This window comes from Sporosarcina sp. Y352 (assembly GCF_056786535.1).
On sequence record NZ_JBXCJE010000012.1, the window covers coordinates 1 to 115,343 of the forward strand.

119 protein-coding genes, 1 tRNA gene and 3 pseudogenes (1 of these 123 running past the window's edge) are annotated in these 115,343 nt (G+C 37.5%); 59 read left to right on the top strand and 64 right to left on the bottom strand.

What is annotated here, in order from left to right:
- The first annotated feature begins 341 nt into the window (after positions 1 to 341).
- Together AC1TO6_RS16560 and AC1TO6_RS16565 are read left to right on the top strand one after the other, a co-directional pair.
- Positions 342 to 908 (top strand): hypothetical protein, encoded by a 567-nt coding sequence (locus AC1TO6_RS16560; RefSeq protein WP_482102733.1) that lies wholly within the window; start codon positions 342 to 344, stop codon positions 906 to 908.
- 870 nt (positions 909 to 1,778) lie between these two features.
- Positions 1,779 to 2,243, top strand: coding sequence for a hypothetical protein (locus tag AC1TO6_RS16565; RefSeq protein WP_482102734.1), 465 nt, complete (start codon positions 1,779 to 1,781; stop codon positions 2,241 to 2,243).
- 123 nt (positions 2,244 to 2,366) lie between these two features.
- On the opposite strand, the pseudogene AC1TO6_RS16570 reads toward AC1TO6_RS16565, so the two are convergent.
- The 3 genes and pseudogenes from AC1TO6_RS16570 to AC1TO6_RS16580 all read right to left on the bottom strand — a co-directional run.
- Positions 2,367 to 3,230: pseudogene (locus AC1TO6_RS16570) on the bottom strand (IS3 family transposase); the annotation flags it as partial.
- The gene (locus tag AC1TO6_RS16575) at positions 3,194 to 3,763 is read right to left on the bottom strand and encodes a transposase (RefSeq protein WP_482102735.1); all 570 of its coding nucleotides are present in this window, start codon (positions 3,761 to 3,763) and stop codon (positions 3,194 to 3,196) included. The gene AC1TO6_RS16575 and the pseudogene AC1TO6_RS16570, both read right to left, overlap by 37 nt.
- 108 nt (positions 3,764 to 3,871) lie before the next feature.
- Positions 3,872 to 4,249: a hypothetical protein gene (locus tag AC1TO6_RS16580; protein ID WP_482102736.1), complete on the bottom strand. Its 378-nt coding sequence runs from the start codon at positions 4,247 to 4,249 to the stop codon at positions 3,872 to 3,874.
- A 1,266-nt stretch (positions 4,250 to 5,515) separates the two neighbouring features.
- On the opposite strand from AC1TO6_RS16580, the gene AC1TO6_RS16585 reads away from it, so the two are divergent.
- A complete protein-coding gene (locus tag AC1TO6_RS16585) occupies positions 5,516 to 5,971 on the top strand; it encodes a YoqH family protein (RefSeq protein WP_482102737.1) in 456 nt (151 codons plus the stop codon).
- A gap of 118 nt (positions 5,972 to 6,089) precedes the next feature.
- Here the strand turns inward: AC1TO6_RS16585 and AC1TO6_RS16590 are convergent, their stop codons facing one another.
- Positions 6,090 to 6,722, bottom strand: coding sequence for a hypothetical protein (locus AC1TO6_RS16590; RefSeq protein ID WP_482102738.1), 633 nt, complete (start codon positions 6,720 to 6,722; stop codon positions 6,090 to 6,092).
- A 347-nt stretch (positions 6,723 to 7,069) separates the two neighbouring features.
- Between AC1TO6_RS16590 and AC1TO6_RS16595 the strand changes: the two genes are divergently transcribed.
- Positions 7,070 to 7,489 (top strand): GNAT family N-acetyltransferase, encoded by a 420-nt coding sequence (locus AC1TO6_RS16595; protein WP_482102739.1) that lies wholly within the window; start codon positions 7,070 to 7,072, stop codon positions 7,487 to 7,489.
- Between the two features lie 165 nt (positions 7,490 to 7,654).
- Entirely contained in the window at positions 7,655 to 7,942 is a 288-nt protein-coding gene (locus tag AC1TO6_RS16600) for a YolC/YozM family protein (protein ID WP_482102740.1), read from the top strand.
- Between the two features lie 426 nt (positions 7,943 to 8,368).
- Here AC1TO6_RS16600 and AC1TO6_RS16605 read toward each other — a convergent pair.
- The 3 genes and pseudogenes from AC1TO6_RS16605 to AC1TO6_RS16615 form a co-directional block, all read right to left on the bottom strand.
- Positions 8,369 to 8,452: pseudogene (locus AC1TO6_RS16605) on the bottom strand (AbrB/MazE/SpoVT family DNA-binding domain-containing protein); the annotation flags it as partial.
- Entirely contained in the window at positions 8,445 to 9,584 is a 1,140-nt protein-coding gene (gene xerS / locus AC1TO6_RS16610; protein ID WP_482102741.1) for a tyrosine recombinase XerS, read from the bottom strand. The pseudogene AC1TO6_RS16605 and the gene xerS, both read right to left, overlap by 8 nt.
- A 12-nt stretch (positions 9,585 to 9,596) precedes the next feature.
- Complete coding sequence (locus tag AC1TO6_RS16615) at positions 9,597 to 10,082, bottom strand: hypothetical protein (protein WP_482102742.1); 486 nt, start codon at positions 10,080 to 10,082, stop codon at positions 9,597 to 9,599.
- Positions 10,083 to 10,764: 682 nt separating this feature from the next.
- On the opposite strand from AC1TO6_RS16615, the gene AC1TO6_RS16620 reads away from it, so the two are divergent.
- On the top strand, positions 10,765 to 11,127 hold the full coding sequence (locus AC1TO6_RS16620; protein WP_482102743.1) for a hypothetical protein: 363 nt from the start codon (positions 10,765 to 10,767) through the stop codon (positions 11,125 to 11,127).
- A gap of 151 nt (positions 11,128 to 11,278) precedes the next feature.
- A pseudogene (locus AC1TO6_RS16625) lies at positions 11,279 to 12,637 on the top strand (transposase).
- A gap of 240 nt (positions 12,638 to 12,877) precedes the next feature.
- Here AC1TO6_RS16625 and xerA read toward each other — a convergent pair.
- Positions 12,878 to 13,717 (bottom strand): site-specific tyrosine recombinase/integron integrase, encoded by an 840-nt coding sequence (gene xerA, locus AC1TO6_RS16630; protein WP_482102744.1) that lies wholly within the window; start codon positions 13,715 to 13,717, stop codon positions 12,878 to 12,880.
- A gap of 224 nt (positions 13,718 to 13,941) precedes the next feature.
- Between xerA and AC1TO6_RS16635 the strand changes: the two genes are divergently transcribed.
- Positions 13,942 to 14,202, top strand: a complete 261-nt coding sequence (locus AC1TO6_RS16635; protein ID WP_482102745.1) for a hypothetical protein — start codon at positions 13,942 to 13,944, stop codon at positions 14,200 to 14,202.
- Between the two features lie 398 nt (positions 14,203 to 14,600).
- On the opposite strand, the gene AC1TO6_RS16640 is transcribed toward AC1TO6_RS16635, so the two are convergent.
- Positions 14,601 to 14,819: a hypothetical protein gene (locus AC1TO6_RS16640; protein ID WP_482102746.1), complete on the bottom strand. Its 219-nt coding sequence runs from the start codon at positions 14,817 to 14,819 to the stop codon at positions 14,601 to 14,603.
- An 80-nt stretch (positions 14,820 to 14,899) separates the two neighbouring features.
- Positions 14,900 to 15,175: a hypothetical protein gene (locus AC1TO6_RS16645; protein WP_482102747.1), complete on the bottom strand. Its 276-nt coding sequence runs from the start codon at positions 15,173 to 15,175 to the stop codon at positions 14,900 to 14,902.
- Between the two features lie 267 nt (positions 15,176 to 15,442).
- On the opposite strand from AC1TO6_RS16645, the gene AC1TO6_RS16650 reads away from it, so the two are divergent.
- A complete protein-coding gene (locus AC1TO6_RS16650) occupies positions 15,443 to 15,652 on the top strand; it encodes a hypothetical protein (protein WP_482102748.1) in 210 nt (69 codons plus the stop codon).
- Between the two features lie 630 nt (positions 15,653 to 16,282).
- Here the strand turns inward: AC1TO6_RS16650 and AC1TO6_RS16655 are convergent.
- Both AC1TO6_RS16655 and ku read right to left on the bottom strand, forming a co-directional pair.
- Positions 16,283 to 17,047, bottom strand: coding sequence for an ATP-dependent DNA ligase (locus AC1TO6_RS16655; protein WP_482102749.1), 765 nt, complete (start codon positions 17,045 to 17,047; stop codon positions 16,283 to 16,285).
- Complete coding sequence (gene ku / locus AC1TO6_RS16660; protein WP_482102750.1) at positions 17,044 to 17,811, bottom strand: non-homologous end joining protein Ku; 768 nt, start codon at positions 17,809 to 17,811, stop codon at positions 17,044 to 17,046. Before ku ends, AC1TO6_RS16655 begins: the two co-directional genes overlap by 4 nt.
- Before the next feature lie 167 nt (positions 17,812 to 17,978).
- Between ku and AC1TO6_RS16665 the strand changes: the two genes are divergently transcribed.
- The 7 genes from AC1TO6_RS16665 (at position 17,979) to AC1TO6_RS16695 (ending at position 20,951) form a co-directional block, all read left to right on the top strand.
- The gene (locus AC1TO6_RS16665; protein WP_482102751.1) at positions 17,979 to 18,179 is read left to right on the top strand and encodes a hypothetical protein; all 201 of its coding nucleotides are present in this window, start codon (positions 17,979 to 17,981) and stop codon (positions 18,177 to 18,179) included.
- Between the two features lie 141 nt (positions 18,180 to 18,320).
- A tRNA-Asn gene (locus tag AC1TO6_RS16670) sits at positions 18,321 to 18,392 on the top strand.
- A gap of 153 nt (positions 18,393 to 18,545) precedes the next feature.
- Positions 18,546 to 18,761, top strand: a complete 216-nt coding sequence (locus tag AC1TO6_RS16675) for a transcriptional regulator (RefSeq protein WP_482102752.1) — start codon at positions 18,546 to 18,548, stop codon at positions 18,759 to 18,761.
- A gap of 3 nt (positions 18,762 to 18,764) precedes the next feature.
- Entirely contained in the window at positions 18,765 to 19,118 is a 354-nt protein-coding gene (locus AC1TO6_RS16680) for a YhjD family protein (protein ID WP_482102753.1), read from the top strand.
- A 29-nt stretch (positions 19,119 to 19,147) separates the two neighbouring features.
- Positions 19,148 to 19,351 carry a LexA family protein gene (locus AC1TO6_RS16685; RefSeq protein WP_482102754.1) on the top strand — a complete coding sequence of 68 codons (204 nt, stop codon included), beginning with the start codon at positions 19,148 to 19,150 and terminating at the stop codon, positions 19,349 to 19,351.
- Positions 19,352 to 20,611 carry a Y-family DNA polymerase gene (locus AC1TO6_RS16690; RefSeq protein WP_482102755.1) on the top strand — a complete coding sequence of 420 codons (1,260 nt, stop codon included), beginning with the start codon at positions 19,352 to 19,354 and terminating at the stop codon, positions 20,609 to 20,611.
- A 10-nt stretch (positions 20,612 to 20,621) separates the two neighbouring features.
- Positions 20,622 to 20,951, top strand: coding sequence for a YolD-like family protein (locus AC1TO6_RS16695; RefSeq protein WP_482102756.1), 330 nt, complete (start codon positions 20,622 to 20,624; stop codon positions 20,949 to 20,951).
- Between the two features lie 146 nt (positions 20,952 to 21,097).
- Here the strand turns inward: AC1TO6_RS16695 and AC1TO6_RS16700 are convergent, their stop codons facing one another.
- The 3 genes from AC1TO6_RS16700 to AC1TO6_RS16710 all read right to left on the bottom strand — a co-directional run bounded on the left by AC1TO6_RS16700 (position 21,098) and on the right by AC1TO6_RS16710 (position 24,030).
- Positions 21,098 to 21,685, bottom strand: coding sequence for a Cap15 family cyclic dinucleotide receptor domain-containing protein (locus AC1TO6_RS16700; protein WP_482102757.1), 588 nt, complete (start codon positions 21,683 to 21,685; stop codon positions 21,098 to 21,100).
- Entirely contained in the window at positions 21,685 to 22,593 is a 909-nt protein-coding gene (locus tag AC1TO6_RS16705) for a nucleotidyltransferase domain-containing protein (RefSeq protein ID WP_482102758.1), read from the bottom strand. The genes AC1TO6_RS16700 and AC1TO6_RS16705 overlap by 1 nt, the downstream gene beginning before the upstream one ends.
- 156 nt (positions 22,594 to 22,749) lie before the next feature.
- Positions 22,750 to 24,030: a replication initiation protein gene (locus tag AC1TO6_RS16710; RefSeq protein WP_482102759.1), complete on the bottom strand. Its 1,281-nt coding sequence runs from the start codon at positions 24,028 to 24,030 to the stop codon at positions 22,750 to 22,752.
- A 1,362-nt stretch (positions 24,031 to 25,392) separates the two neighbouring features.
- Between AC1TO6_RS16710 and AC1TO6_RS16715 the strand changes: the two genes are divergently transcribed.
- The 23 genes from AC1TO6_RS16715 (at position 25,393) to AC1TO6_RS16825 (ending at position 45,630) form a co-directional block, all read left to right on the top strand.
- A complete protein-coding gene (locus AC1TO6_RS16715) occupies positions 25,393 to 26,001 on the top strand; it encodes a TraX family protein (RefSeq protein ID WP_482102760.1) in 609 nt (202 codons plus the stop codon).
- A 470-nt stretch (positions 26,002 to 26,471) separates the two neighbouring features.
- Positions 26,472 to 28,358, top strand: a complete 1,887-nt coding sequence (locus AC1TO6_RS16720) for an LPD1 domain-containing protein (protein ID WP_482102761.1) — start codon at positions 26,472 to 26,474, stop codon at positions 28,356 to 28,358.
- Positions 28,359 to 28,456: 98 nt separating this feature from the next.
- Complete coding sequence (locus tag AC1TO6_RS16725) at positions 28,457 to 28,654, top strand: hypothetical protein (RefSeq protein WP_482102762.1); 198 nt, start codon at positions 28,457 to 28,459, stop codon at positions 28,652 to 28,654.
- Position 28,655: 1 nt separating this feature from the next.
- Positions 28,656 to 28,922 (top strand): hypothetical protein, encoded by a 267-nt coding sequence (locus AC1TO6_RS16730; RefSeq protein ID WP_482102763.1) that lies wholly within the window; start codon positions 28,656 to 28,658, stop codon positions 28,920 to 28,922.
- A gap of 149 nt (positions 28,923 to 29,071) precedes the next feature.
- Positions 29,072 to 29,287 (top strand): hypothetical protein, encoded by a 216-nt coding sequence (locus AC1TO6_RS16735; protein ID WP_482102764.1) that lies wholly within the window; start codon positions 29,072 to 29,074, stop codon positions 29,285 to 29,287.
- A 305-nt stretch (positions 29,288 to 29,592) separates the two neighbouring features.
- Complete coding sequence (locus tag AC1TO6_RS16740; RefSeq protein ID WP_482102765.1) at positions 29,593 to 29,871, top strand: hypothetical protein; 279 nt, start codon at positions 29,593 to 29,595, stop codon at positions 29,869 to 29,871.
- 231 nt (positions 29,872 to 30,102) lie between these two features.
- Complete coding sequence (locus AC1TO6_RS16745; RefSeq protein WP_482102766.1) at positions 30,103 to 31,233, top strand: LPD28 domain-containing protein; 1,131 nt, start codon at positions 30,103 to 30,105, stop codon at positions 31,231 to 31,233.
- Between the two features lie 42 nt (positions 31,234 to 31,275).
- The gene (locus tag AC1TO6_RS16750) at positions 31,276 to 31,425 is read left to right on the top strand and encodes a hypothetical protein (protein ID WP_482102767.1); all 150 of its coding nucleotides are present in this window, start codon (positions 31,276 to 31,278) and stop codon (positions 31,423 to 31,425) included.
- 100 nt (positions 31,426 to 31,525) lie between these two features.
- Positions 31,526 to 34,876 (top strand): helicase-related protein, encoded by a 3,351-nt coding sequence (locus tag AC1TO6_RS16755; protein WP_482102768.1) that lies wholly within the window; start codon positions 31,526 to 31,528, stop codon positions 34,874 to 34,876.
- Between the two features lie 32 nt (positions 34,877 to 34,908).
- Positions 34,909 to 35,595, top strand: coding sequence for a hypothetical protein (locus tag AC1TO6_RS16760; protein ID WP_482102769.1), 687 nt, complete (start codon positions 34,909 to 34,911; stop codon positions 35,593 to 35,595).
- Positions 35,596 to 35,863: 268 nt separating this feature from the next.
- Positions 35,864 to 36,550, top strand: a complete 687-nt coding sequence (locus tag AC1TO6_RS16765; protein ID WP_482102770.1) for a hypothetical protein — start codon at positions 35,864 to 35,866, stop codon at positions 36,548 to 36,550.
- An 8-nt stretch (positions 36,551 to 36,558) separates the two neighbouring features.
- Entirely contained in the window at positions 36,559 to 37,134 is a 576-nt protein-coding gene (locus tag AC1TO6_RS16770; RefSeq protein WP_482102771.1) for a hypothetical protein, read from the top strand.
- A gap of 144 nt (positions 37,135 to 37,278) precedes the next feature.
- The gene (locus tag AC1TO6_RS16775) at positions 37,279 to 37,908 is read left to right on the top strand and encodes a helix-turn-helix transcriptional regulator (RefSeq protein WP_482102772.1); all 630 of its coding nucleotides are present in this window, start codon (positions 37,279 to 37,281) and stop codon (positions 37,906 to 37,908) included.
- An 87-nt stretch (positions 37,909 to 37,995) separates the two neighbouring features.
- The gene (locus AC1TO6_RS16780) at positions 37,996 to 38,307 is read left to right on the top strand and encodes a DUF2325 domain-containing protein (RefSeq protein WP_482102773.1); all 312 of its coding nucleotides are present in this window, start codon (positions 37,996 to 37,998) and stop codon (positions 38,305 to 38,307) included.
- Positions 38,308 to 39,009: 702 nt separating this feature from the next.
- Positions 39,010 to 39,858 (top strand): hypothetical protein, encoded by an 849-nt coding sequence (locus tag AC1TO6_RS16785; RefSeq protein ID WP_482102774.1) that lies wholly within the window; start codon positions 39,010 to 39,012, stop codon positions 39,856 to 39,858.
- A 504-nt stretch (positions 39,859 to 40,362) separates the two neighbouring features.
- Positions 40,363 to 41,691 carry a PcsB-like coiled-coil domain-containing protein gene (locus AC1TO6_RS16790; protein WP_482102775.1) on the top strand — a complete coding sequence of 443 codons (1,329 nt, stop codon included), beginning with the start codon at positions 40,363 to 40,365 and terminating at the stop codon, positions 41,689 to 41,691.
- A gap of 79 nt (positions 41,692 to 41,770) precedes the next feature.
- Positions 41,771 to 41,893, top strand: coding sequence for a hypothetical protein (locus tag AC1TO6_RS16795; RefSeq protein WP_482102776.1), 123 nt, complete (start codon positions 41,771 to 41,773; stop codon positions 41,891 to 41,893).
- A 32-nt stretch (positions 41,894 to 41,925) separates the two neighbouring features.
- Positions 41,926 to 42,141 (top strand): hypothetical protein, encoded by a 216-nt coding sequence (locus tag AC1TO6_RS16800; protein WP_482102777.1) that lies wholly within the window; start codon positions 41,926 to 41,928, stop codon positions 42,139 to 42,141.
- A gap of 417 nt (positions 42,142 to 42,558) precedes the next feature.
- Positions 42,559 to 42,927: a restriction endonuclease gene (locus AC1TO6_RS16805; RefSeq protein ID WP_482102778.1), complete on the top strand. Its 369-nt coding sequence runs from the start codon at positions 42,559 to 42,561 to the stop codon at positions 42,925 to 42,927.
- Between the two features lie 43 nt (positions 42,928 to 42,970).
- Complete coding sequence (locus tag AC1TO6_RS16810; protein ID WP_482102779.1) at positions 42,971 to 43,513, top strand: hypothetical protein; 543 nt, start codon at positions 42,971 to 42,973, stop codon at positions 43,511 to 43,513.
- Positions 43,514 to 43,759: 246 nt separating this feature from the next.
- Positions 43,760 to 44,065, top strand: coding sequence for a helix-turn-helix domain-containing protein (locus tag AC1TO6_RS16815; protein ID WP_482102780.1), 306 nt, complete (start codon positions 43,760 to 43,762; stop codon positions 44,063 to 44,065).
- A 51-nt stretch (positions 44,066 to 44,116) separates the two neighbouring features.
- Positions 44,117 to 44,896 carry an ImmA/IrrE family metallo-endopeptidase gene (locus AC1TO6_RS16820; protein ID WP_482102781.1) on the top strand — a complete coding sequence of 260 codons (780 nt, stop codon included), beginning with the start codon at positions 44,117 to 44,119 and terminating at the stop codon, positions 44,894 to 44,896.
- A gap of 38 nt (positions 44,897 to 44,934) precedes the next feature.
- Positions 44,935 to 45,630 carry a hypothetical protein gene (locus AC1TO6_RS16825; RefSeq protein ID WP_482102782.1) on the top strand — a complete coding sequence of 232 codons (696 nt, stop codon included), beginning with the start codon at positions 44,935 to 44,937 and terminating at the stop codon, positions 45,628 to 45,630.
- Positions 45,631 to 45,986: 356 nt separating this feature from the next.
- On the opposite strand, the gene AC1TO6_RS16830 is transcribed toward AC1TO6_RS16825, so the two are convergent.
- Positions 45,987 to 46,265, bottom strand: coding sequence for a hypothetical protein (locus AC1TO6_RS16830; RefSeq protein WP_482102783.1), 279 nt, complete (start codon positions 46,263 to 46,265; stop codon positions 45,987 to 45,989).
- 138 nt (positions 46,266 to 46,403) lie between these two features.
- Here AC1TO6_RS16830 and AC1TO6_RS16835 point away from each other — a divergent pair, with 138 nt between their 5' ends.
- Positions 46,404 to 47,294: a hypothetical protein gene (locus tag AC1TO6_RS16835; protein ID WP_482102784.1), complete on the top strand. Its 891-nt coding sequence runs from the start codon at positions 46,404 to 46,406 to the stop codon at positions 47,292 to 47,294.
- A 103-nt stretch (positions 47,295 to 47,397) separates the two neighbouring features.
- Here the strand turns inward: AC1TO6_RS16835 and AC1TO6_RS16840 are convergent, their stop codons facing one another.
- On the bottom strand, positions 47,398 to 48,090 hold the full coding sequence (locus AC1TO6_RS16840; protein ID WP_482102785.1) for a hypothetical protein: 693 nt from the start codon (positions 48,088 to 48,090) through the stop codon (positions 47,398 to 47,400).
- A 794-nt stretch (positions 48,091 to 48,884) separates the two neighbouring features.
- The gene (locus AC1TO6_RS16845) at positions 48,885 to 50,033 is read right to left on the bottom strand and encodes a tyrosine-type recombinase/integrase (protein ID WP_482102786.1); all 1,149 of its coding nucleotides are present in this window, start codon (positions 50,031 to 50,033) and stop codon (positions 48,885 to 48,887) included.
- 292 nt (positions 50,034 to 50,325) lie between these two features.
- On the opposite strand from AC1TO6_RS16845, the gene AC1TO6_RS16850 reads away from it, so the two are divergent.
- The 9 genes from AC1TO6_RS16850 (at position 50,326) to AC1TO6_RS16890 (ending at position 57,441) form a co-directional block, all read left to right on the top strand.
- A complete protein-coding gene (locus AC1TO6_RS16850; RefSeq protein ID WP_482102787.1) occupies positions 50,326 to 50,598 on the top strand; it encodes a hypothetical protein in 273 nt (90 codons plus the stop codon).
- 358 nt (positions 50,599 to 50,956) lie between these two features.
- Positions 50,957 to 51,079, top strand: a complete 123-nt coding sequence (locus tag AC1TO6_RS16855; RefSeq protein ID WP_482102788.1) for a hypothetical protein — start codon at positions 50,957 to 50,959, stop codon at positions 51,077 to 51,079.
- Between the two features lie 11 nt (positions 51,080 to 51,090).
- Entirely contained in the window at positions 51,091 to 51,399 is a 309-nt protein-coding gene (locus AC1TO6_RS16860) for a hypothetical protein (protein ID WP_482102789.1), read from the top strand.
- Between the two features lie 276 nt (positions 51,400 to 51,675).
- Entirely contained in the window at positions 51,676 to 52,647 is a 972-nt protein-coding gene (locus AC1TO6_RS16865; RefSeq protein ID WP_482102790.1) for a helix-turn-helix domain-containing protein, read from the top strand.
- Positions 52,648 to 53,175: 528 nt separating this feature from the next.
- On the top strand, positions 53,176 to 54,165 hold the full coding sequence (locus AC1TO6_RS16870; protein WP_482102791.1) for a hypothetical protein: 990 nt from the start codon (positions 53,176 to 53,178) through the stop codon (positions 54,163 to 54,165).
- Between the two features lie 869 nt (positions 54,166 to 55,034).
- Positions 55,035 to 55,376, top strand: a complete 342-nt coding sequence (locus AC1TO6_RS16875; protein WP_482102792.1) for a replication/maintenance protein RepL — start codon at positions 55,035 to 55,037, stop codon at positions 55,374 to 55,376.
- Positions 55,369 to 55,656 carry a hypothetical protein gene (locus AC1TO6_RS16880; protein ID WP_482102793.1) on the top strand — a complete coding sequence of 96 codons (288 nt, stop codon included), beginning with the start codon at positions 55,369 to 55,371 and terminating at the stop codon, positions 55,654 to 55,656. Before AC1TO6_RS16875 ends, AC1TO6_RS16880 begins: the two co-directional genes overlap by 8 nt.
- Positions 55,657 to 55,666: 10 nt before the next feature.
- Positions 55,667 to 55,933 (top strand): hypothetical protein, encoded by a 267-nt coding sequence (locus AC1TO6_RS16885; RefSeq protein WP_482102794.1) that lies wholly within the window; start codon positions 55,667 to 55,669, stop codon positions 55,931 to 55,933.
- A gap of 239 nt (positions 55,934 to 56,172) precedes the next feature.
- The gene (locus tag AC1TO6_RS16890; protein ID WP_482102795.1) at positions 56,173 to 57,441 is read left to right on the top strand and encodes a hypothetical protein; all 1,269 of its coding nucleotides are present in this window, start codon (positions 56,173 to 56,175) and stop codon (positions 57,439 to 57,441) included.
- A gap of 887 nt (positions 57,442 to 58,328) precedes the next feature.
- Here the strand turns inward: AC1TO6_RS16890 and AC1TO6_RS16895 are convergent.
- The 12 genes from AC1TO6_RS16895 to ltrA form a co-directional block, all read right to left on the bottom strand.
- Positions 58,329 to 59,030 carry a GNAT family N-acetyltransferase gene (locus tag AC1TO6_RS16895; RefSeq protein WP_482102796.1) on the bottom strand — a complete coding sequence of 234 codons (702 nt, stop codon included), beginning with the start codon at positions 59,028 to 59,030 and terminating at the stop codon, positions 58,329 to 58,331.
- 179 nt (positions 59,031 to 59,209) lie between these two features.
- Positions 59,210 to 59,599, bottom strand: a complete 390-nt coding sequence (locus tag AC1TO6_RS16900; protein ID WP_482102797.1) for a hypothetical protein — start codon at positions 59,597 to 59,599, stop codon at positions 59,210 to 59,212.
- A 197-nt stretch (positions 59,600 to 59,796) separates the two neighbouring features.
- Positions 59,797 to 59,943 (bottom strand): hypothetical protein, encoded by a 147-nt coding sequence (locus tag AC1TO6_RS16905; protein WP_172372269.1) that lies wholly within the window; start codon positions 59,941 to 59,943, stop codon positions 59,797 to 59,799.
- Between the two features lie 489 nt (positions 59,944 to 60,432).
- Positions 60,433 to 61,449 carry an anti sigma factor C-terminal domain-containing protein gene (locus AC1TO6_RS16910; RefSeq protein WP_482102798.1) on the bottom strand — a complete coding sequence of 339 codons (1,017 nt, stop codon included), beginning with the start codon at positions 61,447 to 61,449 and terminating at the stop codon, positions 60,433 to 60,435.
- Entirely contained in the window at positions 61,439 to 61,942 is a 504-nt protein-coding gene (locus AC1TO6_RS16915; protein ID WP_482102799.1) for an RNA polymerase sigma factor, read from the bottom strand. The genes AC1TO6_RS16910 and AC1TO6_RS16915 overlap by 11 nt, the downstream gene beginning before the upstream one ends.
- Before the next feature lie 338 nt (positions 61,943 to 62,280).
- On the bottom strand, positions 62,281 to 62,901 hold the full coding sequence (locus AC1TO6_RS16920; RefSeq protein ID WP_482102800.1) for a zf-HC2 domain-containing protein: 621 nt from the start codon (positions 62,899 to 62,901) through the stop codon (positions 62,281 to 62,283).
- A complete protein-coding gene (locus tag AC1TO6_RS16925) occupies positions 62,891 to 63,400 on the bottom strand; it encodes an RNA polymerase sigma factor (RefSeq protein ID WP_482101785.1) in 510 nt (169 codons plus the stop codon). Before AC1TO6_RS16925 ends, AC1TO6_RS16920 begins: the two co-directional genes overlap by 11 nt.
- Before the next feature lie 180 nt (positions 63,401 to 63,580).
- Positions 63,581 to 64,207, bottom strand: coding sequence for a hypothetical protein (locus tag AC1TO6_RS16930; protein ID WP_482102801.1), 627 nt, complete (start codon positions 64,205 to 64,207; stop codon positions 63,581 to 63,583).
- Between the two features lie 504 nt (positions 64,208 to 64,711).
- The gene (locus AC1TO6_RS16935) at positions 64,712 to 65,197 is read right to left on the bottom strand and encodes a hypothetical protein (RefSeq protein ID WP_482102802.1); all 486 of its coding nucleotides are present in this window, start codon (positions 65,195 to 65,197) and stop codon (positions 64,712 to 64,714) included.
- A gap of 190 nt (positions 65,198 to 65,387) precedes the next feature.
- Positions 65,388 to 65,774 carry a hypothetical protein gene (locus AC1TO6_RS16940; RefSeq protein ID WP_482102803.1) on the bottom strand — a complete coding sequence of 129 codons (387 nt, stop codon included), beginning with the start codon at positions 65,772 to 65,774 and terminating at the stop codon, positions 65,388 to 65,390.
- 196 nt (positions 65,775 to 65,970) lie between these two features.
- On the bottom strand, positions 65,971 to 66,372 hold the full coding sequence (locus tag AC1TO6_RS16945; RefSeq protein ID WP_482102804.1) for a hypothetical protein: 402 nt from the start codon (positions 66,370 to 66,372) through the stop codon (positions 65,971 to 65,973).
- A gap of 212 nt (positions 66,373 to 66,584) precedes the next feature.
- Positions 66,585 to 68,381 carry a group II intron reverse transcriptase/maturase gene (gene ltrA, locus AC1TO6_RS16950; protein ID WP_482102805.1) on the bottom strand — a complete coding sequence of 599 codons (1,797 nt, stop codon included), beginning with the start codon at positions 68,379 to 68,381 and terminating at the stop codon, positions 66,585 to 66,587.
- A 937-nt stretch (positions 68,382 to 69,318) separates the two neighbouring features.
- Between ltrA and AC1TO6_RS16955 the strand changes: the two genes are divergently transcribed.
- Positions 69,319 to 69,696, top strand: a complete 378-nt coding sequence (locus AC1TO6_RS16955) for a BlaI/MecI/CopY family transcriptional regulator (RefSeq protein WP_482102806.1) — start codon at positions 69,319 to 69,321, stop codon at positions 69,694 to 69,696.
- Position 69,697: 1 nt separating this feature from the next.
- Positions 69,698 to 71,101 (top strand): M56 family metallopeptidase, encoded by a 1,404-nt coding sequence (locus tag AC1TO6_RS16960; protein WP_482102807.1) that lies wholly within the window; start codon positions 69,698 to 69,700, stop codon positions 71,099 to 71,101.
- A gap of 1,032 nt (positions 71,102 to 72,133) precedes the next feature.
- On the opposite strand, the gene AC1TO6_RS16965 is transcribed toward AC1TO6_RS16960, so the two are convergent.
- The 31 genes from AC1TO6_RS16965 to AC1TO6_RS17115 all read right to left on the bottom strand — a co-directional run bounded on the left by AC1TO6_RS16965 (position 72,134) and on the right by AC1TO6_RS17115 (position 101,879).
- Complete coding sequence (locus AC1TO6_RS16965; protein WP_482102808.1) at positions 72,134 to 72,490, bottom strand: hypothetical protein; 357 nt, start codon at positions 72,488 to 72,490, stop codon at positions 72,134 to 72,136.
- A gap of 14 nt (positions 72,491 to 72,504) precedes the next feature.
- Positions 72,505 to 73,563 (bottom strand): DUF6094 domain-containing protein, encoded by a 1,059-nt coding sequence (locus tag AC1TO6_RS16970; RefSeq protein WP_482102809.1) that lies wholly within the window; start codon positions 73,561 to 73,563, stop codon positions 72,505 to 72,507.
- A 1-nt stretch (position 73,564) separates the two neighbouring features.
- Positions 73,565 to 73,948, bottom strand: coding sequence for a DUF3846 domain-containing protein (locus tag AC1TO6_RS16975; protein WP_482102810.1), 384 nt, complete (start codon positions 73,946 to 73,948; stop codon positions 73,565 to 73,567).
- Between the two features lie 48 nt (positions 73,949 to 73,996).
- Complete coding sequence (locus AC1TO6_RS16980; RefSeq protein WP_482102811.1) at positions 73,997 to 74,383, bottom strand: DUF3846 domain-containing protein; 387 nt, start codon at positions 74,381 to 74,383, stop codon at positions 73,997 to 73,999.
- 112 nt (positions 74,384 to 74,495) lie between these two features.
- On the bottom strand, positions 74,496 to 74,993 hold the full coding sequence (ssb, locus tag AC1TO6_RS16985; protein WP_482102812.1) for a single-stranded DNA-binding protein: 498 nt from the start codon (positions 74,991 to 74,993) through the stop codon (positions 74,496 to 74,498).
- A 58-nt stretch (positions 74,994 to 75,051) separates the two neighbouring features.
- A complete protein-coding gene (locus AC1TO6_RS16990; RefSeq protein WP_482102813.1) occupies positions 75,052 to 75,453 on the bottom strand; it encodes a hypothetical protein in 402 nt (133 codons plus the stop codon).
- Between the two features lie 298 nt (positions 75,454 to 75,751).
- Positions 75,752 to 76,420 carry a RadC family protein gene (gene radC, locus AC1TO6_RS16995; protein ID WP_482102814.1) on the bottom strand — a complete coding sequence of 223 codons (669 nt, stop codon included), beginning with the start codon at positions 76,418 to 76,420 and terminating at the stop codon, positions 75,752 to 75,754.
- Positions 76,421 to 76,556: 136 nt separating this feature from the next.
- A complete protein-coding gene (locus AC1TO6_RS17000) occupies positions 76,557 to 77,399 on the bottom strand; it encodes a JAB domain-containing protein (RefSeq protein WP_482102815.1) in 843 nt (280 codons plus the stop codon).
- A gap of 158 nt (positions 77,400 to 77,557) precedes the next feature.
- On the bottom strand, positions 77,558 to 77,824 hold the full coding sequence (locus tag AC1TO6_RS17005; RefSeq protein ID WP_482102816.1) for a hypothetical protein: 267 nt from the start codon (positions 77,822 to 77,824) through the stop codon (positions 77,558 to 77,560).
- A gap of 62 nt (positions 77,825 to 77,886) precedes the next feature.
- Positions 77,887 to 78,423, bottom strand: coding sequence for a hypothetical protein (locus tag AC1TO6_RS17010; RefSeq protein WP_482102817.1), 537 nt, complete (start codon positions 78,421 to 78,423; stop codon positions 77,887 to 77,889).
- A gap of 304 nt (positions 78,424 to 78,727) precedes the next feature.
- Positions 78,728 to 79,036 (bottom strand): hypothetical protein, encoded by a 309-nt coding sequence (locus tag AC1TO6_RS17015; RefSeq protein WP_482102818.1) that lies wholly within the window; start codon positions 79,034 to 79,036, stop codon positions 78,728 to 78,730.
- Positions 79,037 to 79,217: 181 nt separating this feature from the next.
- Entirely contained in the window at positions 79,218 to 84,425 is a 5,208-nt protein-coding gene (locus AC1TO6_RS17020; RefSeq protein WP_482102819.1) for a hypothetical protein, read from the bottom strand.
- A 12-nt stretch (positions 84,426 to 84,437) separates the two neighbouring features.
- Positions 84,438 to 85,898 (bottom strand): S-layer homology domain-containing protein, encoded by a 1,461-nt coding sequence (locus AC1TO6_RS17025; protein ID WP_482102820.1) that lies wholly within the window; start codon positions 85,896 to 85,898, stop codon positions 84,438 to 84,440.
- Positions 85,899 to 85,988: 90 nt separating this feature from the next.
- On the bottom strand, positions 85,989 to 86,516 hold the full coding sequence (locus AC1TO6_RS17030) for a peptidase M23 (RefSeq protein ID WP_482102821.1): 528 nt from the start codon (positions 86,514 to 86,516) through the stop codon (positions 85,989 to 85,991).
- Positions 86,517 to 86,528: 12 nt separating this feature from the next.
- Entirely contained in the window at positions 86,529 to 86,906 is a 378-nt protein-coding gene (locus AC1TO6_RS17035; RefSeq protein ID WP_482102822.1) for a hypothetical protein, read from the bottom strand.
- Positions 86,907 to 86,962: 56 nt separating this feature from the next.
- The gene (locus AC1TO6_RS17040; protein WP_482102823.1) at positions 86,963 to 87,145 is read right to left on the bottom strand and encodes a hypothetical protein; all 183 of its coding nucleotides are present in this window, start codon (positions 87,143 to 87,145) and stop codon (positions 86,963 to 86,965) included.
- Between the two features lie 13 nt (positions 87,146 to 87,158).
- The gene (locus AC1TO6_RS17045; RefSeq protein WP_482102824.1) at positions 87,159 to 87,308 is read right to left on the bottom strand and encodes a hypothetical protein; all 150 of its coding nucleotides are present in this window, start codon (positions 87,306 to 87,308) and stop codon (positions 87,159 to 87,161) included.
- Between the two features lie 11 nt (positions 87,309 to 87,319).
- Positions 87,320 to 87,484 (bottom strand): hypothetical protein, encoded by a 165-nt coding sequence (locus AC1TO6_RS17050; RefSeq protein ID WP_482102825.1) that lies wholly within the window; start codon positions 87,482 to 87,484, stop codon positions 87,320 to 87,322.
- A complete protein-coding gene (locus AC1TO6_RS17055; RefSeq protein WP_482102826.1) occupies positions 87,481 to 87,624 on the bottom strand; it encodes a hypothetical protein in 144 nt (47 codons plus the stop codon). Before AC1TO6_RS17055 ends, AC1TO6_RS17050 begins: the two co-directional genes overlap by 4 nt.
- A gap of 20 nt (positions 87,625 to 87,644) precedes the next feature.
- Positions 87,645 to 88,565 carry a hypothetical protein gene (locus AC1TO6_RS17060; RefSeq protein ID WP_482102827.1) on the bottom strand — a complete coding sequence of 307 codons (921 nt, stop codon included), beginning with the start codon at positions 88,563 to 88,565 and terminating at the stop codon, positions 87,645 to 87,647.
- Positions 88,566 to 88,581: 16 nt separating this feature from the next.
- Complete coding sequence (locus tag AC1TO6_RS17065; protein WP_482102828.1) at positions 88,582 to 89,562, bottom strand: hypothetical protein; 981 nt, start codon at positions 89,560 to 89,562, stop codon at positions 88,582 to 88,584.
- A gap of 1 nt (position 89,563) precedes the next feature.
- Positions 89,564 to 91,069: an ATPase, T2SS/T4P/T4SS family gene (locus tag AC1TO6_RS17070; RefSeq protein ID WP_482102829.1), complete on the bottom strand. Its 1,506-nt coding sequence runs from the start codon at positions 91,067 to 91,069 to the stop codon at positions 89,564 to 89,566.
- A 15-nt stretch (positions 91,070 to 91,084) separates the two neighbouring features.
- The gene (locus AC1TO6_RS17075) at positions 91,085 to 92,284 is read right to left on the bottom strand and encodes a CpaE/TadZ family protein (protein WP_482102830.1); all 1,200 of its coding nucleotides are present in this window, start codon (positions 92,282 to 92,284) and stop codon (positions 91,085 to 91,087) included.
- An 18-nt stretch (positions 92,285 to 92,302) separates the two neighbouring features.
- Complete coding sequence (locus tag AC1TO6_RS17080) at positions 92,303 to 93,235, bottom strand: hypothetical protein (RefSeq protein ID WP_482102831.1); 933 nt, start codon at positions 93,233 to 93,235, stop codon at positions 92,303 to 92,305.
- Positions 93,236 to 93,281: 46 nt separating this feature from the next.
- Positions 93,282 to 94,775, bottom strand: coding sequence for a hypothetical protein (locus AC1TO6_RS17085; RefSeq protein ID WP_482102832.1), 1,494 nt, complete (start codon positions 94,773 to 94,775; stop codon positions 93,282 to 93,284).
- Between the two features lie 247 nt (positions 94,776 to 95,022).
- Positions 95,023 to 95,994: a hypothetical protein gene (locus AC1TO6_RS17090; RefSeq protein WP_482102833.1), complete on the bottom strand. Its 972-nt coding sequence runs from the start codon at positions 95,992 to 95,994 to the stop codon at positions 95,023 to 95,025.
- Positions 95,994 to 96,878 (bottom strand): S1 RNA-binding domain-containing protein, encoded by an 885-nt coding sequence (locus AC1TO6_RS17095; protein ID WP_482102834.1) that lies wholly within the window; start codon positions 96,876 to 96,878, stop codon positions 95,994 to 95,996. Before AC1TO6_RS17095 ends, AC1TO6_RS17090 begins: the two co-directional genes overlap by 1 nt.
- A 70-nt stretch (positions 96,879 to 96,948) precedes the next feature.
- Entirely contained in the window at positions 96,949 to 97,521 is a 573-nt protein-coding gene (locus AC1TO6_RS17100; RefSeq protein ID WP_482102835.1) for a P-loop NTPase family protein, read from the bottom strand.
- A gap of 296 nt (positions 97,522 to 97,817) precedes the next feature.
- Complete coding sequence (locus AC1TO6_RS17105; protein WP_482102836.1) at positions 97,818 to 99,704, bottom strand: type IV secretory system conjugative DNA transfer family protein; 1,887 nt, start codon at positions 99,702 to 99,704, stop codon at positions 97,818 to 97,820.
- The gene (locus tag AC1TO6_RS17110) at positions 99,701 to 100,543 is read right to left on the bottom strand and encodes a hypothetical protein (RefSeq protein WP_482102837.1); all 843 of its coding nucleotides are present in this window, start codon (positions 100,541 to 100,543) and stop codon (positions 99,701 to 99,703) included. Before AC1TO6_RS17110 ends, AC1TO6_RS17105 begins: the two co-directional genes overlap by 4 nt.
- Positions 100,536 to 101,879 (bottom strand): hypothetical protein, encoded by a 1,344-nt coding sequence (locus tag AC1TO6_RS17115; RefSeq protein WP_482102838.1) that lies wholly within the window; start codon positions 101,877 to 101,879, stop codon positions 100,536 to 100,538. The genes AC1TO6_RS17110 and AC1TO6_RS17115 overlap by 8 nt, the downstream gene beginning before the upstream one ends.
- A 1,358-nt stretch (positions 101,880 to 103,237) precedes the next feature.
- Here AC1TO6_RS17115 and AC1TO6_RS17120 point away from each other — a divergent pair.
- From AC1TO6_RS17120 to AC1TO6_RS17155, 8 genes are all read left to right on the top strand, one after another.
- Positions 103,238 to 103,645, top strand: a complete 408-nt coding sequence (locus AC1TO6_RS17120; RefSeq protein WP_482102839.1) for a hypothetical protein — start codon at positions 103,238 to 103,240, stop codon at positions 103,643 to 103,645.
- A 3-nt stretch (positions 103,646 to 103,648) separates the two neighbouring features.
- The gene (locus AC1TO6_RS17125) at positions 103,649 to 105,109 is read left to right on the top strand and encodes an FtsZ/tubulin family protein (RefSeq protein ID WP_482102840.1); all 1,461 of its coding nucleotides are present in this window, start codon (positions 103,649 to 103,651) and stop codon (positions 105,107 to 105,109) included.
- A gap of 956 nt (positions 105,110 to 106,065) precedes the next feature.
- Positions 106,066 to 107,025: a hypothetical protein gene (locus tag AC1TO6_RS17130; protein ID WP_482102841.1), complete on the top strand. Its 960-nt coding sequence runs from the start codon at positions 106,066 to 106,068 to the stop codon at positions 107,023 to 107,025.
- A 947-nt stretch (positions 107,026 to 107,972) separates the two neighbouring features.
- Complete coding sequence (locus AC1TO6_RS17135; protein ID WP_482102842.1) at positions 107,973 to 109,508, top strand: hypothetical protein; 1,536 nt, start codon at positions 107,973 to 107,975, stop codon at positions 109,506 to 109,508.
- Between the two features lie 489 nt (positions 109,509 to 109,997).
- A complete protein-coding gene (locus AC1TO6_RS17140) occupies positions 109,998 to 110,897 on the top strand; it encodes a site-specific integrase (RefSeq protein ID WP_482102843.1) in 900 nt (299 codons plus the stop codon).
- Positions 110,898 to 111,096: 199 nt separating this feature from the next.
- Entirely contained in the window at positions 111,097 to 111,639 is a 543-nt protein-coding gene (locus AC1TO6_RS17145) for a hypothetical protein (RefSeq protein ID WP_482102844.1), read from the top strand.
- On the top strand, positions 111,623 to 112,381 hold the full coding sequence (locus AC1TO6_RS17150; RefSeq protein ID WP_482102845.1) for a hypothetical protein: 759 nt from the start codon (positions 111,623 to 111,625) through the stop codon (positions 112,379 to 112,381). Before AC1TO6_RS17145 ends, AC1TO6_RS17150 begins: the two co-directional genes overlap by 17 nt.
- Complete coding sequence (locus tag AC1TO6_RS17155) at positions 112,378 to 113,232, top strand: hypothetical protein (RefSeq protein ID WP_482102846.1); 855 nt, start codon at positions 112,378 to 112,380, stop codon at positions 113,230 to 113,232. Before AC1TO6_RS17150 ends, AC1TO6_RS17155 begins: the two co-directional genes overlap by 4 nt.
- A gap of 25 nt (positions 113,233 to 113,257) precedes the next feature.
- On the opposite strand, the gene AC1TO6_RS17160 is transcribed toward AC1TO6_RS17155, so the two are convergent.
- The 3 genes in view from AC1TO6_RS17160 to AC1TO6_RS17170 are tightly spaced (at most 54 nt apart) and all read right to left on the bottom strand, a layout consistent with a single transcriptional unit that may run on beyond the window.
- On the bottom strand, positions 113,258 to 114,139 hold the full coding sequence (locus AC1TO6_RS17160; protein ID WP_482102847.1) for a ThiF family adenylyltransferase: 882 nt from the start codon (positions 114,137 to 114,139) through the stop codon (positions 113,258 to 113,260).
- Positions 114,136 to 115,119 (bottom strand): hypothetical protein, encoded by a 984-nt coding sequence (locus tag AC1TO6_RS17165; protein ID WP_482102848.1) that lies wholly within the window; start codon positions 115,117 to 115,119, stop codon positions 114,136 to 114,138. Before AC1TO6_RS17165 ends, AC1TO6_RS17160 begins: the two co-directional genes overlap by 4 nt.
- 54 nt (positions 115,120 to 115,173) lie before the next feature.
- Positions 115,174 to 115,343: the 3' portion of a hypothetical protein gene (locus AC1TO6_RS17170; RefSeq protein WP_482102849.1), read on the bottom strand. It continues 544 nt past the right edge of the window; the window shows 170 of its 714 coding nt (coding positions 545-714); the start codon falls outside the window, past its right edge — the gene reads right to left on this strand; it ends in the stop codon at positions 115,174 to 115,176.

Here is a 115,343-nt window from a genome sequence, read left to right on the forward strand (position 1 = left end):
TTTTCCTTTGTTCACTACTCATGTCGCACGACCTCCATCTTATTATTAAAGTATAACAGGAGAGTACTGTACGACAACTAGCCTAACAGAGGGGGCTAGGATAACTGTAACTTTTAAAAAAAAGGATTATGATGCATTAAATATAAAATTGAAAGGTGGGAATATAGACAACTAAAGAGCCATTTGTGTAAATTTGTGAATAAATGTACTTAAACAAACGGGTGCTTTACTTCAATTAGAGGTTAAGCACCCTTTTTTATTCAGCTAAAGGGGCAGGTTAGTTGAAGAAGGAATGATTGTAACTGAAGAGGACAAACTAAACCTAAATATAATTTAGGGTGATGAAATTGGATAAAAGTAAACCTCTTTTATTGGTTTTATTTAGTATACTAATTTGTGGGTTGTATTATGGAACAGTAAATGCAAAGAACGATACTCCTCCTTCCTTTGAGGAAAAAATTACTGAAGGCAAACAACTCACTCCTTTAGAAAGCCAGTTAATGTCTTTTATAAATGGTTTGATGGTAGGCGAACCAAAACAAGCCGTTGAATTATGGATATTAGGCGTAAATAATCGAAGTGGTTCTGTTCAATATGCGATGTTGTCCCCTTCGCTTCGAAAACAATCAAGGAGTAAATTTGAGGAAACTCACTGGATAACAGGTCAGTCAAGCCCTTCGGTTAGTAACTTTCGTTTTACTAAAGTAGAAAAGCTTAGCGAATCCAAAATGCGGTATACCGTTAAATATGATTTATGGGCATCATATGGAGATTTTGGCGGTGGGGAGAAGATTATAATCGTGGAAAAGAATTTAGAACCATTTAAAGAGTATTGGTTTATTTCATCAATAACAACGAAATTTAATCCATGGGAAGCATTTACCCCAGCCGAGACAGTTTTAAAATGAAAAATTGCAGTTAACAATCAAATAAAGGGCAAATCTTGTGAAGAAATGTACTTAAACTAACGGGTGCTTGTGCGGCCGAGCCTAGGTCGTATCATATAGCGGGTGGGAATCCCGTCGAGAAAGAACTAGCCATTCACTCGTAGCGAGTCTTGGAGGGCTACTGGTAACAGTAGCCTTAAGCGTAGACAGTTAGGTGGCGGGCCGAAAGCCAATTGGTTGAAGGGATTGAGCTCCATAATGTTAGTAAATCGAGAGGGCTGATGCCTTAAGCACAGCAGAAAGCTACATTTTATCCATCGCTAAAGGCAAGAAGGATAAAACCTCTCTGGAGTCAGAGACCTTGGCACGTCACACATTGATATGATACGGCAACTCGGGAGGCCCTACCGGTCTTTTCTTCTTATAGAAGAGTATGGTGTACAAGCGATAATAAGCAAGGAAGCCAAATGCCGTTGTAGGGAGTCGGATAGCAGCGTAGTACCAATGAAGTTGGGTAATGCCGATGGAGGAAAGGCTGCTACCAAGTTATCACCCTTACTAGGGACACATTTACTACACACAGAGGTAGGGATACTAAATGGAAACAAAACTAGTAAGGATAGCAGAATTAGCAAAATCTGAGCGATAGAAGACTAGCTACATTTTGTGAATGGTGACTAGGAAGAGCCGTGTGCGTAAATAGCGCAAGCATGGTTCTGTGAGGGGGGAGGAACACAATCTACCGTAAGGTAGAGAGGTTCCCTTCTACTCGACTACTTCGAGAAGGAGTAAAGCCCTTTTCCTTATTGAACTGAAGAGGCAGGTTAGTTCAATAAGAAATCACAAAAGTAATGAGCGTTTACTTTAAATTAAGATTAAACGGAGGTTGAGATGCGAAAAGTTTATCTAGATAGAACAGAATTTTCTGGGGCTATAAATGTAAATTTAAAAGATACTGAGGTTATACCAGCAGGTACAACAATTTATTCTACGAGTGTTTACCATAAAAATGAGGAGTATCAAAAATATGCTAACGATTATGATATTCAATTTATCTTTGACGATGATATTCCACATTTAGAATTTTATACGGTTCCATATGTAGATATTATGGCAAAAGATAGTAAAGGTGGATTTATCGGAACTGTTGGTCAACAATGTGATTTGAAAAGTGACGCACCAATTTGTTATATCAATAGGCATTTAGAGTGCTTGATAATTTCTGAAAACGGAGAAGATTTTCTGAGTAATATAGGATCATGGCAAGACAACTTGAAACCCTATGATAAAATTACCGTTTATCGTTCGAAAGTAGAAGCAGAAATGGAACTAGAATTTATTGATTTGTCTGTCTGATAGTCCTCCATCATTATAAATTCATATTGAACTAACGGGTGCTTTAGTTTAATAATCGGCTGCTTTTACATGAGAAAAACTGCACCCCAATTTGAGGTGACCCCTAAAAGTTAGAGTTTATTATTAAGCAGCTAATTGGCTGGTTTGAAGACGGTATTGAACCGGACTCATGCCAGCCAATTTTTTCTTGATATGTTTATTATTGTAATAATTGATATAAGACTCGATATCTCGTTTTAATTCCTTATATGTGCGTAGAGCTACTCCGTAATACATCTCCTGTTTCAAAAGCCCAAAGAAGTTCTCCATTGGTGAATTATCAAGACAGTTTCCTTTACGGGACATGCTTTGGAATACATGGTGACCTTTAAGTGTCTTCAACCATTTTTTGTGCTGGTAATGCCAGCCTTGATCAGAGTGTATAGTGGTCCGGTATTTTGAATCTTTTACGATTTGAAGAGCGTCTTCTAACGGTTTCATCACTAAGTCCAGTGTTGGATGCATATGAATGCCGTATGAAAGAATCTCTCCGTTATACATGTCCATAATAGGACTGAGATAAAGTTTAAAGCCATCTGAACACTTGAATTCTGTAATGTCTGTTGTCAGCTTTTGATAAGCCGTATTTGTGTAGAAACGGCGATGAATAAGGTTTTTCGCAACAGCACCTACGGTGCCTTGATAGGAACTATAGCGACGAGATTTCCGAGTGAATTTCTCGACTTTGAGTCCGTGCTTCCTCATGATACGCTGAACTTTCTTGTGGTTCACTGTAATACCTTTGTTTTTCAACGCCAGCTGAATTCGACGGTAACCATAGTTTTCATCATTCTCTTCAAAAATAGTTTGAATTTTTTCTTCCAGCTCCTGATTAGGGATCTCCGTCTTCATTCCTTTCAGATGATAATGATAAGAAGATTCGGGGATGCCTACGACCTGAAGGACGTCCTTTAGTCGGAAGTTTTCTTTGAGTTCGAATGATAACGCTGTTTGTGCTTTTCGAGATAACCCTCCGGATCCATCTGAAAAGCTTTTAACTTTTTTAAATACGCTACTTCCAAACGGAGTAGTTCATTTTCACGTTCTAGTTTCTGTTCACGCGTCATCTCGTCCTGTTGTACAGGCTGCTTACTATTCTTGACGCTCTTCGCTTTGTCCGACATGGCTGGCCGTCCTTTCGGGTTGTCCAGGGCTTCAACACCGCCTCCAAGAAACTTTTTGTTCCAAGAAGAGATCATTGGTGGGTTCGTTAACCCAAAATGAAGAGCTGTTTCAGTTTGTGAAGCGCCTGTCCTTTTCATAAAGCTTAGTACATCCAGCTTAAATTGAACAGAATAAACTTCCTTTTTCTTCTTTCTCGATAGTCCAGCTACGCCGTGTTCCTTGTATACGCTCACCCAATTTAAAAGCTGTTGATGTGATTTTATATCGTATTTGCGTGCTAGAAGTTTAGACCCAAGCTGGCCATTCAGATACTCCCGCACGACCATCAGTTTAAGAGATTCACTATATTTAACCAAAATAAAACACCCCAGAAGTTAGATTTTGACTCTAACTTTTGGGGTGCACATCAATTAGTAACTAATTGGAGGTGCAGTTTTTCAAGTTTCTTTATCAATAGATTGTATCTAAAAGTCTTTACCAACAATTACTTTCCATTTGTTTTTTTGTTGCTTAATGGGGAATGTTACCTCTACTTGTCCATCATCATCCACTATTGAAACTGTTCCTTCAAATTCAGTTGGACTTATAGTAGAGAGTTCGATGATTCGTGTTTCCGAGACTGTGGAGTCGATATCTAAGTAGTTTTCCAATTGCTCCTTTTTATCAGGAAACCTCAAGTCATCCGACAGATCGACTAATGCAGTCGTATCATGGTCCTCCAAAGCTTTTAAATAACTTTGTAAGACTCCCTCAACCTCCATTTCTGGAGTAATTGCTGCTTTTGTTGAACAGCCAACTAGGAGTAATAGAAGTAGTAGTCCTATTGAGATTTTTTTGCCCATTTCATATCACCTCACTATGTGGAGTTTAAGATATTAGTAGTTCTATTCTAAATAATATAATACCATTAATTTGGAAATGTAGATAGTATGTTTCCAGAAATTCGAACTATCCAACGAAGAAGAATTCCTTTGGTAGCTTATATTTATAAGTAATGAAATCGCTATCCGTTATTACAGAAATTTATTATTAACTAACGGGTGCTTTACTTCGTGCGAAACGTTCCTGATTCAAATGAAATGTGGTCACACAATTTCGGTAAAGGTCAGGCAGTTTCAGGTTTCTGGAAATTGAAGGGTTATATCGAGAAGTCGAATGAGGAGGTAACGCTCTGAAAGGCTTCCCCCGCGTCGAGTAGCACGCTGATTAGTAAGAAAAAGCGTGTTATAAGCTCGGCTAATAGGCGCGAGAATTTACCGTAACAGTCCGGCTGACGAAATCCTACCCGATGGGGTGGTGTAAATCATGGTGCTTGGGTTGAACAGATATGGTGAGAATGCAATGTAAATACAATAAGATACTGTATTGCTGACGAACTTCTGAATGTACGGGTCTACACGCACATTATATAGAAATGTATTTACTACTAAATGTAGGGTTAGCTGTGGATGAGTAAGAATGAACTATATAAAAATCCATCTTGTGTTACAGGCACATGTGATGCTAACAGGCTCATAGGAAGCACCTAAGTTTGTTCTATAATAGATATAACTCAACGTTGTAAGCTGATAACGTGGAGGGCTTACTCCTGGTGAAGCGTTGGAAAGGAAAATAGGCGTGAGAATAGCGACTACATAACTTTTCTTCATATCAGTGAAAGTGGTGGCACAGTACCGTTGAAGCGTGTAATGAACGTGGAGGGATAGCCACTAGACTAATGAAAGATTCATTCAGCCATGGAAGACAGTTCTTCAACGGTTAATAAGGTTCTTGTAAGACTAATAGAGGTTCACCTTCCGCTGGACGGCACCGACTTATTGAAACGAAAGAATTGAGGCACAGATGAAGCAACAAATTCAAAAGTGTTGATGACTGGATTGAATTGGATTAGTTGGAACGCCGTATGAAGCGAAAGTTTCACGTACGGTGTGAAGTGGGGGAAAAGCTGGTGATAACTTCAAAGGCTTACCTATCACTATAAGAAGGAGTAAAGCATTTTTTCTTATTGAACTAAAGCAGCAGGATAGTTCAACAAGGAACGATTGAAATACAATAAATATGGTGTTTTGGGGGATAATGATACTAAACAAATTTAAGGAGAATCAGAAATGAAAAAATTGCTTTTTAGCCTTATCTTCGTTTTAGTAATTCTTCCTTCACAAACACACTCTGAGAATAAAATTGAAGAGTTGCCACCTTGTTCAGCAATACTTGAACCAACAAAAAACGTACCTAAAAATGCCAGAGGAGTAGCACTTATTTATAATATTGAAAGAAAGTTTAATGATGAACGGACGAGTCTTAGTGTTCATGCACTTCATTTACCAAAATCATCTAGTTTTGGGGATTATGATGGTTATGAAGTATTAGCATATATTCCAAAGGAAATAAGTTGGATTTTTCCATTGTCCCCAGTAACTAACTATGGAGAAACTACTTGGGCTGGGAATTTGGATGAAGTTTCGCCTATGATGCGACCTACTCGTATTAAAGTTCGGACAGTCAATACAACGACCAAGAAAACAGGTTCAATTGTACTTGAAAAAATACTGAAACCTTGTTGAATTAACGGGTGCTTTACTTCCAGAAGGAGTAAAGCCTTTTTCCTTATTGAACTAAAGGGGCAGAAGAATTGATTATATAAAATAACAGCCTTATCAACTTACTTGATAAGGCTAAGGTTCACTCTTTTTTAGATTTTTCACGTTCATTTTTTTGCTTTAGCTTTAACCAATAATCGGGTGCTTCATATCGAATTAAAGAATAATCAAGTTCAGCTCCATTAGTTGCTAACTGAACTAACAAAAGTTTCTCCTTATTACTCGGGTGTAAATCTGCGGTTTTAATGCTTAAAACCTCAACTCCTGTTCGTTTAGGTGTTCCAACAACAACAACTTGATTTCCTTTTGTATAAACATCTGTGATATTTGTTTGAAACACAACTATATACAGGTCAAGATCTGTTTCATTCCTATCAGTAGGAAAAGAAATACCTACATTCTGTGTGAAATCTAATTCGGCTGAAAGTCCAAAGGCGTAATAAGGGAATATGCGGTGAAGAGCATAGTATATTCGAGAAGGAATATAGCTCCATCTTCCAGTCGTGCTATGCCAGTAATCTTCATATATTGGTCTAATATAGTTCGGTTCGCTTTTCATTACTTTGAAAGGGATTTTTGTTCCTTCTTTTAACACTTCTGAAATAGGGATTACATCGGTAGGGAAATGCACCTCTGTCCCCTTTTCAAACGGGAAAGGTGAATCAAGAATAGTGGTGGGTTCGGGTGGTTCGAGGAAATTTAAACGTTTTTCCAATTCGAGAATTCGTTCATGTTCACTTTTATCACTATTCGGTTGCGAGAATGATAACTCCATCGATTTTGTATTTATGGACTTACTGTAAATAAATAAGCTTAAAATAATTGAAAAACAAATAATATAACCAATCCTTGTTTTTAGCATATTCTAATCACCTCACCATATTATCTGCTTTTACAAGGAAGTTATGCGTAAGATTAGTTGTTCAACTAACGGGTGCTTTAGTCGAACAACAGGGGCTTCTTTGGAAGTTTTTTTTCTTATTGAACTAACGGGGTAGGTTAGTTGAACAAGGAGTAAGCAACAATAATGTAGAAATACTCATAGTATTGAGGGGGGATATTGTGGATTTGAAAATACATAGCGATTTTTCTAAGGTGAATCTTGATGAAATGAAAGAGATATATGCTTCTGTTGGGTGGACAAAACATACAAAGGAGATAATAAAACAAGTATTTGAAGCAAGTAATGTCATAGCATTGGTCACAGTCAATGGCAGAATAATTGGTATTGGTAGAGCAATGACAGATGGTGTTTTTAATGCCGCAATTTATGATATTGTGGTTCATCGTGATTTTCAAAGGCAAGGAATAGCTAAAAAAATTATGGAGTTTTTACTTGATAAATTAAGTAATGTTTCTTGTGTACATTTAATCCCGACAACTGGTAATGAAGGGTTTTATCGGAAACGAGGATTTAAAAAGCTGAAAACTGGAATGGCAAGATATTTAAATCCAGGGCTAAGTGACGAATATTTAGAGTGATTTTTCCTTGTTCAACTAACGGTGCAGGTTAGTTAAGTAAATATATGGTATAATTTTTTTATAGAGGGGTTCTTTAGTGGGAAATTATGGGCTGCCTAGGTCAGCTTTTTTCCTTCTTGAACTAACGGGCCAGATTGTGATAAACAAATGATGGAGGAGAAAAAAATGGGTGTTAAAAGAAAATTCGGAGCACTAATTTTAACGAGTGTTATTGTAATGTCTGTGGTATTTTGGTACACGCAACAAAAGCCATATAGTACAGAGCTAGTTATGAACTCATTGTGGGATAAATATGAAGTACAAAGCACTCAAATTGGTGATACTGATCCGGTTATATGGATAGATGTATATGATAAAAATGATAAACCTGAAGTTGAAAAGTATTTAAAAGCCAAATTGTCTAAAGATGATTTAGAACACTATGAAATCGAGGTATTTTCACGGTGGTCGTGAATTCTTTGGTCAATAAACCATTTTCCACAATCGGCTGCCTTTACATGGCAGCTTTTCTTATTGAGTAATAGAGCAAAATACTTCCGTGAACGGGCGTTATGTTAACCTGCTGTGCATGGCGTATACAAACTGAGTTGACGGTCTTTCTGAAAATCGCCACAATATTTCGAGACTTGACTTGAAATTAGCAAAGTGTTAGTATCCTCGGTTGATAATTACAGTAATTGAATAGTAAATGTAAATGCCGCCCTATGTGTACTTAAGGGCGGCATTTACTTGTTTGACTTATTTATACCGATCTTATTCTGCGAAGGAATAGGATGCATACTGGAGCCTCTCATGCATCTTAAAAAGAGAATAAGTTGCCACTATAAGAACAATCAAAAAGGATAAGTCTAACTTCCTTTATTGGGTACATCCTACATCGATATCAAGTTCTCTTCTCAATTCCTTCGGAATAACAATTCTCCCTAATGCGTCAATTTTCCTTGTGATTCCTGTACTAATCATTTATTTCCACTTCTCCTATTTCGTTATTAGTAGGTGATTCATCCATTTTCATTAAAACTACTCGCTGTTCTTCTTGCGAGAGATTCGTGTATAAGACCGTTGTTTCGATTGTGTTATGGCCAAGTTGGTCGCGTAGCCCAACCAAGGTACCGCCTTCATCCAACCACCGTTTCGCGAATGAATGCCGAAACGAATGGGGCTTTAGACGTTTACCTGTAAGATAAGATTGCGAATACTTACTGACCAGCGCTTGTATGGTTTCAACAGCTATTGGATTTGCTTGTCCTGCGTACTTGGTTAAAAACACAAATTGATTCTTCGGATCAGGTTTATAGATAGTTTCTCTTTCATTCAAATAGTTCATTAAATCATCCATAGAGGAAGGAGTGATGCTGACAGTATCGGCTTTATCACCTTTTCTCAAAACGTTAATATCGCATTTTCGAGAATCTACGTCTGTAATTTGTAGTCCGGCCAATTCATTCACACGGATACCGCTGCCTTGAAAGAGGGCTATGATAGCTACGTCTCGATAGCGATCACGTTTGAAGCGGGATAATTGTCTGGAGGTTAAGGCCTTTTCGTATTCAAATTTCACGAAATTAAGCAATCCATCCATATCGTCTTTCTCTAAGATTTGTGAACTAATCCGCTTTGCACGGCGGGCGGTAGATTCTGTTTTCTTAGGGGTTTTGATTTTCGCCAAGACGTTTCGATAAAAATAACATTCTCCTTCATCATCTTCACTTTCGGTCGTTAAATAGTTGAAAAGGGACTTTAAGGATTGAATGAAGCGAGATACACTGGCTTCTGAACGTTTCACGAATACGTCTTTACGTTTTTCGATTTTTTCTTCTGTAAGCATTTCAAAGAAATACTCGATTTCTTTCTTTCGTAACTTTTCTAAAACGGAGAAGGGAATATCCTTGTTACCCTCAGCCTCGGTTAGACCCTCCATGCGGAGCCAATCAAAGAAGCGCTTGTAATCATGCAAGTAGCCGCTAATCGTTCCAGGGGAGAGTCGTGCACGTTTTTTAGCACGCACAAATTCTACTACGTAGAAAGGAAGTTCTTCAATAGCCATTTCAATATGTTTTTCAGCTAATATTGTTTTTCTTGTTGGGGCTGGCAATGTAAATACCTCCTAAATTCGTTCGTGTATTTTTTCCACTAGATCAAACATGGAAAATTCCTTGAGTCGTATTCTCTCGAATGGTCCAAGAGCAAGAAATGCACCTGCGAATAGGACACTGACCGTAGAGATTATTGAAATAAGACTGTCGAAAATCGTAAGGTCTAGTTCCAGTAATCTCGAAGCAACATCGGAAACAGCCATAGATACTATTTCGGTTGCTGTTAGTCCACCGAGACTGTCTAATCGAACAATACCATCCAAAACTTGATCACATTCATCCATGAGAATGTCATAATACTCTTGACTAAGTATAGAAGAACCATCAACGCTTATATAAGCATCATAAGCAATATCGAATATTTCTCGTCTTATTTGGAAATATGTATCCATGTGATATAGCGCACCTTCTGATAAACCTCTGAAATCATGAAGTGAATTCCAATTTTCGTTAATAGTGACTCCAGCTAATAGTTCCTTTGCTGTAACTCTTCCCATTGAAATACCACACCTTTTTAATATAATGTTCTCATTTATTTTTGACGGCCTAGATATATTTGTACACCATACTTATAGGCGGCATATTATATGATCAATGTTAGGGCTGCGATAAATCCTATAAAGTAAAAAGTGATTCCCGATACATATATCTGAGGGATGGAGATACCGCTATTCCTGTTCTTGAAAAACGATTCATTAAATAGCCAACGATAGGGAAGCCGAATATCCATAGATAACCAGTAATTAATTCGATATTTGTACAAGGACAAAAAAGTATGTACAAAATAGTAGCTATAATCTCAGTATTTCACTGAAGATGTACATGCTTTTTTGTCTTCCCGATAGTACAAGAAAGTATGTACATTACATGTAAGGGACAAAAAACAATGTACTTTGTATGTGTAGAAATTAAATGTCACAACAATAACTAACGATCTTGCCCGTTACACTGCACCCAACTAGTAAAAACTCTTTACCACCCCGCTATCTACCTCGAAATCTCCATCCACAAGCATTTGCATGATTATAAAAACACATGCGGACTGTTGTCCGAAAATTCATAAGAACATTTAACAGATACCGTTTTATATTACTCGGCAGTCAAAGGTAATTGTGAGAGAATAACAATATATTAGAGAAATTTAAGAGTAACTAATTATGATTTAAAGGACGGTTATTAATGAAAAATCATATTAAAGTAAACGAAAAAATTCTTCAGACAAATAAACGTTTTTCACAATTGAAAAATACCCAAAAGGATTGGATCACAACCGAACTTTATAAGCTCTACCATAATACGATGAAAGAAAAACGTACAACAAGAAAACTACCTCCTAATCAACGGGATATAGTTATTTCTTCATTATACGATCAGATTCAAAATAGGGAGATATGGATTCCTTATGGCGAGGTAAAAAAATATGTATTCAGTAAAACCACAAAGATAGTAAAATCTTTTAAGAAGCAATTCCCGGAGTTGAATAAGGAAATTGAAAGCGAATACACTAAAACCTGCAGAAATCCGGGAACTGAGATAGATTAAATATAACTTTAAATTTTAGTTGGTTGAATTAATTTCATAATCATGGACCCTTACGTATCAAGGCTTTAAAGACATAAAAAATAGAGCACCTCCCCAAATCCTGTACAATGTAAGTTACGACACATACATAACAGACTGGAGAGATGCCCCTATGTCCATTATACGACAACAAAGCCTGTTTGACATGCATGAATTATATAAGATGGAACCCACCCATCATTTTGAAGCAGTTTTTTCAACAGTTAACTTAAATCCTATCTGGAATCTATTCGATAAACCGAAAAAAGTAGGTGCCCCTAGAGAGTTGAATTACGGTGCCATGGTCTATTCACTTATCGCTCGTGTGGTGGAGCGTATTGTGACAATCAAGGATCTTGTCAGACGGTTGGATCGTGATCCCATTTTTCGTTATGACTGTGGTTTTCTTCACTCCGACCAAATCCCATCCGAAGCTTCTTATTCCAGGATGATTACTGTCATCAGTGAATCAGATGCGATGACACATATTCATGACAAACTTATTGTGCTGGCCATCGATGAAGGACATATCGGCGAGGAAAACATCGCCATTGACGCCACCCATTTCGAGGCAAGGGACCGTGCCCAGGCTTCCGAAAAGAAAGAAAAGCCGGCACCAAAAAAGCGCGGTCGCAAGCCAAAAGCCGAGCGTGAACAATGGTTGAAAGAAAAACAGGCAGATGAAGACGCACGTCCGATTTATGAAAAAGAGATTGTTCATCAGCTATCCGAATCAGTAGGAACATTGTTTAAAGAGGCTCCTATCGATCCCAAATGGGGAATCAAGAAAAACAGTGACGGAAAAAACACTTTCTGGTTCGGTTATAAAGGTCATTTGGCCGTCTGCACTAAAAGCCAGTATATTCTTGCGGGTATGATGACGTCTGGTAGTCTCAATGACGGGAAAGCAGCCATTCCATTATTGAAGAAAATTGATCGGGACCTTCCAGCTTTATTTAACGCAGGTCTTTTCGATGCCGGTTACGACTACGAACCGATTTATCAACAATTGATTGACCAAAGCCTGCAAGCGGTCATCCCGTATAATCGACGCAACGAAGGAGAGATGGTCGGGTACGACGAGCATTTCGCACCGACGTGTGTCCTGGAGCATTCCTATCGTTAAAATAGCTTCAATCTAAAATACAAGACACTGAAATATACACGCCCGAAAGAATGTGCGAGCTGTCCATTACAACACGACTCCCTTTGTCAAAAGACCTATAAAATCAGGCAATCCACGGATCTCCGGAAGTACACCAATCCAGCCAGGGGATCGAAAAAATGGGATGAACTGTACAAGGAACGTACTGCTGTCGAACGAGTAAATGCGTATTTAAAAGAATTCTTTGGACTCAATAATGTCCGTCATCGAACTGGAAAGAAAGCGAAGCTGCACTTCCAATTGGTGACGCTTGTTTATAATGCCTCAAAATTAGCCACGGATCGGATCAGAGTAGTAATGAAGCAACAGTCGTTACAAGCAGCTTAACTAAATCGAAATTCTATTTTTAAAAAACTTAAAAATCATCAAGGGGCTACTCTACGCATTTTTAAAAATGGCTATTATGAAATTGATTCGGTTATATATGATTTTGTAATATGGATGATCAGGAATATACAGATAAACTATACTTAGTGGCACTTTTCACATGAACGATTAAATACACTTGTTAACCACAACAATTAATCAGTAAACAAACCTTGATCAAAGACGTTGCTCCTTTTACATTTAAAAGTACTTTTGATAATACTCTTTCCTTAGCCTCCCACTTAATTGAGCGTATATCCTGGTGGTTTCACTTTTCTCATGCCCCATAAGACTTTGTATGACCTCAATAGGAGCTCCATTATTCAACAAATGAGTTGCGTAGCTATGTCTAAGTTGGTGTGGATGAATCTCTTTGTTGATTTCAGCACGATTGGAGATCCGCTTGATTATGTATCGCATTTGGGCGACACTCATTTTATGTGGCTGTCTTGTTGTTACAAAGATAGCAGGATTATGGTCATTCCGGCTTTCCATATAGCGTTTAAGCCATATGTCGCAACGCGTATTAAAATAAACTTCCCTTTCCTTATCACCTTTCCCTCTAACGATCGCGGATTGATTGGACCAATTAATCTGGTTCTTTTCTAACGCAACTATCTCACCAATTCGACAACCGGTAGAAAACATGAATTCAAAAATTGCTTTTTCCATTGGGGAATGACAGGATTCACGAAGGTGTTCAATCTCCCGCTCGGTTAAATACTTGGGTATCCGTTTACCAACTTTAGGTTCTTTTATTTTAGAAGTTGGATTCTTACTCAGGTAGCCTTCTTCATGAGACCAGCGAAAAAACGATTTCATAAATCGGATACGATGTGCAAGACTGGCTGGTTTTAAATGCTTGCCTGATATAGCAAGATATTCCTTTAGTTTATTTGTATCCAGCAATTCCATCTCTATATCCTTAAAATAACCAATTAGTAACAAATACTGTAACTTGTAGGCCTTCAACGTTTGTGGAGAAAAACCCTCTATTCTCTTATCAGCTTCAAAGGAAGCCCATGCTTTTGACAATAACAATCCCATTCCCCCTAAAAAAGTAATATTAAAAGGATTATTGCCAATTTAATAGAATTATAGACATAGGGCGTGTTTTTACTAACGGGGCAGGTTACTGGAACAAGGAAATGTTAAAATAGGGAGTAAAAAGGTGGCTATCTGCATGTGGGATTGCAATATTTACTTGTAATTTCGGAAAATATTATTTGTTTTATAAACCGAGAAAATAGAATAGGTGATTATAAATGGTTAATATTTTAGTATGGTTATTTATTGGCGTGTTTTTGTCTATTTATAGTAAAAAAATTATTTATTTTTGGTCTATGTTTATATTTATGGCAGCAGCGTCTGTGTTTGAGTTGTCAAAATACTTACTAGTGTCTATGGGTGTAGAACTTCCCAATCGTTTATTCATACAAATTCCGTTAACTGGTATAGCTTTATATATCGCTTGGAAAGTTAATGGGAAAATGGTTAATCGGGAAAATAATAAAAAGAAAAAATAAGTCTATTCGTTTCATAAGTTTTTTTTTTGGATGAGGGAACTAGCCCTAATGGTTCTGCAGAGATGATAAAAATTTCAAGTGTATATCCCGAAAAAAAATATTGTGAAACATTTCACTTAAACTAACGGGTGCTTTAGTTGAGCATGAAGGTCGATCCTTTTATCGGCTTTTTTTACACCATAGCAGTGTCACAACTTTTGAGAATTGAAGCCGTTAAACGAAGCTGATGGTGTAGAGGTTAATCAGTTGTCATATATTAGCGCCATAAGTAGTTTTTTGTAATAAAATATACAAAAAGCAGGAGACCTAAGTCTGCTGCTTTTTTGCTTCGTTGCATCAAAATATATTTCAAATACTTAGTTCCTTAAAGGGGCTGGCGTTACTGTTTATTATCTCCTTCAGTTCTTAATTTGATTTGCCAATCGAAGGGAGGGAAGTACTATCGTTGTTAATGCAAATCTCATTTCTTCGATACTTGTAAAACGTTTTTCTTTATCGGTTGAAATAGCTTTTAAAATATAGTCTTTCAGTTCGGAATTCTTTTCGCGATGATATCCAGTTTGTCTTCCGCTAATAATAAAGAATGCTCCTCCAATAATTTTGCAATTTACGAGCATTCAAAAAAACTTCTTTAATGAATTATTCGCATTAAACTCCAATAAAATGATTTGTATTGCAAGGGAAATGAAAATACCTTTTAATGAACAAGATTCTCGTATTCTTTGTTTAGTTTTCTTGCCGCTATTCTTTTTGCGGTTTCTTTATTTTTAGAAGAACCCTTAACCATTATATTTCTGTATGGTGCTTCATCCTCATCGAATAAATTTAGGTACACATCACATCGATCTTCGTACTCCAAAATCAAGCAGTCCACCGGAATTCCAAATTCACTAATCATGATGCCGATATCGTGGTTTATAGCATCGGTGCCAAAAGATTTGTCGTCAAATAACTCTTCAAGTTTAGATTTCAATTCATGATCCCCCTCGTTAACTGATTATTCGACAATTCAATTGGAAACCCTTTAATTTTCAGGCAAATAATTCTACCAACCCCCCCACAAGAACCCCCAATTCCCTATATATTAATTTAACATCGTGTAATAGATCGCCCTTAAAATCTTTTGACTTTAGTTACTTTTCTTTTATCTTGCTTACCCGACAATTCCACAACTCATGTTTCATACTAATGTCGGCAGTAAAGTGACTATCCAAGCTTAAAAACTCTGGAGGATGTCGGATTGATTCAGCGTGCTAGGGGAAGCCGGGGAAATAATATCTATGAAGTTTACAAGCCACTAGGCAAGTCTGAATTATATAAACGTGTTCCTGACAGAGTAAAAAAGCTTAAGGAAATTGAAGCAAAGCTATTAAATACGGCTGTATCTGACAAGGAACGATTTAAGAAATACAAGATGGATAATCAAGATCAACAGATAGATACCTTGTGATTTGGTCATGATGACAAACTGCATACCTACAACATTTCTTATCTTTGAAAGGCACACACTTAAAGGTCACATGATTAGGGATCTTCAAAAGTGTGGTCCCTAGTACAATACAGATGTTTGGCATAGTTCAATAAAGTAGCTGCTATACACACTTACTAATCCCAAAGTTCTTTTATTACTGAAAAGTCATTAGAAGTAAATTTATCTTCTAATTCATCAAGACTGTCATATGTATCTTCTAAACCCATTTCATCACCCCTTATAGTAGTTAGTGCCCTCGGAGTTACTTGATTACGTTCAATTGGAACTGATTTCTCACCCTGATATGGTATTTTATGTAAAGATATTGCAATTTTATAATACGGATCTTGGCAGCGACCTACCCACAATATAATCTGTGGATGGGTCGCTTTTGTTATACTCTTATTTTATCTCCTCACGGATAACTATACAACGTTGATACAACAGTATTCTCAGATTAGCCAAATTAAAAGACCGTCAATAGACGATCTCCTTTTGTTTAACTAATGAGCCCGTTAACCATCCATGCAGCAAAAAAGCTACACCAAAGAGGGTGAAAGCATTAATCATTTTCATAAAAAACAGGAAATTGTGGATGTGTCGCCTTTTTCATCTAATCTCAACAATTTGCGGAAGCCTTAATTTACCACCGCTTGTCCAACCTCTTGATTTAACAGTAACGGAAAAAGGAGGAGTCAGTGATTTTAACATTTGGCTTATCTCCTTAGTGAATCCAATGACAACGCTCCCCAAATAATCACCCTTTAAACTTTGCAACTGTATAGAAAGTGGTCTTAGTGTAACCCTCGAAACAATCACATCATGATAACTCCAATTAATAATTTTCCGCCAATTGTCAGAGCGAGTGCCAGGCCTATATGGAGTGCCTAGCCGTTTTGCAATCATACCCTCCATATTATTCGCCTTCATAACCTCGAAAAGTTGCTCACCTTCGGTGTAAATATAAGGAATTAATGTGATGTAAGGCGAATCAATTTCAGTTAAACTATCTGTCAAAATAGCCTTTCTTTCTTCAAGTGGATAATGAATAACAGATTTATTTCTATACGATAGAATATCGAACGCCTTTAAATAAATGGGTTGATTTTTATTACCGCTGAAACGAGACATAGCTAACTCAAAATCATCTGGCGCGTCTTGGCCGGGAGCAATCAACTCTCCATCAAATAAAACCTCATGACCACCAAAATGAAATTCGGGGAAACGACTCGTGGTAATCGTTCCATGTCTAGTATAGGAATAATCGTTACCTATCAGGAGTCGAATCCCGTCAAACTTTGGTTCGTACAGCCAGCCTTCGTCCGAACTGACTTCCTCTTGATATTCAAGTAGCATAGGCTTAACTAACTTCATGCCCGTTTCTTTTGTTCCTTGATTGAGGCAATACTACGCTCCATTGCATCCATTAAATTAATAACATTCGATGGCTGCTCTGCTTTTTTCGGGATTTTACTTTCAATTAGTTTTTCAAGGCGTTCGCGATATTCGTCATGGTATTTAGTTGGTTCAAATTCTGCTGTTAATTGTTCAATCAATGACAGGGCAATTTCCTTTTCTTTAGCCGTTAATTTAACGTTAGAAATCTGTGGAAGGTCAACTGTAGACCTAACCTCGTCCGGGAAATGTAATGTCTCTAAAACCAAATGGTCATTGAGAACGCGTACTGCTGCTAGTCTTTCCTTGCTTCGTATCGTAATCTTGGCAATGCCAATCTTCTTAGATTTTGCGAGCGCTTCCCGAAGTAGTGCATATGCTTTTGAACCGTTTGTATCTGCCGCTAAATAGTACGTCTTGTCAAAATAGACAGGATCAATTTCCTTCAGCTTAACAAACTCCACGATATCAACCGCTTTTTCTTCAATGTCACTTTTCAATCCATCTAATTCAGCATCTGTAATGACAGCGAATCTGTCTGTCGCATACTCATAGCCCTTTACAAGTGACTTTGAATTCACATCCTCGTTACATATAGGGCATACCTTTTCCTGTTTAATGGGTTTCTTACATTTATCATGGATCTGTCTTAACTTAATCCCTTTATCCTCTGTGGCTGCATGCAACTTTACAGGTATTGTCACAAGCCCAAAGGAGATAGCACCTTTCCAAACTGTGTGCATTTTAATCACCTCATGGTTATTATCGCCAATAAAAATAATGCGATACATCCTGTTCCAGTTCTTTGGAACCTAATCGACAGTAGACGTCGTATGTTTGGCATGAAGATACTTCCAAAGTCTAAAAAAACTATTATTGCACATATTATTTTGGACGGAGGTGAGTATCCATGACAAACAACAAAGACAGAAACCAGAACAACAATCGTAACAACAACAGCCGCAACAACAACAGTAACAGCAACAGAACCAGAACTGACAACAACAACAACAACAACAACAACAACAACCAAGCAGAGTTCGGGACTGAAATTGATGTGAATCAGCTTAAAGAACGAAACGCAGACAAAGAGTGCAACAATCGTTTCTAAAAAGATTCTCGTTTGGTTGTGGATACCGCTGATGGCAGAAGCGTAATGCTTCTGCCGTTTTTTAAAAGGATATTATGGATTGAGAAATAGTGAATATTAATAATTTAATTGGTAATAATATTTTCAGTAGTTATTTATTTATCCGAAGTAGCTCAGCGGTAGAGCAATCGGCTGTTAACCGATTGGTCGTAGGTTCGATTCCTACCTCCGGAGTCATATCCAATTTGAAAACCTCTTCTCAATTGAGTAGAGGTTTTTCTATTCTGAAAAATAAAAAGCGGTCTCAATCAGCTAGGTTGCCCAATTTTTTTATTGTTGCAATACGAACATTCATTCTATATACTGAATCAAAAGGAGGGAACAAGTGTGCGTAATCAATTAACAAAGTCAATGGAATATGGTGATTCACTGGATATGATATACATCTCTAAAGATGGCACAATCAGTAAGCGGAGAATTAAGACACTGCAGATCGGTGAAGTATCATTCCGTGCTCATTGTTTTCTAAGAGGATGCAAGCGGACTTTTATAATTGATAACGTGCTAGCACTTGTCCCTGTAAAAGAAAGTTGGGTGGTTTAAGTCATGTCATTAATACCGTCTGAAGTCTTGCCGTATTTCGAAAATATGATTTACTTACCAATAATCATAAATGTTTTGGAGAGAGACCGGGGAGAAATAGAAATTGGCTCCTTCAAATTGAAAAAACCCTATGTAGATATTATTGAAAACGCATTAAAGGTAGCAAGGGAAGAAATGAAGGAATCGAGTATATATTTGAAACGAAATAACATGAAAGTTATCAAAAAATTGAATAACGGAACGATGACTGAGTATTTATTTATTCACAAAGGTTTCGAAGACAACCGGAAATATTTGAACATACGTTTACGTAATCGAACGGAGGAATTGATAAGTGTTTATTTTGCTAAGAACTGAAATTACTATACCAAAGGAGCTGTTATTTAATGAGTGAACGTCAAAAAAACATATTAAACTACATTCAAAGCTACACAGCAGAAAACCAATATCCTCCCACGATTAGGGAGATTGCTACAGCTGTTGGACTCAAATCCTCCTCTACTGTACATGGTCATTTAGATAGGATGAGGGAAAATGGTTATATAAACTTTGTTAACTCAACACCTCGTACTTTGACGGTAGTGATCTAGATGCATCCGATATACAATGGCCAGCCTAATAGACAAATCGCATGTATTGATATGAGGAGTTTTTATGCGAGTTGTATGGCATCCTTGCATAACTTGGATGTTAATACCGTGCCAATTGCTGTCGTTGGAAACTTACGTCAAAAAGGCTCTGTCGTACTTGCAGCCAGCCCTCCGGCGAAAAAAAGATTCCGTATAAAGACAGGCACTCGGCTGTACGAAATACCTAGTCATCCCGAAATTAGATTGTTTGAACCAAAAATGTCCTATTTCATAGAAATGTCAATGTCCATCACACACATCTTCCACAAATATGTTCCAGCAGAGGCTATCCATTCTTATTCAATCGACGAAAGTTTTATTAATCTTACTGGGACAGAAAAGTTATGGGGCGACCCTGTGCAAACAGTCCAGGCTATTCAGCGAGAAATACTAGAGACGCTCAATTTGCCATCTACCGCAGGTATGGGTCCTAATATGCTAATGGCTAAATTAGCCCTGGATTTAGAGGCGAAAAAAACTGGATTTGCGAAATGGACTTATAAGGATGTGCAAACTAAGTTATGGCCAGTTTCACCACTTTCAGAAATGTGGGGAATTGGTAGAAAAACAGAAAAGACCTTAAACGATATTGGTATATATTCGGTTGGCGATTTGGCCAGTACCGATTTAAAAAAGTTGGAAAAGAAATTTGGTGTCATGGGAAATCAGTACTACCATCACGCCTGGGGAATCGATAATTCAGAGTTTGGCGCACCACTCCTTGAAGGGCAGGTTAGTATTGGTAAGAGCCAAATTCTTATGCGTGACTACAAAATAGACGAAGTAAGGGTTGTCCTTCTCGAAATGTGTGAGGATATCGCCAAAAGAGCAAGAGATTCATCCCAAGCTGCACGCACGATATCTTTAGGTGTCGGCTACAGCAAAAATACTTACGGCGGTGGTTTTCAACGTTCGCGCACGATAGGGGAGGCGACAAATGACACAATGCAGATCTTCGCAGTCTGTAAAGAGCTATTAAATGAGAACTATGGCCATCAGGCTGTTCGGCAAGTATCCATTTCAATTACGAAGTTAGAAGATGAACAATCCTTGCAATTAAGTTTGTTCGATGAAAAGAAATGGGAAAGACGCAATTTGGCTGGTGCTATGGATCAAATACGGAATCGTTTTGGAACAACCGCAATCTTAAGGGCAGTCTCCCTTACAGATGCGGGAACGGCTATAAATCGCTCTAAACTGGTTGGGGGACACAAAGGGTAGGTGAGATAGGTTGATTCGAGATCGTGGTAGTAAAAAGTGGACTGCAATTATGCTTCCAGAACATATAAAAGAACTGAAACATTGGCTGGAAAAAGAACATTATACTGAACGTCCGGACCTTGAAGATTGGGAACTGCAGTCTATTCAAGAAGATATTGAAGTTGCGTCTAAACGCCAATGCCAAACGCTTGTGAAAACATGGAAGGATGGAAAAGTAATACTTCATAGTGGAATTATTGAAGCAATTGATTTGCGAACCATGGTTGTGTTACTCAAGAATCAAATCGATACTGTAAGAATACCGGTATCGAGTATTATTAACGTTCAGTGTGCTGATTGATGAAGAAAAGTCCTTCCTGTAAAGTAACGGGTTCGATTGATGGGGAGAAAACATAAATTACAGCCTAATTGGGGACACAATTCGCATAGGAATCGGTGTCCCCTTTTTTTCATAAAAACAGTGATTCCTCTTTTTATAAAAAGGGATCACTGTTTAATTTGTTTTTTTAATTGAAGTTCTCCATAATTAACGTTTTGGGGAGGTTCATTGTAATACTTTCCTTCTGATAATCCCTCGTTTAAACAGAATTCTAATGTCGTGATGCCGCTATGAGCACTCATTGTACCTTCGGATTTTGTCATCCTATTTTTGTTTAGATAAACGTATCTCAATACTATTCTTGCACCATTATTAACCTCTAAATTAGCACTATTACTATAAGACCTCGATTGATTAAAGTTTCCAAAAATACAAATTTGAGTCCAGGTTTGTTTTATCTCAATGCATGCTGGCATTTGCGAATTAAAATCATGGTATGAGGAGGAGAGTGTACCTTCCCAAATGCCATTAAGATTAGGAGTCTTTATTAATCCAAACTTAAAAAAAAAGCTCCATTTCCACAAAAATTTATCAAATAGTAAAAATACAAGCCCAAAAATAGTAAAACCTGTTACCGATATACTGATACCATTAATATTAAAAAAATATTTGATAATGCCCGTAAGAGCAACTGAAACACTAACTAACAGAAAATAAATTAATTTCCTGTCGTAATCAACACTGTACTGATGCATCAATTACTCCACTCATTCCATAATATTATGCACTCATTAATGAATTTTCTGGCATCATCTTGATCCCATTGTTCTTCAGCAACACCAAATAAATAAATTATTTGATTTTGACATATAAATGTTGACATATTGTTTCTATTATCGCCTAACCATTTTAATATATTAAGAACAGTTTGGCTAAAGTTATTATTTACATATTGTTCATTTGGAACATTATGCAAAAGATTTTCTACAAAATAAGATGGAGCAGTACCTTTTTCAAGTTTACCAGAATTAACTAGTATGATTTTCATATTTTTAAATACTCTGACTATTTTCTTGTACATTTCTCCGGTTTGTTGATTTTTCTTAGTCCCAAAAGAATAATGTCGTTTTGGATAATTGATAACTTCCCTGTTTTCCTTTGTAGTAAAAAATTTCATGCCTTCTATATATTTTTGGGAATCTTGGGAGTAACCATAGTCAATGTATTTTCGGTATTGTATACAAGGAACCACATCAGCATCATAGTTTCCTGTATTAATTTGGATTGACTTACTTCCAATTTCAACATTACCTTCTCCAAAATAATTAATTAATGTGTCGAGAACTTCCTTCTTGTAAATTGCCCAAGTATATTGACTTGAGTTTATCAAAGAATCATAAATTTGTTTCTTATCATACGGTAGTCCAGATGCATCACCATAAAATACATTGCTTGTTTCTACTACAATATCTACATCACTATTTCCATATATATTGGTACTGTTTCGATACGAACCCTGAAGATATATTGAGACGGAATTTCTATTTGTAATAAGAGAATTTTCACCTCGTAGAACTCCTTCTATTCTTTCTCGTATTGCTTTTGGCGTAGCTGTTGCTCCCTGATTAGACCATGTTTCCAATTGCGAATTAGATATTGCCACATTTAACCCTCATTTCCTGATGATAACTTTCTATTTATTCTACTATTTATTCAGAATAAGGAAAGGACAATAAATAAAAAAGTTTAATTGAAGGCTCAGTGTTTTTCTCCCCATCAACCGAACCCGTTACCTGTAAAGGTAGGGCTTTTCGTAATTTTATGCTTTAACTATGCAGTAGGTTGCCATCATCTGATCTTCAAACATATCAGGTTCAATCATCGTTCCATTTTTCTCAATTTGATAGGCGGCATAGGTATGTATTTCTTGTTTCAGTTTGTCTTGAATAATATCTTCATCTAGTCCCAATTCGCGTTGCAATTCTACAATGCTGATTAACATTTTTTCGAAATCAGAAGCTGTTTTTCCATACTTATTATCTTTATGGTCAACGCCTGTCCCATTTAATTGATCTACTACCTTACTATCGCCTGAACGGTTTTGACTCTCGTGGTCATTACCGGCATAGTCGTCGGTCAATGCGCTAATGAAATAGCCAGCTGGTTTATCGATACGCTTAACCTTCATTCGAGCTTTTGTATAGGCAAGGTTTCGTGATATGTGCTCATTATCCCATTTGACTCTTATTTTTTGTATTTGGGCTAAACTAACGCCTAGTTCTATCAATTCATCATTTATTTCATCTTTTTCCATGTCAATAACTGTAGAGTCGACTTTCTTCGTTTTTATAAAGAACTCTAACTTTGTAATCTTTCTACCGGTTTTAATTTCTTTAAATTCAAAGCGTAAATCGGTATGTTTTTCAATCTGTTCCTGCGCATGAAGGAGAATCTTACTCTTGAAATGTCCATATTGTTTGTACTTACCGGGTTCAATAGCTAGTAGCTCTTTTAATTCTTCAACGCCAAACCTTCTAGTCCTGATACTTTCATATTGCTTCAGAAGTTCATACATGCGAATTGAATACGCAGAATTTAACTTTAGTACGTTCTCCAACCGATATTGTGTGAATTTATCTTTTAATTCCAAGAAGTAGGGCTTTAATTTCGGGTGAAGCTCAATTTGGAAAAATCCCTGCTTTGGAAAGTAATCTGATGTAATTACCCAGGTGAAATTCGTTTCTCGATCTTTCGTTTTAATGGTAAGCGTTTTCGTTTGCAAATCATTTACGATATTCCTAATTTGCGTGTAATAGCTCCCGGAAGAACGTGAAAGTTCGAGTATGTCAATTATGTCTTTAGTGTTAAACTTATACAATTTGAAATTTTCATCTTTAGGCTGAATTCTGGAAGCAATAATTAAAAGGATTCGCTGTTGCTGTAATGACAACATATACGAACTTTGAACCAAATCGTTATGTTTGGTTACCCAGTGTTCGTTATTCAAACTATTCACTTCTACTAAATTATTTTCATCGTACTCTGGTAGATCAATAAGGTCTAGGGCCCCTTGGTAAGTAGGGCTATCATTAAGTGCCACTTTAATCATTCCCTTTCTTTACTATCACTATCGTACTCAACGAGTGATAGCAAAGCAACTATTATATGACGCCGAATAAGTGATAGTTCCAGTGGATATGGAAACTTTCTTCTAACAAGGGTAGCCAAAACAGTGATAGTTCGTAGAAAAGAGGACCAATCCCTCATATATAAAAGGTAATATCGTATAAAACCAGTGATTATCTCCGTTACATAACCTGATATACAGGAAAACTCAAAAAAGTACGCCGAATAAGTGATAGTTCCAGTGGGATATGGGTACTTTCTTCTAACAAGGGTAGCCAAAACGGTGATAGTTCGTAGAAAAGAGGACCAATCCTTCATATATCTAAGGTAATATCGTATAAAACTATATACAGGAAAACTCATAAAAGTACGCCGAATAAGTGATAGTTCTAGTGGGATATGGGTAATTTCATCAAACAAGGGCAGCCAAAACAGTGATAGTTCATAGAAAAGAGGACCATTCTTCATACATCTAAGGTAATTTCGTATAAAACCAGAGATTATATCCGTTACATAACCGGATTTACAGGAAAACTCATAAAAGTACGCCGAATAAGTGATAGTTAAGTGGATATGGTAACTTTCTTCTAACAAGGGTAGCCAAAACAGTGATAGTTCGTAGAAAAGAGGACCAATCCTTCATATATCTAAGGTAATTTCGTACAAAACCAGTGATCATTTCCGTTATATAACCGGATTTACAGAAAAAAATCGTTAAAAGTACGCCGAATAAGTGATAGTTAATGAAATAAAGCCTGATATTATGAAAAACACGTCTCTTCCGTAGATTATAGACCTCGATTCACGCCGAAAAGGTGATAGTTGAACACCGAAATACGATTACATCGGATAAATATCTATTACTGCGCTGGAATGGTGATAGTTTAAAATGACTAACCCACTAGTAAATGTAATAAATTTATTCGCACGCCTAATAAGTGATAGTCACGCCTAATAAGTGATAGTTCAACAACAAATTGGTGATACTTCACGCAAGAATTATGATAGTTGACGCCTAATAAGTGATAGTTAAAGCCCGATAAGTGATAGTTGACGCCGAATGAGTGATAGTTATACGACATAAACCCTTGTAGCTCTAAGGCTGAACGACTCTCTAAAACACTTAAATAGGTTTAAAACATCTAAATCAATTAAATTAGTAGTACAAACAAAGAGTCGTAGGTTGTGAGAATATAAATACTAAGTTACAGTTTAATACCAACGATCAAGAACAGTATCAATGTTTCTGCACAGAAGGGATTGGAAAGTATTGATTTTGAAATTAACTAATCCCATAAATCCTACTAATTTTACTTCCAGCGTAAGAGAAGGGCGATTGGACTTACTTAAGTGGATTGCCTTTTTGACAATGGTCATTGACCATGTAGGTTATCTATTCTTTCCAACTATCACTGAATTCCGCATGATTGGCCGCTTGGCTTTTCCAATTTTCGCATACCTTATTGCTGCTGGATCAACCCGAACGAGTAATAAACGGAAGTACATGGAACGACTACTGTTATTTGCAATCATTAGTCAAATTCCTTATATGTTGTTCTTTCAATCAATGAATCCGAATATCTTATTTACACTTGTAATCGGGCTGTATTTCATCCGACTCACTGGATACCATGTAGCGGTCTTGATCCTAATAGGCGTACTTTTCCCGATAGATTACGATTGGTGGGGACTATTACTGCCATCTTTATTTGTCTATTGCCATGACCGTAAAGTATTTGGCTTTGTCTTGCTTGCATCGTTTACGATTGCTTATGTACTATCGACTGGAATGTTGATTCAATTATTCGCGATTGTGGGCCTCTTGTTGATATTTGGATTACCAGCAGTGAAGGGAATCCGAGTACCTATTTTGAATCGTTGGTTCTTTTATTTGTTCTATCCTGTTCATTTATTATTATTATTTATACTCTCGTTATTCATATAGTCATATTTAAGCTGAAAACTGAATAACTAATTCACATTTTGATTGGATTTCTCATAGACTAGATTGTACTTCAGTCTGTATTTTGCTACACTAAAAGCATATCTTTTTCTATTTAATTCTTTTGCAAATTCACCTCTCGGTGCAATTCTGCGGTGATGACTAATTGAGGCCTTTGGGCTGTTTGTGTTTCATAGCAATCTTTTTTCTTTTTGCTATGCGAACAAACTACCCAAGGGCTTTTTTTGTGTTTTCACAACAATTTTAAAAAAGATAAATTGGAAAAGAGCGTAACTTAGATTTTGGTATGGAGAGTACATTAATGAACAATACAACAACACAAAACGTTCCGGAAATTTTCCTTTTAGAAAAGGAGAATGGACCATTTTAGTTGTTAGGCAGAGGCAAAATGGATTATCCGAAATATCGGTTAGTCCATTTTTTAATTAACTAAAAAAGGGGATGCATCAATCATGCAAACAGAACAATTATCTATTTTCGATATGCCGATTCAAGACACAAGTAGAGTTAGTTCAATCGTAAAGAAGGAAAAGAAAACAAGTTCACTAGTACGTGATGTTCGATCTACTGGACAACAAACAAGAACTGTGGCGTTTGATGTTGGTGAAAAAATAGGAGGAGCACGTAAAGACTTAGCGCAGCAACGCGAGAAATTCCTTGCTCGACCAAGTGTAATTCTCTTAAAAGAAATCGAGCAAATGGATGTGGCTACTGCGGCTGGTTTAATTATTCGGGATACATTCTTCAATTGGTTCTCGTTTGAGGATTGTCGTCAGCGGTGTGTTGAGCCTGGTGTTGCAAAAGCGATACAACTCATCATTAACCGCATACCCAAAGAATCGAAAGATACAGCGGAAGACCGGCGCAAGTATGTGAATACAATGAACTTTCTCAGTGACCTACTCAAAACGATTAAGTCAAAAAAAGAGTATTCACTTTTCGAGTATCGTGTTCTTGCAGTTATTTCAGCGCCTAGCAAACGTCGCACTGAATCTATTGAACAAGAGATAAGGCATTTAGACGTACTATCATCTGATGACACTGAGGAACAAATCGCACAGAAAAGAAGGCTAATTCAAGAACAGACTGCACGACTGTTCTTGCACGACCTTGACAAGTCAATGGCGTTATATGACTACAAAGGTCCATTCAAGAATTATTTTAGTAATCATCAATCGCGCGTTTCTGTCTTGAATAATGCTTTTTCCGTAAAAGATTGGAGTGAATTGATTCCAACAACTGAGGTTATAAAAGTTGCAGGTAAGGGTGGTTCACGTAAACCTGTCTGGGAGCGTATATTGCCAGAAATTCCTACTCGTATGGGTGGATCTACTGTCAGTATAGAGAACCCGAAAGACTACGTTGACCATTTTAATTTTCGTGCTTCGGAGTTTGGACATTACGTGGATGACGAAAAAGGACGTGAGCATCTACTTCGTTCTGCAGAAGCTTATACGGACTTAGCGGTAATCTTAAACATTCCAATTCAAGCGGTCAGTTTGAAAGGTGAACTGGCAATGGCTTTTGGCTCGCGTGGACGTGGACGAGCGCTTGGCCATTATGAACCTAGTCGTAAGGTTATCAATTTGACCAAAGAAAAAGGTTCGCTTGGTATCTTGGCGCACGAGTGGTTTCATGGGCTTGACCATTTTTTGTTCAGTTATAGCCATTCCTTTGAAAATGGGAAAATCGGATTTTTGACTGACCAACAATTTGGCGAAATGCCCTATGAAGTTATCGACGCACTTAACGAACTGCTAGATGCTATAAAAATTGGACAGTCGAACGCATTTATTGATGTGCGTGACTGTAAGCGGACCTATTCAGTCAGGAGAGAATTTATCGCCTTGTATGACGAAGTGGAAGGCGATTTACAGCGATTCATGGATAAACGGATAGAGGCATTTGATATTCGTGTCGAAAAGCACCTGTCGCAATGTGTGAGTGAGAGCTATCAAAGTCAACTTCGGGTGAAATATGCAAAGCAGCGTTTGAAAGAAATAAAAGCGAGTGCAGAAGCTCTTGCGGAGTATCACGAGAAGCGTAACGGGAAAGCGGTCGATCTTGTCCCGTATACCACTGAACGTTCAACCTATTTCCAACATGCAATCAATATGGATAAAGGCAAGATTGGGAAGTATTGGTCTTCAAACGTGGAACTGACTGCACGCGCATTTGAGTGTTACGTGTACGAAAATTTGAAAGAAAGACTTTGGGTGAGTGATTATCTTGTATGTGGCATTCGGGATAGCGTATTTCCGCAAGGGATAGAACGTGACCGCATTTTTATGGCTATGTCCGCATTTATAGATACAATTCGCTCGTTTCTTGCTGAGTAACAGTGATTGGTGCCGCCTTGATTAATTGATTGATAGGCGGCACCAATTACCTAAAAATATGCGAGTTCAAAACCATTATGAGTGAGGGGATGTTATTTATGTGTAAAGAGATTAGTTATTGTCCGAAAAAGATGCGGGAATTCTCGAAACAAGATGGATTGCTGCGTTTTGTCCTTAAGGATATGCAGTGGAATGGACATAAAGAGATAGACGCCCTGCGAATCGTTTTTAACAGTTATGTGTTAGAGGATTCTGCAATGAGGACTATTTATAAATCGTTAAAAGGAGATGAATAATATGCGTGATAGCACTGTGAGCCGGACGGGCTACACAATAATAGGGTTTTCAAAAGCAGGTTTCGCTTGTTGCGGTCACTATGTACTTTGCCAAATGGGGAAATTGCCTTGTTACTATGAGGAAGCAGATCCCGAAGCAAAGAATTTTTGTGCCGCCTATTTGAGAAATCAAAACGCAAGTCGAAAAGAAGCAGTAAATACAGTAATGCTAACCAAATGTGAGGAAATCGTAGATGTAAACGTAGAAGAACAACTGTCTCTCTTTTGAATGTTAAGACGTTATCACTGAGTTCAATTCAGTAATGGAGGCGAGAAGTATTTAACTTCTTTACTCAATCAATTAAATCACACCCGGAAATCACTGATATATAGTATATAATTTAGCAGTCACTAAATTTAATAGGAGGCGTGAAATAAGTGCAAAAAGCAATTATTGTTCAAGGTTCTCAGCAGCCGTCAGGTAATTGGAGTGATACTACGAATGAATTAAATGATTATTTAACAGAAGGTTGGAAAGTAGTTACCATGTCTCCTATGGGGGCATTTGGTTATTCAGGACATGGAGAAGTATTTAGCAACTCACATGGTCAAAAAAGTGGCTTTGCTTCTCTCGTAATAATTCAAAAAGATTGATTAGCCAACGAATAAAATTTGAAAAAGTTTCTATTATTGATGTTAGCAAGCTGCGCTATTTTAGTGGCACCGTTCGATTATTAGGTTAAGTCACATAAGAAGGTTTGTAGATACGGTAAGACAAACATAAAGTTGTTTGAACCCTTTTCAATCAACTTCTTTCGTGATATACTAATGCCATTAACAGCGATACGAATTTGGTATCCGCAGGTGACCGACTATCTTTGCTCTTTGGAGCCACACGTTTATTCGTGAGGTTTCTGAAGAGCAATTTTTTTTGGTCAAAAAGAGAGGAGAGAAGATGTATGCTAAAAGTAAACGATTATGTGCAGCTGGATTGTATGGGAGAATTTGAATTCGGATTAGCCTTAACAGAGGAAAATCGTTCTCCTGTTATTAAAGTGATTGTAGTGGATCATGGCCAATTCATGGTACGAAATCTTGGGACTGCCTATACACTAGAAGATGCATTCGACATCGCAGTGGTTAGTATTCAAACTGGGTTTTATGTCGATGGCTTACTGTTCTCGGGTATTCAAGGGTATCACTTCACTGCTCCTACAACTATCGCATCTGCAAGGTAGTTTTTTCTTCGGCATTCGGGTATACTTAACCTATACTTTTTCTCTTAATTTCTTTTTGCAAATCCCCTATATGGGCGATTCTGCGGTGACGACTATTTGAAGCCTTTGGGCTGTTTGTGTTTCATAGCAATCTTTACTTTTTTTGCTATGCGAACAAACTACCCAAGGGCTTTTTTTGCGTTCTCGCAACATTAAGAGAAAAGGAAAAGATAGTGGGAAAGGGTGTTAGTTATGGCTAGAAAATCGTATTCACGAAAATCTACCGAAGAAAAAAATGAGCAGGTACAACAATTGTTGAGTCAGCTGAACGAGGGCGTTAAAAATTTTAAGTACAATCCCGAGAATTTTAAAGCACTATTACAGATGCATGCCATGATGCCAACATATTCATTTAATAACATCATGCTTTTACGCGGTCAAATGAAAAACGCGCACTTTGTTGCATCTTTTAAAAAATGGGAATCGCTAGAACGTACCGTTATAAAAGGTCAAAAAGCACTCCGTGTTCTCGCACCGCGATTTAAAAAAGAGAAGAATGAGACAACAGGCAAAGAAGAATCAAAGTTAATTGGATTTGTGCCAGTCCCTGTTTTTGATGCAAGTCAAACCGAGGGAAAACCACTTCCAATCGACCATATCAAACTTAGCCTACAGGGAGAATCCGATGAAGCTGTTCGAATTTTCCAGTGGATGAAGCTGTTAGCTGCTGAAGACGATTGTCCAGTGCGTATTGCATTTGCGAATGGAGCGAATGGATACTACCGACCGGCAACACATGAGATTGTTCTTGACCCAAGTCTTTCTGTTAACCATATGGCCAAGACTGCCGTACATGAGCTGGTACATAGTCGTGTGCATCGTCGCAGCCATCATGACACAACTAAGAAAGAAATGGAATGTGTGGCTGAAGGTGTCGCTTTCATAATTTGTTCTTACTTTGGACTTGATACTTCCGACTACTCATTTGAGTATGTATACGGATGGTCGGGTGATAAAGGTGAATCACTTATGAAATACGGGGAAATCATCCATAAGGCGGCTACTAGTTTGATTGCTGATTTTGAACGGGTTGCTACAGCGATTCCGACAACTATGACGCTGGTTGAACAAAAACAATTTAGAGGCACAACAATAGCCATGACAAGTTCAACTAGGATTCCAACGTCTGAACGAAAGGAACATCTTCATTACTACGATGTTCGGCAAAGTGATGACGGTGATTTCACGCCTGCAACAATTGAACGCGGCGTTTGGGCAAACCATATGGCTACAATAGCTACAATTAATCAGCTTGATTTAGGTAGTGATGGCTGGATTGATTTGAGTGAGGAAGAGGCCGACCTAATCTTACAAGCTATTTGATGAGTTGTACCCATCAAGTATGCGAAGAAAATGAGGGGCGGCATGAACTTGCATACAGTCGAAATTATGTTTTCGGACTTAACTGAGGAGAAACAAAATGAACTTACGTCAATTTTTGGCGGCATAGTTCCCTATGTGGATCCCATTCCAATAGCGATGATAGATATCGATAAAAGGAATGAGGATAACTAATATGAATTTTAGAGGCTAGAGCAATCCAACGAATGATTTCTTACGTTTTGTAAGGACATTTACGCGGATTGCTTTTTAATTTGGAAGGAGAGAAATAAGTATGAACTATATCGATGAAACAGAGGATAACCCAAAATTATTTCAGGTCTATTTGAAACAGGCCTGGCATGAGGTATTTTGCTACGCACTCGCTTTTGAGAAATCACCCAGAAGTGAAGATAAGCTTTTGTTTACAATCGTTAGCGGAAGTGATTCAGCTTTGCAGTCGATTAGAGGGGCAATAGATATCGGTTCAAAGGGCGGCTTGAAGTTCGGTTACGGAACAAAGGAATTAACAGGCTACCAATTTCATAACGAAAAAATACTGGCAGCTGAAAAAGGGATGTATGAAAAATTCCCAATGACTTTGAACCAAAATCGAAAAGCACTGGCCATTGTACACGAGGATGTATTGAACAACAGCAAATATGTCCTTTCGTTCAATAGTAACCCTGCGAAAGACATCGCACAGCTGCTTGGCGGAACGGCATACGGCCTGCATATCTTACCCGAATGGGAAGACGCGGTTTTAAGAGAACTTATTCAGTCCCGTCATCTTGAAAAACATGAGCTGTATAAGGATGAAGCCTTGTTTCCGGAAGGGTTGTATCTCTACTCAATTAATTTGACCGAAGAACAGGCTGATCTCTTTATTGAGCGCTTGTTAAAAGAGGGACTCATTCAATTTCCGAAGGCAGGCGACGGTAACCAGCTAAGTGGCACCAATGATCTTACTTCGTACTTAATGGATTACAACGAAGCCATGGTTGAGAAGTTGTCTGAAACTGTCACACCAACACACAATCCGATAAATGATGAGAGTCTAAAACATTTTGAAAGCTACCCACGCGAACTATTTCCTGTCCAGTCGCATACCGCCACTGCAGTAATAAAACGATTACGTACGCAAAAAGCGGTGATTATTCAAGGGGAAATGTCTACGGGGAAATCAAGCATGATGACGGCAATTGCAGATGGCTACCATGCTATGCAAGGGAAATCTGGTTATCACGTTTGCCTGATGTGTCCACCCAACTTGACGAAAAAATGGCCGGAGGAAATTCGTGTTTTAATTCCCGATGCCGTTGTTCATGTCATCACACAGACATCTGAGTTGATACGCTACCACGCTGAGTGGAGCAGGCAAGGTAAGAAGAAACCGTTAGTCCCGACCTTTTTTGTCATCTCGTTTACGGTGATGCGAGGGGATGCACGGACGGTTCCTGCAGTTCGTTACAAGTATCGTAGAACAACACAACAACGAGAACTTGAATTACCTTCCTATCGGACTGGTTACTATTGTCCATCGTGTGGAAAACCACACCAAACCATCGAGAACACTTTTACAGAAATCGATGAAGAGGGCAATGAACTGGATGTCGCAGTCACACATAATATGACACAATCTGAATTTGGAGATTCACGTCGCTTGAAAAACAGTGTAAAACCTGCAAATGCTTTTTGCTATCATTGTCATTCGCCACTTTGGACAAAGAAAGTAGTAAGTCGCTTTAACGGTTTTTCCGAGTGGAGTCAGCATGAAAAACGAATTAGCCATGCCATATATCAAAATAACCCGAGATTACTTGAGCAGATTCAAAGTGAACAGCCTGAGATCCCTACCGCTGTCGGTATGCCTAGACGTGTCGCTGCAGTTGAATACATTCGAAGAAAAATGAACAACTTCTTCGACATGTCAATTGTTGATGAAATTCACGAACTCAAAGGCGGCATGACGGCTCAAGGGAATGCACTAGGTTCAATTGTCCAAGCCTCCAAAAAGGTTATAGGTGGGACCGGAACGTTGTTTGGTGGGAAATCTGAGGATATTTATTATTTACTCTGGCGTATGTTCCCCTATGACATGGTAGCAAGCGGCTTCCGATACGAAGAAGTCACACGCTTCAATGAGGAATATGGAAACATTGAAGAAACCATTAGGGAACAAAAAGACGATTCAGGTGAATTAACGAATACGAATTCGCGTGGCGGCGACCGAAGAACAACTAAAAAGGTGTTACCAGGTATATCCCCTTTTATATTCGGTCGGTATATGGTTCAAAACGTCATTAATGTTCGATTGAAAGACGTATGGCCAGAACCGGTTGAACTGGTTGATACACCGACAATCTTCGTTCCAATGTCCGAAGAACTAGAGAGTCATTACCGTGGGATGGTTTCCGCTTTTGAACAAGAAATAGACCAGCGGAAAGACGGGTATAAGTTGTATTTGCCCCTGACCGATTATGGTATTGCCTATCCAGACAACCCATTCACATTTCCGAGTGCAACTTTTAAAAATGAATCCGGAGAACGGGAATTGATATGGCAATCGACGCATCTATCGGAAGACTGTACATTGCCGAAGGAGAAAAAACTACAAGAAATTATAGAGCGCGAAATGTCGGAAGGACGCAAAGCCATCGTTTATGTAAAAGACACCGGTTCATCGGTATCGGAACGGGACATTCGGCCACGACTTAAACAAAAATTAGAGGAAATTGGTGTGAAGGTTTGCGTGTTGGATACGTCTACAACGAGCACCAACACAAGGAGTGAATGGTTGCAACAGAAGATAGAGAACGAAGGGTACGACGTGTGTATTGTCAGTCAGGAGCTAGTGAAAGTCGGCTTGGATCTACTCTGTACACCTAGCCTTATTTATTATCAATTCTCTTGGTCCCTGTTTACAATCAACCAAAGTTCACGTAGAGCTTGGCGTATCGGACAAACGGAAGAGTGCCGCCTGTTTTATTTAGCATACGAAAACACCTTCCAGGAGAAGATGGCCGAACTCATTGCGTTGAAGAATCGTGCAACGGCAGCAATCAACGGTGAAGTTTCATCGGATGGTTTATCTGCCATGCTCGGAGATGACGGAGATTTACAATCCATGCTGATTCAAAGCGTGAAAAAGGGCGGAACCGTTCTCAAAGGTTCAGCCGAAGATTGGATCCATCAAACGTCAGACCGTGCAAGAGAACTTCTTGCGAATATCGGTAAGAAAAAAGAGAAACCCAGTCTTCAGCAACAATTTGAAAAGTGGATTGAAGTCGAAATTAAAGGTGTGGTTACAAAGCAACAGATGCTTGTGATGAAAGAGCAGCTTACGCAAAACATATCAGATGGGCTTGTACCTGGCTTTACGGAGCGTAGCGGCGTGCTTGAGGTTGATATGGTTGAGGCGTTTGGTGTTAAACGTAATTTCATTTCAGATGGTGCTGTTTTGCTTCATTTGGTAAAGCCACAAGAGACGAGCGCTGATGAAACACCAGTGACTACGGATACCATTCCAACGGGTCCAGCACAGATTATCAAGTTAGTCGGGTCTGAACAAAATAAAACAAAAGTGAAAAAACGCAAAAGAGCGGCAACATCCGAGGGACAACTTACCTTTGAATTGTTTGCCTGAGAGTGATAATAAAAAAAACGGAGGAATTCACTATGATACTACTACTTGAAACTATCTTTTTACATGCGTTCATTTTGTTTTTGCATTTTTTCCAATCGCTAATTGACCTTAATTGTTATTTGGCTATACCTAGCTCTACAGAGGCGGCAGGAGTCCGGTCGGACGTTGAAATGCCTGTCGATATACCTGTCGTGCGTTTATGGGGAATGCCACATCAAGGAGTGGTGCAACAAGTACTGGAAGAACCTTATGCAGTATCCGTTCTATCAGCAAATCAAGAAACATTCTTTAACATGTTATCTGAAAATGTGAATCCAGTGATGGCAGAGATTAAAGAAGTGAAAGATGAAATGTTGACGATGACTGCATGGAGTAAAGAGCCAGAACCGGTTGCTGTAACATCTACCTTGAGTGCAAGTGCAAATGCAAAAATAATTGACCATAAAATTGGAGAACAGCTTTGGGTCGTTGAGGTAATAGGTGAAGAACAAGGCTTTCTTCATGTGAGTGATGGAAGTGGTCGTGCGTGGATTGATTCAGATGGTTTCGGTACGTTTTCAAGAAAGGATATTGTATCAGTTCTTGTCAATAGAAAAACAGATCTGTGTGTCGATTTACTGTTCGCGGATATACTTCAAAAACATTCAACAGACTTTTGTATGGCGGATGAATGGGATTGTATTGATACGTCCGAACATCTTGAAACGGTTGGGGCGTGAAATGAATTGGAAAGGGTCTAACTTCGGTTAGTTCTTTCCGCCCGCTTTCGAAAAGGATATCGAAAGCGGACGGAAAGGAAGTATATTGATTGAAAGGAGTGAATATCATGGACTAATTTAATATAAAAATTATAAATTTTGCATGACTATTTTCTGTTTTAAACCAATTCTTTAAATAGGTACATGGTCACGAATACTTCACTTTTCGTTGTAAATTACCAGGATCATCTGTATATTACTTATAGTTAATAAGGAAGGGTGTCGAATAATGAAGAAAGCTGTAACTATGACTAGCGTTCATGACGCTGGCATTTCGAGCATAAGCGAACGCATTCGTACTGAAAATGAGATGGTAACAGGTATGGAATTTGATTATAATGAAAAAAACAATACATTGTTAACCCGCGCTGAAGTTGTTACTTCATTCGCGTTAACATCCACTTTTAAAGATTCAATTTCTCAGCAATTGAAAAATCTGCATGATGTAATCATTAATCCCTTAATCAATCAGGTTAAATTTAATTTCGTACTCAAGTTACAAGTAGATCCTTCCGGTAAATTTCTATTTGATAACATGACTATCATCTTTAAGATAGATTGTAAGAAGCGCGAAACGTTGCATGATACGTTTCGTATCCCGTTTAAAGTGTTGATCCCTTTTACGGAGTATATTGACTTTATTTCACTACGCGGTCGTAAGTTTGAACTTGCGGTCATCGAAGCGGAAGTTAACGTGAATCGGTTGGATTTAATAGACATTCTAGAAAACCCGATTGTTGGTCCTACAGCTAAAGCTCAGTGGTACTCCTTTGCTCTTGAAGCATCCAATGAAGCAAAAAAAGAGTATAAACTCGATGTTATCATACCGGTAAAAGAAGGCGAAGTAACCTGGGAAATTCCACATAGAAGAAGGTTGCAGCATATTGAATCGTTAAAAATGGTTCAGAATAGTTGAAGCAGGGGATGAGGGTTTTTCTACTGCTCATACTTGCCGTATATGTTCTACCTGTCTATGTAGCCGCCAATACTCTACCCTTTGATATACCAGTAAATGATCATTCTAAAATCAAGCCAGTGAGTTCCGACAGTATGTTTAGCGGTCTACTTGGAGATTTTGGCGGAACTATGGCACCCGTTTATAGTTGGGGCGTCAAGTATATCACCATACTCTTTGTTGTTGCTACCCTTGTCATGATTATGTCTGCCTTATTCAAAAATGGGCAGTGGCAAAAATATGCTCAATTAACGATGCTGTTGTCATTCCTTGCTATGCTCATATTGCGTGGCTTGCCGATCATCGTACTATCCATACGGGAACCAACTGATGTTGATATTTTATTACAAGAGACTTTATCGATGCTTAGTTTTGGTGTTATATTCTTGTGTTTAATTAGTATTGCGGTCAGTTTCCTATTTGGTTTCGGTTATCGCTTAATTGAACATCCCGAGTTTCACCGCTGGTCAAAAACACTACGAAGCGTTTCTGTCATGATGATGTTATTCGCTATCATAATACCTTGGCTATTCCCGATTTTATAATAATTGAAGTTCCCCTTTTCACGGTACTTCTGCTATACTAATAATAAATTTAAAAATCAAATTTAAGGGCGTACCCCTCTATTTACGCGTAGCATTCGTGCTTTGCGAGTAGAGGGGTGCGTCTTTTTTTATAGGAGCGATTAGATGAACATTTGGGTTGTTGGTGAAAATGGCGAAAAGAGAGAGTCATGGAAAAACCTGCTTTCGAATTCCTTACCGTCTTCAACAGTAGTTACCTATATCAATGAGAAATGCTTTTTGGATTGGGAACTAACGGAAAATGACATTGTCATTTGTTTGTCAGCAGAATTTGATGGAGCTGTCCAGGAAATTATTGAACAATTCATTTCTTTAGGTGTTCCAGTTCTTTGCGTGACTGAAGACATTAGCGAGGATGTATACGAGAAACTCGTTCAAAAAGGTATTAAGGGGGTTTTAAACAGTAATATGGCATCCCTAGATTCAATAAAAACAGCTATTCGAATCGTAAAGGGGGGCGGAATATATATTGAGTCCCCTAGAAAAAATAGAATATTTGCCCCTAAATTCATTAAAAATTCAATCAAAAGGCCCTCACTCAATTTTACAGAATGGAATATATTCTCTTTAACCTCTAAAGGGTTAACAGTCGATGAAATAGCCAATCAGTTAGAGATAACCGTAGAGGAAACAATGAAAATCCAAACAATGATAGTCGAAAAAACTCAATGTAAAACTTTGCCGGGCGCTGTAGCGAGTGGGTTGAATGCTGGCTGGCTTACAGATTTCAAATAATCAAATACACTTCCTTGTTTACATTTATCGCATAATGATATATCATAAATGGTATATAACAGTGAAAAATCAGTGGGGGAATTTATTATGACAATGAAAACAGTAGCAATCATCGGTGGAAGCCAGGAACAGACATTTCGTAAAATGGGTAAGAAAATGGGTTGCAATGTGCTATTTCATAACGGTGTTTCACGCAACGGTGGTACAAAAAAAGCGTTTTCGCCACTTGTGAAAAAGGCAGATTGTGTTGTTCTTCTGCTCGGTGCATGTAGTCACATTACAATGGATATCGTAAAAAATCTATGTAAGGAAAATGGAACGAATATCGCATTCCATCAAGGTTTCGGAGCGAGTGGAGCGCTGAGCACTGGTATGGATATGCTTCAAGGAGTTGGCTGATATTAGAATACGTAAATCTACTAAGCGAATTGTTTACGTTTTAACCTTATCTGTCTTGATTATTGCTGGTTGGGGAATTGCGATTAGTATGCATTCACAAATGAAGCTAGCGCCAACCGATGTTATTGATCCGCAGGTGGACATTTTTAGTGAGGAAGGATGGAGTAAATATAACTAATCCCTTTAAGGTCTTGACCATAGACATGTCGTTCTGAATAGCGTGTAAAGAGGCTAGCTAAGGAAGGGTCTGATTGTAATGAGGAAATTTTACGAAATAATGAAAAGGATTAAGGTTTTATGGGCAATTAAAATTTTGATTCGAAATGAAACGAATGCCATTGCTAAAAAAGAAGGTATTCGTAAACATACACGCAGATATAATCTTATCTTTCAGGATGTTGTGAAGGGCAAACCTCAAATACTTGGAGATTATTATAAAATACCAAATTAATTTATAGGAAAGGAAGGTGACTCGACAGCTCACTCATTCTAAGTGAATATGGGTTCTGTCGATAGATTATGATATTTTTTGAAAAACAGTGTATTGGATGCGGGTACCATTATTTATGTCATCAAGAATTTTCAACTAGTTCATTGTATTGTACGAGCTCATGCAAGAAAAATCATTCTCTTTTTCCAGTTGAAGAAAGTGAGAGCCGGGATACTAAGGAAGATTGAACAATTGAAACAAAATAGGGGGTCTTGCTGTGCATAGCACTTTTATCTGATGGGAAGGTCATTACTGCAAAAGCTTATGATGAATCGTTACATGGTGTAAGAATCGTTTGCATGGACAAAGCCTGTGGAGTACCTGTTTATTATATTGAAGGTACAAATGCCTTCCTACCACACTTCAAGACAAGTGGAAAAGGAACGTCAATACATAAAGAAAGTTGCGGATTTTCAAGGAAACTAACATTTCAGGAGACTGTTGCAAAGGTCAGTGAATACCAAGCTTCGCTCCGTGAACAAGGTATCCGTGAGTTTGTAGTACGTTTAAATCTGAATAGTATTGATCCCGATTATATTGCGCCAATACGTGAAAATGAACCACAAGAAAAAGAACCAAAAGAAAATGAAGAATTGGATTCTGACGTCTTGAAAGACGACAAGCCAACACCACAATCAATTGGTTCGCTACGATCAGTAAAGAAACTGTTTACTACTGTAGAACCGGACCTGCTTGCCTCTATTATCGTCTCAGTCAAAGGTGAACGTATTCCTATCTCTGAACTGATTAGGCATCATGAACTTGCACATGTTGCGTTGTGGGAAGGGAAAACATTAGATGTCCCCTATTTCATACACGGACGTATAGAAAAAGTAACGCGTCGCGAAAAAGTCTGGTATATCAACTTTTCAACAACTGAACGTAGTTTCTTTTCCCTGGTTATATTTAATCGTCATTTCAAACATTTCACACTCAAAGACAATGAGTTAATAGGGAAAGACGTGCTGGCGTATGGAATATTAAAGAAGAACGATTTTAACAAAGAAAAAGAAGTTACAGAAATGATAATCAAATCCAATAAATACATTGAATTTCTATAGACTTGGTAATCTGAGCAATGGAAAATTCATCGGAAACGAGAGAACAGGTCAATGACAATAGATTTTTGGAGCAACGTGTTCTTCATTATAATATGTAGCTGTATTTTAATCAGCGCTTTGGACAAGTTTTTGCATAATGAGCATCCAATAATGGGACGCGCGGTTTGGTTTCTTCTATTTCCAACGTATGTTGTGATTATTATAACAAGTGTTATTGGCCTACTTTTACAAACGCCACATTTTATTTTATCTATGATCCAAACACTAGGCCTACTATTCTTCACATATGCTGCAGTCTTGTATGGATTATATTCTTCAATTGTTAACAAGAAGAACAGTAAACCGGAACATACAAGGAAATATCCGGATAGTGCCTCTTTTTAGAAGAAAGGTGATGCAGATGGAATTTTTACCGTTCGCAATTTTCGTGATTGTCGTTCTACCGTTATTATTCTTCCTTATCGGATTTTCGTACTTTATCATTCCAGATAAGGAGTGAACAAAGTGCAGAGAAAAAATGTTAGGGAATTTATTACTGTGAAGCGATTATATATTAAGGTTAACGTAATGATTTTAGTATTAGCAGTCATTTTTTCTCTTTTATCAATCTTGACTAGCCCTCTCATATTGGCTAGTCCTCTCAATGAGTTACGAGAAGAAAAGAAAATGTTCGAAAAAAAGAAAGCTCATTTACGGTCCGACGTTGAACAAAAAGAAATGGAAATTGGAACCAACAAGTCTACAATTTCCGATATTCAGAATCAACTTCAGAATGTAGATGTAAATTTAATAGATACAGTCGAAAATGTGAATAAGACAGAAGTTGAGATAATGGTTACGCAGGAAGAAATAGAGTTGCTACATGCTACTATTTCTTTTCTCGAGAAAAATATAAATGAACGGGATGTCGTTTTACGAGAACGTGTACGAAGCCTTCAATTGAAAGATGGGCCAGCTAATTTTTTTGTTGTTCTTTTGGGGGCAACTAGTGTGTCTGATTTTGTAGGACGCATTACAACCGTAAACACGTTAATGAAGGCGGACCGTAAAATTATGAGACAACAAACTTCAGATATAGAACAACTGGTAGCAAACAAACAGCTCGTGTCAGAAAATCTAACGAAGCAAAAATCAAATAAAGAGTCCCTACAGGATTTAAAGATACACCTTGTAACACAGAAGGATGCGAAGGAGAGTTTAGTTCAAGAACTAGTAGTTGAGCAAAATCTTTTGAGCAATGAGAAAGAAAAATTAGAAAGTGCGTACGAAAAGGTACTTAAGAAGAGTCTTGAAATTGAAAAGGACATTCTTACTTTCCAAAAACGTCAAACGTCATTTAGTGTTACCACAGAAACGATTAGAACATCTCCGCTCATGTGTAGTGCGGACAGTAAGATAAACGATAATATATTTTTCGAAAAGTTTAATTCAGCCGGAGGGTTTTCAAAAAAGGGACAAGCATTCATTGATATTGCAACCGAATTTAATATTGATCCTGTTTTAATGGCTGCCATCGCATTTCACGAAACGGGTAGCGGTACGTCGAATGCGCTTGTGAATTATAACAATCCAGGCGGACTAATGAATCCGGCCACGAACTGGTTAACGTTGCTCCGTTTCGATACGCTGGAAGATGGTTTACGATCGACTGGAAAGACCTTGAATAAACTCATTCACAAAGGTGGATTGACGACAATTAACGCGCTAGGAAGCGTCTACGCACCTATAGGTGCTGACAATGACCCTACTGGTTTAAATAAACATTGGGCTCCTAATGTAACCAAAATTGCTAACGAATTTGGAGGACTCACTTTAAATTGCAAAAACCTTTAATAATAAGTATGGAGGGTGAAACGATTTACTTGTCTCCCTCTTTGTTGTTTAGAAAACACACTAATTGGAGGTAATGATGATGAAAAGAAAACTCAAAAATTCCCTATCAGCTAAGAAAGTTGTTGATGCGATAAGTACATTGTTGTTAGGCGGTGGTGGTGTACTAGGTTTGACATTTGTTGTCTATCTATTTGTGAAATGAATTTTCGCGCATTAAGAGAAAGGGGGATTTAGTTGGATTTCTATCAGGCAATTGGAAAAATGAGGAAAGGTACACAAATTCAAAGCCTAGTATCAAACATTAAATACGAGCTTAACACAGGAGCCTTACTAGTCGAAGGACAACCCGCGCCAGACGGCTTTCATATAACTGTTCAAGAAGCTAATGGTGAATGGCGAGAAATACCAGTGAAACAGCTGAAGGGCCAGCCGAGTTATTCTGCAACATAATTCAGTAGAATAATTATTACAGTGAATATGGAGGGCAATTATTATGTTCAAGTGGTTCAAGAAATGTAGTATCTGCAAGCGCAAGGGGTTGTCTCTGATAAGTTATAAAGGGTCGTCCGATATGATTCTGCACTTATGCCCTGCGTGTACGGAGTATGCAGAACGTAGAGCTTATCAAAAACTGTGAATGACTTGCTGGTTTTTCTACTCTAGACACATAAGACGATAGGACCTCCATCAAAAATCACGTATTGCGGCTATTAATTGACACAAGGAAGGTGAAGAGGACCACCCTCGCGCGATTACCCAAAGAACTTTTCTAAAGGTTATTCTGCGAGTTTTTTTGTACCACATTTCAACTTTTTTAGAAAATTAGAAAAGGGAAGGAATAATACATTCTAAGAAAGAGGGGATGACTTGTCGAAAAGAACAGCTAAACAACAAAAAGTAGCACAAGAAGGAATAATGGCTCTGCTGGTATTGGTGGCGGTTGCAGTCTATATCTTAACAGATGATTTTGTCGCGACCATAAGTGTTGTTTTCGTCGTCCTTGTCTTGATGGCTGGTATTTCTATATATAAGTCCATGCGAAAAAAAGAAAAATTACGTAAATCAAGAATAAACGAGATCGATGCAATGGACGGGATTCAATTTGAACAACATTTGAAAGAACTATATTCAGCCCAAGGTTACGAGGCTGAAGTTACAAAAGCTTCCGGTGATTTTGGTGCTGATTTAATTCTTAGAAAAGATGAAAAAAAAATTGTGGTCCAGGCCAAGCGCTAAGTTGGTTGCGTGTCTTGAAAAGATTAGGGCGGCGTTCGCAGAGATGGGACAGGTTGAAACAAAAATAGATTTTTCTAGTCTTATAAAGGAAGCTGCGAGTTTACGGCACGTTCTCTTGGATAGCAACCGAATCAAGGATTTGCAGCTGGAGATAGATGACAGCGAAGAAGAATATCAACGAATCAAATTTGAACGAAATGAATCCATTGCAGTCATGGAAGCCGTGAAGCTGTTTGTGGAGAAAAAGGCAGCCATGATGGTCGAGAAAGTGAACAGCTTATTTGATACATTGTCCGTGAAGCTGTTCGAAACGCAGAATAATGGCAGCGTTAAGCAGACCTTTGAATTGGAGATGGACGGCAAGACGTTCCAAAAGTTGAGCACGGCGGAGAAAGTAAAGGCAGGACTTGAATTGATTGCGGTTCTGCAGAAGGAGTCCAACATCGTGACACCGACCTTTATTGACAACGCTGAAAGCATTTTGAACATCAAGGCGGTAGACGGCCAAGTATTTACGGCGACTGTCCGAAGCCATAAATTGAAAATCGAAGGGGTACAGATGAAAGTAGACTTAAATGAAAAATAAATAGCCAATCAATTGATCGAATCAACTATTGAATAATGGAGTTAAATACTTCCGTTAAAATTAGATAAAATTATTATCTTTGTTTATTTATTTTAAACCCATTCATAATAAGTTGAATTAAATGGTTTCTTAAATTAAAATAAACTTATTATGTTGCGTTAAAAGAGTTTAACTGTTATGTTTAAAGTGGTAATAAATTTATTTCGATAAAATATTATCATATTGATTTTTAAAGGAGTGATATGTATGAATATTAATTCCATTGTTTTGGAGAAATTAAATTTATGGAAAAATGAGGAAGGGATTACTAATCGTGAATTGGCAAAAATGTTAGGGGTTACAGACGCATTGGTTGGTCAATATTTAAACGAAAAAAAACAATTACCTAATACAAGATTTCAACAAGTAGCCAAAATAATAGGTGTCACTTTAGATGAATTGTTAGCGGGAGAAGAACCATACAAAATACATTTGCGCGGTAAAATTTCTAACTTTTCAGGGCAGCTTGGAATAGACCGAGTTATTTCTAAAATTGAAGAAAGATACCTCTAATAGTCAATAATTTATTTTTAGTTTTTTATTATTTATGGGGAGGGTGGAGGAATGTCAGTAAAAGTAAAATTCACAGATCTTCTAATGGAGTTTGGTGAACAATCAGCTGAAATTACAGCTAGGCGTATGCTAGAAAATAATTTCGGTTCATCCACTTTTATTGGAGCGTATATTGAGCAATTTGTACGGAATTTCAGTAAAACAGCTATTATCTATGAATATATGAATGATCCATTAATATTTGGTGGGAAAGTTAATTATTTTAAAGATGGAAAAGACGACAGTTACGTTTTTATCAATACATATCACTCTTATAGAGTTCAATACTTTACTTTAGCTCACGAATTATTTCATTTAACTCCTGAGCATGGGAAACTAATTAAAGCGTTTGATTCAAATGATCCTAACAAGGATGAAATTCTAGAAAAAGTCATTGAACGTTCAGCGGACCGTTTTGCAGCAACTTTATTATTACCAGAAAACTTAGTTAAAGGTATCTGGGAAACATTCTTAGATGAAGTAGAAGACCAAGAAAGAATTATCTTTAACCTTGCAGATATGAGTTGTGCACCTTATGAAGCCGTTGCAAGAAGATTAGTTGAGTTAAACCTACATAAATCAAGAAAGTTAGACAATTCGTTTAAAGATAAAATCAAGAATTATAAAGATAGTGATTGGGAAGCAGAACGTATTGATTATATGGCTATCCCTAGTCCTCTTGATATTCCAATAAGTGATATTGAACAACTCTATATACAAAGAATCGAAGACTCTGTTCCAAACCATTCAACTTCTGATGAAGAAGAAGATCCATTGAAGGAATTTTTATAGATAGCCCTAGTTTTCTTTAGAAGGAGGTGAAAATAAATATGGAGCAAGAGAACGGCTTATGTAATACTAATAAAATATTAGATGCAAATATATTTTTTAGTACGCACTATTCTAACGATTTTAGTTTTATACGATTATTGGACAAACTAGGTGGTATTATGTTTGTCGATGCTGCTGTTCTTGATGAATTGTTGGTAACCAATACATTTCGAACGGTTTTAACTAATTTATTTCAACAAGGGATATTGATGTTATACGATCCAGAAAATAAATACCCTGAAATTTCTAATAAGGTTGACTTAACAGATGAAGAACGGAGTATTTATCGTTTTGAATTAAGAAATATTAAATCTGAATTCAAAAAAATTGAAGCAGCCAAATCTAAAGAAAATCCTAATCGTCGAAAACCTAAAAATGACGGGGAAATTGCATCACTTGCTTTAGCTAGGGTCCTACATTTACCAATCATCTGTACAGATGATACGAGTGTTCCACAAGTAATTAGACAGTTAGAGTTGAAAATTGTAACTTTTTCTGACAACAATGAAAACTCTGAATATATTCAAACATATGAGTTGTATGATTTGTGCGAAGAGTTAATTAGAGGTGGAACAGTCACAAAGACAGCATTGAGAAAAATCTATAAAAAAGCAATAAAAGACGACTGGAATGAAGAACATAAGTTGAATAAATTCAACTCAATTCCAGAACCAACAAACATAATGAACAACTGAAATACATATTAACCGTGTAGGATTTTTCTACACGGTTTTAAATTTTCTCTTTAAATATGTAGTTGAAATGTGGTTATTTTAACTATAATAATCTTTTTAATAGCTGGTATTCTTTTGATTGGTAGTGTTTTTAAAGGTTGGTGTGGTGACATACCAACAAACTCAGGTGGTACCGCGAAGCTAACGGCTTGCTTTAGTTTAAGTATTGGCTGTCTTTCATGGCAGTTTTTTCTTATTGAATGGCTCTGTTAAATAATATTGTTGATAAAACATAAGACCCGAAAATAAGGTCCTTTTTCCCTAACCTGCTTCATCTGGCGTCCTCTTCACGGTTTCCCCTTTTTCTAGTAAATCTTTCACGTCTTTTCAGTAAGTTTTTTCCCCGAAATGGATTTAGAGATAGAGAAGGAGCAACCAGATTTGTATTCTGAACAGCCGAAAAATGTTTTTCTATCTGCCATTTTACCTTTTTTACAGACGGGGCAAACACCGTTGAATTGTGCTTTTTGTTGTTCTTTTACAGCCGTTTGAATTTTATGTTCGGTTAGATAGGTGAATGAGGAAGAGTATCCTAAGAGGATATTTATAGATTTAGAACAAATAAATGAAAAATAATTAAATAAAAGTTGCTTCAATAGTTTCAACTTTTTGTTGTTTGTGAACTAAATAAAATATTCTGGTAGTTTGGCGTGTTTATGTTAAAATAGAAGGCGAACGAGTTTTCTCTTTTCTCATTTTAATACTATTGTAATGGTCGAAAGGATGAAACAAAGATGATAATAGAGCAATTCCAAGATATGATCAAAAGACAAGAAACTGCAATCCAAAAAATTCTTAATAACCCTGTCCGAGATATGATTCAAAGCCGAGAGAAAATGTTTCTAAATATGACGGTAAACCCTACACTTAAAATGTTTCAACGACAAGAAACTGCAATCCAAAAAATTCTTAATAACCCTGTTCAAGATATGATTCAAAGCCGAGAGAAAATGTTTCGAAATATGACGGTAAACCCTACACTTGAAATGTTTCAACGACAAGAAACTGCAATCCAAAAAATTCTTAATAACCCTGTCCAAGATATGATTCAAAGCCGAGAGAAAATGTTTCGAAATATGACGGTAAACCCTGCAATTGAAATGTTTCAACGACAGGAAAATATAATACGACAAACTTTTAGTAACCCCATGGATAATATATTAAATCAAATAAAAATAAAACCCTTATTTGCAGCCGGACTTTCCGTTGGAACTTATATTTCTGCCATTGAAGAATTAGAAAGTTTATATGAAGACGTTAAAGAAAAAGAAATTTCAAATGCTACCACGTTAGAGTTTTCTGGAAACGGAGTGAATGAATTTCAATATGAATTTATCACTTTTTGTAAAGAAATAGGTGCTGTAATAAATACCTTAGATTCAACCACGCTTTGGAGGGTTATCAGCAACATAATGACTTTATATTCTATTTATTCGCTTATCCTAGGCGACGTAAATTACACAGATATTAATTTTAATATAGATATCCATTACAATACCGTTGATCACAACTCACCAGCAGAAACCCCAGATTCATATCGTGAACCATTGCATACCGAACAAGACGAACTAGATCCGAAATTGGATATGGATAAAATAGAAATTGACGCGGGTAAAAGGGTTTAAAATTATGTCTAAAGAGGCTAATTTACTGCAAATTGCTAATTAAAATAATCATTAAGTATGTTAAAGGGGACAGCCACCATCATAAAGATGATTGTTCACAAGGTTAAGGATTTATTGAGGTTGATAGTGTTTTTAGTATCTTTTCAACACCTACTATACATTCATCTAAAAATCCTAGAATCTCATCCCCGGTTTGTTCAAATTTAACATATATGTATTTGTACTCTCCAATTCCACTTTCAGGGTAATTTTCAATAAGCATTAAAGGAGTATTTTGAAAAAGAGAACCGTTATCTTTTTTGATATTGATTAAGCGGTTACCCGCTTGATCTATCCATGTTTTCCCAAACGCTCTTGTTTGTTTAGCTACGCTAAGTTGTTCATGTTTATTCTCATTGCAAAGCGTGGCAAATTTAGAAATCCATTTGTTTTCATTTGAAGCAAAAGGTTGAAAAGAAGCAAAAACTTTCTCTAATTCAGGTTTGTGTTGAAGTAAACCTGGAATCAATTTTCCGACTCTTGAACGAAAGTCTGCTTGTCTAAAGCCATGACTTGTAATTGGGAAATACACAGGGGTTTGAGGGGATTGTCCCAAACACATTTCACTTATTTCTCTCGCACTATAATCCAGCGCCGATCTTAAGTGGTCAAAAATCTCTTTGATAACAATCTTTAATTCTATCGTAACTTCACCACCTAGTAAGGATTCCTCATAGGGGTCTCCATGGTCTCCGATGGAATCACGATGTTTTTTTGCTCGTTTAAGTAATGCATTTGCCATTTGAAATCTTTCCATTTTTTTCACCTACCTCTACTAATTAGTTTAAGTATACAATATCTTACCTACCGAAAAATAAAAAATCCTTCCAATTAAGAAAGGATTTCTACACCATGTAGAAGGATGACAATTTAAAAACATTATATAATTATACTTAGATAAATAGAAAAGATAGGGGGATTTAAATGATAGACTACACACAAAGCGAAGCCAGATATGCTGGTTTAGCCAAAACACCAGTACAATATACTTCTTGCCCCACTCATATTGAAAATCGAATAGAAAATATTAGAACCCTCAGCGTCCACATCGCAAGCGTTCACGATTGAGGAAACAGCAGGGTCATTGAATAATTTATTAATAAAAGCGAATTGAGTTTTCTTATCGCTTACTACCTTAAATTGAAATTCGTCGGGAATGATGGGTAAGTACTTCAAATCCCACTTAGCCCACTCCTCCTTGTATTCATTCGGCATCTTTAAAGATACTAAATGACCGATACTCCAAGCCTTTTATATACTCGATGCCCCGCCGCCGTTGGTAACAATCTTGGTTTATCTAGCAAGCCAGCATTGTTTCTGCGGTTGGCTTGGAAGGTTGATTTCAATATCACACACAAGAAGAAAAAGACCGTATGAGCCGATAAATAGGCCTATGCGATACGAATAACGACATCAAATTGAAACGTATATCTCTTCTATAGACATGGTATAATGGACACATAAATAATATGTAATTAAAGAGGAATACCCTCGCGCGGCAGCCCCAAGACTACGGTTTTGGTTCTGTTACGTGAGGGTTTTTTGTTGAAGTCATATATAGTCCCCAAATCCTTCTGGTTTCCATGCGTGTATAGCATGGCGCTCTTTCTCAAAGATCTTCTCCAAATAGATCATTGTCGTTTCAATTTTCTCGTGACCAAGGGAGCGCATGATGTCGTATATGTCTACACCGTTTATCTTTGAAATAATCGCAAAAGCATGTCGAAACACGTGTGGTGTGACTTTCATCGTTTGGTCCGATAGCTGCAGCTGTTTTAGCCCCGTAATCTCCTTCTTCACATATTGCGACAAATAGGAGGGGGAATAGGCGCGTCCTGTATTGGTTGTGAATAAGGGATCCGCCGGTTGTGCTTGCTCGATGGGGAGTAGCCCACGCGCATGGCGAAACATCCGAATACTGCGCACGACTTTTTCTTTGAGTGGCACATGCCGCCGTTTATTTCCTTTCCCCAACACATCCAAGTAGTAGCCCCCTTGAATCCCGTCGACTTTGAAATCCTTGACCTGCAGGGAACAAAACTCTTCATTCCGAATGCCTGTTGTTGAGAGGACATGGACAATTGTAAACATGATTGGATTTACTAGGTCGCGAAATGCATTCAACAAGGTGACAACTTCCAGAGGTCCTAAATCCCGATTGGGGCGGTCATCTTTGCGAACGGTTGCGATGCGAAGTCCCTTGTGTATCGGTTCCTGGACGTACCCGACATCATGTAGAAAAGTAAAAAATGCTTTCACAATGGTGGTTTTTCGTTCTAACGTTGCTGCTGAATATTCGCCTTTCTTCAATACGTATGGACTTTCGGTTGCTAACCACTCCTGGTACCTTCGTAAATGGCGCGATTGGAGGGATTTAAACAGAGAACCTTCTATTATATAGGCCACATCCAGATCTATCTCCGCACTATGCAAAAGAAGCTGCTCAATGAACAACACTAATTCGCGTTCATATTCTTTAACGGTCCGCTTTGAACGATCATTTTCTTGATTCAGGTGCCGGCGTTCGTAAAGAAACCATTTCATCATATCCGAATCCGTGAAATCATGAAAATTGTGTTGGCCATTTTTTTCGGCTTCATCCAAACGATTTTGCAATTCTGGCAGTATCGATGTATCTTGTAATTCTAATTTCAATTTTTCTATCTGTAACCTTCCGGTTACTTGTATCTCAAATTTCACGGTTACAACACCCCTAGTCACATTATCATTATAATCGTACACTGTCATTAGGTAACTCATACGTCATTTGCTATAAATGAACACTACATCAATAATACTTACAGTTTATCACACTTTTCATTCAACATAAAAAAATACTACATTTGTTTATATTGAAACAATTTATAAAGTAATTTCAATTTATTCTAGTGCGTATCGAAATTGCTATTACTTTTTATATAGTTTATACTATTGAAGAAGAAGTAAGGAATTATTGTAGTTTATTCAGATGATGAATAGGTGGCTGAAAATATTGGATGAAGAAGATCAACTCTCACTATTCGAAACACAAGGGAAAAGACTAGATGAATTACCGGCAACGTTTCAAATAGGAGAACATGTACAAATCTACATACCTGAAAACAAAGTAAGTGATCCCGAGTCTTTTTTTTATTTGTCAGATTTCATTAAAAAACGTGGCGTTGTAGTAAAGGTCGTTGAGCAACTGAAATTACAGTACGAAGTCGAGGTCGGTGGTAGGATTGCGTTTGTATATCATGATGAGCTCAAAGTTGGCTGGCCATAAAAAGTGATGATAATTGAATGTCTCTTATAATAGAAGGAACTCGATAAACTTGGGCATATAAAAATTGAAGAAAAGCGATTTAGCTGTCTGAAGCTGAAATGTTTTAAGTCGATATTTTAACAACAAGTTAACCCTTAATTGCGGAAAAGAAAAAGAAGCTTCCTACTCTCCAAATGAAGAGTTAAGATGCTTCCGCTTTCACAATCTGAATATGAAATTTTGTTTTTAATCTCGATTTAATCACAATCTTTAACAGACTCCTCAACGATGGTGTTAGTAAAAAGTGTTGTAGTCGGTAAGACGGGGTCGTAGTATTGCGTTATACAGCTCGATTATTACTAGAAGGAGCGTGCGGATAATGACAGCGATTTATTTTATAAACAAACAGCATGAAATTAATTTTAAAAGAGTACTACTTAAATGGAATGTAGCTAGAATTGATACTGAATATGGCACAGCCTGTTATATTCAGTATCAATGATTTTCGAAAAAGTGGAAAACTACATCGGTGAATTTGAAGATCCAGTTTCCTGGATTCACTCGTATGAATGGCAGCACACTTTATCAAAACTAGAAGAATACAAGGACTTTGCAGATGATGAAGCGGAAGTAGAAATAAAATATGATTTAACCAATTCTATGGTTCAACTCGGAAAATTTGCTTTAAATATGTGGAATGGCTACAAACATTTCAATTTACTAAACTGTATTTCTAGTTTAGATGAACAAAACTATAAAGTATTAAAATGTGCTATGGATATGCGCATGAGAAAAGTTGAATACAACTCAGTACGAACATGAGGCACTTCTGAAGGTGTTTGGCAATTGGTGAACATTGAAAGGCGCATTAATGCTCGTTTCTCCATTTAAGGGCGGCGGTTTTTTTGAATTTCATTCATATAGCAAGGGTTTGTCAAGGCTCGCCTGAACGATTAGACATCATTGGGTAGAGCGGCACTTAGATGCTTATGAGAGGGCACAGGACGATGCTAAGAAAAAAGAAATTGGTATCTGGTCAATTGAAAACTATGCAGATAATAGATTCAAACAATAGTTATGTTGAACGGGGAGATATAAGTGAAAGAATGGTACACACGACAAGAAGTTGCGGATATACTCGGTATTTCTAAAGCGACCGTTTATCACTACGCCAAACAAAAGAAAATCATCAAAATTCAAGACCCACATAGGTTAATTCGTGAAGCTAGGTATATGCGTGAGGAAGTGGATGTGCTTGCAGAAGAACGTAAACAGAACCAACCGACAGGCTTAAGACCTTCCGAGCTTGCAAAACGACTAGGCGTGCCGGTAGCGAGGATTTATACAATAATCAAGGATAACAAACTGCCCGTGGATGAAATTCTATTAGGGGATGAAGGTAAAGGTTATTCCATATCTGAAGAATTGGCCGCACAAATTGAACAGGAAATTATTCGTACGACACCCTCCCGTGGTACACGGATTGAATTCTATGATTCAAAGCATGACGTTGCCCTTTACCAACGTTTTCTTGCTCCTAATGGACAGGATATACGGGTGCTGCGGAATGAAGATTTTGACTGGGGATTTTACTTGCAATCCCGCACCTGGATCCCATTTGATGACGGAATCAATAAATTTCAATACGAGGCGGCGTATCCAATCCATCAATCAAATAAACGAGCGGTAGCATACACGGACTTTTTGCTGCCTAAAGAAATCCATGAGTCTTTTGATTTTCTGGATTTCGTCTATCAAGTATGGGGAATTGAAAACATACGGTTGAGAGAACGCGATACCGACATTACACTGTCGATAAAAAGTGGATTGATGGAATTGCCAATACCTGTTCCGGGAACGATTACAGGGGAGCTAATAGCGTCATTCCTTGTGCTAGGCGAAGTAGTGCAATCAGAGGGGGCCTGGAACCTTATTAGCGGATATAGGCGTACCACGGTAGATTTACCGAATAATTTATTAGATTCATTACAGGACCTATCTAAAAAGAGGAATATTACCATGAGTGAATATATTGAAGAAGCAATTCGAGAAAAGTTTGAAAGGGAATGATAAAATGGCGATCATCTATCAACTAATAATTTGTCATACATGCCAAAAGAAAATTCGGAAAGATGAAGTTTTCACCCCCTGGGAAAATTCAATTTATTGCGAGAAATGCTTTGACCGATATTTAGAAATGATTGAACCAGATAAATGGAAAGATAGTTGAATCTGGACTAATCGTTACGGTGTTGAATAACATATTTGAATCTTGTATACTTGGTTTATATCTATTTAACTTCCTTTTAATGCAAATCCACCATATGGTGAGGTTCTGCGGTGACGACTATTTGAAGCCTTTGGGCTGTTTGTGTTTCATAGCAATCTTTACTTTTTTGCTATGCGAACAAACTACCCAAGGGCTTTTTAGCGTTTCAATTAAAAGAGCTGGATATATACTTTGGGAAAGGGTCAATGTTTAATTGTAGTCAATTCAACACTTGAAGAATATGATTTGTGAGGATTTCCAGCGAACGCACTCAATCTATCATTCAAGGTATTATGTGGTAACTTTTATCTAAGAGAGGAAGTAAAACAATGAATTTTGATGAAAAGTGTGAGGAAACGATTGTATCAGCACTAACATACTGTAGCGAACTTATACCAGATCATAAAAGCGAAGAGGTAAATATTTCGTTTGTTATCGATGAGTCCCTTGAATTGGGTGCAAGAGCCAGTTATATAAATGGGGAATATTCGATGTCTGTCAACAAAGGAGTATTTAAAAAAATGGATGAACTTTTTACTATTTTATTAAGTGAAGGGAATCATCTATTTTACACCATGGTTTCGGCAGAGGAAAAATATTGCCCGAAAAAAGCTTTTCATTATAAGAATCTTTTAATTGAATTATCCACAAAGGTAATAATATTTCACGAACTTGGCCATATATATAATGGCCATTTAAAATATGTTGCGAAACTAAAAGAAGATGCCGTCAAGTCTCGTTTTATTAAAAGTACAGATAAATATGAAGTTGATTCTCTCTTAAGTCAAACGCTAGAAATGGATGCTGATGCTTTTGCTGCAACTAGGATATTAGGTCAAATAACTTACGACAAAATTATCAAGAGCTATAATGACGCAGTACCTAATTTTATCAAAGGCAAAACTCATGCTTATACACTTTTTTTTATTTCTGCTGGTATCTTATTCGGCAGATTAGGGACAGGGAAGAAGAGACAAACACTAAATATATATATAGGAAATTACCTACCATTAAGAACTCGTTTGGATAGTTTAATACGATGCTCTATAGTTTCGTTTTATGGTTTAAACAAAGAAATGAACTACGATGAGATAATTTCAGTTAATTTCACAAGGGAAGTAATTAGTAACGTTGAAGAATATGTTCATCTATTTCATCGTGACGTTGAAGGTATCCCATGGGAGCAATATGATGTAAGTTATAATCTTGAAGAATTAAACGGAGAACATATTGACCATTCGGACTACTTGTTTAAAAACTGGTCTAGCACCGTCCGAAAAGAATTAGTCTCACATGCCCACTTTGATTTGGCTGACTAAATCTTTACTTTTAGATGCAGATCTAAGCTCACACGTTGCATATATGTTAAATACCTATTCAAACAAAGTATTTCATGATAAAATAATGATAATGTCTTAAAACAGGTGCACCCTGAACGCATTCGGATTTTCGTTTGCTTTCAGGGTGTTTTTATGAGGGAAGATGTAGTTGTTGTCTATATATAAATATTGTGGCTTATCCAACGAAGGAAAAGGGAATAACAATAAAACTGGCAGTAATACAGCCTTTTCATCTATTGAAAGCAAAAGGGCGGAGACTTATAGAATGTTACTTGTGGTCTATCAAAAAAAAGTGTGTGGTGAACTGTTATGTGGAATATAGAAATCAACGAAAAACAAAGCAATAGCAAAGTAATTGCTTTAACAGTAAAAATTGATAGTAGTATATTTTTGGATTATCTCTTAAATCGGCGCGATTTATATCCGACATATATTAGATATAATAAGAATTGGCTCACTTTTAAGAATCCGTACCAACCGTATCTAACTCCGTTTCCAGGAACGGAAGCCTATAAAATTAAAGTTAATGAACTGTTACATATCCGACTCCCAAATGGATTTATTAAGCTATTTCGCAACAAATATGAAGAAATTCTAGTGCTCAAACTATTCGAGTGGCTAGATGAAGAATTTAAATTATTCCAAGTGAATTGGAAAATAAAATCCAATTCAGTATCTATATTCAATCTTTGACTTTATACCATTATCAATATATCATTATGCTAATAGTGATATAAACATTGACTGGTTCAAATTTTTATTGAAATTCTACCAGTATATCTATCACTTGTAATCTTTTACTTTCGGTTTACATATCAATTGCAGCATTAAAGAAAGGGGGAATTTAATTGTTAATTAAGCAACATAACGAACTGTTATCCTATCATCCGGCAAATTTGTCTTTCACAGAGAAGGCATCAATACAAGATAAATGGCAGGAGATAATAGCGGAAAAGTCAACAGTCTCTAATTATAGAAAAAATAGAGTAATTGACTACCTTCTCGACATGGTTGATATGAATGGGGTCATATGCCAGCATAAACGTGAAATTTCCCAGGAATGTAAGATAAGTCTAGGGGAGGTTGATAAAGTTCTAACGCAATTAAGAGAGAATAATTTAATTTACAAGAAAAGTGGACTTATCTTCATTACAGAATGGGTTAGTGGGAGGAAACGAAATAATGAATAAGAAACAATATCTTCTTTTACTTAAAGAGAAAATTGAAATATACGCGGAGAAAAATAATCTCCAAACTAATTCTGATGTAACCTTAGATTGGGGTGAAATGCAATTTATTTTGTCATTTATATCTAATGCAGAAGAACTAGAAAATGAACATTATCTAGAGCTATCATTGAAAATCAACCAATTTTCTTATACGAACGCTTACTGGATGTTTATAAAAAAACAAGGATTGGAAGAAGATTTTGAGTACTTTTTGCAAGGGAAACTGACAAATTTTAAATAGGGGGAAATCAGTGAAATATACAGGCAGATTTACTCGTGTGAAAAGGGATGGAACCATCAGTATACCTAAACAAATTTTACGCGAAATTGGTATTATCGATATAAGCGCAGTTGAATTTAATTCAATCAGAGATGGAGTTTCTATTCAGAAAAAACTTTTGACTTGTTTAGTAACTGGAAAGATATCAGAAGATGTGGTTGAAGTTCTTCCAGGTATTAATTTAAGCCAAGAGGGGATGCACATCCTGCTAAAGATAATTAAGGATGAATTTTTGTAAACTTCCAATCTAAGCTAAATTCAAATTTAGTTTAGATTGGAAGTTTATTTTATTAATACATGGTATAATATTCTTGTATTGTTGTACAAGGACAAGAAAATCTAAACTAATACTTCTATACGATGGACTGTTTGGACACAAAGTCCATACTTAGAATATCTTTGTTTCTTCTATCAATACCTAGTATTAACTATAAAAGGTCCATTTTTTCCTTTTACCGATATAAGGGGGAATTCCAATTGCATTCATTTATATTTAAAAATAGAAATGGCCATACAGAACACTTGACGCACGACCATTATTTTTCACTAGATTCTACCGCTAAAAACAACAAATTAAGACCTATTCGAAAGTTATATCATGAAGGGCAATTTGAATTATTGTGCTCTTGTATGACACCTCGCCCTATAATGATCCCTATCCATAATAGTGTTCATGATTTCTTCTACATTAAATCAAAGGATAAGGACCAGCATAGCGACACCTGTCATTATAAGCGTGAAGAAGGAGAATATATTTCATCCAATTCGGGATATGAAAAAGGGTTTGTGAAGAAGGACGATGGCAAAATTGAAATCAAGTTCGATACACAAGATTTCCAATTAGAAAAGGGCGTTAAGCAAGAGAAACCCAAGTCCAATTCTGATGGTACTACCCTTCCTTCTAGCAATGCCAATGGAACATCTACCCATAAACCCAGTGTTTTTGCTGCAATGAAGAGGATGATTACAGAGGCATGGAACGACATTATCCAGTTTTCGTATTATAAGAAATCGGCCTACCCCAAAAACGATGTGACCACCCTTTTTGAACGCTTAACAACCCATACGACAAGGGGTTATACAAACAAAAACTTCACGATTCAAGAACTCCTCTACAAAGGAGAAAAAGAAGGAAAGGTTGCAGTGATCGCTAAGAATACAGGTCAAAAAAGTGCCGCCTTCACTATGCTATTATTAGCCGATGATGGTATCCAGAAGAATGACGAAACATACCGGCTATCGTTAAGGAGTCCGAAATCCGATGCTTTCCGACAATTAGACGTACCTGCTCACTTGTTCCAAAAAGCATCCACCGCGATCCGGCAAATGCCAGGTCCATATATTGCAGGAGGTTTTGTTGAGAGTCCCGGATACGGAAAAACGCCACGATTTTTGAGTTTTGCTTTAGTACCTATTAATGACTTCGGCGCCCCTATTGAAAGTTCATATGAACGGCAGCTGTATAATCAATTGTGCGATACCCAACGTGCAGTGATCAGGCCCCTGACGAGTGAAAATCCTGACTGGGCTGGGTATGTCCCAGATGGCATACTATTGGACACAAAACCTACGACGATTGTAGAAGTTTTTGGCATGTCTGAAAGCATGGAATCATATCACGAACAGCGTGAATTTAAGATAAAGCATTTTTCATCACTGAAACCTAAATTCGATTTTTGGTATTGGGATGCGTTTGCAACAATAGAGTTCAATGAAAACACACCCAAGGTGAGGTTTGAAGAATAATGAGTAATGATTTTAAAAGAAAATTACCACCCCGCCCTTCTCACTACAGTCAATGAAGAAGCGAAAGAAAAATAGGTCATCAATTCTGCAGAATTGGCGAGTAAAACTTTATTCCATAAATAAAAAGTTATCATTTCATGGACAAGAAACTCAATTTTTATTGTGTTTAGTAGAAAAAATAGATTTGTCAGTGTACACGTGCGCACTTTTCTATTATGAACTAAAATTATATTTAGCTTATATTCGAACTTTCTACTGAAATGGAAGTTGGTGAAAATTGATGCGAAATTGTGTAATGACATAATTATACTCCCAAAAATGACATAATTATTCCCCCTAACTATATCTCACCGTCTAACCAACCTGCCGTTTAGTTAGACAAGAAATAAAGAGCCGTCTAAGCAGCTCAACGATCTTCAAGTAAAGCACCCGTTAGCCATACATGTAGCGCAAAATCAGCGCTACACCACAGAGGATGAAAATGTGTGTAGAACGGGTATTGGATACTACGGCTGGCGAAGAAGGTCGATGAACTATGGTGCCATAGAGCCCATCCGTTAGTCTGACTCCAACGACCACGGTGCATCACAGACTGTCGCACCCAATACGGGTAGCACTTATGGGAGATTAATCCTACTCTGGTTACTGCACCAGCCTTGCCTATATTCTCTGAAGAATGGAGCTGATTCTTGATTTACCTTTCAATTCAACAGTATCCTTCTCAAGGCTCAGTCTTTTTTTAAAAAAACTTTTTCTGAGCTTTTTTTGTTATGCGGTATTATCAATAATAAGAGTTTTTTTATTTTCATGGGAGTTTAATAAGAACAGCGACGCTAATTCAACAATCGCGCCCGATTGTTTTAATAAAGAAGCAAGCAATTTTGTTTTTATTGCTTAAATGCTTCTAATCTTTGAACTTGAATTCCTTTGTCATCAAAATTCTCCTCTGCCAACCATTTAGTAAATGCTTGTTTATGTAGAGGCCATTCTTCTATCAGCATGGAAAACCAGCTGGTGTTTCGTGAGCGGTTTTTATAGATAACGACATTTCTGAAGGTGCCTTCATACTTAAATCCTAAACGTTTTGCGGTTTGAATGGAGGGAGCATTAAGGGAATCACATTTCCATTCATAACGTCGGTATTGGAGTTCTTCGAATACATACATGGCTAATAAATAGTGTGCTTCAGTAGACATTATTGTTCTTTTTAATGCATCCGAAAAATTAACATGTCCTACTTCGATCACCCCATTTGCCTGATCAATCCTCATTAAACTAAAGATCCCAAGCGGTTTGTTTGTCTTTTTATTTAATACGGCATAGAAGATGTGTGTGCTGCTTTCTATTTTTTCTAGTAATGCCTCTTCAAATGCTTCATAGTTGTGAGGGGGTTCATAGGGTAAGTAGGTCCAATTACTAGGATGAGAATTACTATAAGCGTTATAGAGTTCTTTGATATGTGAACGAGATAATCGAGTGACAATGGTATACTTTCCGACATAATGCATATCAGAAGGGAATTTTCTTGCCTGCCAATTGGACAAATCCTCACCAAGTGGCTGGTTGTATTTGTTTATTCTCTGATTCATTTAATCACCACATTTCATTATTTTATTACAGTATAACTTGTTAAGAACAATTGATCATTTGTTCTTAACAAGTTAAACAACACTCTTGAACGAACCTGCCACTTTAGTTCAATAAGAAAAAAGGCTTTACTCCTTCTTGAAGTAAAGCACCCGTTAGTTGAAGAAGAAAGAACTATATTTTATGAACTTGAACTTAACGTTATAGTTTCAGACTCTTCACCTTCTAAAGTTAATATTATCTCAGACGAAGATGGAGTTTTAGTATCCAATTTGAAAACATCTCCACTATAATAGATACCATTTTTATCTAATTCCCTTTCGATTAAACCCCAACCCAGAAAGTCGGAACTATCTACAAATATATCAAGTGCAGTTAGTTGTTCAGGGTTTTCACCTTTATAGGTAATAATTATACTCTGATGCTCTTTTCCCCAAAAATCATATGTAGTAATTAGTTCACCACTCCAATTTTCACCTTCACCTTTGAATGTAAGACCACTCTTGTTTTCACAAGCAACTAACATCAACATTAAACAGATGATAAAAATGCACTTAGAAATATTCTTCATTTCAAGCAACCTCCCCTTACGGTAACTAATTCTGCATCCTTTCAAATATACCTTTTTATGCTAACCTGCTTCTTTAGTTCAATAAGGAAAAGGGCTTTACTCCTTCCTGAAGTAAAGCACCCGTTAGTTGAATAAACTCTGGTTATAATCTCATTTCTACTAAAGTAAGACAATTAAAATTATAAAACCAAATCTGTCTACTTTAATATATATTTCTTTAATATACTTGGGTTTACGAACCTTATTGAAACTACCTCCCCACAATCCAAACAGACAGTTAGTTCTTTTTCAAACTCTGGTACTTTTACAAATGAATTTCCACCACAGTTTTTGCATTTTTGCATTTCATATCCCCCCTTGTTAAAAGTTAGTTATCTCTCATTACCTAATAAATTCCACATAAATGAGCATTAATCCTTCTTGAAGTAACCTGCCCCGCTAGTTGAACAAGAAAGAAGAGCCGTCTAAGCAGCTCAACGATCTTCAAGTAAAGCACCCGTTAGTGAAATGCTTCTAACTTCTTTTTTTAAATAATAAAATGATATTCCATAGCAAACCTAAAGCAATACAAACCAATGAAATGAACCATGTGAAATAATATAAACTACTTGTTGGAATGATAAATGCAGCAAACATAAATAATATGATTCCAAAAAATAAATACATATGTGGCAATATAAATTTATTCATTACTTGTGTCCCTTCATAATTAATTTGAATTTTCTTATTGCATTAACCTGCCCCTTTAGTTGAAGAAGATTATTTTAAAACATTTATCAGTTGTTCTGTTTTAGGTATAGTAGAAATTCGAGTTAGAATTGCTCTGTCTTTTTTTAATAATTATCCGTAATGACTCCAATTGATGATGCTTTAATGAATGGTAAATCTTTTAATTTTGATAATGATTCAGCATTCCCAGTAACGACAGCACCAAAGTATTGTAAATCTACTTCTGTTAGTTCGTTATCTTCCCCACTCAATGTTGTAAATAATCGACGAAACTCACCTTGCCATCGTGTTTTGTATTGTTGACCTGCTTTAATTTCACCAATAAAACGAAGAACCGGTTCCTCTTTAAAATCCCCGTTTTCATTAAATAAGGAAAATCCATAAACAGTCTTCTCAGAACGAACTAAATTGTTATATCCTATTAATTCATTGTTCTCGTTAAACTGTTCCAATTGGAAATTACCTTTCTCTTCATCGACATCATCCACCCAGAGCCAAGAAAGTGTCACTTCATCTGGTATCATCGCTTGCACCTCTTCGAATGAGTAGCTTTGATCAAACGACAATGCCACTTCCATCACTTTTTCTTCCCCAATCTCATCTAGCAAATTTAAATCTTTGCGGTAGTTGGTATATTGCAGAAATGGATAGAAAAAGACCATTTCGCGTTGACCAAGTTCGTTATAGCGTTGACTTTGTAAATCTTCTTCGGAATAACTACGCCAGATTAAGCTGGGCGACTCAATCCCAATACGATTTAAATTTTCGTCACGGAAAAGTCCATATCCATATCTTTCTTCTCCAGTATAAACCACCTTACCTTCAATGATTTTGTAAGTGGTATACCGATTTTCTCCACTTAAAATCCCTTGATATCGTTCAAACTTACCAATAAATTCATTCGGTGCAGAAATTTCATGAAATCCAGTTGCAGAAATTTGAACGGGGCCCTCCAATCGATACGTAATAGAGCGATTTGCGCTTGCCCCAACGATAATCATGACAAGAAGAATGGCAATTGTAATCATAATTATTTTCCAATTTGCCATTCGTTTGGCTTTCTTAATTGTTTTCTCCATTTTCTTCAGATCAAATAGGTCCGCTTGTTTATCATTGTCCATTTAACTTCGCCTCCCAAATCTTTTTAAAGGTGTTACGTGCCCTATATAAATAGGTTTTAACACTAGTCTCTTTCATACTTAAAATCTCACTCATTTCTTTATACGAAAAATCCATATAGTACTTTAAAATGAGAAGTTGTTGAAAAGTCGGTTGAAGTTCCTGCAATGCATCTGCCATTTCACTTGCCGTTTCTTTTGTTAAAAATTTTACCTCTACATCATCAATGGCAGGCTTAAGCCTTTCTAAATCATCTTCACTTAACTGAACAATCGTTTTGTTCTTATTATATAGAGAGAAATAACGATGAATGGCTACTTTAAACATCCACGCACGCATTTTCCCAGCTTCGATTTTTTGGAGACATTCAATCGTTTTAATAATCGTTTCTTGGGTAATATCTTCCGCATCTTCTTTACTGGCCCCGATTTTCATTAAATATTTAAACACGATTTTTGCATGAGCAAGAAGTAATTGCTCCCATTCATTTCTCAAAACTTCACCAACTTTTGGATATCCATTTTTTTATTTCTAGTGATCACTCACCTATATAACATTTATAAATTGAAAAAGTATACAACCTTTCCAATTTTTTTATGAACATGAAAAAACCAATCAACCCTATGCAATTTCATAAGATCGATCGGTCCTTCGTTTTACTTCCATGCTTCCATTGAATCTTTCATTTCAGTGCTACGACTCCAAATGAAAGTTAGGATTAAAGTAATTGGAAGTCTATTTGAACGTTCTTGTTAAACTAAACTGCTTCGTTAGTTCAATAAGTAGCTACCTGTAAGGGTAGCTACTTATTCCGTTCTCACATTTTGAATTCCTTATATTGCATTAATGGTAAAACGTCCTTGTGGAGCTTTTATTTCAAAAAAGTATTTTTCTTTTTTCTCCAATCCATCTAATTTAATACTTTTTCCAGGGGATATTTGAAATTCATCAATAATTACATTACCCTTTTCATCTTTTACTCTTAGTAACACATCACTTTCATTATTCGCACTATTAACAATTTCCTTCTTCCAAAAAAGACTATCATATATTACATAATCTTGATGATTAATTAAATCAGAAGAGAAACTAATACTTAGCCAATCTTCCATACCATCCTCTATTTCTACAATTGCTATGACTTTTGGAAAAAAGAATTGATGAACGACCCCTACGTTCTGAACTATTTGATAACCAATAAAAGTGAGCATAAGGGTCATCATAATAGCTGTTATAACTTGAAAACGTCGTTTTTTGTTGATGCGTTTAAACGGTTCCTTCGCAGCTTCCACATTTGTTTCAACTATTTGTACTGTTGGTTGCTTCATCATTTGCATAGTATCTTTACACCCTTGGCAATGCTCGATATGTCTTTCGACTGCGGCAACCGTTTCTTCGCTACAAATACCGTCTATATAGGACGGTAATAAATCCTTTATAATATTACAGTTCATCCAAATCCATCCTTTCTGCTAACTTGCATTTTGCACGATAATATGTAACCCTCGCCCAGTTTTCACTTCCCTCAAATATGTCACCTATTTCTTTAAAACTTAAATCCAGCGTTGTTCGAAGTAAAAAGATTTCAGCATAAGGCTCCTTTAATTGTCGAATTTCTTGATGAATTACACGTAATGTACTTTCTTTCATCATTGCAATATCAGGTAAATCTTCATTTGAACGTATATCTACACCTTTTTGAGTCAAATAATCAATACTTGTATGATTTCGATGTTTTGCCTTTTTTAAATAATCATAATAGCTATGCTTGGCAATTTGACATAGCCAGACCGAAATTTTGCATTCACCATTGTAACGATGAATTGACTTGACAGCTTGATAAAATGTTTCCTGGGTTAATTCTTCTGCTAAATCCTCACTTGATGTTAAACAAAGAAGAAAACGTTTTACTTCATTTGCATAGGATTTATAGATTTCACTTAAATCCTCCACTAGATGCCTCCTTCCACTGTTGCGATACTTATATATAGAATGAAACCGATATTCGTTACAAGAAATACAAAATTATTATTGTGAAATTAAAAAAGAATATTATGTAGACTTTCCACCACATAATATTCTTCAGCTAACCTGCCTCGTTAGTTAAATAAGAAAAGATTATAAGTAAATAAATCATTCTTCATATCTAATAATTGAGTAAACAGTTTCTTTGGGTAGAGTTTTAATTACTGAAGATAACTGGGAATATTTATTGTCATTTGAAATAACAACCATTCCATCACCGTCATAATTAACCCAAAGAGCAGTTATATTTTCCTTTACTGTCACAATAGGGGTTTCCATCTTTTCGATTTTTCCCCAGACAGTTTTAAGGTGCCTATTTCCGATGCTAAAAATATCTTTTCCAAGAGAGAAACAAGCAAAATTATTCATACTTCCATTTGCATATAAATAGGGGAAGATTACATTAAATTGTTCAATATTTCGAACTGTTACTTTGTTGTAAAAATCAATTTCTCCCCATTTGAATTTCGTATATTCAATTGAGTTGGACAAACATTCCTCTTCAATTTCTTTTTGTTGAAAATCATAACACTCAAAAAAAGCAACTATAGGAAACTCATTTATGTTGTTCATCCATTTAGATACAAACTCTTCAACTTCTTGTTCATCTTTCCTTTGCCAAAAAGAAATATCATAGAGAAATTGTGCTTTTCCGTCAATTGCAAAAGGAAAAAAATTATCATCAGTAATAGAACTTTTAGGAGAAATTCCAATCTCAATCTTAATGACTTTCACCTCCATACTGATACTAGGGATTTAGTTTACTTATTCAATTAACCTGCCCCGTTAGCCATACATGTAGCGCAAAATCAGCGCTACACCACAGAGGATGAAAATGTGTACAGAACGGGTATTGGATACTACGGCTGGCGAAGAAGGTCGATGAACTATGGTGCCATAGAGCCCATCCGTTAGTCTGACTCCAACGACCACGGTGCATCACAGACTGTCGCACCCAATACGGGTAGCACTTATGGGAGATTAATCCTACTCTGGTTACTGCACCAGCCTTGCCTATATTCTAGGAAGAATGGAGTTGGTTCCTGATTTACCTATCATCTCAATATAATCATTCTGAAGGCTCAGCCTTTTTTTAAAAAAGCATTTTCTGAGTTTTTTTTGTTATGCAGTTTTATAGATTTTGAGCGTTTTTAATTTTCATGGGAGTTCAATAAGAAAAAGCTACCCTTACAGGCAGCCACTTGTTCAACTAAAGCACCCGTTAGTTCAACAGAGTTACTAACTTTTATTATGCAGTTCAAATGACTCTTCAAGGTCATCCCATTTTACATTTACTTTTATAACCTCATCTTCACCTACCTTTGCCGCACCTTTTGAAGCACCTGAAATCGAAAATATTACTGTTTTTGGGGGTTCTTTGAACTCTTCAGTTCTTCCCCCATTACTAAAATTTGTTTCATAAGAAAATTCAAGTTTTTGTAATGAAGACAACTCTTCTAAAGAACCTTTATATTTTATTACAAAATCATCGCTATCTTCGTTAGAATAAGTTTTTCTCCCGTTTTTTTCTCCCCATTTTTCCGTTCCTTTATAGGAGTATTCAGCTTCCCAATGTTCGCTTTCTCCAATGAATTTATAATTGTTGTTAATAACCTCATCTTTATTAATCTCTTCTTCAGCAATGTCATTTTTAGAGACTTCCGTACAAGCCGTTAAAGCCGTCAAAATTAATATTGTAAATAATAAAGTCATTATTTTCTTCAAATTAACACTCCCTCCAAGAAAATGTTGAATTAAATTATCACCATATATTAACTATATTCAACACGCTTCTAAAAACGCCTCTTCTTCCACTAAACTGCCCCTTTAGTTGAACAAGAAAAAAGAGCCGTTTAAGCAGCTCATTGATTTTCAAGTAAAGCACCACGTTAGTTGAAGAGGAAAGAACTATATTTTATGAACTTGAACTTAACGTTATAGTTTCAGACTCTTCACCTTCTAAAGTTAATATTATCTTAGACGAAGATGGAGTTTTAGTATCCAATTTGAAAACATCCCCACTATAATAAATCCCATTGCTATCTAATTGTATATCGTATATCCCCCAACCCAAGAAGTCAGTGCTTTCTACGTTAAAACTAGGTATGCTTAGCTGTTCAGGGTTTTCACCTATATAGGTAATCCTTATACTCTGAATCTCTTTTCCCCAAAAATCATATTTAGTAATTAATTCGCCATTCCAATTTTCACTTTCCCCTTTGAATGTAAGACCACTATTGTTTTGACAAGCGACTAACATCAACATTAAACAGATGATAATGCACATAGAAAACTTCTTCAATTCAAACTGCCTCCCCTTTTTGTTAACTATTCAACATCCTTCCAATAATACCTCCTTATTGAACTAAACTGCACCGTTAGTTCAATAAGGAAATACTAACATTGATTGGAATGGAATCCCAATCAATAATGATAACTCTTAGTTTAAGAAGTTCAACAAAAAAAGCGTTAATCCTTTTGGATAAACGCCCCGTTAGTTACTCTATTTCATCAGAATGGACAACTTTTATATTAAATGCTTCCCAATTAAGATTGTGTTTACTTATCATCTCTTGATATATATTATTTATTTCTTCTTGTGTTTTATCAGTAATTACTTCGCTATCTGGTACGATTACATAAATCCTAATATCATTCATTGAATAAATCATTCCCGCAATTTGATATTTGTAACCTGCTTTACTTAATTCTTCCCCTACCAAGGAAAAGAATCCTCCCTCTTTAATAAGAGAATCATTGAATTCAACTAATTCCTTTTGTTCCTCCTCATTTAAAATATGAGTTTCTCCATCCGCTTTAGATTCCTGTAAATACAAAAACGAAAAAGCTAACAAAAGGATGAGAATGCCTACGATATAAATAACAAATTTTTTCTTCATACAAACACCTCTTGATTAAGGGTATGTCTGTTTAAATGGGCAAATAACCAACACTTCTTGTTGAACTAACCGTTGGCAATAGGTAAGCATTTGATGTTATCTCCAGCTTTTCCCCTGCTCCACACGGAACGTGCCAGTTTCCAGGCATTCCGCGTTCCATCTAGCGATGGTTTTGTTAATTATAAGTTTCAAGTTACTCTTGTTGAATTGGGTTATTTAATTCGTTCTAACTCACATTTTTCTCGATATTTATTGATTTTTTTTAACATCGGTTCTGTTATACCCAAAACTTTAATTAGTGTATCTATCTTAATTTTGTCGATCATGTGGATTAGTTTATGTACCTCTTTTTGAAGGATACGTAAATTATTGAATTTGTCGCTTCCACCAAGACGCATAGGAATGTAGTGATGACAGTTCACGTCTCGTGCTTCTAGAAACATGCCTGTGATTTCACATTTCCCTTGCTTCATACTGTATCTGCTAATCCGATTATCCATATATTCGACACTTCGTGTCGGTATTTTTGACCCCAATAACAATACTATTTCCTGCCTTACGTCTTTGCGGAGTCGTGTGGTTATTCGTGTTCGACCTTCTTCGGTAAACAGAGTTAAACTTTGCGTAAAACTTATCACGTTTTTGGTTTTGATGATACCGAGAGGGAAGAGATATACTCCTGCGACTTTATAAGTTTTAGAGCCTAAACTATAAAACTTTTTATAGACAGGTGGAGGATTGTTTGGATGTTCATATTTCCCAACAGATTTAAGACGATTGTACATGAATGCACCTATTTCGTAGGCAAGACGTGAGAACGCTAAGTTGACATGAGTAGCTCTGTTAAAATAATTGTGTAACCCTAAGACAAAACTATTAAACCGCGAGGCATTTTGTGCCGTTGGCGATGTTCGGAGTATTTCAATTCGTTTCCTTGCATCTGCCTTGATTTTCTGCATTTTCTCGGCTATGACAAACGTATGTGCAACTCGCTTCTTTCCTTTACGATTGGCACGTATTGTGAACCCAAGAAAAGCGGACTCATGCTTACGTAGATTAATAATCTTCGATTTTCCTGGTGAAATATCCAGTGTTAGGCGTTCTTTTAGATAAAGCTTAACAGCATGGTACCACTTTTCAGCAGTTTTCCAATCTCGACATAAAATTTTAAAATCATCAGCATAACGAACTATATAGCCTTCTTTTAAGTGTGTGCGCTTCTTTGCGAGAAGTTGACCTTCTCTAGTCTTAAGTGATTTATGGAGGGGGAATAGTTCCCATTGATTCGCTACCCACTGGTCCAATTCATTCAGTACAATATTAGACAATAATGGCGAGAGCAAACCTCCTTGCGGAGAACCTTTCGTCGGAATACCTTCTCCATCCACTTCAGCTTTTAGCATTTTCGATATACAGGCTAAAACCTGCCTATCTCGAATACCTAAATTCCATAGCTGCTTAATAAGCAGTGTATGATTGATATTGTCAAAGAAGCCTTTGATATCAATATCTACAACGTAATGGAGTTTTGATTGATTAACTAGAAATTGAACTCTTGCCATCGCATGATGAGTAGAGCGTAGCGGTCTGAATCCATAGTTATGATTATAAAAGTGAGCTTCCGCGATTGGCTCTAGCACTTGTTTAAAGCATTGTTGGATGATTCTATCGAGGATGCATGGAATACCTAATGGTCTCATCTTGCCATTATCTTTTTCGATAAGTTTACGTCTAACTTTCTTTGGGCGATAATTTTTGAGCTTGTTTTGTATGTCTTCTACTAATTCGTTCTCAGATCGGTTCTCTATATCTACGATAGTTTTGCCATCTGTTCCAGGGGTCTTCGACCCTTTATTTGACTTAATTATTCGATACGCTAATAAAATATTGTTCCTCGACGTGATGATGTCGTAAAGCAGATGGAATGATTCTTTATTTTTTGCTCGTTGATGTAAGTCTGTAAAGGTGTCCGTCATCCCGTAATAATCCCAATATCGTAGAGCTTGCACTGTGGCATCATTCCTCTATGAAGTGATGTTCCCACGTTCTTACCCGACCGGTGCAATGCACAGTTGAAAAATAATTATTACCTATCGCTAGACTTGGGGCTGTTCCTCCACCTCCATTACAGAGGTTTCATCAGTCGTACCCCTACCCTCACAAGGATAAATGCATTTCGACTAATGTCTTATAGCAACCGTTTTGGGTGACAGCCCTTGGTTCAACGTTCCTTGCTTTCCAAGTCCCTTATAACCTAGCTATCTTTTCTAAAAGTAGGTGCTTCCTGTAAGCCTGTGAGCTGGATACCACCATTGTTTGGTATAACGTGTTTCAGAGAGGCAATTTTTACTCCACATCACTCACCCCATCGTGAGATGGGACAATAGTTTCCTATTGCTCGTAACTCTAGACCCGTAAATTCGGAAGTTCGTCCGTTCTTTTCCACAAGAAAATTCTCACCATATTTAGTTTTTCAGCCATCCGGCATATCCATTGGCATACCTTTTCCGCGAGGAATGGCTTCAGCCTTTGTTCTGCCGACTTCACCTGAGCTTCAGACCCCATAATCTGTCTATTATGACGCATGCAGGAGTATCAATGGGATAGTTTCAAAATACGTGGTTTTATCATTCCTATCCTCGGTTATAAAGTTAGGATTCTCGAAGAAATCCCTTGTCTTTTCACACATTAGCGCTTATGACAAAACTTGTCGCGCTGCCCCGTTAGTTCAATAAGAAATTGGATTCGCTAAATGAGATCGATCTTGTATAAGCCATACACACGAGGTTGACATAACACCCAATTCCACAAATAAGCCTGTCTATTTAGTACTTTTAAATAATAATTTCTAACGCTTGACTTTATTTTAGACAGCTGTAAAATATGGTTATAGGCAGTTGTCTAATATCATTAGTTTGCAGGCTAGTGATAGGAAGGAGAGAGGGCGTGAGTCAGTTGAAAAAGATTCCTGATGCTGAATTTGAAATTATGAAGGTGGTATGGACAAATGAGCCACCACTAACTACGAAGATCATTATGGAGCAATTAGGTAATGAGAAAGAATGGAAAGCCCCTACGGTAATCTCATTAATGCTTCGACTCGTTGAGCGGGGATTTTTAAAAACAGAGAAAATCGGTAAAGAACGCACATATTTTCCATTGGTAACGAAAGAAGATTATCTTAAGTTCGAAACAGGCAATTTTATTAGGCAATTTCATGGGAATTCCTTCGTTAGTTTTGTGAACACTTTTTATGACGGGAAAGAATTAAGCGAAAAAGATATGGACGAGTTAATGAAGTTGGTGAAAGAACGGAGGAAGTAACATGCAGGACTTTTTGAACACTCTTGTTGTCAGTTCAATCACGATGTCAATAATGGCACTTCTGCTAATTTTAATTTCTCCACTTTTATCAAAGATATATGAAGCCAAGTGGCAGTATTACGCATGGCTAATAATTGTGATTGGGTTCATTATTCCCTTTCGACCAAATATTAACTTTTCGTTTCTAAAAGTTAACTTACCTCCTATTCAGCCAATCGAAATGTTGCAGATTGGTACAAAAGAACTTGTTACGGTTGCAAGTAATGAAATAAGTGGGTCGCTAAAGGACACAGCGATATCCATCTACTCAGTTATTGGATATGTTTGGATTGCGGGTGTGATTTTAGTTATTGGATACCATATTTTTCATCATCTCCAATTTATAAAATTGGTTAAACGTTGGAGTGAGAATATTTGTGACGAGAAAATCTTAGCCGACTTCCGGGAACTAAAAGAAAAAATGGGTATAACTAATCCAGTGCATTTGCAGAGGTGTTCGCTAATAACAACCCCAATGATATTTGGCGTTGTTACTCCGACTATCTTGTTACCTACAACAGATTTCTCAGAAGATGAATTTTCTTTTATTCTCTCACACGAGTTGGTTCATTATAAAAGAAAAGATATTTGGTACAAAAGCTTGGTGCTTTTAGCAACGGCAATACACTGGTTTAATCCAGTCGTGTATTTAATGTCAAGATCTATCGCGTTACAATGTGAATTATCCTGCGATCTGGAAGTGGTGAAAAATTCCCAGGAGGATAAAAGGCAACAATACTGCGAAACGATTATCGGTGTCATTCGCCAACAGTCTAGGTTTAAAACTGCATTATCAACTCATTTTTATGGAGGGGAAGAAAACATGAAAAACAGAATTCTATCTATTATGGATACAAGAAAAAAGAAAAGTGGTATTGCTCTTGTTTTTGGAGTACTAGCCTTGTCTTTCGTGATATTTACAGCGACTGACATCGGTGAAGCCGCAACTAGCGTAACACCAGATAATAATTTTTCTTACGAAGGAAAAGATCAAAGTGGATTATACGAAGGGCTTGCTGAATTTAAACATGTTATTGATGTAGATGTAAACTCTTTAGCTAGTGGTGAAGGCGTGAATCTGGGACAGTATACGCTTGAAAAGGGGGATTTCATCACTTATAAACTTAAGTCAGAAGGAACCGGAAATTTGACTATCAGCTTCATGAAAACGGACGAATATATTGAGCGTGATGGTTATTTAGGAGAAATTGGATTAACTGGCAACGCATTAAATACGGGATTTCCTCAACCTCTGGTAGTACCAAGCAATCTAGCTGGCACCTACTATTTGTTCGTTGGTAACTATGAGGGTAAATCTTTGGAAAATATTAAAGGAACGGTTGAAATATCAGAAGCTGTTGAGTAATAAAAAAAACACGTTTCATTCGGTATCTGAATGAAACGTGTTTTATGTGAAGTTGTTAAATACTGTTTTATAGTGATATTAGACATTTTTGTAGCTTTTTTGCTTACTCCTGTAACGTAAGCAATATTTGCTATTCAGGTAATGGGTGCGATTGTAGAACAAGATAGTTAAATAGCCCTGTTAAAAGTAATTTAACAAGGCTATTTTTGTATCTCATTAATTTTCTATTTGAATTGCTTATTCTCGGCAGTTGATTATACTCCATGACCCCTTATAAACACTTAGTTCATCCCCTACGGCCCTTCGTTTTCTGTATGCATTAAATATACATTGTTGAGTTAACGGGCTTTCTAGTGAACGTCAGGCTTGTCTACCTGAATAATTATGCAGATTGACCTCAACGATGAGTAGATGAAAAACCCTCCCGGAAAGTCATGGGGGGGTTCATTCGAATTTATCCATAATTAGCATGTGAATACTTTTTTATAAGTTAAGACATTCCCGTATTGTCTATACCTATATTTTAGAACGTAAAAAGTCACCCTCCGAGAAGATGGCTTTCCCTTTTTTGACTGCCTAGACGGTCAGGTAAACTTATGAATAGGGGATTAGGTGCATAGAATATGAACTGATCACAATCCCCCCCTACTCAATACACAAGATCAAGTTAATTCGGACGAAGAGTGGTTATACGGGCCTAGAAATGACGGCATCAGATTACTCGTCGAAACCGCCACTCATACACACGCCATGGTACTATAACCGCCATTCGCTTCCAATTAAGGTTGCCAAATATAGTGGAGATTAATTTAAAAAAGCGACCTACCCACAATAAATGAAATCTGTGGACGGGTCGTTTTATACTGCTTGTTTCAAAAGCGCTTTAAAGCATCCTAAAATGCGCTCTAAATTCAGGTTGATAGATATAACACATTTCTTTCTTAAAGTCACAGGGGCACACTGTGTGTCCCTATGAATGTACTTACTAGATTAGAAGAGTAGGACAAGGCCGTTTATGGATTTCTCCTCACTTTATTTGACTACCATAGATTTTTCAAATTCATCTGCTAAGTTAACGTTAAAAAATCTGACTGCCTCAATAAAATAGTGAATTCGACTTTCAAACTCTTTTACTTCTCCGAAATCACATCTTACTTTAGTTATGTTTAGCCATTCTAATTCCTTATTGAACTGTTTTCTTATTTCATCATCGGATAGAATAATATCTCTCTCATAATCTCTAACGGGCTTGTTGGTTTCATCGTTTTTCACTCCAAATGCTTGCCTAATTATTGCGATTTGCACCATTACCTTCAAACTCTGCGCTCTTGTTGCTAAAAATTGAGTATCTAAATCAATTACTTTTTCCATTAACTTTTGATTTCTCATTTTCTTTCCCCCGGTCATACTAATTTTTTTACTTTTCCCTCTGGTAAAATAATTTTGATGGATACATCTCTTTTCGTTCTTTTTTTTGTTATGTTGGTAAACTCTGTACTTTCTTCTGTGATAACGTGTGAGACGATTTCCATACCTTGAACTGCATGTAGTGTATCACCAACACCAATCAACCCGTTGACAGCTCCTGACGCAAGCAGAAGTGCCATTTGTCCTTGGGCTATATTGATAATTGGTTCTCCGCCTACTACTAGTTGCTTCGGACGGGTTCGTTCGATAAATGCCTGGAAACCATTATTTGAACGGATGGAGTCTACGAAATCCCCTTTGTTTTCAATACGTGAATAAAATGTTGGGATTAGGGTTCTTCCAGCAGGGACAAGCCATGCTTTTCGTCCAACTAAAAAGTTCAGCGGCGTTACCTTTTTTTTAACAAAATCCTCGTCATTCATCTTCAGCAAGAATTCGAACAGCAGCGTATTCATTTCCTTACGAGCACCGCCTTTCTTCTTACCGATGAAGATACATTGGCGGTAATCGTCGTAGTCGTCACTAGTAAACTTGGTAATCGCGATATCCTCAAAATAAGTTGATAGGAAACGTGCAATCTTACTGTCCGCAAAACGGTACGACGGAATGATGTATATCATTACGCCGCCTGGTGCAAGATACCTCGTATTCCGAACCAGTTCGGTATATTCTTTGCGGTCTGTCTTGCCATCACCGACTCCGAGCATCGTGTTATCGTAAGGCGGGTTCAAAAACACCATGCCAAATATGTCATGCGAGATCACCATGGATTCAATCGGTGATTCAACGACCGTATCTAAAACACACTTCGCCTGCGTTGCACGACCCTTATCCAGTTCAACACCGTAGGAGTGAACAGTAAAGGCTTGCCCGTCACGTGTCTCTGTCAGTTGTTTCAGGATGTGTCCTTCTCCACACGTTGGATCGAATGCAGCTGTATCCGATTCAACAGTTAACAATGATCGAAGGAGTTCCCCTTGCCTCTCTGGAGTTGCAAAAAAGCCGGCTTTGATTTTATTCCCAATCGCTGACATATCACAGACCCCTTTCATAACTATTCAATCGAAAAACGGGATTGTGTAAATTAGGAAGAGTTAAGATTTCCGTATGTTCGATAATCCAATTGAATTGAGTTTCGGACAGTGAGGTCATTTCGCCATTGTTATCAGAAGATGCTAAAAACACATTCCCAAAAACAATTTCCGGCATACTTTTTTCATCTCTACGAATTACAACATTCACATCATTTTTTAATAGTAAATACTCGTCATTTACCCACATATCAATTCCATGAGGCAATTCAATGCATGCAATGTACCCCTCAACGTATGACTGCTTAGATTTCAAATCAGTTAGAATCATTGGTTGCCATTCTTGTTCCATCGTTTTTTTTCCAAGAACCAGTATTTCAGTTGTCATAATGAACTCTCCTCTTACCGCTTCATGAGCGAAGTGTATTTGTTTGGTTTACGCATAAAACTTCAAAACATAGTTGCCGTGAAGTTCTGATTTTTCCATGTAAAAATTGTCTCGCAGCCAGTTCAATTGATTGTCAGAAAGACTGCAAATGCCATTGAGGTTTTCCTCGTCGTTTGACGTTATGAGAACATTCCCTAACAAGTGCTCTGTCTTCTTTCCAGTTTGAATGGTCACGGTATGCTCATATCTACTACGGCCGGAATCGGTAGCGCACCATAGAACGATCTCTTTTGGTAACGCAATTGCGAAACAATCGCCGCCAAGTACAACTTGCATATGTTCAAAATCCTCTATTTGAATGGGATTGACGAAACCACTATCTACTCGCACCAATTGCGAATAAATTTTGTTTTTAACAGCGACTAATGGGGTCATGATTAAATTGCCTCCTGGGAAACAGTCATCAGACTGATCCTGATTTTAATACGAGTGCAAAAAGAAAAGAGCTCCCGCAACGTTCACAGAAACTCTCTCATTCGTGCATTATTTAGAAGGGCAGGTCATCATCCGAAATTTCAATCGGATTTGTATTGTCGAAATACTGCTGTCCTCTACCGCCCCCACTAGCAATTTGTTGCCCATGCTGTGATTGTTGTTGGTATTGTGGTTGTTGGCTTTCTTGTTGGTTCGATGGCTGTTGCTGAGACTGACCACCTTGTTGCGTGGCTCTTGGCTCAAGAAATTGTACGTTATCTGCTACAACATCCGTCGTATAGACACGTTTACCATCTTGACCTTCAAAACTACCCGTTTGAATACGTCCATCAATAGCGATTAAACTACCTTTACGAAGAAAATTAGCCATGTTCTCAGCTTGTTTTCTCCAGGCAATACAACTAATGAAATCCGTTTCTTTCTCTCCATTTTGCTTAGCAAATGGTCGGTTCACCGCAAGGGAAAATCGAGCATTCGCAATCCCTGTTTGTGTATATTTCAACTCTACGTCTTTTGTCAATCGTCCCACTAAAACTACTTTGTTAATCATAATTATTTCTCCTCTCACGCTGCCTCCCATATGGTGAGGTCTCATGCATGTGTTGTTCTTACCGTTCGTCCTCTTCAGGTAGCCAAAAATAATCGACAAATCGCGTCCATAATGATTCTTTTTTGTCTTGTTGTTTCACCTGTTGAATGGCAGTAGAACGAGAGCGAGAAAGTGATTTAAAAGAAAGCGACCAGCCTGAGTTATTGGAGTCACCAACGATACGCCAAGCGATTCGTTCGTAGCCATGCTGTTGTTTTAAATTCTCGATATGTTGTTCTGCTTCTTGTTGTGCTAACGGTTTACTCATAGCAAGTAGGCTGTAATAATTTCTTTTCCCGTTTGGTAAACGCACCTCAACGGTAAATCGACAACCATCCTGATTTTTAACAAATACCTCCCGATACACTTTTTCGATGACTGTTTCACGTTGTGCAATTGCACGAATCTCCACATTTGTCATATAACTAACACCCTTTCCCACAATTTTTTACTTTTCATAATTTCTCTTTGTGAGAACGCAAAAAAAGCCCTTGGGTAGTTTGTTCGCATAGCAAAAAAAGTAAAGATTGCTATGAAACACAAACAGCCCAAAGGCTTCAATTAGTCGTCACCGCAGAATCGCACCATAAGGTGGATTTGCAAAAAGAAAATAGATAAAAAAGTATGTATTTAATATAGCATGTCCATTTAAATGTATCAATCGAATGACCATAGAAAAAAGACTTACGTTTATGCAACGCAAGTCTTGTATTTTTTTTTCACATGTATCCTTTCTCATTAAGAGAAATATACGTGCCGTCACCAATGATAAGATGATCGAGCATTTCCACTCCCAATACATCCCCACATTCGATTAAACGTTTCGTGACTTCAATGTCCTGCGGGGACGGAATGCAAGACCCAGAGGGGTGCTGATGTGCCACAATAATGCTTTTAGCAGCCTTTTGAATTGCACGACGATAGATCTCGCGTGGATGAACTATAGATGAATTTAAGCTTCCCTTGAAGATAGTCTCTCTCCCGACAACTTGGTTTTTTGTATTCAGAAATGCTACAACTAATTGCTCCTGTTCCTCGTGTCGAAGAAATTTAAACACTTCATAGGCATCTTCCGGGCTCCGAATGGTAACTGTTTCTGGCATACTTTGTTCGCTTAGAATTTTTGCCAGTGCAAGTGCTGCTTCCAAACGTTCACCTAGTGCCTTTGATATTCCTTCTAACATAGAAAAATCCTTGGCTGACATCGCCAGTAAATCGCGTACACTCAATGCTGACAATGTTCCGCAAATATCCGCATTTGCAGAGTTTCCTAAGACGATGGCTAGTAGTTCTGGAATAGTTGCCTCACTTTTTCCGTATATACGCACTTTTTCTCGCACAACTTCAATGTATTTTTTATGGTCTTTTTGGAATAGGTTTGTTTGCATAATATCTCTCCTTCACACACTCCGCCCAAGGCGGCACGGTGTGTGCCGCCTCGTTTAGATAGCCGGAGGGGAAGGCTTAGTTTGGTACAATTCAATTATCGTAAACTTAAAGATTTCTCGATGTTTTGTTTAATAATTAAATATACATCTTTTGTTTTAATGAAATATATTTACGCTCACTAACAATAATGCTATCTAGTAACTTAATCCCCAATAATTCACCGCACTCCATCAGAAGGTTAGTAAATTTAATGATTTCCGTTGAAGGTGTAAGATTATCCGACAATTGTAGCTGTGCGACGATGATTGAAGATGCCGCCTTATGAACAGCTAACCGAAATACTTCGCGCGGATGTAATATTGAAGAATTAAGATTGCCTTTTAAAACACATGTTATTCCTATTTGTTGGTTCTTATCATTTAAGAATGCGACCACAAATTGCTCTTGTTTTTCATATTTCAAATAATCAAACATTGAATAAGCGTCTGCAGGGCTTTGTATTGTTCTTCTCTCAACGTTCACATATTCTTCTTTTTGGCATTGTCGCTTTAGTGTTGTTTGCTTATCTGTTTCTATCAAGTTATGACTGTCAACAACTTTCAACCCATAATAATCTAGTGGATTAACATTGAATCTTCCCGTTTCGTCTAAATAAGGGTCAGTTATCCAATGAGATTCATGATCGAAACCGTCCATTTCACGATTAAAATAGCGTTCAATTTTAACATCTGTTGGAAAGGCTTCTCCATCAATGTCAGTTATATTTACAGGCAATTCTATTGAAACAAGATTATGCTCACGAATAAATGCAAATTTTTCGATACGAACGACAGGATAACCCGCAATTACAAAAGGTATCCTTACAACTTCTTGTTCGCCTTCGTAACTTAATATAGTAACTTTTCCCTCGTAGGACTCGATGAAATAATCGCCGTGGTTTCCTACTTGTAAATTCATGTTTAAATCAGTTCTATTCATAATGATCTCCTTCACACACTCCGCCCAAAGGCGGCATGGTGTGTGCCGCCTCGTTTCTTAGCCGGAGGGGAAGGCTGATTTATGTTACTCTCTCAAGTTTGTACAAAGCCATCTAAAGGCGTTTCAAGTTGTTTCTTAGAGTAGCTCTTGATTTCTAATCAGTGGCCACCTATTAACTTATGCTGCTGCAGTATTACCTCGGCGTTTACTACACCAAGTAAATCTCTCAGTTGTTGATTACAGTGAGCAACCCACAGCTCTTGAGTGCCGTCAAACTGCATTTCTTCAGCTGTGCAGTTATAGCCGACGAAACAATCGCTGCTGACACCAATCGATTTTGTAGTACCTACACCAGTCACAGCCATTACTACCACCTGGCAGTTACCGCCAGTATCAAGCGTTTGTTCTTGGTTAATTTTAATCATTGTCAGTCACTCTCCAATTTCTATTTTGTAAGCCTCAAAATTGATTACAGGGCTATTTGGTTTCAAGATAATTCTGCTCCTATTGCAAAAGAAAAGAGGTCAACAGGTTTCTCCAAGAATACAGATGCTGTTGATTCCATGCCACGCAAAAAGGTAGACACATTTCGGATCGTAATGGATTGACTTCGGATTTGTAGATGAATGTCACTCGTAGGTAGCATGACAATGCCAATTTCTTTGTATTCATAGATACCGTAAAGGGAACCGCGCTGGTAATTGCTACGCTCGGCTATTTTAATTAACTCACTTTGTTTTTTATTCGATTCATGAACCCATTCGATACCGCTAATTGTTGGACTAAACCCACTTAAAAATTGGTCCATCAAATATTGGCACGCATCAGGCGTTCCTTTAAAATGAATACGGTACCCCATTGTGTTTCGTCCCTTTGAAGTGAATGGAACAATTTTAAATTCGGTAACTCCGTCTGTCCATAGTATAGATTCACGATCAGACCACTTAAAACGAAGTGGTAATAAGAGCGGGAATAGAACATGCGGTTCTTCTTTTATAAAACAAGTTAACCTATATACAGACATGTTCCCTACACTCCTTTCTGATAAGACAACTCACGTATACTTGTTGATTCATCATTGCTAACACCCTTTCCCATTGTTTTTTGTTTCTCACTTTTTAATGCCGTGAAAACGCAAAAAAGCCCTTGGGCAGTTTGTTCGCATAGCAAAAAGAGTAAAGAATGCTATGAAACACAAACAGCCCAAAGGCTTCAGATAGTCGTCACCGCAGAATCGCACCATAAGGCGGATTTGCATATAAAAATAAGAGAACGTGTACTTAATTCAGATTAACAAAGGTGTTAGTCCAAATCAAGTACACGCTCTTTTATTTTTTGGGATTATAGGTGAAAAATGCTTCAATATCTGTTTTAGATAGTTGTTCCAACCGATTGAATTCCTTTTCATCTATAACTAACCGCAAATCCTGGTTCTTCATGTCCAAATAAGCGGGTAATGCATCCTCCGATGGTACTTCTAAAATTTCTGCCACAACTGCCTTTGTATGTTTTTTCTTAATTCCTAACTGTAAGTCCAATGTAACTTTTGTTAATCCAGCGAAGAGAAAAAGCATCATTTCACCATCATCCAAAAAGATGTTTTTAATACGCACATATAAATATTCCAAAACACTCACCAACTTTCTCCTGATATATAGTATTTTTTTGGAATAACAGCGGTAAATTGGTTATATAGAATAATATCGAATTAAATGAATATATGCAAATGCTTTTGTTCGAAAATGAAAAAGTCAGCCACCTGCTCGATTAAGCAAATGGCTGACTTTTTCATTTAACTAGCTCTTTGGAATATGCAAATTAGAAGCTCTGATGATAATTAAGAACATCGTATACACTATCGACAATCTCAATCATATAATTTCCATTAGATTCTACACTCGGGTTGTTAGTAGGATGGAAACCTTTAAATTTAAACAGATACTCTCCATTTTGAATCAAATCGAAATCATCTCTCCAAAGAATTGCTTCCCATTCGTCCTCGAATTCAGATGTACTAATCCGTGTAAATCGGTTGCTTGGAATCAAGACTTTACCAACTTTTCCTCCAAAATCTACTTCACCCTCTACGCGATTTGCCGGTGTTGTTTTTAACCGAATAACAAATTGTTCACCAGCTAAGAAAAGTTTCGTATCAGCGTCTTCTCCTTGTTCAGTCCAATACTTCTTCCATTTTGTAGTGTGTGTAACTAGGGGTGTTAGATTTGCAATATTAATGTTAACCCGCTGCGTCAGACTGCTACTTAGGTTGTCGTTATCCTTTACTGTAAGAGTAACATCGTAATATTCTGATGATGCTATGATTGATGGATAGCGTTGACTGCTTGTTGTCAACGTCCCCTCTTTGGTAAGCAATTGCCACTGATAGGATACGATACTCCCATCTAAGTCGTAGGAAGAGTCTGGATTTAACAAGAAGCTCTCTCCTAAAAATGGTTTAAATGGCTCCCATACAAACTGTGGAATTGGCGGTTTTTTAGGCGGCGCAGCTTGAACTACAATTTCCTTATAAGCTGCAATTTTGGACTTCAATCTTGTTGGTATTGTATCATCCCAAACATTCAAAGTTACTTTGTAAGTTCCAATTTGAGCGTTTATAATGGTCGGATTTTGAACCGTTTGGGTAGATGTTGAACCATTTGGCGCAACAATTATCCATTCCCATTGAACGACTGTACCATCTTCATCAACTGACTGATCTATTAAAGAAATCTTATCTCCCTGCAACGGAAGAGTTGGCTGATAATTGAACATCGCAAATGGAGCTTGTGGTCCCTTGATGACATTAAATATTCTCGAGTGTTTACCGCTAAGAGACGGTAACGGTGAGGGTGGATGGTCAAATACAACTTGCGTAACTCTATATTTTCCAACCCCTCCAAAAAGACTGAAATCAACTGGTGCTGAGCCTGTGTTCCAACTCTTTGTAACGTTATTTGACTGGTCCAATTTTTCGATGGTCCATGAATAATTGATTAAGCTATGACCATCAGGATCAGTCGATTTATCAGTATAAATAGCTTCCTCGTCAACATGCAGTGTGTGAGGACTAGTCATCCCTTCTGTACACAAAATACTATTGATTGTAATGACGGTTCTACTCAACTCAAAACATGAGTTTGGAGGATTGTTATTTATTACAGTTATCTCACGTTCGTATAAATCACTTTGTAGCGTTGGTGGATATTTTGGTATATCCCATACTGTTAAACCGATTAAATAACGCCCAATCGGTAATCCCATTGCTTCAAAACTGGCTGGTGAGGTTGGCCCACTCCAAACAACTACACCATCACTCTGACGTTTAACTGTCCAATTATAATTTGTTAAATCATCTCCATTCGGATCATAACTTCGATCACGAATATAAGTTTTAAGTTCTGATGTATTTAAGCTATCAGAACGTAATACTATCGATGGTGAATCAAATAAAGCAATCGGTTTCAAGTTGACGTTTTTAGTTGATATTAACTTTGTAACGAATCCATAAGCGCCATCAATATCTTTAACTCTTAAAGTAATGTAATAATCTTTAAATGGCTGTAAAATAGCCGGTGGGTTGCCTGAGTACTCTACATCATCTACTACATACTTTTCCCATGTGTATTCCACGATCCCATTTGCCGGAAGACCTAAATCATCCCAATTATCTTTATGGTCGGGGTCGAATGAATCTGTTGCATCCAACGTTAATCTCAATGTTCCTGCTTCAATGGTGAATTTAAACTCCGCAATCGGTCTACGGTGTACATTGATTTTATAATCACGTACAATTTCTTCGTCAGACCATTTGCGGTAATCTGCGAATCGAGCATCATCCCCTGTATTGTGTAGTGGATTATCTTTCGCTCTGAGCGTAACGGTGTACGTCCCCACTTCGTTCAATTGCATCGGAGCATTAATGTAAAGCCCACTTTGTGCAATAGGTCCTAAAGGTTGCCCGTCAATTACACGCCCATTTATCGTTTTCTGATCGTGTTCAAATTTCCATTCACGTTGCAATTCCGGATCTTTTTCATAATCGTCATAAACGGTTGTATAATCCAATTGATCGCCTAGAACAATAGTGAAGGATTCTGCATTTTCTTCAATCATGAATTTATTCAGCAAATCATCACGTAAGGTCTGTATGTTTGACTGTAAACTACTCGTATTATACTGTGAATAACGCCCTTCTTTCCCACTACTATTAATTAAACTTTGTGCAGGAGTTCGTAGGCTATTATTCGCATTACTCCAAAAGAATAAGTTTTTGTTAGTAATCGTGTTTATTACCTGATTTCTTTTGGTTGTATTATTGTTCCATGTCCACGGATTAGCGTCCATACGATAATAGTATTTATAAGCTGCGTTGTTAAAAGTAAAGTTACTGAAATCAGTAGTAAAATCAGTTGTATCAATTTTCTCGTCAATTCCTGACGGATCACTTGTTGGATTTCCAGGACGATTATCAGGCCCGCAGCCTTGGTTAACGTAATGGGTGATTACAAATCGGTAATCCGGCTGCCACTGACGAATTGACGCAGTATACCGTGTCCCTGTTTGCGACCTTATTTCGTTAGCTGGATTAGAGCAAGGAGGTGCATGTTCATTCACTTTTCCACCTAAATGTGACCTGTCTTCGTAGCACCACGTAACGGTCATAATTGGTGAAGAGGATTGCGATACCACGTCCCAAGAACCACTATAAGGAGAGGTCCCACTATAACTCGAATATGCGTAACTGCCATAATCTACCCACCCGTAAACAGGGACGTTTGTAACACATTCGCCGTCCATATCCATTTGTCTGTAATAGCAATTGTTGATATCAACCTTCGCATCAAGACCTTTCATTCTCAAATCAGCTTCTAATGATCCTGCATGTGCTGTCAGTCGGTTTTTAGCATTTTCATCGACTTGGTAGTAATAGTGGTCATACTGTCCACCACCACCTCCATTATTCACACCACCGCCAGATCTAGCGCCTGTTTTACGTTGTAATGTCGCTACATCCATACCTCCAAAATCAAGTACAAGGTGAATGGAATTCTTACGCTTAATAGCAAAATCAATTACAGGTGGAACATTGTCGACTTTAATCGCCTTATCAGATAGTGGAATGTTGAAATTTTCGGGTTCCATGTAGACGGCGACAGAATTGTTTTTATCAATTACATCAGAAGTGTCTACTAAGTAGTCTTCAGGAAGAATAAATTCCTCGTATGTTGCTTCGCCAAACGCTTCTTTTACTTGAAGAGAAAAACGATAGTGGCCAACATGTTTTGTCTTATACGTTATCGTTTTTTCGTTGGTACTAGAAATAACTTGCTTATCTCCATCTGTAGGTCCGAATAGTCCATCATTGTTGGCATCGAATTCTACATACCATATACGTTGTGCAATCGAATCTCCGTCAACTGAAGCGCTATTATCCGTCAGCGTTACTGTCGTTTGTTTATTAGCGTTTACATCACGTAAATATACGGATTTATCAACTGTGAATCCTGCAAATGGCTTTTCATCCGGTCGAATCTCTATTTCTTCGATAAGAACTTCACTAGTTTCATCAAAATTATTAGTGACAGTCATTTGTAACTCATATTTTCCGACCTTCTTAAATAACACATGTCGTTTAGATGGATCGGAACTTGTACGTATTTTTATATCTGCGCTTGTTAATCCTTCACTTTTGGGAATGATATTCCACGTTGTAAGACTATAATCAATTGGTGCTACATGAACAGGCGATACTAAGTCAGATGCTTTAGCATCGAATGTAATTGCTCGATTCTGTTTAAATGACCCCGTGTTAGTCGTTTTGGCTGTCGGAGTGGTCGGCAATATATCAAAGCTCGCAAATGCTTCAGCAGAAGCCCCCATAGCATCTTCATTTCTAAAATAAGCCGTATGGGAAGTTTTTTCGGTTACTCTGGATGATTTCCATGTATTACCGCTAATCGGTTGACCATCTACAAACCATTCTTCCGATACGATATCACCATCATCATCATAGGATATAGTGCTTATATCAACTGTTTCGACCCAATAATAAAAAGGCAAGGTACTAATTTCAGCAATAGGTGGTCTATTTGGATATTCAGCAGGTGGTGGTGACATATTCCCTACGGTTACTGTTCGTGAAGTCGTGAACACTCTATTTACCTGGTCAGTTACTACAAGTTCGATTTTGTAACTTCCTTCAGTATCAAATGTATAGGCTTTTGTGTAGTCAATAGACTTAGCTTTACGAGATCCACTTGCAATCGATTTCCCATTTACCTTTAAGTCATATCGGATATTTTCTTCAGTACCGTATGTTTTAGCAGGGTAGTATTCTTTTCCTGCAAAACCAATATCAATTGTATCTCCCATTTTTGCTGTCGGAGCGACTGTTATGGTTGCGTCAGGATAAGAGGTTGTTTCGACAATTGCTGCTGTTAACTCATGACCTAAACCAGTATCGAATTGATTTAATCCTTCGACACTTACAAGGGAGCCTGTCCACATTGCCAAATCACGTATATAGTATTTATTAAACTCTTTAGTAGACTTGTTTTCTTTAATTATAGTAGGAAAACGTTTAGCTCTAGCCTTAACATAAGCATCATCGCCGTTAAATTGTAAAGTCCAATAAGTTAAGTCGTTAAAAAACAGACGTCCACCTGAACCGTCACGTAATGGTCTTAGTAATGGCATCCATCCACGCTCTACTTGTTTTAAAGGTTTTTTAAACTGATACCCTTGTACCTTAATCAGCCAGTTCATATCATTCATGTAATCATCAAAATTAAGAGCTGTATTCGTACTTTCAATTGTATATCTTTGGCCAAGACCCGTCGGTTTACCTACATTGGAACTATATGTTTCACCTGAAACCATTTCGAGATCGGGATCAAGACTATCATCCTTCGCTTTTTTATTCGTTAAAGGTGGCCGTTCATTTGCAGATACATAATTATTGGGTGGTATCAGATTTATGAACATGAGACTAATTAGCAATAGGCTAATATATTTATTCAATTGCACCACATATCATCATCACTCTTCCCATCCTAAAATCCCTTTTACTAATGGGTAGTTGGCAAGTTCAAACCGTTTCGCATTAAACATTTCTCTCCAGTAAATATTTAAGTGGTCTGCAATAGATTTAAATGGCACTAACACGACTCCATTTTCAGATATAACGGCATTGGATAAAGTAACTGTTTTATTGTTTAAGGACGCTTGATCACTCCCTATTTGAAGTTCAAGTTTTTTCCCGTTGTGTTGAATAATTAACCCGTCTGTCGAAACAGATACCAGGTCTGTATCATTAAATAGTGACTTAATATCTACTAAATAGTCATCGTTCTTTACTTTCTTAACTACCGATGCCATCCGTTCAGTATCAACCTTTCCACTATGATACGTAACAATGTCTTTATTCTTAGATGGTAAATCAATTAAAAACTTCCCATTTTCTTTTGGAGGATTCGGAATGACATTATTTAGCGTGATATCTTGCAGAAACATCGGATCAGGATTTGTCCAAAAATCGGGATAGTATTCAGTTTCCCGGAAAGGAACTCCATCAATAGATACGTATTCTACTAAGGGATAAGCTTGTGCGTATAAGGTTGGTGCTCTTTGTAGCGCACCGATATAGCTTTCAAAAAATTTTTCCGGCGTTATTTTCAAAACCGGTGCGTCATCAGGTAGATTTGAAACATCAGATTTCATTTCGGCAATTACATCAATCACCGTTATCGAACCGTCAATACCTGCACGTTTCAAAACTTCTAATTTACCTAATCTCTTTACCAAATCTGCATAAGAATAGTTTTTTAAACTACCTGCTGGATATACCTCATTGGGAGGTGCAGGTGCAAGATTGTTTTTAGTATTTATCAATTGATAAATGGAAAGCACAGTCTCTAAACGATCCCCTGTTGTTTTTGCAGAAAAAGATGTACCGGATAAAGCACCCATTATTTTGTAGTACGTTAAGCGTTGCACGGGTTCTAATGCTGATTTACCGATCAATCCTTTATCAGAATAAGTTAAGGTTACTTTATTAGGGAATGAGGATTTATATTGTAAGGCGCGATCTAGCATAATCGCCATATCACCACGAGAGATAAATTCTCCGGCCTTAAAGCGTCCGTCAGCGTACCCAATAATAATCCCTGCTGCTTGTGCTTTAATAACCCCATCGTATACTGCCGATGTTTTACTAATATCAATGAATGACTTTGGATTCGTTGGAGTAGGTAATTTTAATGCACGAGAAATGAATAAAGCGAACTGACCTCGCGTCACTTTTTCAGTAGGTCGGAATGTGTTGTCAGTGAAACCACTTATAACACCTAAATCAATTAGCGTATCAATCTTCGATTTGTGAGGGTCATTAGCAGAAATGTCTTTAAAACTTGAATCTGCTGCTTCAACCCCAATTGTATGAACTATTGATGGAATTGCGATTGTTGCAGCTAAAGCTGCTAGATAGTATTTTGTTTTCAATTGAAAAGCCCCCATTTATATCATTTTATACATATCATTATGTCATTAATGATTTCGAAATACCACTGTTACTTATAGGTGAAATATATATTAGTTTTTATATTCATAAACAGCAGACTGTCTTATTATTTGCGGTTCATCTGAAAAGAAACGAGGGCTCAGCGTTTCCGCTACTACGACCAATGAGGGACCATAGATTGTTTCAAATATTTCGTAATCTGGATTACCACATGATATTCCGTAAACGCAGGGAAATGTAATTCCAGGTTGTGAGAGCTCATCAATAAGTTCCAAATGAACTACATCTACTGGATGTTTAAAAAAAACTTGAGAATTTGACGGGTCCGGAAGAAAAGAATCCCCCGAATTTCGCATACCTGTATTTCGCTCGAAAGCTAAGATAAAAGCCCCTTCCGCCAGTTGTCGGTCAAAAATAATACTTCCTTCACTCAATGCATCAGGGCTAATCATCATCGATCCATCGTGCACCGCGATTTCAAGTGTGTTTTTTAAATGTCTTGTTGCTGTAAGATCTTGTTCATAATCCATTTGAAACTTCATGATTAATGCCCAAACAAGACACAAGAAAGCAACACGTAATACGACATTGAATCCCACTCACTTACCCCCTCATTGTAATGACTCACTCATAATGGACTGCCTCGCTGTGTATGTAGGACTACCTTGATTAAATATATTAATAACAAAAAGTGGGGTTCTTTTTATTTTAATCTCTCCCTCAATTACTCCTCCACGAGAGACGTGACCCAATGTACCTTTAACATCAATGTTATTGGGCGAGAAGTTATATTTCTCCGTAAGAGTTAACTCCATCTCTTCTAGAATATCAGTCGTCATGCTCCCGACGATTGATGCCTCTTTCAACCCTTCTAACAATACCTGATCCGCTGCTTTTCGATGAAGTCCATCGAGGTATGCCAACAATGGCGTAAACATTATGGTTACGGATAAAAAAAGCGTCATCCATTTAGCGAGAGTTGTACTCAATTTATACACCCCTTAAAATAGTTTAAAGGCACCCTTTCAGATGCCTTTCCATATTGTTAATTGCCTGACAATCCACCAGTAATGACTTGCTGCGTAGTTGGGGCTATTTGGTCCGTAACCGTCGTATTGTAATCCGTAGTTTCTTCAGTAATTGTGTTTGCTGCAACTACAAAAACTAGTCCGGCAATCAAAATAACCGTGATAGCAAGCCCCATAAATTTTGCGATTGTTGTATTCATTTTTCATTCTCCTTTATATTTTATTTATTTGGAAACTCTCAATCACGTTAACATCACTTTCGTGTTTCTGTTGCAGCGAATGAAAGGTTAAACCATAGTAAAGTGTTGCTAAAATTAATAACATGGACGCCACAGTCATATAAGCCGCTAGCGTTTTATTCATATGAGAACCCCCTAAGGCGTTGACGATTTTAATAGTTCGTTCATACTGCCATCAATATGCGTTTTATACTTATCTGTTTCACTGCTTAACGTATTCGTCATGTTGACGAAGATAAGTCCGGCAATTATAATTACCGTGATTGCGAGACTCATGAATTTAGCAATTGTCGTATTCACGGGGATGTCTCCCCCCCCATAAGTTGAGCAATTCCATCCGCAATTAAGGACATCTCACCAATTAATACATCCCAGACCAATGCTGCAATAACAATCGCTGTTGCTGCAAGTGACATCCATTTAGCAATAGTTGTATTCATCAAATTTACTCCTTTTCGCGTTACTTGAATGGTAGGGACGTACCTTCCATCATCTTCATAGTCATCACAACGATAACCAAAACAAAGTTCAACATTATCAAGAAGTTAGCACTCTTAACTGGGATACTCAGGAGATCTACAAACATCTTGCGTTTTCTTCGACTATTTTCAATTTGCGAAGTAATGAAAATGTCTTCCATTCCACGCAAGCTCGTCAACAATGTATCCCTACTGTTTTCATCAAAGGTCTTTAATACAGTAGCCAAACTTTTTGCCTCGCTCGTATTGATACTTTCTGCGAAACCATTGATAGCTTCATATGGTCCCACCGAAGATGATGACCACTCACTTAACATTTTTGTAAGTTGTGGCTTTATTTCAACGAAATAAGGTAGGAGTGTCCGAATCAAGGAATACACATTAATTCGAGTATTTCTCATCATTTCAATCTCCGATACCAACATATCGTATAAGGAAAAGAGTTCAGCATTTCGTTTAGCTCTTCGGTATTCAATCAACTGATTAAGTAACATTCGAACTGGAGAAAAAGGCAAAGCTGGATACAGGATGATAACAGTAATCACCGATATCAAAATCCCCCCCCCTTTTAACTCTCCTTTTAATAGAAGAGGAGCCACTCCATAATTCAAAATAACAAGTAGGAGTAAACCAATATAAAAAACATTCACCCGCAATGCATTAAATCCCAATGGATAACGGGCCATTGTCAACAATTGCTCTAATGCAGATGATTTAGCCTGCTCAACAAAGTTTTTTTTACTATCGTTCCAACTATCTTTCAAACGAAGTCGAAGGTGTCTTCGTTCCAATTTTGTTGCAAGCCCAGAGTAGACGAGAACACCAGAAGTGGCTGCGCCGACTAGGGCTACGATGTAGGGCACATATGGCATGAATCGTAACAGTGCTATGTTTTCGGTCACCTGTCTGCCCCCTCTCTTAAAGGTCGTTTTTCGGTTTTCTAACAACAAATCCGATTAGTGCCGAGATTCCAACAAATAGACTGGTAAACACAAATGACAGGAATGTAAGGGTGTCTCCAAATTGCAGGGACCACCAGTCTTGCGGGCTTACTGCTTTATACGCGCCCCATAATGACACCGGGAATATAACTACTGCGATAATTGCCTGCAAAGATACATCGACAGCTTCTGCCTTTTCCTCTTCCATCATCTTTTGATGGGTAACCATCTGTTGTTGGAGTGTTAAAAGTGCGGTCGTTACATTTTCTTGGTATATATATGATTTCAATATAATATTACCCAACCGCATTCCCCAAGAATTTCCCGTTGAATAGATGAACAAATCAATAACCTTCCGCCACGTAAGTTCATCATGGGAGGTTTGTAAATCTGCCACTAGACGAGCCAAAACCCGCTTTGCGTCTCTATGTTTCAATTGCTTTTGTGTCTCTGTTAGCGCTGAGTACATATCTGACCTCGATGCACTGTACGAGTGAATCAACGTTTGAACAATCTCAGTCATAGAGCTCCCAATTTCATTTCTAATACTGTGTGCTCTTACATAGAAGTACAGATAGGGAATGACCGCTACCAAAACACTACAGATGAGGGCTATAACTGCATCCCCCACACGGGTTATGATCAATACGAATACGCCAAAACTAATGAAGATATCCACTACTAAAAACGCGTAAACGGACATGTAATCCGCCTTTGATGAACCAATCGTAAGCAATTGATACAAATGCTGAAACCATTTAGATGAAGGGATTTTATTATCCATACCCTTTAATTGTTGGCGTTTCAGTTTTAGTCGATATCGGTAGTGAGTGTACCTAATTTGAAAATCATTTTCCAAAAGCAAGTAGATTACTTTTCCAGTGATAAGTAACAATAGGAGATAAAGAATATAATCGATTAGGTTGAGAAAAATAAACCAAGATGTATCAACAGACATATTACTGTACTCCTTCCAGCAGACTATCTAGTTCACTAAAGTTCTCCAATTCCTCAATTGGGCTTTGAGCGCTCCTCTCTTTTAACAAGTTCACTAAAGTTCTTGTTTCTTCGAGGTCTTCTTCTGCCATAAGTCGTTTTAACCGTTTGCTGATTTTGGAAGAGTAATAATACCTTCCCGTCAAAGAACTATATTGGATTAACTGATTGATTTTGTGCTTTCTCTCTTCATGGTCCCAATAAATTTCTGTTACACCTGTTACACGTTTTTTCTTACGATCACGGTCAGAAGTCATGGTAATAATGATATCGAGCGCATTAGCGACACGCTCCAACTCAATATCAAAGCGACGGGTAGGAAACTCATCCAATGTATGTCGAGTGAGTTGTTCAACAACACGTTGTACATCGGTTAAGTGATATGTACTCAACGCTCCCCTTTCACCCCGTTCGGTAGATTGAAGAAATGCCTCAATTTCCATTGATCGAATTTCACCAACGACAACAAAGTCGTGTTCCATACGTAGGAGTCGCGGGATAACTTTATGAAGGTCGCCTTCCGTTGACTGAAGCTCAAAGAACAAGCGCCCTGGAAAATGTTCTGATAACGCAAGTTCAAAGTGCTTCTCCAACACTGCCCCGATTAGATTTTTAGGACGTTCCCCAATCATTGTTTTCATGAAGGTAGATTTTGCTGACCTGATGGGGCCGGCAACAATAGTGTTCGGCATAGTACGGGAAAGAGCACGGTAAATCGGTATATCCTCTACCGGAATGGTGCCACGGCTTGCTTGGTCTTCCAAAGTAAATCTTTTAACGACGAACCTTCGGAACATTACGTAGTTTTCACGTGATCGGGGCGCCTGAATCATCGTAATTCTAGAACCATCTTCCCGTTCAATTTCAATTTCAGGATTTTCACGGTTTAAAATTGAATCTTCACGACGATGTAAGAACGCTCGCTTAACACGTTCTACTACTGCCGATGAAGCAAACTGCTCATCCTGTAACTCGAATCCTCTTCCTTCGCCTAAGTCAATCCATAAGTTAATACCGTGAATAACAGCTGCTTCGGAATCAGGATAGGATTCCCACTTAGCTAAGACGGATAATCCCCATACTTCATGAAATATAGCTTCGGCCAAGCTCGAATGATACATGGGGTATTCTTTGAATAAGATATTCCGTTCTCTAAGTACGAGTTGGATTTCCTCTACGAAATAATGAACTGCTTTCGCATCCCCAACAACAGCTAAATGCTGACGTTCTAACCATTCTGCATCCGATTGTCGAGGCTCAAGTTCTCCGAGGTCAATAACTTTACGAAGAGCCACCTTAACTATCTCGCAAACTTCTTCGAACCGTGCATGATTGCGACGTTCTATAGAATCTGGCTCTTGTTCCCTTTGTATAAGGACTTCGTCATGAAGTAGTTGGTCAATATTAAATGGTTCTTCGATTGCTAATATTGCATCCTGTTCAGATTCGGATTTATTACTTGTCATCATTATTTCACCTCCTTGTTATGCGAACGTCTTCTCCTTACGAAAACGAGAGAAGAAACCTTTTGTTGATTGTGGGAATTCGAATCCAGGCTTTTCTTTCAATTTATATTGATTAATAATCGCCCGATTTATGGAAAGCAGTGTATCTGCATATTCTTTTGATGCGCCATTTTCATGAAGTAGTTTTTTCTGTGTAATAGCACTTGAACCAAGAGATCCTTCGTCCGGGACTGTTGCCAGAAGAGGGATGTTTAGATTTTCGGCTACATCCTTTTCGGTTGCCAGAGAATTCTCCGGTACATAGCGGTTCAGTACAAGTAAAAAATCATTGCTCAGTGCGCCGAGTGGTTGTAATAGTTGTTCAAATATGTGTGGCCAATACCCCATATAGCCTTTCGGCTCTTGTGTTGTGATAAGAAAGCGAAGGTCACTCCCACGGTAAGCTTGGGCATAACACGCATTATCAAAGTGAGGCCCGCCATCAATAAGAACAACATCAAATAAGTCACGAGCTCGGTCTAACAGGTACTCAATCTCTTCGATTTTGAAATATCGTTGTAATTTGATATCTCGATTGCCGGCTAGATGAAAGAAAGAATCGGGATAATGTTGTAGGGACGATAAGAATTTTTCATCGGTCAGTGATTTTGTTTTCAAGTCTATTTTCAAGTCATTAAGGTAACGTCCTTGATAATCTATGAAGTAGTCCGACGCATCCCAAGGGTTGAGGGATAAAACGAGAACTTTTCCTTCGATACGTTTTGCAAGAAGATCTGCAACATTCAAGAGCGTGGTGGACACCCCTGCCCCGGAGTGTGTGCCGAAAAAACTAGCAACACGGCGTGTTTGTTCTTGGCCATTTTGGAAGAGACTATTTTCAACTTCCTCTTTTAATTGTTCAACCGTAAGGCTTTCCTGCAAAGCAGTAACCTTATGTGCTGCACATGTCGCCTGAACATTTTTCTGAATATACATATTTTGCACATTCGTCGCACGGTAGAAGATTTGTTGCGAAGGATAGTGAAGACGTAATTCCTTCAGTTCAGCAACCGGTAAAATAACGCCATCTACAAAAATGGCTTTACACGAAACATTTTCCGTGATAATTGCATTCTGAATAACATATTTAAAATGGCTGGATTGTTCGAAAACAACCTTAAAATTTGGATTATCAGATAGGACATACAGATCATAAGTTGATTCCGTAAAATCTTTCATGAATGAATTCCCCTCCCATCAGTTATAAGTGATATATAGTTGGTAGCCTTCCTGTGTGTAACTCATCAAGAGGCGGTGATTTTCTTCATTTAGTAAAAGTTCGAGATTTGCAATTGTACCATTAGAAGTTAAACGTTCTTCATCAGAACCCGTCTCACCTGAATGGATTTCATTTCCGGAACCATCTTTTGCATACGCCACAGGAATATTTACCAACGCAGGGATGTCACCTTTCTTCACAAGGTTTTCCCATTGGTCCTCCGTCAAACCTTTTGACTCAAGTAACGCTGCACGATCTTCTTGGTAATTCAGAACTTGTTGTTCTTCACCTAATAGATTATTGGTAGTTAGATGTGACAGTCCCTTAGTTTCTGCAATAAGGATTCGTTCATCTTCGTACTTTTTATTTTCTTTACTATTCAAGGCCGTTTGTTTTGCTTGCGCCTGTTCCTGTTCAGGACTTTTGCCAACATACGTCATATCACTAGGATTGCTGATTGTAGAAACTTTACCAGTTTCTACATTTGCCACTAGGTATATATCAATCGTATCTTTTCGACGTAGTGTAGCTGGTAGCGCGTAAATCCATTGATTTGGGATTGGTCTAATTGCTTCCCCCTTTTCAGGATTAGGAACAAAATCCTCTAAATCGATGTAGCGCTTGCTGATGATTTGGTTTCCCACCATTGTTTGAGCTGCTTGTTTTCCTAGAATCGAATTTATTTCATTCGATTTAAGATAGCCCTCAATAGTTGTTGCCCGATTCCGCTTTTCAATGAGTAGGTCATCGCTTTGGATTACATCGTATTTCTGTATAATGATCCCAGGCTTCACGACAACCACTTCTGTGCTCTCAATGTTCTCCTTAATAATCAGGTCCCAAACAATAATGAAACCGATGCAACTAAATACACTTAAAATCCCTAGAATTAATTTAGTTTTTGTTTTCATGACTAACCTCCGAATATTTACCTAATCAATATTGCCTATTATCTGATTACTTGAAGTACATATAAGTCATAGCAATAACACTACAAACTGCAATCGTACTCGCAATGGTTACCCAAACCTTCATTTTCACATAATTTGACTTAGTAACTTTTTCAACTTGAAATTCGGAATACAAGTTATCAAAAACCGTATCCGTATCGACCTGTTCTTTGTATGGTTTATGATGTAGGGGCAGTGAACTAAAGGTCGTATCCCCTCCATAAATTTCCTCTAGGTCGTTAATCAAGTCACTAGAAGCCATTGGTATCGCTACATGAAAAGGAACTTTACCGTGTTTTTTTATGAAATCTCCAATTTTAGAAAGTTTCCAATCGGCCCCACTCGCGACAACAATTCGTTTCTGAGCTCTGAAAAACTCAGTGAACATGGGAGTCTTTTCGTATGCTCCTAAATCTACAACTATAAATTGATATTGCGATAAAAACGGAATGATATTTTCAGTTTCACCCTTATACGGATAATGTGGAATGTCTTCAACATAGAAGGGGGTAACCATTTGTTGTTCCGATTCATCAAATAACTCACGGATATGTTCAAAATCACCACTTGTGCTAGCTTCAACAAATGCAACAGTGTTGCCCTTACGTTTAAGGTAGGATGCAAGCTGTATGCTCGTATGTGTTGCTCCAACATTTGGACCTATACTCGTAACAGCCATGATTGCAGTACCTATTAGACGATCACGATAGATGGTCGTAGGTAGAGAGATTAGTTCATTTCCATTTTCATCTGTCGCACGTTCTCGTTTGCCTCGACCTCGTGTTCGACGTTCACTTCTTGAGGGATGCTCCACTGTGAAAATTCCTGCATCTTCTCTTTCATAATCTTGTTCTTCAATTATTGATTTCGTATTTTCAACGGGTTCGACTTTATTTTCAGGTGTTTCATCATCCCGTATTTCATCAACCGGTTTTTTTATAAAAGTTGTATGAATATCCTTTGCAACCGTTTGAAATCGATTGAGTAGACTTCTTGTTCCTGTAGGCTGCAATTCATCTACAATCCCAACAGGTTTATCACTATCCTCTTCAACGAAAAGAGGTTCTGCTAAATGACCCACACCGAATCGTGCAACGTTTGCAAATCGGGGCGGTTCTGATAATTGTTCAATTAGCAAAGATACGGTAATTTGTCTGTCTGAAAAAATATCTAGAACATTGTGAGCAACAAGTGAACGTAAGAATTCATCTTGTCTATGACGTTCACTTAGCACAACAACTCGTAGAGAATCTTCATAACGAACACGCCAAGAAGAAATTAACTTTAACAATTCAATTTCATTTTCCTCTGCCGTTACTGTATCGGACGGTAGGAATACATCATGAAGCACAATGATATCCGGTCGTTCTATATCCAATAACTCGGGTAGAAAATTCCGATGATAAACATCGTTATCCAGTACATCAAATCCAGCGACTGAAAAATGCATTCTAACAATGCTTGAAAAATCATCGTTTCCAATCGCTAAGAGTAACCTCACTAGTAACCCCCCTTGCCTTAAACACAAAAAAACCCAATCTTTAAGAAAGTAACACCGAAGTGTCAGATTTCTTAAAGATTGGGGTATTCCCATTATGTTTGTATGCAATTAGTATAATTTGGGATCCGAGGCGATATGTTTTCCGCACACCACCTCGGGGTTCTTCTCTCCAAGTAAAAAACCTTGGGAAAAGGTGTTATGTGCATAATTTATCATAAGGCAGGATAGCTGTCAATACTACATACCGTTATATCTTTATGTTTCGGAAAAAACTGACACCTATTCGTTTAATCCCATCCTTTGATACTTGTGCACACGCACCCTCCATTCCTTTTTCCGAATGAAACCATTCATCTATCACGAACCAGATGTCAAAAGGATACGTATGCAGTCTCAACTGTTCCTGAATGAAATTGGCCATACTAACGGAAGATACGGAAAGAGCCACAATCTGTAGAGGAACTTTTTTAAAGCCATCGATAATGATCATCTTATCCCGTTCATAAAGATAACGATATTCCTCTAGACGCATCCGGAAGTATCCAATGAAGTTCTGAGACATTTGTGCACGGTCTATTAGTATTTGTAACTCACGACCGTCCGATTCTACGCTCATGGCCGCAAATGGTTTCTTGAATTTTGACAAGCCACCAACAAACGGATGCCATGACCACGCTCGTACGTTTCCTGATTCGACTGCTAAACAACGCAGTTCGTTCATCGCGACGTAACGTTGGATTGCCATTGAGTTTTGCTGCCATGTATCCGGCGAGGCAAATGTACTTTCACTATACAAATGGTTCATTAATTTATACCCACCAATACCCAATGTATGCGGTCCAGGCGGTCTGATTACTTCTTTACCATCTTCTTCAATAAATGCTAGGCGGCACTTGTGTCGTTCAATCAACCCAAATTTACTTAGATATTTAAGGTGCTTACTCGTGATTGAGGGAGAATTCACTTTTGATAGGTAACGGCGAAGCTGGTTTTCATTGGCACAAATCGCATCTGCCACCACTTTCAAAACCCTTAGCTGTTCTTCATTCAATCGCATCCGGTTTATCATTTCCAACCCCTCTTCGATTCGCGTTAACGGTCGATAATCGTCGGGAAGTGCAATACTCGATTTGAAGTTGGGATGATCCCATATGGAAGTGGTGCCATCCATACGGGGGAATAATTGAATGGCTGCTTGCAGCTCATTTTGTTTTATCATTACTCAAATAAAAAGGAACCCAAGTCTTTTTTCTTACGCTTCCCTTGAGGATAACTTAAAATCGTGACACGTCCTCTTCGATTCTTAGGATCAATCTCGCCAACCCGGCATGTAACCATATCACCAATATCCGGCTCTTCAAGCGCTCGAACTTTTCCGGCTTTCAGAACGACTCCGTTCTCGACTTCTACAAACAGTCCGTGAATTGGATGCACTTCATCTACGCGTCCTGCGATAATTTCTCCTTTTTTCAATGTATCAAGGAGTGCGTATGGATCCGGGAGTGCTTTTTTTCGCGATACACGGATTACTTTTTGTTCTAAATCAAAGAGAACGATTTTGACTTCAATCTTCTCTCCTTGCTGTGCATCAATGACATCCCGTTCGCGCCAAGACCACTCATTTCTGAACATGTATGTATCTTGACCGCTGATCCGAACATAGATAATACCTTTTGGCATGTTGTAGCCTGTGACGATGCCTTCAAACACTTCATCTTCAAGTCTATCCTGTTCCCTTAGCCCCTCAATACGGTCCCAAAATTGCTGACGAAGTTGTTCCGCCGCCTGATTGGCAGATAAAACCGCAATTTGGTTATCCAAGTCAAGGTCCGTAATAATAAACGATTCCTTATGCGTTACAAATTGATTATACGATCGATACTCTCTGTCGCGGAATGCAGATGCAGGGCAGTAACCCGTTACGCCGCCCGGCAATGCAACAATTAACATTGTTTGCTCAACCGATTTTATTACGCCTTCCACTTCAGTTGGGAATTTCATCGATTTAATACTCCGAATGACGCCTTGTACAATTTCGCCATTACGACGTTTGGCCGACAATTCCTCTAATGTTTCTTTATTATCCCATGATCTAGTTACCATGTGATGACACTTCCCCTCAAAATTAGTTTTTTTATCAATACATTAATGCAACTCAGCTACATTCTTATGTTTAGTTTTCCACCATTACGGCAGACCCACGTGTAAGGGTGACGGTAGTGTTGGCTATATCAGTTCCAAATAGAAATTCAGAACTAAAACTCTTGCGAGTCCTAAAAATAGCTAGATTATCGAAACGAGATTTGATCGACTCTAGGTAGGTCTGAGATGTCGAGATATGGTCCAATGTTTGATATGCGACAATGGCAACTTTGTCCTGACAGACATCCATAAACGAATGAAGAACATCTCCATTACCGATAGTGAGGGCACCTTGATCTACAACCACAACTGTGAAATCCTTAATAAACGTATGGATTGAATGAAATTCAACGTCTGTCAAATCTATGCCAGGGTCCTTAATCTTGAAAATAGATAACTCTATCGATAGGTTGTCATATTCAGCCGAATCGGATTCAAGACACAAGACGCCAATCCGTTTCGATGTGGAATTAGCATCAGCTGCATGAGCCTTAATCAAACTTCTTAAATAGTCCGTTTTCCCAGTGCCTGCTCCCCCTATGATGAGTAGTGATTTGTTAAGTAACTCCTCTTCTATTGGTTCTCTATTGTTAATGATTTGCACGTAAACACCTCCCGTATGTGAATGATTTTCTATATCCTTAACTGAAAAACGAAACCCATTTTCGCAAAAAAGAAAGCACCCCTCACAGACCAACGATATGTAATCGTCAGTTCTGCGAGGGGTGCTCCCTTACGCTTATATTTGGATGTAGTTCTTCTGATATGGATATTGTACAAATAGATTTCAATTTGTGCAAGCATATTCGACATAATCAAAACTGTTCAAACCGTTACAACAGTTACAAATACCAGACCTAAGCGCCGCTATTCAGCAATGAGCTGGCGGCACAAGTCCCCTCACTGTTCATCAATCTCCAATCCGAGTTTCTTCACGAAATCCTCATTCTCCTTACTTAACTCGCTATCAACATAACCGGTATGTGGGTAAACCTCCACTGCCTCCGTCACCTTTTCTAAAGATGCTACGGCTTCCGACAGTGGCATGTCTTCTTCGTCATCGGTCCACTCGTACACCAGGCCTGTAAGGTTCGGACTATCCGATATCTGTGGTTCTTCGATAACAGGCGGCACGTTTCGCTCACCTGGTCCCACTTCTGCTTTAACTGGAATGGAAGATTCGGATACATGAACTTCATTTAGAGTCACAATTTGGTGTTTGTCCGCTTTAGCTGTGTTTACTTGTTCAGCAAAAACCGTTAGATGTGACGGTCTATATCTTTCCTGGTAGATAACTTCATCTCTCGGATGTGGGTCGACTGTTGCCCGCACAGCATGTTCAATCATATCAGGATGGATTGCCTCGGCAAGTTTCTGAACATGTTTTTGCTCCTCGATGTAGTGTTCAGCATTCTGTACTTCCGTTTCCTCAACACTTACGATTTCTTGTTCAATCACTTCTTTTGTTCCGTACAGGCGGCGCTCACGCAACCAAACGTCAACCGCTTTTTCATTTGCCAAAATTTTTGCCTCTATGAAATCTTCTTTCGGAACGAAATTTGCAGCAATTTGAACAACCGGCATTGGTTTATTGTTTACAACAATCTTCACAGCACATTGGAACGCGTCCTGGAACATGATGTCGCCGCCTGACATGGATTGTTCACGTACCTTCGAATAGGAGGAGCCGGAACGGGACATCGGATCTTCTTGAAGTGGAGATACCGACATTTCACTTTGTCCCTCTTCATATACAGTCTTCTCCCCAAACATATCCGAGAAATACTTAGCATCAAAGGAAGGCACGTCCCCGTACACCATTCGATTCCGCATTGTCCCGATTAGTGTGGTCATGTAGTGCTCGCCAAATTGGTCGGCAAGCTGCGCAATGGTTTGCTGGAGTGTCGTGACAACCACTTTATACTTACGTGACTGTGCAGGGAATTCACGGAATGCGTTATACAAATAGTCGGGTGCTTCATCAATAAGGATATGGTGAAAAGATGAAACCTCCGGCATTCTACGGAATGTAGCATTCTGCAAGTTCATAAGAACGATTTTCCCCAATACGCGGGCAAGGTTCACAAGCTCCCCTTTCGCTGTATTTACAAGCAGGACGCCGCCTACTTCCATATGCCTGTCGAAGTCAAAGTCGCTTTTTCCAAATAACACACGGCGGATCAAAGGGTTCGCCCCGATATCATTCAAAATATTGCGTAGTCCCTGTACATGTTCTTCTTTCGCATCATAGTACAATGCCTCACCGTCATCGTTGTACTCCGCTACCATCATATTTCCTGCCCGAGTAGTCTTCGGTAACAAGTTCCAATCAAACCATTCATCGATCCCCTGTACAATCTTCCAATAGTTCCGTTCGTCTCGATCTTCATATTCCTCATAGTTATCAGGAAATGTCTTTTTCAATAACAAGTGCATACTTCGCACAAGTTGCGGACTATTGTACATATCAAGCAGCGTATCAAACGTTACTTCTTTTTCAGTATCATGTAATTTCGACAAGTAGATATAGTGTTTTAGATGATTACGTTGCGCCTGCTCGAAGAAGAAGTTTCCGCCATCTTTCGAATCATTCAATCCTGCGATTACCTGCGCAAGTACCTCCGCCACTTTATCAACGGGTCCACGCATTGGATTAATACTTACCGTATTTGGGTCAAGTGGATTGATATACGTAATAGCTTCATCCGGGATTCCGTGCGCCTTAACCAGTTTAAGTGTTTTTTGACAAAGGTCATTCGATGGGTCAATGACGGAAATTCCGCTCATGTAATGCCCCCCATGGCCTCAGTCTTAAAGTCTTCACGCTCATAAATCTTTGGGTAGTCATTGATATACGAAACCATATGGTGCAAATCTTGATTCAACATCGGTAAACCGAGTGCCGCCGTCTTCCCTGTTCCGATGGAACCTACTATCATGGTGTTCAACGTTCTGTCTCGACCAGGCATCAGGACCATTTCTTTAGTGATGGTATTCAAACCAAGTTCAATATCAGGCCATTTCTCTTTTTGCTCCAGTTTAGAGAATCGCTGTAGCCACTTCCCATTCCATTGGTATTCAAAAAAGGGCTCATTCAATTCCTTATCATGTCGCACATACCGAGTAAGAATAAATAGAGAGATGAATAACATGATAAAAACTGGCATCATCGTCACCATTAAGAAAAAGCCGCGCGTATGTTCAAATACAATCGATTCAAAAAAGCTATTAGTTTCAATTACGGTGGTAAGTTTCTCTTGGAAAAACGGAATAAACCGTAATCTAGCCTGAGTCATCCCATATCCCGCAAGACATCCCCAAATGGTTAGGATGGCTAGGAAGAAAACAAACACACGTAGTGGCTTTGATTGATAAAAGGTCACCCGTGTACTAAGGAGCCAAGTAAAGCTTGCAAATCCTCCGAATAAGAAAACTATCATCAGGGGTATGGAATTACTTTCACCAAACAAGTATGCCGCATAGATTATTGATTCCTCATTGTACTGGCTCGCAATGATAGTTGAAACCTTCGACCAACTCCACGCGAATAGATACAGTGTGATGAAAATTAAGATTGTACTTAACAGGAGTGGAAACTTTTGTTTCCAAATCGACTGCTTATTCATCAAGCTGCCTCCATTCTTTCTTCAAAGGCGAAACAATTAATTTCAAAGCGGGCGGTTCCCCGGTTTGAAAAGCCTTTACCCAACTAGCAGAATCGGTCTGCCACATATCACACGGAACTGCTTGTCCATACACATCTTCGAGCATACTGTCCTCCACGTCATAACACACCAAGATACTACTGCGTGGCTGCCGCCCCGATTCATTCAAAGTAGAGATACGCTTTGCGTTAGCGCCAATTAGTTGATGTGTGATGACAGAGCCCTCTTCACCGTAGATTAAAGCAAACGATTTCGCTCTTCCTTCACGCTTCGGTTGCAGGGAAATGTAGAGATCACAATCTACCTCCCGCCGCCGCCGCGAATTAAACAGCTTATCTTTGTCTAGTGTAATCAAATCAAACTTATCCCGAAGAACATGCGTTGCTTTCCGCATCCAGTCATCAGCGTATTGGAAGCGCTCGTAAGGTGTGAATGGTTCAGCATAACTAAGGATACGTTCGACCAAAGGCGGCGTTCTATTAGCTGTAACCACATAGAACGTAATATTCTTTGGCCACTCTGTAAATGGAGGAATCATTTCCTTCAAGGACGCAATACGGCGTTTCCGATTATCAGAGAAATTCACCATTACGGAATCGTCGGCCACTGAGAAGATAACAATCAATTCTTTCCCTTCTTCCAGCAATTGTTCTGAACGTTTAACATAACGTTTGTACTTAGAGGATATTGGATCCCTTCGTTGCGTTCCCGTGTCTAGCTCTAGACAAACAAACCGATTCCCCTCTTCAAATACCCAATCCGGAACAATCAAGTTACGATGCAATTCGTTTGGAGTATTCGCAAACTGAGGGTGAGCCGCCCCCCTTTCATGAGCAAAACTAGATAAATCAAACTTCGGAAAACAATGAATAAACACATGGTTCGCAATGCTCGATGCAGCTTTTGTATGACGAGTAGGAACGGTAAGTCGATTATTCATTTGGTAAATCCGTTCACCCTCCTCTTTTTTCAGCCAGCCCAATGTAACTAGTGCATCCAATCCCCTACTACCTAAACGGTAATGGTGCGTATAAAGGTTTCCACCGTCAGCAAAAACCCTTTCTTTCATTTGGACAAAGATCCCTGCAGCACACAGTCGCCCGAGACGATTTGTTATTCCATTTGAATTTCGAGGTGTCGGTCTCAGAGATTGTAATAACTCATGGATACTTGAAGAACGCATCGATTGGTGGATCAATAACTGCTTCATCAAAAACAAGTCTTCATCATAGAGATAGACTCCACGATTTCCACTTTGGTCCGCCTTTAGACATAACTCCGGCTTTCTATCAATCATTTGTAACAGTCCTTTCCAACAAAAAAAGTACCCCGACCAAAAGAAAATACAGCGATAAACTGTATCTTAAAATAGTCAGGGTACTCCTGTTTTCTTTTATTTAATTTGCACTTGCCCATTATAACAGCCTAACAAGAACTTTGCTAAAATATCTATTATTTAGAACCTGTAAACAGCGTTGTAATTGGCTTTTTTAGAAGTTGCAAATGCGGGATTTCCTTGTGTAATAATTGGGTGGGGAAACACCTTGTAAACACGTTAGTGAAATTACAATTAGTTTCACTTCTAGACACCCCAAGAGCATATGAGAAATATAGGTTTATACCCATGTGCGGGACACACGGGTAACCCACACACTACTAAACAGACGTTTTTAACCCGTGTGTGGGTTAAGACAAATTAGCCGTGTGCGGCTCTGTTCTTATCCTCTATAAACAAACTAAATACATATCCTCTATATTTGCCTTAAATCTGCCACGGTTTAACACAATAATGGATGACGAATTCATTACAACATTCTAAAAAAGACTTAATATTATGGTGAGAATTTTACAACCCTATTGGCACTGGCTAGTTATCTTAATCATCAATTCAGACAGATCCAACCGAAATCAGCATTATTAACGTTCAGTCATATCCAAAACTAAAATTAATGGGTTCATTCATAATAGATAATTGTTAAACTTGTTGGCTCGAACTCTAGGAAATAGGCCAACAAGATATTCAAATCACTTCCCATCATTCTCAATAACCATGAATGAACAGGCATATTGAGTTTTTCACGGATACTATTATCCAAATCGGTTGCAATTTATTAAAATCATGTGCAATCAATTTCAACGAATTGTACTAGATTATCTTCTCCCCTGTGCAATTAAGTAAAATAGTAACTCGCTTCCATAAGGAAACAACTACTCAACACAATTTGAGTAGTTCCATTACAGACATATCATTGAAGAATCACAAGCGCTCGCATATTTTTCATAGTGTCTACTATAAAGAACTATGTAAAATGCAGATTTCTAAAAACGACAACAAAAGCTTTAGTAGCAAGGTAAACTCATAGTGTCTATATAGGAATTAGTATGATATTCACAAAAAAAAGCTGATAGATTCCAATAGAAAACAACGTGAAAATGAAAAAGCAAAACCTATATCTATAGGTTAATAGGTTTAATACCAACAATAAACGAGCATAGTGTCTTTAAAAGGACACTATGCAGAAAATCCTTTGTTGGCGGTTATAAATCGATTAAATCAATAATACATAATCACTTGATTTAACTAAAAATGTTTGATATAGTATCTTAAAACAGACACTATGTTTTAGGGTAATAGAATGATAGGAGGGAAACCGAGTGGATGAAGAACTGCATAATGAGTTTGAGAAGACAAAATTCCCAGATGAAGTAGTCCAGATGTTTAAAAAGATTCTTGAAAAAGACGAAGTTCACCAAAACGTATTAGCATTTATTGCATTAAAACAGACCGAAAAGGAAAACGTATCCGTTTTACAGTTGATTGAAAACATTACAACAAAGAGACGCGTTAAAATATCACAAAAGAAAAGCTTTCATTTCGAAGTCCAAGAAGCTCAAATTGATCGTAAATCCGCTGAACGTATCGTAGATAAGTTATCCAGCATGTCGTTGGTCTACTATGAATACATGGCACCTTATAAATTGCTCTTCCTCACATATCGGGGCGCTCAAGTGTTTAATGCATTAAAACAAAACAAACAATTAGAAATTGGGGAGGAAAATTAAATTATGGCTAAATCCTTTATTACAAATAAACCGGCAATAAATATGACAATGGTTGGTTTCGGACAAGCAGGTTCAAGAATGGTGGATGAATTCGCTGCTTTTCAAGATATAGAAGGCAAATCTACTTATAATTGTTTGGCCCTCAACTCGAATGATGGCGACTTGGAAGGATTGAAAAATATACCTGAGATGAACAGGGTTTCATTAAACCTTGGGGGGCTTGGAAAAAATCCGGAAAAAGCTCTCGAAATCTTAGAGGAAAACGTAGAGGTTAAAGAAAAATTGAAAAGTTTTATACGAGATAAAGTTCGGCCGGAAGATCAACTTGTTCTATTTTTTGCAGGACTAGGCGGCGGAACAGGTACATCAACCATTGTTAAAGCAATTGAAGAGTTTTACGACTACCAAAACAAACCATTAATAATTAAGGAAATCGAAAAAATGAAAGCAACAACAGATCCTCAAGAACTTAGAAATAACCAACAAGCATATGCCAACAAGGCATTTGCCAAAGCGCGTGAAAAATTCGTTAAAATCGGAGTAATTGTAACACTTCCGCTTCGCAACGAGGGTCCTGATGTGCTGCGCCAGGTAAATGATTTTTCTCAACAAATATGGAACTTAGCCAAAAATCCCACAAAAGGCATTGCGTTCGTAACGTTTGCTGATAATCAACATTTTTACGATGATTTTAAAATTACACCTGTTAACAGCCGTAATGGAGTTACCAACTATCGTGACTATGGTAATAAACAGATAGCAGAGATATTCCATGAACTCAATACAGCGACAACTGAAGGTGGTTCGTCTGTTACTCTAGACAGCGCAGACTTTAGTCGGGCAATAACAGAACATAATGGGAGTTTGGTTCTGTCGAAAGTTGAAACACCAATAAAGTCCGTTAGAAATGGTGATACCATTGTAGATTTGTTTAAAAAATCTTTAAGTCGCAACAGCCTACATGCCCCCATTAAACTAGTACGAAAGGAAAACGGAAATACTATTACAAAAAAGGTCCACCATGTCGGTATTTTATCCATTCTAGACGGCCAAAAAGATTTTGATGGAGGTGCGTTCCTTGATGAAGCAAGAAATTACTTACACCAACAATTGCCGATTAACGGCACCGTATTCTCCGGTTATATTAATGCGAAAAACGATTTTAATGCAACAACTTACACATTCTACAAAGTAGATGGATTACCTGAAAGATTGGAAAAAGGATTGGTAGATGAATACAAAGAATTTATGGAAAGAAATCGTGAAATCAAGTATGAGAATACCGAAATAAAGTCAATTAACGCGAACGAAGAAAATCAATTTAACTTTGATTTAGAAGAATTAGGTATACAAGACCTTTTCGGGAAACCAGATGACACTACTTTAGAAGAAAACGATTCAGTTGATAATGGCCCTTCAATGGAAGATTTATTGGCAGATGCTCTGAACCCCAAGGGGAATTAACATTATAGTTTAATTGAAATAACAATAAAGGGTTCATTTAAGAATGAACCCTTTAAAATATAGTTCGTTTTTCTTCAAATCACTTCACATCATCTTCAATAATCGTGTTTAGACAAGCATATAGTTGAGTTTTCAAGAAAATTATAACTATCCAGCAGTCCCTCACATTCATTAAAATTATTTGCAATCAATTCCAATCAATTGAACATACTTACTCAAATATAGTTTGATAAGATTTATAACGCATGTTCACTCTTCTCAAAGCCCTTCCCATCATTTACAATTGGTCGCTAAATTCCAATCAATTTCAACTAATTGCACTTGATTTAACCTGAGTTGAGTCTATTTCTTCAAATCATTTCCCATCACTCACACTAATCTCGTAACAGCTGTGGTGATCAATGCTTTATTATGAAGCCAGCATTATTTACTATCTGTCATTTCATAAAAAAATGGGACCATTCATAATGTACATTTGTTAGACCTGTTTACTTAAAGCATCAGGAAATAGGTAACCTAGATATTCAAATCACTCCACATCATTCTCAATAACTAATAATATACAAGCTTGTTAAGGGTTTTTCTCGATTAACGCCATTATCCAAATCATTTGCAATTAGTTGGAATTGATTGTAAATGATTTTAATTAATTGCAAATGATATAAATTGCAATTGAGTTTATTTCTTCAAATCACTTCCCATCATTCACAATAACCGTGAATAGACAGGCTTACTCTGGATTTTCTGAGTATATTACTATTGTCTATTACTCACACAAAATCATCTACAATAACTATTGCAATTGCAATCAATTCCAAAATATTGCACATGATTTAAAATGAGTTGTGTTGATTTTTTCAAATCATTTCCCATCAATCGCAATTATTAGCCGTAAATCCCTTGTCATACCTACCCATTAAACCTTATAGTTAAGTGAATAGAAGGGATGTGGTGATGTGAATCATCAAGAATTAGTAAGCCATTATAAAAACAAATTTAATACAGATCCTTTACTTAGGCGCATTTCAAATGAAGGGCTAGAGGATATTCTTTTTAAGGATGAAGACTACTTCTCAAAAGTCACATTTACCGATACATATTCATCGAAGCAAGCTGCTGAAATTTTAAATATGATTGGTAAAGAACAGACATTATTAAATTATATAAACCGTAATGATCTGGGTTCCTACCTAGGTGTTTATAAACAGGAACGATTCTATAGATATGATTGGGTATCATTATTTAAGTTTAAAATGCTTCTTGTATTAAGTAAAAATGATTTTGCACCGATAGATATAGCTGCAATTATAGGGACTAGGGTGGAAACTGCTGCAACAATTGATGCAAGAGAATATAAGGTAGAATCAAGAACAAGTACAAGTACAGATACTGATTATCACGAAATTGCTAGAAAACTAGCCGCAGAAAATCTGAATCACTTAATGGCAACCATCAAGTCATATGAAGAATACAAAGAAATCGAAACCACTATTAGATCAGAACAAACATTGTTACAACTCGACTTGAAATTAAATGGTGAAAGAGCATGGAGCATTCAGGGTCGTATAGATGACTTAGATGGGTATCTTGCATTCATGCAGACAACCAACGCTTCCATTGAGAGTAATCAAGCAGGTGGGATGCTCTCAAGATTGTTTAAACGAAAATCTCCAGCACAAGATGGATTGGTTGAGGGATTAAGTTCATTTGAAGAAAAGAAGTTAAAACTACAGGAGGCATTAGAGACTACGAAAACGGACGAACAGGAAATATTATTAAAAATAGATGAATCACAAAAGAAAATCGATACATTGAAACAACTTTCTCTAAAGAATCATTTCCAATTCAGCGAAATCGAAAACAATGAAAGGGTGATGAACGATGTTCTTACTTCAGAATTCAATGAAGCTGACTAAAATAAGCTTCGCCGGTATGGTTTTCTGCTTAGCAGGACTGCTCGTAATTCAGTACTTCAAATAATGGATTACATCAATAAAAGACCAATATAAAAACCCGTAGTTATGATAACTACGGGTTTTTATTACCACTCACCGCCGAAATTCTTTGAAGAGTTCAAAAGACTCGTTTGGTAAGATTTTATATGATTGTATTTAAAATAATATCATGACTGAATACAATAAGCAATTAGAAAACTATTGAACTTAAAAACTATTTGCGAAGTATGTAGTAATTTGCTAACATGAATTTAACCACTCCTGCGAACGTAAATCGTCGTATGTATATTCAAAAGTAATCCAGAGGATATACATACGAGGATTATCGTTTATTTAAGCATGAATTCCTTGCTTAAATTGAGAATTCTAAAGTTGATTTCATCAGACTTTTTCTGTTTTAAGACAAAAAAAGAACTTGTTTACCAGACAAGTTCACGGACGATCATATTTTTTTTTTCGAGTACCAGGCACAGTTAACACCGTTCTCTTCTTGCAACGAACAATAGGAGAACATATCAGATCTTTATTGCTACAACTAAACACTACCAATTAAAGATTACCGATTACCAATTAAATACTATAGATCAACTTGTCAATTTTTTTCGAAAAATTGTACAGGTCGTCTTTAATTTTGCCTTTTAGGGCGTGTGCGGTACATATTCATAATACCAAACTGCTAACCCTTATGCAATACATTAATGACGAGATTTGTAGGGATGAAAAGAAGTTGTTTTCAACTACTTTTGAGGTTGTTTTTTCGTAGATGGCGGTTTTTGACTTTTAAATAAGACAAACCCTCATGTATTCAAATACACGAGGGTTTGTCTTTAATAAAAAAAGACCGCCATCAAGATTTCAAACGACCTATATAAACTTGCTAAATCATACAGTCAATTGGGGGCAGAATAATGATTTCAAATATATTAATGACTAATGTGAATAATACCAAAAGCATTCGATTAGCAAAGCCAAGCCAAAAATTGGTCCATAGTTTCGGAAAAGGTTTACTAGAGATATCGGGTTCAACCATGGACTTTTTAATGTATCTAAGCCCGTTTATTGATCATGATGGGAAGATTATAATACCCTTAAACCAGGCACGCTTTGACCTTTCTATGCAATCTAATACATATGCACGTGTCCTACGTGAAGCTAAACACCACAAACTTATCGTTCAAATTGGAAATCTATACTATTCACGGTTTCATATCCATACGAATGGCTCAAATAGCGAATTAAGCTACATGAAGCTAATCAACGCGTATTCATCCATGTCCATACGCGCTTATTCCTTACGATATAAGCGTCTTTTTTATTATTTTACTAGTGCAACACGTATGGGTGATTGGAGAAAAATACATATTGAAAACCTCTATCGTAACAAAGTCCATAAAGAGGGGACAGGTGTCAATTATTTCGAAACCTTCCATGAAGTTTCAGAAGCGCTTCTAAAACTAATACGTGACGGCTTTATAGAGATTAAGTTGAATAGTAATCAGTTAAAGAACACACATGTTCAAATTCTTACAGCAAAATCACCTTTACTTGAAGAACGTTTCTACTCTTATTTTAGCTTTTCCATTGGACAAAAAAAGAAGCGGACAAGTTTGCGTCAAAGTAGAGAACGTGTTATTCAGGTTAGAATATCCCCTGAGACTGTGAATGATGAACTAAAACTTACTGCGTCAAAAACGGAGTTTATTCAATTTGCAGATGCACATCATATCGCTTGGAATGAAATGAGTTCTATGAATATAAATTATATTCTTGGTTATAAAAACGACTTATACAGAGTAGCCGGACATACTGGACTTGCGATATATCGTAAGTCCTTGCAGGCATTTTTAAAAGACAATGCATATAATCTATTACATTTTGATAGAGAAGATAAGGTTGCGAACTACTTCATGGACTTTTATATACTTACGGAAATTCGTAAGGTGTTAACTGGTGCTGCCTATCACGACAAGTGGATGCCTCGTGCAGTCAACTCTTTTTGGAAAGCCGATTGGAAAATTGTCGTCTGTAATGAATACCAGGTTGATTATAATACCATTGGGGAATTATTGACGTTCTATAGTGAACGCGGTTCAATGAATCATAAAGTACTTTTAGATGGAGAAATAATGAAGATGAAAGTAGATTATTGTCAACTTTCATTTAATAAATCCGAATGGCTGTATTTAAAAAACGAAGTAGAATCAGAGTATGAAGTGCAAAATTCAAATTTCCTAAAATCTGATACAAGACTTCGACCAATACATGTTAACCCCATTGAGTGGCGGAAATTTATGATTATCTGCGCCGAGGATGGACTTTTTGTACAAAAAGAAGCATTTGATAGGCTGCTAAAACAAAAACGCAAACGAATGCAAAATTTTACCCCGCAAAGGGTAAAGGTAAGGCCTGTACCAATGTATAACTGGTTAATTGAACAAGATTAACTAATTAGACTCCATTTGAAAATTCATATATCATAAGCTGAAATCTTTTTTGAAAAAGAGGTTTTCAGCTTATTTGTCATTCCTTCAATTAATTTCAAACACATTGGTTAAAGCCATTAGCTCAAGAAGGGTTGCTATATAGGTCGCTTAGTACTGATAAACCAGGTATTTAACAAATATTTCCCTTATTATATCTATTAAAAATGTTGTCTTTCTATTTGATAAGTACCTAAACTATTAAAAGGATCCTAATAAGGGGATAAAAATATCATTAGTTATTACCGTTTTTATCCAACATCATCGAAACATAGACGCGCTTTGTGTTCCTTAGGGGCGCATAGCCTTCGAGTGTTTTTCCTATTCTGTTTGTAATTTGCTCTTATAATTAATCTGGTTGAGTATATTTAATATATAGAAACGGTCATGTTTGTTTGAAAGGGTATAATTTATGCTAAACTTAATTAGACAAAGGGAAGGAGTGAAGGGAAGATGCCTTATGGATATGAAAAGTTTCGTTTATCTAATGGTATTAGTCCGAATACGGTTGTTCATGAAGTAAGAATGATACGTAGCTTAATAGCTTTCATAAATCAAAAGTATAAAAAAACGGTTGAACCCCACGAAATCCGCCCTGTCGATATTAGAGAATACCTAGATAATGAACGCTCAACAGATATTAAAGATACTACTGTCAACCGAAAACTAATTTTTATCCGTGGATGGTTTGACTACCTCTGGCAAAAAGGAATAGTACAAGTAGATTTCATGCCAAAATTCAAATATGCTAAAAAGTTGGATTTAAAAACTGCTAATGATATTGAAATAAATTATGCTGACTTGTTACACATAAAACCGCAACTCTTAAAAGATCATAAACCCACTTTAACCGCCAAACTGTTGTTTATATTTTATATGAAGGGGATACGTGTCCGGGACATCATTCAAATAACGATTGATAATATTGAGGATTATGGTAACGAAATGGCAGTATGTATAGAAAAAAAGTCACATGATGTCCACTACCTAACGTTTACAGAACCAGAAGAGGTAATTGTATTAATATCTGGAATTGAACGAGCAGTCTTTCGAGGTGTGCCATATCTACTGTCATCAAAGGTGGCCGGTGAGTATGTAAACCTTCGACTGGGATCAATAAAGGACCACATTGTATCCCTATCCGAATACCTCGGGATTCAATTTCGTTCAGAAGAAGTACGCTTCGCATATGTCCATTACTTATATAAAGTTCGGAATATGAAAATTGAAGAGATTCAAGAAGAATTAGGTGTGAATCTACACACAACTACGCGACTTTTAAAAGAATCCCTTGAACGAATGCAAAGAGTCGATTATAATGTGGAAAGAACAAATAATAGTTTGGTAAATTAAATATATAACCGGGAGCACCCCGCAGAATTAAGCGAAGATATAAGTCTTCGCCTTCTGTGTGGTGCTCTTTTTTTAAAAAAAAGAAAGGGGGGAAATCTGCATAATATTAATTCTTGTTAATATTATGTAGCTACTTATGCGTTCAAGCAGGCCCTTAGAAGATTTAATTGTTGCTGTGTTTTTCTCTGAATGTCAAATCGTGAAAACCCCCAAAGGGAAAGAAGTACACTTTAATTTAGTGGATAGGAAAGTTTCACTCTTTCATAGCTATGTCCATCGCAATGGCATTGAAAATCACATTCGTTATGATATTGAAACCAACATTGGTCATATCAAACAATCCATAATACTAGAGAGGATTCTACAGGAATGGACAACGGATGGAATGGTTACTGCCATTGATCCACGAATGGTGAAGACAAGTACATTCTTGTTATGGATTTCTCTATTTGCACGTAAAACTAAAAAAGGTGTTTCAGTTGATACAAATTTACCGGGAGGGATTACAAAGGACATACCCTATTACTTCGGGAGTTATTTCAATGCAACCCTTTACGTGAAAGGTTCTTCTTTCGACATTAAACCATTTCATTCTGTTGTCACTAGGTCCATCACTGCTCAAAGACCTGCTAACGAGATTCTAGAGTTTAATTATCTACTTCCGGAGAGCGAAGAACTCATTTTTAAAAAGGTGATGGCTGAGAGAGAGGCTGAGGTTTCCATAAATGGATATCAAGTCTAAAAGAAAAACTATTGTAGTATTTAGCCTAGTAATTATGATCATTATTACTTCCGGGTGTTTACCAACAACGTTTCAGAAAGAAATTGAGAAAACAGAACAAGAGAACGAAAAAACAAAACAAGAAATTCAACAAGAAAATCCAGGGCCGAGTCAAGTAGACGCTGCTCCTAATGACGTTGAAATATCACCTGAACAAATTAAAGCACTAGAAGACATCAAACAAACTACGCCTGAAGAGGCTTTGTTGAAAAATGATTTAGACAAACGTGTAGAAGTCGGAAAAGATGTACCAATAGAACGTACTTTATATACTGACAAAAGTGAATTTAGTCGTTATGTCAGTCATTTATTCTACCTGTATCATACGAAACAAATTGAACCAGTTAACTTTCAAAAGAAGCTGGCACCACATTTTCATGAAAGCTTTAGAGAACTATTACCAGATTCAACGAAGGATCAAATGAGAACTTTTGAATTGTTACAAGAACAATTTTTAATTCATCTACCTTCTCCAATTATTGATTACACAATCACTAATATTGAGACAAATCCACGTACGAGCGAAAGTTCCTTTTACCGGATGTACACTCTAAATAACAAACAAAAGGTATATTACATGACGATTTTTCAACAATCACCAGTCAATGGTCAGTGGCTTCTAGTTGATGATAAACCAGCCCCGCCTTACGACATTCAGAAAGTAGAAGAAAAATCAAAGGCAGGGGAGGACTCGGGAAATTGATAAACCATAAAGATGAAATCTATGATGTCGTGTGGGCTAAGTTAAAAAATCAACTTAAAATAGATGATGATTTTAAAAGGGAGTTGCAGGCTCTATACTTCTTTTACGAGCGCAAATTATTGGGATTTGCAAAATCGGATGAGCAAAAAAACCTAATACTCAAAGACTTTGAAGAAGTTGTTTTCAGTCAATATTTTCAAGGTTATTATGTAATGGAAAGCATTTTGGCTGACCCTGAAACAGAATTGATTGATAATGTATGGACTATGGGATTAGGGTTTGTAAAAAACGAAGTACCTAAGTTTATGGGAAAAGTATTTTTGGAAGAAAATTTTGATTGGACACAAACAGGTGTCAGTCATGCCTTTGGAATTAAACTTTTAGAACATATTGAGCCTGCATACGATATCTACAAGCAAATCAGGATAGACGTAGCGAACTATGGAGCCTACAAAGCTTTCATTGATGATGATAGGTACATTGGTGTTCCGCAGGAGAGTGGCAGTGAAACATTATTAGGAACTCCTTTTGATCTTGAATTCCTTTCCCCACAAGTATATATGCAAGCACAATATTTCACAGCCCAGCATGAAATATGGGGCTTATTTATGTGGTCTACTGTTCGCGATGATGCATGGGTTGGTTCTGTTCATCTTTCGAAGATGCCTATTGCCGAAGATCTGATATTTCTGTTGGAAATATCACTTTCAAACACTATAACGAAGGATGAGAAGATGGACATCTCCAATTATTTAATCGGACAATTGCCGATGGACATCAAGGCTATTCTACAAACTCGCCTTTATCATATTGAGGATTTTGACGTACTTATATCTGCATCTAGTCAATAATACAAAAAGAAGAACAAACTCTGAATTAATCAAGAGTTTGTTCTTCTTTTTGTATTGGTGTACTTCGCATATAGCCTTCCTTAGTATGGAAAAATGTTATATGAGAAGAGATAGTATTTTCCTCAATAATTTGGGATAAAACATTCGAAATCGTCAACGCTGCAAACTTGTTTACGATTAACCGTTGTGGCTCACTTGCTGAAAGTTCAGTACAAGATAATTCACTAGGACGAATGCTATCTTCATCTGTTAAAATGTCTGGAAACACCTCTGCAACCGGCGCTTGTTTAAACTTATCTAGCTTCACGCCTGTCACGACTTGACCACTCCAACCGCTATCATTAAAGGCATCTAATTCAGCCTCTGTCCAGTCCTTCTTGGGGCGTTGTTGCCAATCATTTGGGACTGAGGTTGATTCGTTTCCTGCATCGATATATATACAAGGTTTAGTTTCCTCGAAAAACTCATGAAGTATTTTTCGAGTGTAGTTATTATCTACGCATCCTAAGATGATAGGTAAAAATATAGTACGACCGTAAGACATGTAAGACATATTAATATACTCGGTAGTGAACAAACTCTTCAACTGCTCAACGGATTCAATAAAAGAATCACTTGATGATGCAATATCAAGACCATAAGCTTCTGAATAGCGACTAGCTAAGACATCCGCTTTCTTTAATCCAACTTCCTCGTTTAAAAATAATTGATTTCCAAGGTTCTTTTCTTCGATTACATCTGGATCAACAATTACGTATGATGCATTCACTTTTGAAATCCCTAACATTTGCGCGATGTGCTGTACTAGATAGCCGCCTGTGCCACCTGTGCCAATCTGCACTATGAAGGGATACAATGTAGTTTGGCTGTAATTCGTTTTTGCCTTTTCAAATATATTGATGCTCATTTGCTGTACACCTCAATTGATTCAAAATCAAAAGCAGGTAATTTTTCAAATGGGCTTGTAAACAGAGTAGAAACATCTTTTTTAATATGTCCAACTTCCTCGGATATGAACTGTCTAAGGTAGACTTCCGGCAAGTAGTGATGGGTGTATCCAACAATCGCATAATGCATACCAGGAACCCTCTCAGACTTATTATCCTGATATGAGGGATGGGCCCGCATGGTGTGATGGGAATGAATCTCCAACACCTTAATGGCATCTTGGACGCGTTCTGCCATTGAAAGAGAATCCTCTGTCACTTCTGTCCAATAACGATGGATGTCTTGTTTCGGAATATCCAAGAAAAACTCATTGCGCTCCTTGACGTAATAGATATCACCGTGAACTTCTAAGTTTTGTTCCCCAAATAACTTCGCGAGTGATACAAATTCAGAGAGAACAGAAAAGGGGATTTTAGAAAGAAATGGAGAAGTGCTATCCGAAGATAACACGTTCCCACAACTTCCTTTCTTTTTCGCTTTCATCATTGGAACGATGATGTTCTTAGCTTTAAGAAAAATCATCTCAGTGTGACTTTTAACCAATTCAGGGAAGTCCTTCTCCATTCGTTTACGAAGCATTTCCGGTTCTAGGGGTGATCTTTCTGGTTCACTGTCTTTTTTCTTTACAAGAAGGCCTTCTGCAAGTTCTTCAGATGAAAAGTAAGCAGTGATTTCAAAAGATTCTCCGTAATACCGTATTGTTGTATCTTCATTGGGTGTAAATAATTCCTCGACCTTTTCAGTGTGATTTTTAGATTTATCACCACCTGCTGCTAAAACTTTTTTACGGAGTTCTTCAGCTTTTTCTTCGCGTTCTGCTTGCTCTGCTTTCATTTTGACTCGAAGTTCTTCTGCTTCTTGTTTTTTCTTTTCTGCATGCTCATCAACCAGATTGAACATAGAAAAGATATTTTGTTGCGAATCGTTGTTTGTAGTCATAGTAAATTCCTCCGAGTCATGCCTCCCAAATGGTGAGGGCTTATAGACTTCTTATTATTCGAATAAGTCCCCAAATACGCTAGTTGACGGTATTAGCCATTCATCATCAAATGGCTGGTCCTGAATGACCTCAATCAATTTACGGAAGCTCGCTATACCGTGTGCGGTACGGACGCCGTGATCTTCGTTAAACGGTGCGGAAACAAACCAACGGAACATTCGCT

Excerpts from the sequence above, each read along its gene's own strand:
- AC1TO6_RS16945 (WP_482102804.1), bottom strand. The coding sequence starts at position 66,372 with ATGAAGAAAAAATTTGTTATTTATATCGTAGGCATTCTCATCCTTTTG.
- AC1TO6_RS16600 (WP_482102740.1), top strand. The coding sequence starts at position 7,655 with ATGGGTGTTAAAAGAAAATTCGGAGCACTAATTTTAACGAGTGTTATT.
- AC1TO6_RS17005 (WP_482102816.1), bottom strand. The coding sequence starts at position 77,824 with ATGATTAAAATTAACCAAGAACAAACGCTTGATACTGGCGGTAACTGC.
- AC1TO6_RS16775 (WP_482102772.1), top strand. The coding sequence starts at position 37,279 with ATGAACATTTGGGTTGTTGGTGAAAATGGCGAAAAGAGAGAGTCATGG.
- AC1TO6_RS16665 (WP_482102751.1), top strand. The coding sequence starts at position 17,979 with ATGACAAACAACAAAGACAGAAACCAGAACAACAATCGTAACAACAAC.
- AC1TO6_RS17055 (WP_482102826.1), bottom strand. The coding sequence starts at position 87,624 with ATGAATACAACTATTGCTAAATGGATGTCACTTGCAGCAACAGCGATT.
- AC1TO6_RS17110 (WP_482102837.1), bottom strand. The coding sequence starts at position 100,543 with ATGAATAAGCAGTCGATTTGGAAACAAAAGTTTCCACTCCTGTTAAGT.
- AC1TO6_RS17150 (WP_482102845.1), top strand. The coding sequence starts at position 111,623 with ATGGATATCAAGTCTAAAAGAAAAACTATTGTAGTATTTAGCCTAGTA.
- AC1TO6_RS16895 (WP_482102796.1), bottom strand. The coding sequence starts at position 59,030 with ATGAATCAGAGAATAAACAAATACAACCAGCCACTTGGTGAGGATTTG.
- AC1TO6_RS17115 (WP_482102838.1), bottom strand. The coding sequence starts at position 101,879 with ATGATTGATAGAAAGCCGGAGTTATGTCTAAAGGCGGACCAAAGTGGA.
- AC1TO6_RS16900 (WP_482102797.1), bottom strand. The coding sequence starts at position 59,599 with ATGAAGAATATTTCTAAGTGCATTTTTATCATCTGTTTAATGTTGATG.
- AC1TO6_RS17105 (WP_482102836.1), bottom strand. The coding sequence starts at position 99,704 with ATGAGCGGAATTTCCGTCATTGACCCATCGAATGACCTTTGTCAAAAA.
- AC1TO6_RS16730 (WP_482102763.1), top strand. The coding sequence starts at position 28,656 with ATGCGTGATAGCACTGTGAGCCGGACGGGCTACACAATAATAGGGTTT.
- AC1TO6_RS17010 (WP_482102817.1), bottom strand. The coding sequence starts at position 78,423 with ATGTCTGTATATAGGTTAACTTGTTTTATAAAAGAAGAACCGCATGTT.
- AC1TO6_RS17075 (WP_482102830.1), bottom strand. The coding sequence starts at position 92,284 with ATGAAAGATTTTACGGAATCAACTTATGATCTGTATGTCCTATCTGAT.
- AC1TO6_RS16565 (WP_482102734.1), top strand. The coding sequence starts at position 1,779 with ATGCGAAAAGTTTATCTAGATAGAACAGAATTTTCTGGGGCTATAAAT.
- AC1TO6_RS16760 (WP_482102769.1), top strand. The coding sequence starts at position 34,909 with ATGATACTACTACTTGAAACTATCTTTTTACATGCGTTCATTTTGTTT.
- radC (WP_482102814.1), bottom strand. The coding sequence starts at position 76,420 with ATGCAAACAAACCTATTCCAAAAAGACCATAAAAAATACATTGAAGTT.
- AC1TO6_RS16905 (WP_172372269.1), bottom strand. The coding sequence starts at position 59,943 with ATGCAAAAATGCAAAAACTGTGGTGGAAATTCATTTGTAAAAGTACCA.
- AC1TO6_RS17070 (WP_482102829.1), bottom strand. The coding sequence starts at position 91,069 with ATGATGACAAGTAATAAATCCGAATCTGAACAGGATGCAATATTAGCA.
- AC1TO6_RS16780 (WP_482102773.1), top strand. The coding sequence starts at position 37,996 with ATGACAATGAAAACAGTAGCAATCATCGGTGGAAGCCAGGAACAGACA.
- AC1TO6_RS16750 (WP_482102767.1), top strand. The coding sequence starts at position 31,276 with ATGAACTTGCATACAGTCGAAATTATGTTTTCGGACTTAACTGAGGAG.
- AC1TO6_RS16615 (WP_482102742.1), bottom strand. The coding sequence starts at position 10,082 with ATGGGAAGAGTTACAGCAAAGGAACTATTAGCTGGAGTCACTATTAAC.
- AC1TO6_RS16990 (WP_482102813.1), bottom strand. The coding sequence starts at position 75,453 with ATGACAAATGTGGAGATTCGTGCAATTGCACAACGTGAAACAGTCATC.
- AC1TO6_RS16970 (WP_482102809.1), bottom strand. The coding sequence starts at position 73,563 with ATGTCAGCGATTGGGAATAAAATCAAAGCCGGCTTTTTTGCAACTCCA.
- AC1TO6_RS16810 (WP_482102779.1), top strand. The coding sequence starts at position 42,971 with ATGGGACAGGTTGAAACAAAAATAGATTTTTCTAGTCTTATAAAGGAA.
- AC1TO6_RS17165 (WP_482102848.1), bottom strand. The coding sequence starts at position 115,119 with ATGACTACAAACAACGATTCGCAACAAAATATCTTTTCTATGTTCAAT.
- AC1TO6_RS16835 (WP_482102784.1), top strand. The coding sequence starts at position 46,404 with ATGATAATAGAGCAATTCCAAGATATGATCAAAAGACAAGAAACTGCA.
- AC1TO6_RS16965 (WP_482102808.1), bottom strand. The coding sequence starts at position 72,490 with ATGAGAAATCAAAAGTTAATGGAAAAAGTAATTGATTTAGATACTCAA.
- ssb (WP_482102812.1), bottom strand. The coding sequence starts at position 74,993 with ATGATTAACAAAGTAGTTTTAGTGGGACGATTGACAAAAGACGTAGAG.
- AC1TO6_RS16720 (WP_482102761.1), top strand. The coding sequence starts at position 26,472 with ATGCAAACAGAACAATTATCTATTTTCGATATGCCGATTCAAGACACA.
- AC1TO6_RS16580 (WP_482102736.1), bottom strand. The coding sequence starts at position 4,249 with ATGGGCAAAAAAATCTCAATAGGACTACTACTTCTATTACTCCTAGTT.
- AC1TO6_RS16725 (WP_482102762.1), top strand. The coding sequence starts at position 28,457 with ATGTGTAAAGAGATTAGTTATTGTCCGAAAAAGATGCGGGAATTCTCG.
- AC1TO6_RS16620 (WP_482102743.1), top strand. The coding sequence starts at position 10,765 with ATGAAAAATCATATTAAAGTAAACGAAAAAATTCTTCAGACAAATAAA.
- AC1TO6_RS16585 (WP_482102737.1), top strand. The coding sequence starts at position 5,516 with ATGAAAAAATTGCTTTTTAGCCTTATCTTCGTTTTAGTAATTCTTCCT.
- AC1TO6_RS16770 (WP_482102771.1), top strand. The coding sequence starts at position 36,559 with ATGAGGGTTTTTCTACTGCTCATACTTGCCGTATATGTTCTACCTGTC.
- AC1TO6_RS16755 (WP_482102768.1), top strand. The coding sequence starts at position 31,526 with ATGAACTATATCGATGAAACAGAGGATAACCCAAAATTATTTCAGGTC.
- AC1TO6_RS16980 (WP_482102811.1), bottom strand. The coding sequence starts at position 74,383 with ATGACCCCATTAGTCGCTGTTAAAAACAAAATTTATTCGCAATTGGTG.
- AC1TO6_RS16655 (WP_482102749.1), bottom strand. The coding sequence starts at position 17,047 with ATGAAGTTAGTTAAGCCTATGCTACTTGAATATCAAGAGGAAGTCAGT.
- AC1TO6_RS16825 (WP_482102782.1), top strand. The coding sequence starts at position 44,935 with ATGGAGCAAGAGAACGGCTTATGTAATACTAATAAAATATTAGATGCA.
- AC1TO6_RS17080 (WP_482102831.1), bottom strand. The coding sequence starts at position 93,235 with ATGAAAACAAAAACTAAATTAATTCTAGGGATTTTAAGTGTATTTAGT.
- AC1TO6_RS16685 (WP_482102754.1), top strand. The coding sequence starts at position 19,148 with ATGAGTGAACGTCAAAAAAACATATTAAACTACATTCAAAGCTACACA.
- AC1TO6_RS16880 (WP_482102793.1), top strand. The coding sequence starts at position 55,369 with ATGAATAAGAAACAATATCTTCTTTTACTTAAAGAGAAAATTGAAATA.
- AC1TO6_RS17000 (WP_482102815.1), bottom strand. The coding sequence starts at position 77,399 with ATGAATAGAACTGATTTAAACATGAATTTACAAGTAGGAAACCACGGC.
- AC1TO6_RS16870 (WP_482102791.1), top strand. The coding sequence starts at position 53,176 with ATGAATTTTGATGAAAAGTGTGAGGAAACGATTGTATCAGCACTAACA.
- AC1TO6_RS16840 (WP_482102785.1), bottom strand. The coding sequence starts at position 48,090 with ATGGAAAGATTTCAAATGGCAAATGCATTACTTAAACGAGCAAAAAAA.
- AC1TO6_RS16640 (WP_482102746.1), bottom strand. The coding sequence starts at position 14,819 with ATGCTCGTAAATTGCAAAATTATTGGAGGAGCATTCTTTATTATTAGC.
- AC1TO6_RS17095 (WP_482102834.1), bottom strand. The coding sequence starts at position 96,878 with ATGGTAACTAGATCATGGGATAATAAAGAAACATTAGAGGAATTGTCG.
- AC1TO6_RS17065 (WP_482102828.1), bottom strand. The coding sequence starts at position 89,562 with ATGTCTGTTGATACATCTTGGTTTATTTTTCTCAACCTAATCGATTAT.
- AC1TO6_RS17140 (WP_482102843.1), top strand. The coding sequence starts at position 109,998 with ATGCCTTATGGATATGAAAAGTTTCGTTTATCTAATGGTATTAGTCCG.
- AC1TO6_RS17040 (WP_482102823.1), bottom strand. The coding sequence starts at position 87,145 with ATGAATACAACAATCGCAAAATTTATGGGGCTTGCTATCACGGTTATT.
- AC1TO6_RS16855 (WP_482102788.1), top strand. The coding sequence starts at position 50,957 with ATGACAGCGATTTATTTTATAAACAAACAGCATGAAATTAATTTTAAA.
- AC1TO6_RS16635 (WP_482102745.1), top strand. The coding sequence starts at position 13,942 with ATGGTTAATATTTTAGTATGGTTATTTATTGGCGTGTTTTTGTCTATT.
- AC1TO6_RS17045 (WP_482102824.1), bottom strand. The coding sequence starts at position 87,308 with ATGAATAAAACGCTAGCGGCTTATATGACTGTGGCGTCCATGTTATTA.
- AC1TO6_RS16910 (WP_482102798.1), bottom strand. The coding sequence starts at position 61,449 with ATGGACAATGATAAACAAGCGGACCTATTTGATCTGAAGAAAATGGAG.
- AC1TO6_RS16765 (WP_482102770.1), top strand. The coding sequence starts at position 35,864 with ATGAAGAAAGCTGTAACTATGACTAGCGTTCATGACGCTGGCATTTCG.
- AC1TO6_RS17125 (WP_482102840.1), top strand. The coding sequence starts at position 103,649 with ATGGCTAAATCCTTTATTACAAATAAACCGGCAATAAATATGACAATG.
- AC1TO6_RS16820 (WP_482102781.1), top strand. The coding sequence starts at position 44,117 with ATGTCAGTAAAAGTAAAATTCACAGATCTTCTAATGGAGTTTGGTGAA.
- ku (WP_482102750.1), bottom strand. The coding sequence starts at position 17,811 with ATGCACACAGTTTGGAAAGGTGCTATCTCCTTTGGGCTTGTGACAATA.
- AC1TO6_RS16960 (WP_482102807.1), top strand. The coding sequence starts at position 69,698 with ATGCAGGACTTTTTGAACACTCTTGTTGTCAGTTCAATCACGATGTCA.
- AC1TO6_RS16690 (WP_482102755.1), top strand. The coding sequence starts at position 19,352 with ATGCATCCGATATACAATGGCCAGCCTAATAGACAAATCGCATGTATT.
- AC1TO6_RS16560 (WP_482102733.1), top strand. The coding sequence starts at position 342 with ATGAAATTGGATAAAAGTAAACCTCTTTTATTGGTTTTATTTAGTATA.
- AC1TO6_RS16745 (WP_482102766.1), top strand. The coding sequence starts at position 30,103 with ATGGCTAGAAAATCGTATTCACGAAAATCTACCGAAGAAAAAAATGAG.
- AC1TO6_RS16680 (WP_482102753.1), top strand. The coding sequence starts at position 18,765 with ATGTCATTAATACCGTCTGAAGTCTTGCCGTATTTCGAAAATATGATT.
- AC1TO6_RS17160 (WP_482102847.1), bottom strand. The coding sequence starts at position 114,139 with ATGAGCATCAATATATTTGAAAAGGCAAAAACGAATTACAGCCAAACT.
- AC1TO6_RS16795 (WP_482102776.1), top strand. The coding sequence starts at position 41,771 with ATGAAAAGAAAACTCAAAAATTCCCTATCAGCTAAGAAAGTTGTTGAT.
- AC1TO6_RS16815 (WP_482102780.1), top strand. The coding sequence starts at position 43,760 with ATGAATATTAATTCCATTGTTTTGGAGAAATTAAATTTATGGAAAAAT.
- AC1TO6_RS16740 (WP_482102765.1), top strand. The coding sequence starts at position 29,593 with ATGCTAAAAGTAAACGATTATGTGCAGCTGGATTGTATGGGAGAATTT.
- AC1TO6_RS17090 (WP_482102833.1), bottom strand. The coding sequence starts at position 95,994 with ATGATAAAACAAAATGAGCTGCAAGCAGCCATTCAATTATTCCCCCGT.
- AC1TO6_RS16975 (WP_482102810.1), bottom strand. The coding sequence starts at position 73,948 with ATGACAACTGAAATACTGGTTCTTGGAAAAAAAACGATGGAACAAGAA.
- AC1TO6_RS17135 (WP_482102842.1), top strand. The coding sequence starts at position 107,973 with ATGATTTCAAATATATTAATGACTAATGTGAATAATACCAAAAGCATT.
- AC1TO6_RS16920 (WP_482102800.1), bottom strand. The coding sequence starts at position 62,901 with ATGAACTGTAATATTATAAAGGATTTATTACCGTCCTATATAGACGGT.
- AC1TO6_RS16700 (WP_482102757.1), bottom strand. The coding sequence starts at position 21,685 with ATGCATCAGTACAGTGTTGATTACGACAGGAAATTAATTTATTTTCTG.